The following is a 115,343-nucleotide window of genomic DNA, read 5'->3' on the forward strand; positions in this document are numbered from 1 at the left end:
TTGCGGAGCGCCAGGCGGCTGGTTCCCATCTCGTGCTTGTCCACTTCACTGCTCCTGTGCCGGATTATCCGTTGACCGGTGACGAGGTGCATGACGCCTGGCTTGCACGATCGGAATGGGTGGGGGTGCGGCAGGAGCGGCGTGCAGGCTATCGGCTTGATGTACTCGAGCGCCGAAGCTAGCTTGCTGCTGCGCTTTCCGTAAAGGAAGGAACAACAGATGGCTTAACTGCGTAATCGCTCTGCGCTGCGCGCGCGCACTCAATGGCAGCTTTCAGGCTGCGCACAACTGAAGTAATTTCTCCATCGCGCTTACCCCGGAACGTAGTCTCGATCAGGGCATTGCAATCAATCTCTTCCAGGAATCGTGCAGTTGAGGTCCGCTCTCGATGGGCGGCGATGACGCGGTTCTGCCATGCTTCTGGATACGCCGTGACATCGGGCCGCCGATCCTGACCACACATGCTGCGAAGGTATTTCATGGAGCTGAACCGATGAGTCAGCCAAGCGGCTGAGGGGACGCGATGTCGTTCGCCGTGGTCGCTCATGTTTTGCCAGCACCGCAGTTGCTGCGAAAGTCCGATCTCAACACGGCCTTCCATGCGGGACGATGTGTAGACGACGACATCAGGGTCGTGACGGAGCCGAGCATCAACGCGGCGAAGCGCGTCTACGAAGGCGACATCCTCAAGAGGCTGGACCGGTGGCATGCCGCCGGCACGGGCGTAGATCTCTGGCGTGCATGCGAGCGAGGCGCCGAAGTGTTGCAGATGACGCGGCCACGGATCACCATGTTGCGGATCGAGGATCGCCTCCAGTTCAGCGACTAGCTGCTGGTACTTCCGATCGAGCAGGTACGCTCGTCTCGCTCCGTCTGGCAGGGACTCGACATCGCCGGATTTCAGGTGAATGGCTCCCCCGACTGCGTCTGCGCCACGCTCGAGAGCTCGCAGATTTCGAACGATCCAATCCGGGGCGACGAGGGTGTCTGAATCCGTGGACAGAATGGCATTGACCTTATGAAGGGTACCTCTAAGCCGGTGCCAGGCAGTATCCATCAGGAGTCTGCGTGCTGTGCCGACGTGAGCGATTTCAGGTGAAAGTGTCCTCTCACAAATGTGTAGCGCGATCTGGGGATGAGCCTGTTGCCATTGCCTGGCAACCAGCGCAGAGCCGTCAGTGCAGTTATTCAGCAGGAGCAGAATTTCAAAGGTGTCAGCGGAGAGCTGGACTCCGGCAGTATCGACCTGCGCTGCCATGGCGTTGAGTGCAGTCGGCAAGGATTGCTCTTCGTTCCGCGCTGGAACGATGACGCTCACCCGACACTTCGGGTGCGACGTGTCATCCGAGAGGGGGGGACCGGGGTGGAATGCCATGAAGTTCATCGAACTGTTTAGTCCCTTTGATCGTTCCTTCTGCCATGTGGTTTCGAGGCCTGCCAGGCTGCGTTGGCCCACAGGCGCTCTCGCCCTGCGTATCGGATGCAGAATTGAGCTATATCGTCTGTAACAGCATCGTCGATTTGTGAGTCGTAGCAGAGTGCAGCGCGGCGTTTGCGCGACACAGCGTCGCGAACCTCACATGGATCGGCAACGAAGACGGGCGTCAGACCAGCGACACAGGAGTCGGCAGCGGTTTCGATGAGGTCGGCAGCTCCGGGCCGTGCGGCGTAGGGCAGGTCTTCGTAGAAGGCGCATGGCTGGGACATGAGGCCTACCTCTGCGAGTGCAGCGTCTCGTGCGGTGGCGTGGTCTACATGATTGCCGAGGGCAAGCGGCAGCACAAACGCATCTGCCTTTGTGCCGCTGAAGACGGTGTGCAACTTCGCGAACGCCTTGTCCGTTGGGCGCACTGGCAACGTACATACTTCGTCGAGCGCGCAACGCAGGCGCAATGGAGCGTCCTTGAGGTTCACATCATGCATTCGCAGGCGGGGGCCGAGTTGCCGCTGCCAGGAATGGTCCTCGCGGGCTCGCAGCGCGGTGACGTAGGAGAGGCGATCGTTCGGGTGGAGCGAGTCGCTGTCAGAGAAAGGCGCGTACTCACTACGGGTAAAGCAGTTAATGACTTCGACACTATGTCCTTCGGCAATCCACGCAATGATCGCTAATGTCAGCGAAAATGCTGCGTCATCCCGATGGGGTGACACGACAACAATCTTCACGATGACCTCTTTCCAAGATCGTTCCCTATCTGCTCTTGCGCACGTTCATGTTGGGTGCCTCCCGCAGATTACATTGTTCCGCGTGAAATTTGGACCGGAGCAAAGAAGGATGGAACTCGGTTGCCTGCAGTATCCAACTCCGAAGCAGCCTTTCCCGTCCTAGACTGCTAGGCGCTACATCCCTAGTCTAGAACGCCGCACGTTGAGCGCTGAACGACATCTCTGAACAGAGGCCACTCTTGGAAAGCTCTTCGTCACTGCCATCGAAAGCGGCATCAACTGTACCTTCCAGCACGTACGAAAACCAGCCCGATTTGCTTTGTTTCAGCCATTTGCGGTGGCATTTCGTCACACAACGACCCCAACACCTGCTCTCACGCGCATCGCACGATCGACGTGTTTTTTATTGGGAAGAGCCTATCTGGCATGCGACAGGCGAACTTCCATCGCGCCCTAATGGCGAGTTGGGAATGAGCCTTGAGGTGATGCAGGTGGGTCTGTCGCTATGGGTTATCCGCCCGCATATTACCTGGGGCATCGAATTTGAGGTTGGGCAACGCGCCCTGCTTGCTGAACTGCTTGAGCAGTTCGCGATTCGGCATTACGTTTGCTGGTATTACACGCCAATGGCGCTCGGCTTCTCGAACCATCTGAAGCCCGAGGCGACTGTTTACGACTGCATGGATGAGCTATCTGGATTCTTAAATCCCCCCCCTATGCTGGGTGTTCGCGAGCAACAACTCTTTGCGGCTGCGGACGTTGTTTTTACGGGTGGGATCAGTCTCTTTGAAGCGAAGCAGAAGCAGCATCATAATGTGCATGCGTTTCCTAGTTCAATAGAGATTGAACATTTTGCGCAGGCCAAGAGCGAGCAGATCGCGCTACCAGCAGATCAGAAGGATATTGCTCATCCGCGTGCCGGATTTTACGGCGTCATCGATGAGCGGTTCGATGTCGCTCTGCTAGCCGAGATCGCCTTGATGCGGCCGCATATCCATTTCATCATGCTTGGTCCGGTTGTGAAGATTGATCCGGCTGCTCTACCGGAGGCGGCCAACATCCATTATCTCGGCAGTAAGAGCTATGGCGAACTACCGGGCTACCTTGCAGGTTGGGACGCGGCGTTGATGCCGTTTGCGTTGAACGACGCGACGAGGTTTATCTCGCCAACGAAAACACCGGAGTACCTCGCTGCTGGTAAGACGGTAGTTTCGACACCTATCCGCGATGTTGTTCGCGGCTATGGTGATGCCGGACTTGTGGCCATCGCGGACAGTGCGGAGAAGTTCGTGACGGCTCTTGATCTTGCGCTCGAACCTCAAACGGAAAGTTGGCATAAAGCTGTGGTGCAAAAGCTGGGTGAGAGTTCGTGGGATAGTACGTGGGCCGCGATGCGGGATGAGATCGATCGAGTTAGAAGTAAGTCGGTACCTTTACTCCCGTCGACTTATGAGCGAGATATAGCGAAAGATCATCAATCTGAGCTGAGTGCATCGCACGCGCTCACTCCCGTCCTGGCCACGCTGCGAATCGATGGGCTAAACTCTCGAGCGGAATTGTATGCTAGCTCGCGGACCCATCGACATAAACAACAGTATGACTACCTAGTTGTAGGTGCAGGATTTGCGGGCAGTGTGCTTGCAGAGCGCATAGCGTCTCAGCTTGGCAAGCGTGTCCTGATCGTCGATAAGCGAGATCACATCGGCGGAAACGCATACGACTTTAAGAATGCTGACGGCATCCTTGTGCATCAGTATGGGCCACATATTTTTCACACGAACAGTGATGCCGTCGTTTCTTACCTGTCGCAATTTACGTCGTGGCGACCTTATGAGCACCGAGTGCTGGCTAGTGTTGATGGTCACCTTGTACCGGTGCCCATCAATCTGGACACGATCAATACGCTCTATGGGCTTAGTCTAGACGCCGCCGGGATGCAGGCGTTTTTGGACGAACGTGTCGTCGCGTCCCCGTTTATACAGACTTCAGAGCAGATAGTAATGAGTCGCGTGGGCCGGGAGCTTTATGAAAAGTTCTTCCGGAACTACACACGCAAACAGTGGGGGCTTGATCCCTCGCAGCTTGATGCGAGTGTTGCCGGGCGAATTCCTGTTCGTCTCGATCGTGATGACCGCTATTTTACCGACACCTTTCAAGCGATGCCGCTGAAGGGCTACACGCGGATGTTCGAGCGCATGCTGGATCATTCCAAGATCACGATTCGGACTGGCACCTCGTATGAGGAGGCGCTGCGGCTATGCCCTGACGCGAAGGTGATCTACACCGGGCCAATCGATGAGTACTTCGGCTTCCGCTATGGGCCTCTGCCGTATCGGTCGCTCGAGTTCAAACATGAGACCCATGATGTTGAGATTTATCAGGCGGCTCCGGTGGTCAACTATCCCAACGAACACAAATACACGCGGGTGACCGAATTCAAGTACCTCACGGGACAGCAGCACAAGAAGACAAGCATCGTTTACGAGTATCCGCAGTCGATGGGCGATCCTTACTATCCCATTCCGCGGCCGGAGAACGCGTTGCTATATGCGAGATATCGTGAACTTGCTGAGCAGGATGGGAATGTCCATTTTTGTGGACGGCTTGCAAACTATAAGTATCTCAACATGGATCAGGTCGTGGCACAGGCACTCGCAACCTATCGCAGGATCGCGAAGCAGGAGAGTGTAGCGTTTGCTCCCCTTGAGGCTGCGAGCAATCTTACAGCTGCGGGTGAGCTTGAGGCTATCGCTCAGTCGGTTTAGAGCTGAGCTTGAATATGCAATACCAATGGGCAAGGTGACCTATCCAGACTATGGAGTTGGCAGCTTGCCCATTTAGTTCACTATGAGTACCTTTATCCTGATTAGCCTTGCAATCGTTTGAATGCACGAGAGGTTTGACATGGATAAGCGGGACTTTCTGAAGACGACTGGAGCCTTGGTGGCCGGAAGCATACTTTCAAGAATTGCACCGGGACAGGCGGGAACCAGTGCGCGGACCAACTGGGCCGGCAATCTGACCTACAGCACGGATCATCTCGATCTCCCGAATAATGTGGAGGACGTGCGGCGCGCCATTGAGAGCCATCCGCACTTGAAGGCGCTGGGAGCACGGCACTCCTTCAACAATATTGCGGACAGCACGGAAGACCAGATATCTCTTAGGCATTTTGACCAGATTGAACTGGACGCTGCAGCACGGACGGTGACGGTAGGCGCTGGCGTAACCTACGGGCAGCTTGCGCCTTATATCGATAGCCGCGGCTTTGCTGTGCACAATCTTGCTTCATTGCCACATATCTCTGTTGTGGGTGCGTGTGCAACGGGTACGCATGGCTCGGGCAGCAGGAATGGCAACCTATCCACCGCTGTGCGTGCGATGGAGATCATCACGGCAAATGGGGAGACGGTGATTTTCTCGCGTGAGAAGCTAGGCGACAAGTTTTTGGGCACCGTGGTTGGTCTTGGAGCGCTTGGGGTGATTACGCGAATCACGCTTGCGGTCGAGCCGACCTTTCAGATGACGCAGGTTGTCTATGAGAACCTCTCCTTCGCACAGTTGGAGCATAACCTGGAGGCCATCTTCGGAAGCAGCTACAGCGTCAGCCTTTTTACGGACTGGCAGAAGCATCGGGCTACCCAAGTGTGGCTCAAGCGACGAGTCGATCAGACGGCGTCCGCGCAGCTTCCACCTGACTTCTACGGCGCGACGCTGGCGACGCGCAAGATGCACCCGATCTACGACCATCCCGCTGAGAACTGTACAGACCAGATGGGGATTCCGGGCCCCTGGTATGAGCGGCTGCCGCACTTCAAGATGAACTTCACGCCGAGCAGCGGGGCGGAGATACAGACGGAATACTTCGTTCCCCGAGAGAAGGGGTATGAGGCCATTCTTGCGGTCGAAGCGTTGCGCGATCAGATTACGCCGCATCTTTTCGTGACCGAGTTTCGGACCATAGCCGCTGACGATCTATGGATCAGTCCCTGCTATCAGCGGCCCTCCATGGCGCTTCACTTTACCTGGAAACCGGAGTGGCCGGCAGTGAAGAAGATCCTGCCGCTTATTGAAGCAAAGCTTGAGCCGTTCCAGGTGCGTCCACACTGGGCGAAGATGTTTACCCTGGCCCCGGCAACACTGCAATCGCGTTACGCGAAGCTGCAGGCCTTCAAAAAGATTGTTGCTGAGTATGATCCGAAGGGTAAGTTTCGTAATGAGTTCCTGAGTAAGAACATCTACGGAGTTTGAATTACGTAGATGCTGAGTCAAGCCCTGACCGTGGTTCGTTTCTGCTGAAGCAGGTGCATCACCATGGTCTCCTCGCGCCGAAGATCATGCTTGCACTGAGCGTCCTCGGGAAGCTGGACACAGGTCTTGAGGATGCCGACCATCGAGCCACCCATATAGTGTTGAAGCACTGCTGGATGGATGTAGCACTTACGGCAGACCGACACGGTGTTGCCAAGCCGCTCGGCCACTTGCTTGATCGCCTGCACCACATTCTTCTTGGCCTGCGATTCAGATTCGAACGCTTCAAACTCCTGCAACGTCATACAAGCAAGGACTGTCCCAGCCCAGGTGCGAAAATCCTTGGCGGTGAAGTGGCCATCTGCAATCTCCTGCAGGTATTCGTTCACGTCTGCAGAATCGATGGTGCGGTGATCTCCTTCGGGGTCGATGTACTGGAAGAGTTCGTAGCCGGGCAGGTCCATGCAGCGTTGTACGATCTTGGCAAGCCTGCGGTCGCTGACGTCGATGGCGTGCTGGACGCGGCTCTTACCGAGGAAAGTGAAGGTAACCGTCGCGCCGTCGACTTGCACATGCCGGTTCCTCATCGTGGTAAGGCCGTAAGACTTGTTGCTGCGCGCATACTCCTCGTTGCCGATGCGGATCAAGGTTGTCTCCATGAGGCGCACGATGGTGGCAAGCACCTTGGCGCGAGGCAGACCGGGGAGTGAGAGATCATGCTCTACTTTTTGACGAATGCGTGGCAGAGCCTCCCCAAATATCAACATGCGCTCATACTTCGTCTCGTCGCGCACCTCGCGCCAATGCGGATGATAACGGCTCTGTTTACGGCCCTTCACGTCGCGGCCCGTGGCCTGCAGATGGCCCTTGGGATTTGGGCAGATCCACACTTCACTCCATGCTGGTGGAATGACCAATGCCTTGATGCGAGCGAGCGTTTCCTTGTCGCGTACTGGTGAGCCGTCAGCATCGACGTAGCCAAAGCTCTCACCCCGACGGCGCCGTTGGATTCCTGGCCGCGTGTCTGATACGTAGCGCAACCCTGCGGCCTTTGCTGACTCAACAGGATCCACGACGATCTCTACCGGCTTAATCTTTTTCGACATTGTGCATCCCCGTAAAGCTACGTACGGGAGGTTTGGATGCAGACCGTGGCATGGAAGGTCTCCGCGGGAATTTTCATTGGTAGCCTCATGCTGCGGCTCAATCGTTCGCATACACTGTCATCAACGATCCATGACAACTTTGAATGAAGCCGCTATAGCGCGACATTCCACAGCGATTGAAGGAGCTCCATGCGCCGAAGTGCAGTCCTCTTGGCTACAGCAATCCTTGTTGCGCAGGCTTACGCGCAGACTCCTGTCCCTGCAAGCGAGCGTGCTGGCTTCGGCACCATTCAGCAGGCGGATATTCGCCGCGACCTGACGTACATCAGCTCTGACGAGCTTGCGGGGCGCATGAGCCTCCAACCGGGAGATGAGCAAGCAATCCAGTGGATTGCCGACCAGTTCAAAACGGCTGGGCTGCAGCCGATTGTTCGTGATGCTTCGGGAAAGCCAACGTACCTTCAGCCGATTACCTTGATCGGATTTCGGCCTGATCGTGCAGCGTCGACGGTTAGCCTGACGCGGGCTGGCAAGACGACCGTATGGCATGCTCCAGAGGCGTTTGGGGCCTATAAGCGGGCGGTTGATGTAACCGCTCCGATGGCGTTCGCAGGCTTTGGGATTACAGCACCGGAGCTTGGCTATGACGACTATGCGACGATCGATGTCCGCGGCAAGATTGTCCTGATCTTCGATCATGAGCCGCAGGAAGATGACCCTCACTCCATCTTCAATGGGACCGGCAACACGCGTTACGCGACGGCACGGGTGAAGATTCTGAATGCCCAGAACCATGGGGCGGTCGCTGTGGTGATCGTGGCGGAGCCGAACCGGAAGCACCTTACGAATGGAGAGCGTGCAGCGCGTATCGGCCCGGTGGCACGGCGCGCCGTTCCATTGCCGGCGCAGGCGATTCAGGATGATGAGATCAAAATTCCTTCTGCACAAGTTCTTGACCCTGTCGCCAAAGAACTCTTTGCTACGAGCGAGAGGACTCCGGCGGCTGCGCAGACGGCGATTGATGGGGATCTGAAGCCGCAATCCCGCCTGCTGCCGGATACTACGCTGACGCTGCATCTCCGGAACACTGAGGAGCATACGGGCGTCACAGAGAATGTGGTCGCGCTGCTGCCTGGATCTGACCCGAAGCTTGCAGCCGAGACGATTCTGATCTCGGGACACCACGACCATGACGGCTTCGCACCCTGCGCCGATCCGGCACATCCGCCGGTCAGCGTACCGCCGGATCCGCATCCGTGCCCGCAGATCTGGCATGGTGCGGACGATAACGGCTCAGGGACGGTTGGTGTGGTGACGCTTGCGCGCGCCTTTGCGGCAAACCCAGTTAAGCCGAAGCGTTCAGTCTTGTTTGTGGTGTTTGCAAGTGAAGAACGTGGGCTACTCGGCTCGTACTGGCTGGCGGCACATCCGCTGCGACCGCTTGCCACGACGCGCGCACAGATCAACTTTGACATGATCGGCCGTGATGAGGCGGCGAGTCCGCAGACGGACGGTCTGATCGAGATTCCGAAGGACACGACGAATCGGCTCAACCTGATCGGTGCGCTGTATGCACCTGAGTACGACCGGACGATCAAGGAAGAGAACAAGGCTATCGGCCTGGTGCTCGATGACCGCTTCGATCACGAGAACGCGTTGAATGCCTTCTTCCGGTCGGACCAGTTTCCGTTCGTGCTGCACAACGTTCCGGCAATCTGGTGGTTCACTGGCTTCCATCCCGACTACCATCACACAACGGACACGGTCGACAAGATCGACTTCGTCAAGATGCAGAAGATCCTTCAGCTTGCCTACCTGACGACGTGGCAGATCGGCACCGAAGCAAAGACTCCAAGCTTCGTTGCGAACCCGGCGGGGAACACGAAGCGATGAGGTACAGGTGCCTTCTTGCTCTTGCGAACGCCCTGCTGTTGACGGTGAGTCTGACTGCCGAATCTGCGCCCAAATTTAAGATAGACGAGACGACGATTGCAGAGACGGAGGAGGCCATCCGGTCCGGCAAGGTTACCTGCCGCGAGTTGGTGGAGACTTATCTTGCGCGCATTCGCACGTACGATCAGGCGAGTCATCTCAACGCAATCGTTACCTTGAACCCGGACGCGCTGGCGGATGCGGATCAACTCGATCAGGAGTTTGCCCGCACGCATAAGCTGCGCCCGCTGCATGGCATCGTCGTGATCGTGAAAGATAACTACGACACCAAAGGACTGCAGACGACCGGCGGCTCGCTGGCATTGAAGTGGTTCAATCCAACCGACGACGCGACGATGGTCAGGCGACTGCGGGATGCGGGCGCGATTGTGCTGGCGAAGTCCAATATGGCCGAGTGGGCCTTTAGTCCTGTTGTTACGGAGAGCTCCATCGCAGGAGTCACGCGTAACCCGTATGCGCTCGACCGGGTGCCGGCGGGCTCAAGTGGAGGCACGGCTGCTGCAGTTGCTGCAAACTTCGGCGAGGTCGGACTCGGAACCGATACGGGCGACTCGATCCGGGGGCCAGCCTCGCACAACGACCTTGTCGGGATTCGACCGACAATCGGGCTGACTAGCCGCGACGGAATTATTCCTCTCTCGTCAACCAACGATGTAGGTGGCCCGCTGGCCCGTAGTGTTGCGGATGCGGCGGCGATTCTGGCCGTGGTGCAAGGCTACGATCCTGCTGACCCGATCACGAAGCTCTCTGACGGCAAGGCTGAGGCGGGCTATACAAACTTCCTCGACAAGAATGGCCTGAAGGGAGCGCGGATCGGCGTTGTTCGCAGTTATATCGATACGCCGACGACCGATCCAAAAGTTAAGGCTATTACTGAAAAAGCTATCGCAGAGTTAAAGGCGCAGGGCGCAGTGATCGTGGATTCTTTTCCTCTTCCCGATTTTGAGAGGTCAGCACAAAAGTCGACCTGCGGCGGCTTTGAGTTCGACCTCAACCAATACTTCGCGCGTCATGGACAAACCGCCCCGTATCACTCCCTGCAGGAGATCATCGACTCGGGCCTGTATCTTGGCTCCGTTGAGGAGCGGCTCAAGAAGGCTTCTCAGAAAGATCCAGGGAGCGTTGTTGCCTGCCCTGACACGTATCACGATGCGCGCAAGATCAAGTTCCGCGACGACATTCTCCGCGTCATGGATGCAGAGAAACTGGACGCGATCATCTATCCGACATGGAGCAACGTACCCCGCAAGGTAGGTGACATCAAGTCTCCCGGCGGCGACAACAGCCAGGTGATCTCGCCGATGACAGGGTTTCCGGCAATCTCCGTGCCGATCGGATTTGCTGACGAGACGCTGCCGGTGGGATTGACCTTCGTCGGCAGAAGCTTCAGCGAAGGGCTGCTGTTCAAGCTTGCTTACGCCTATGAGCAGGCTACGCAGCATCGTCATCCTCCCGCGTTTTTTCCTCCGCTTTAATCATGGATGGACGAGCGATGCCGAGGCTGGCGCAGGTATAGGCTGGCAGCCAGCAGCCTGCAATGAGGCGTTGGGTACAGTCGGGTCGAGTGGCACGCCTGCGAGGCTCCAGACGGAGTCCGTTGTGAGGACAGCATCGAGGTATCGCTTGCTAAGCGCCTGCTGTTGCGCAGCCTGTGACCCCACGGGTGAAGGAACAGGCGCGGAGCCAAGGGTCGAACCGGCCCCGCAACCACTCATCGAGGCACTGCGGCTGGCTTTACTTGAAGCAGCGTAGTTATGGCAGGTGCGACAGTTTGCGACGCGCCCGTTCATTTCCATGCCCTCAAGGGAGGGATTGAAGATGATATTGGGGCTGCTGCCATTCGCCTGCTGACGCACAGAGTTGGTGACGTTCATCTCGTAGTATTTCCAAGGTGCTGACAGGACAGAGGCGGTAGAGTGTTCTGGTCCGTTATCACGACCATTCCACCACAGGGTTATCCAGATCCAGTCCTGTTTATCTCTGGGACGGATCATCATGTTTACGCCAACCAAGGCGACGAGGCATTTCTGGCAGCCCCTGGTGAGGACATCATGGCTTGCCGCCAAGGTCGCCAGAGCCTGAGATGTTGTCTTTGGATCGAGGGTATAGGTGTGGAGGCACTGATCGGATACGCTGGTGCCCGCCTGGGGTACCGATGCAGTGAGGCCGCAAGGAGTGCCAGGGTGTTTGTCGAAGGTCAGTGAGGTCCACTCTGGATGCGGAGAAGCGAGGTAAGGATTGCTTACGCTCGTGGCGTCCGACTGGATGGTTTCTGTGAGGCTGGTGAAGTTTGACGAGTAAATCGCTGGGGCGGCTGCGCTAAGGTCAATCTTGGCCCAGACTGCTTTTGCGATGATGGAGCCTGCGGGAAGCTGAAGCGAAGGTATCTTGCCGTTCACGTATGTCTTGAAGTTTTTCTTGATATAGGTAGCCGCAACTTGGTTATAGAGAACCTGGGCAAGCTGTGGCCCATTTGTTGTCATCGCGTCTCCATGACGCTGCATGGGCTCGCGGAGGCTCGAAAAGAGATGGGCAGCATCGGCTGGCTTCGGCGAAACTGCAAATGCCGCAGCACGGGTTTCTCCGCGCGATGTACTCGGCGCCAGCGCATCAATTTTTACATCAGCCTTCGTCTGCCACGTCTCCCAGGCGGGCGGGGCAGCCCCGCCACCGACCGTGAGTGAGTGAAGAAGTGCCCATCCGCAGGCGTTCAACTTCTGCTGCAGAGCAGGGGCGGGGGCGACAGCGGTACCGAGGTCCACCATGCATTCTGCGGGTGGAGAAGGAGGCGCGGATCCGGCACCTCCCTTCGCCTCCACCCTCTTCGTCACGTTTGAAAATGCTAGAAGTGCCAAGGTCAGGGCGATGACTCGATGTGGTCTTTGCATCACACGATCCTCCTGCTTTGAAGACGGGGTCTAAGCCGGGAAGAATGTCGATTGCAACTCGGCTGCCGCAGGATGGTTAACGGCATTCGTGCTGGGCGGCCATGGTGCCATGCTCGCCGCGATGGCCTGAAACACCAATCTTGTCTGGGCGAATGATGAGAAGTTTGCTGGATCGAGAGCAGCCTTGACGAGCTTCAAAACACTTGGCTGATCAATGTGTTGCAGAACCTTGAGAGCCTGAAGACTGTCTACGATCTTCTGAGCATCTTCGGGCCCTGTGCCATCGGGAACCGTTGTGTTGTTCGTGGTGAGCAGTATCCAGATCAGCAGCAGGTTGCGCTGGCCTGCATTCAGTGTCTCAATGGGAGCGGGTGGAGTTTTCTTTACTGGTGCCTTCTTCGCTGTCTTCTTGGTTGTCATGGATCTCTCCTCAATGGGGCTTTGGTTCACCTGCGTAAGAAACATCAACCTCCAGATATTTGCGGAGGCCAGGAACAGTCGCGACGCTTTCACTTCTCAGCCTGCGAAGCGACTGGGCAGGCGAGCGCAGTTCTGGAGATAGGGATTCAGTCTGTGAGGCCAGCCGCAGGAACTGCTCCAACTGATCGGCATAGAAGCCCGGAGCATGGACGATTGGATCTTGCCAGATGAAGCCCGGGCGCAACGCCACGGCGGCGTACGCCTGCATGGCTTCCAGGTTCATCTGGCGTGTGGCTGCAACATCCCCTTGATGCGACGCCGCGATCGCGAGGACCCGGCCGAGATAGCCCCTGCTTCCAGCCGGTGCGTCGAGGTTTGCGGCCCTCCGGAAAGAGTCAAGTGCTTCCTTCCAGTCGCCTCCTGCGAGTCGGATCTCCCCATCGACGCGCAGCCGAGCGAGTTCCGAAATGACACCTGCGTCCTGCTTCGGCAATGCATTGGGCAACGTATTCAACTGCTGACGCAAAAGCGACTGGCTGCCCGCAGAGGCTTTCGTGAAGGCCTCACCCAGCAAACTCGAGATGGCAATCACGTTCTGCTGACTGGGTTGCAGACTGAGGGCCTGCTTCACGTCGAGCAGCAGGGCCGCGTTGTCGGCGACCCTGACGTGGATAGCGGCACGATCCAGCAGACGCGAAATTTGCGAGTCCCGTCCTGCCGTGCTCGCTCCCTCCTGAAGAAGTCTTAAAGCTGTGGATGCGTCTCCGCGCTCTGCTGCAAGCCGCGCTCGCAGGCGAAAGCTCCGCCACCGAAGCTCCTGATCCTTGGCGTGCGACAGCAATACAAAAGACGACTCAGCCTTGTCGTAATGTCCCAGAAGGAATTGGAGGCTGCCGTCGAGTTCTGCGGCGTCGTCCACAAAGCCAGCGTGCCTTACATGGTCGAGCGCCTGTTGTGCTTCGTCATAACGTTGCGCCAGCAGGAGAACTTTGACTGTCTCCGTCAGGGCAAACTTCCATTCCGGGCGCAGTTCAAGGTCCCTGTGGAGTGCTGCGAGTGCCTCATCCGTCCGACCGAGCATCTCCAGTGGATAGACCCGATATGCCCATCCAAGCGGATCGTTCTCGTAGTAGGCGATGTAGTCGCGAAAAGCCACGTCGGCTGCCTGCAGATCACCGCTATCGAGCGCATACATACCCTTGATGCGATCGCGCTCCCGTCGAGAGAGTCGTCTCGCCATTCCTGCGCTCAGCGAGCGGCTATACGCCTCATAACCATCGACCGCGTGCTCCTGCGAGACGAGAATGTCACCGATCCGTGCGTATGCAAGTGCAAACTGTGGATCGAGCTGAACAGCATTTTTAAGCGATGCAATGGCATCGTCATCCTTACCCCGCGAAGCGAGTTCTTCGGCGTGCGTGTACTCGGCCAGCGCATCCCAGCTGCTGGTCGTGACGTCCTGTGGAGGCGCATCGAGTCGGGCGAGATCGTTCGCCGCTTCGCCCGCCTGACTGCGGACCCAAGCGCCGGCATCACGAACGGCCTCAAGCAAAGACTCCGGAATTTCCCCCTTCTCGGGCCCGCTGGAGCCAGCCTCCCAGCTCCACTCCTTCTTCCAGGTATGCCGTGCACGGTCAGGCTGGCTGTCCGGCTCCTCGATTCGGATCTGCAACGTGTGCTGCTTACCCGATGCCGACACCGTTCCTCGGACGATCCGCATAGCGCCCGAGCGCAACGCAATCTCACGGGCCGTGCGGTCGTCGATGGACGTTCCCGGGTTCCTGGTCATCAACTGCAACATGTCGGCCACCGTGCCTCGATCCAGCAAATTGAACTGCACTGACTGCACCAGTTGCCCTCGCAACAGCTCTTCCAGGTTGTCGAGAGAGCGTTCGCCGGTGTCGTTCTGCACTCCAGCCAGAAAGACCATGGCGCCGGGCGCAACTTTCGCATCCGGCCCTGTACTGTGTAGGCGAGATCTAAAGACGAAAAGGGACACGCAGACGAGGATTACGCAAATCCCGACGATCCACCAGCGACGTGTATGCCAAAGGCTGGCTTTCTCGCTCGAAGCATAGCCCTGCACAATACGGGATGGATGGATCGAGAGGGTTGAGCTTCCAACAAGCTGTGCGATCAGTGCGCTTACCGAGGGAAATCGGTCCTGCGGCTTTACCTGCAGGCATCGGAGAATCGTGCCGACCCATGCTTCGCTCAGCTCAGGAACCAGCGCTCGCGGGGAGGGCGGTGGCCCGGCGAGCCGCTTCCACACGCCGCCCAATGGTCCATTCTCCGGAAAGGCCTTGCTCCCGGTCACCATCTCGTAGAGCACCAGGCCGAACGCATAGATATCGCTGGCCGCAGTCGCCTGTCCGCCCTCTAACTGCTCCGGAGCCATGTAAGCCAATGTCCCGACAACCCTGCCCGTCTGGCTGATCGCTGAAAGCTCGCCGGCTTCGCCGAGGGCATCAAGCCGCGCCAGGCCGAAGTCGGTCACGACGACGCGGCAGCCCTCCAGGCGCGGAACGATCATTACATTCGCAGGCTTTACGTCTCGGTGCACGACTCCGGTTTCGTGCGCTGCTGTAAGAGCGAGCGCTATCTGCCGTGCGATATCGAGCGCCTCGTCGACGCTGAGCCGACCCTTCCGCTTCAACGCCTCGCGAAGACTCTCCCCCTCGAGGTATTCCATTGTCAGGTAGGTGATCTCGAGCGAACGCCCCGTAGCCGGATCGACAATGGCCGCATCGCGCTGCATGTCGAAGGTGCGGCAGACATTCGGGTGCGTGATGCGACGCGCAAGCCGTACCTCCTGGCGAAAGCGAGCCACGATCTCAGGATTCGTTGCGATCTCCGGACGGATGGTCTTCAACGCGACCGAGACCCCCAGCTCAGAATCGTAGGCCTGATATACCTGCCCCATGCCGCCGTTCCCAAGCAGCCGCATGACGCGGAAGCGCGAGGAGATCATGTCGCCGGGATGAAAGTGGGGAAGCTGCTCGACAACGGGCTGAGGTTCGACTGCCCATGGGCTATCGAGAAAGCCACCAGCTTCGGCGTCCGCCGCCAGCAGCTCCTCTACATCAGCCCGCAAGTCGCTGTCACCCGCCGTACTTTCGAACAGATACGCCTGCCGCTCCTGCTCAGGTAGCGCGAGAGCGGCATCGAAGATCTCCTTCGTCTTCTCCCAACGGATTAGATTCTTCGACCTTGTCACCGGCATTTCGACAGATTCGTTCGGGGCCCTTTGTACGAGAGACGGTCGTGCTCTCAATTTAGCCGCTAGGTCGTGCGCCGCCTGGAGCCATTCAGTTCCTGAAAGAGCCACGCCTTGGCAATTCGCCAGTCCCTCTTGACGGTTCGGGTTGAGATGCTCAGAGTCAGGCCGATCTCTTCGTCGTTCAATCCTGCAAAGAAACGCATCTCCACGATCCTGGACTGCCGTTCGTCAAAAAGCGCGAGCCGCAACAGCGCGTCATCCAATTCAATCAGGTCGACGGAGGGCATGGCTGCTGCGACCAAGCCCTCTTCGAGGCTTACGTCAACGAACTCCGCTCCACGCTTATCCGCCTTTTTCGCCCTGGCGTAGTCGACAAGAATACGCCGCATCACATTTGCCGAGATGGCGAAGAAGTGAGAGCGGCTCTGCCAGTCAATCGTTTGTAGTTTATTGAGCCGCAGGTAAGCCTCATGGACGAGCGCTGTCGGCTGAAGAGAGTGGTCGAAGCGCTCCCCCCGCATATAATGGGCCGCAATGCGATGTAACTCTGCGTAGACAAGCGGGATGAGCCGGGCTTCCGCCTCGTGGTTACCTTGCCGCATTTCGGCGAGCAGCCGCGTGATGTCCTCGGACGCGGAATTCAACCTGCACCTCTGAGAATGAGTGGAAGTTTTGTTCCGTTATACCATCTGGTATCTACCGATCGTATGACGCACGGATGTCAAGAAACGGGAATGTGATTACTTTTGGATAGTGCAGTAGCATGTGTACAGAGTTTCGCTGAGACTGAGAAATAAAGTATCAAATTCGGCGGGCTAAGCTGGCAGCATCGATGGGACTAATATCCAAAGTGCTCGAAGAAGACAAGAAGCCTGCCAATAGATCGGGGGCACGATACTTACGGCGATCCGAAGAGGACCGCCGTAGGTCCAGTTTGAATTATGCGGCGGGCTTAGAGAAAAATAGTAAGAGCGCCAAGAAAACCGAGAAGGATTGTAAGATGTGGCATTTAGTTCTCCTTTCAATGTGACTTGAGTTTCCAATCAAATTACTAAAGGACCGTATGCCCCACTTATACGCTTAGCAATGAAACTTTGGTAACATCGCCAAAATGTATGGCTGCAGTAGTTGGTGAGTTATGAGCTGAAAAGAATTTCCCTGTTTCTTCTCATTACAACCTACCGCGATCAAGGGCCGTTTAGCCTTCGCAGAAAAGTCCGAGTGCGGACAGTAAACCTACGTTATTAGGTGATCCCGATATCCAACTGAGGTATGCGGCAGACTTACCAGACGCGACTTACGTCCTTACTCAGCTTCCACCTCTAGCTGGTTCGTTTGACACCGGCAACGACAGCATCTTTGAGCGATCCGGGCCGCTTGGCCAGCATATCTGCGACTGCCCTATACTCCGTCAATGCCTGGGCCCTCTGTCCGGCAATCTCCAGCAGCTCCGCGTGGATGAAGTTCTGATGCATCTGCCACATCGACTCATCGATGCCATTCTGCCGAACGTCAAGCCATTGATACGTTGTCCACGCTTCGCTCATCGGCAGCGCACTCAGCGCCTCGACAAGCTCGCGCTGCTCCTCCATCCCGGCGGTTCAACAGTACTCGACGATCCGCCGCTTCTCATCATCGGTGATTGGCTCTGCACCTTCTCGCATGGCGTTTGCTGCCTGTATGATAGCGCCCCGAGCTCCGGGCTCTTCGTAGCCGACGAGGCCGCCGAGTTGCATACTGCGAACAAGCGGACGCTCCTTGCCTGTCGCAAGAGCTGCGGCGAAGTGATGATTAGCCTGAACAACGCTGCCACCAGTCTGCAGTAGCCAATTTCCGAGCATTGCGTGAGCGTAGACGTTGGCCGGATCGAGTTGCAGGGCTCAATTGAAATCCTGCTCGGCTATGGGCCCGAACTCTCGCTCCGCAATATGCTGATTGAGCCAGTGGGCCCAGCCCAGGTGCGCTTCGATATCCGCTGGCCGCCGGCCTCGTGCCAGCCCGGCATCGAGAATGCCAATCGCCTCGTCGAGCTCTGCCGCCGCGATCTTTGCGTAGTCGTCACCTACGACGGAGAAATTTTCCATCCAGGCCATCGTTGTAGCGACCTGCCCATCCTGCGCAGCTACGTTATTTGGATCACTCTTGAGAATGTCTCCGTATCGCCTAATCGCAGCTCCGTACTCCTCCTGGGTCTGCTGCACGGCTACAAGAGCCAGTTCGGAACGCTGCGACTGGTGCTGCAACCAGAGCCCCTGCACCCACTTCGCACCGCCCGACAGACTCGCGATGAGGCCGATGACGGCGGTCGCGCTTGCGATCCAGCCCAGCAGCACCTTGGGTGAGAACTTTTTCTCGGGAACCTGCCGCCATCGGGATCATCTCGCCGCAGGCAACACACGACTTTCGTGCTGCATCGCCCGGGACGGTAGGTGCCTCTAAAGTCATCCGAGAACAGTATCAAAACCGGCCACGTCTGACTGATTAAATTTCATTGTCCCTCAGATACTTCAGATCTTAGTCGGAGTGAGACGGCGGCTATGGGCTCTAGGTGAGGTACACGTAGTCCCCGCTACTGCCAAGAGCAAGGTCTGGAGAGAGTGCAATTTAGCTTGACCCCCGGATTAGCAGGCAATAAGCTGCTCGAACTTACTAACATAAGCGCCGCCCCACTCAACGGAGAGTGCCTGATGCTTTACTTGATCGTCTCTGCAATTTCTTCCTGCGCCGCTTTCTTGCCTCATCGTCACTTTTACGAGTGTCCGGCGATCTTGCGGGTGACCTGTGAATAAAGCCCGAGGAGGTGTAACGACTGGGCTGCTCCTAATGTTTGGGATGTTTATGCGCTCGTCTGTGCCCGCAATAAGGGCTACTCCTCAGGCCAGAGGGCACGATGATGTTATAGGTGCCGCTGCGGCGGTGAAAGGTGAAGGCCCGTGGTCGGCCTCATGCCAGTATTGGGCTCCAGAGCGTGTGGACCGAGTTGAATCTGAACCGCAAACGGAGCCTGTGTTTACGACCAGCGCGGCGGGGGATGGACTCAAGGTACAGACAAAGCTCACTACCGCCAAAACAGTCTCGCAGGGATGCGGGGAGACGACGTGGGGACTTCCTAAGCCGACATCGAATTCAACGCCACCTGAAATTGTTGCACTGGTAGCAACGGTAACTGATCCGCTGCACGGCCACATGGAATTGGATTTTGATCGTTCAATCGACTCTATCGTGCAAGCTGCGGCCAGCTATAAATACCTGCCAAGCTACTACTGGCTTCCATGGAATGCGAAGGCAACGCAAGCAGGGACTACTCCAGATGTCGATGGTGCTCGGCTCAGGCAGCCTGGTCTGGTGATCTTCAAGTATTCGCCGGAGATCGGGGACAAGGAACTTTCGTTGAGTTATCACCGGTTAGTCTATCTATTTCTGGTGAGTGAAACGTCGACACTGGGTGTGAACGGGACGCAGTTGGAGGCAGCCTTCCGTGCTCAGCGAAGTCTCCGCGAGGAAGGTGAGAACCGTTGCGCTACACGGGATGGCGGGGGGCGCTGCCTGCCTATGCCGCGAGCGACGGTACGGTTCACGATGAAAAATGGAGGAAATGCGGCGGCGATCATTGGTCCTCGTGGGTCTGGCTCCGCGGCTTCACTTCGTTTTGGAATAGAACAAGCCGGTAAGATCCTCGGGGTAGATTCTATTGACGTGACCGGGTGGACCTCGACTCCGGTTGCTTCAAGCCTGATTGGCGGGATGCACGCAAAGGCAGATTCCGGGGAGGCGCCGATTGGTCCTAAGGTGACGTACCGGTCGTTCGGTGAGAATGCGATTCGCGAGAATTGCGCTTTTCGAGCGTCACTTGAGCGGGCGAAATATTCATTTAAACGCACTGCCTTTTTGGCGGAGGAAGGGACAGTTTTCGGAGCATCTCAGGCGCAGAATTCTGCATCAAGCGGCGCGACTTCATGCGCCGATGAATCTGGGTTGGTGGCGACCTATCCTCGAGGAGTGGCGCTCTTGCGAAATGCTTCACTGGAAGGAGAAAGTACCGGCAGTAAAGAAGGTGGGTCTCTGAGCCCCTATCTGCCACTTACGCTAAAAGATGCAGGTGAAGGCGATACGATTCCCCAGTTCTCAACTTCGCAGACACCGATCTCGCAGGAGTCTCGACTATTGGCGCTCGCCAGAGACTTCAATGAACTACAGATTCAATTCGTTGTAATCTCGGCTTCGAACATTCTCGACGAATTTTTTCTAGCCGAGTTCTTTCATCGCGCCTGCCCGGATGCGCAACTGGTCTTTTTGAACGGCGAAGATCTTATGTTCGATCGACCTGCTGATCGTCCCCCATTTATTGGAGCGGTAAGTCTGACTCCCTATCCATTAGCCTGGACAACGCATGACACCAACACGACCGTCTTGCATGCTTTTCCGGATTCCCTAAGTCACTCGATATATAACGCTGCGAGTTATACGTTCTGGGATGGCAATACCGGGAACCTACCCAACCTGGTGGGTTACAAAGCTCCTGACGAAGCAAAGAATGCCTTCAGGCCGAGTCTCTGGGCGACTGCGGCCGGTCGCGATGGCGATTATCTCCTCGGAGTGCTGAATGTGTGCGGCAACGAAAGCATGCCACCGCTGCTGCCAACGATTTACTCGGCTGGCGCAAAACCATCACCTTGTTTGCAGCCCGGACAGGATGTGCTCAGCGACCAGGTGGTGAACCCGTCGCTACCGTGGTTCGCCTTGTGCCTTGGACTGACGATTGCGTGTTGCGGCCACGTGATCGTTATGCTCACGGCACGCTATTGGTCTTCGATGACTCGCGATCTGGATGTTCGAGAAAATGACCATCCGCGTCGGCGGAGTGTCTATCTGCACATTGGTACAGCGATGCTCTTTGTCATGACGTTCCTGCTAGCGTTTCCAGTCTTCGGCACACGTTATCACGGTGGCACCGTGACGACGGATGCATTCTTCGTGGCCTTGCTCACGATGGGTGCGGGGCTAAGTGCGCTGGTGTGTACGCTGACTAAGACGTGGTCTTACGTATTTCGCAGCGGCGAGGGTTTAGACCGCTATGTATTTTTTGATTTAGTTGCATTTCTAACTACAGTGTTCGCCCCATTTACCTGGGCACGGGTATGTCTTGATAACGGGGCCGCGAATGAACGAACGTTTGCGGGCGTGTTCTTCAGCTACCGTTCACTCCATCCGGAGTCAGGCGTGTCGCCGGTCATGCCGGTGCTTATTTTGCTTTCAAGTTGGTATTTATGGGCGGTCTATCAAACACTGCGGCTGCGATTTTCCAAGAAGTCCCGACCGGTGCTTCCGCGAGCGGCAAAGGTCACGTATCAAACTACTTCTCCGATGTACGTGTCCGATGAGGCACTTGACTCATTTAATAATAAGAACAGCCCTCAGTTGTACAAGAACATGAGTTGCTTGTTAATTACGCGTTTCCTGCTGCAGAATGCTCTGCGAGGACCAAGCGGCGAGATGCGGCGATGGGTGGACGTGGCGTTGTCGAGCTTCTATATTCTTTTATTCTGCGTGGGTGTAGTAATCGTTCCGTTCAAGTCGATGGATCGCTTTTTGTGGCACTCGGGCGAGATGGCAAGGTTCTTACCTACGCTCTATGAGTTCCTGATCTTTGCCCTTTTCTTTCCACAGATTCTTATTGCTCTCAGCGGTTGGGTTCGAATGCTTGTTGTGTGGCAGGCTCTACAGCGAGGTCTCCTGGATCCGCTCGAAATTATGCCATTACGCGATGCATTTGATCGGCTAAAAGGAGTGAGTTGGATCACAATGCTCCGCCGAGGAAACCTGCAGGATTACTGGCGCGACATGTCGCGTTCTACTGAGTCGCTGCGTCAACTGATCCATACAGGTGAGCTAGTGACTGTTATAGGACAGGAGGATCCCACAGCAGCAAAGAGATTGCAGGATGCTTACGCGAACCTTCAAACGCATGTCGGCCTGCTGATGGAGCAGTATGGCCGGAAGGACAGCGTGGATCAAGAGCAACCTATGGTCGAGGGATGCGCAGACTTCATCGATCACGTTGATGTTCCAAGGGATGGCGACCGGCGATCAATGGATCTTATGTGGGCTATTGAGTGCGACTATGCTGCGGCAAGCGAAGCTCTACTATCGGGCATCCTGCTGCCCTACTGGGATAAGCAGCGGACAGGCCTGGTTGAGACGAATGAAGCCACGCAAGAGACGGGTAGCAAGAACAGCGGGTTCACTCCACTGATCGTGAGCCTGCGCGGTAAGACAGAGATTGCTCAGGCCGATGTCGGTGAAGTAGCAAGTCGGCTTTTCGATGCGCAACTCGTAGCTACTGAAGCCCAGAAAGTAAATCCTGGAAAGGACGCCCACGCTTATATTCCTCAGGCGGAAGAGTTCCTGGCACTTCGCTACCTAAGCACAATTCGCTCCGTGCTGGTTAACATGCGGCACATCATGAGCTTTGTTTCGATTACATTTGTGCTCGGAATTGTGGCTTGGAATTCTTATCCGTTTCAACCGCGCCGAGAGGTGAACTGGATGTTTACGGCGCTGCTACTGCTTCTTGGCATAGGTGTCATATCCGTTTTTGCGCAGATGCATCGCAACGCCGTCTTAAGCCGAATTACAGATACAAAGCAGAATGAACTAGGAGTCGAGTTTTTCCAGCGGATACTAACGTTTGGTGCATTGCCCGTGCTGACGTGGCTAGCCTACCAATTCCCTTCGATAGGAGGAGCGCTTTTCCGAATGTTGCAGCCCAGCCTGAGTTCGATCAAGTAGGTTACAGGCGACAAGAACGGCTTATATGCGAGGAACCGGTTTTGCTGGCTTTGAAGCGTCTCCACCCTATCTACCCCCCGTACCTCAAGTACGAAAGTATTCATTCTATGAGGGTTATGTATGCGAGTCAGTACCTTTACCAGTACACGCTTGCGGCGTACTCTGTACCTGGAGGACTGCACGGGGCCACAAAAGTCAAGTTTCTTCCGGACCTTCAACGGACGATAGGAGTAGTCTCTCCACGCATACTCGATCTTGGCGTCCGAAGACCTCGATTGGTTATGATCTAGCTGTGTCTTGCATCCGTAGAGCATCCGAGTTTTTCACTCTCTGAAAACGGTGCTTTGAGAAATAAGATTGAACCTGAGCATTCCTTCTACCAGGCAACGCTTGAGTTCGTGGACCTTGAAGAATCAATGATGGGTCGAGTGCTCAAGGCTCGAGATAAGCTGCTTGCAACGTAGAAGTGGAATGACCCCAAATACCCCGAAGCTGCAATCGATGAGTCGCCATGGTAGCGGAATGCCGCGAACGTGGCCTGCGATGAGAGCAAGCGGAATGACTCCTGCACAGGCGATGACACCGAACGTGACGACCCACTTGTTTCGAACGGGATCACGATAGGGACCAATGAACAGAGCAGCAAGCACCAAGTGAGCAAAGGCTAGCCAGTCCGTCCCGTAGGCCAGGAATGGGAAGTGAGCGTTTGTTTCAGAGAGTGCATCGTGCACCCGTGCAATCCATGGCAGCAGGCCGACGGCCTCGGCGATTGGCCTAACTGGTGCAGCTTCGAGAACTGAGCGCAGAACTCTGAGTTCAGTCTGCAACGGGAAAGCGGTGACTCCGCTGATCAACAAACCAGTCATGAAAATGACAAGCAGAGGTGAATCTTCTGAATAGCTTTAGCTTGTTGTACCGGTTTGAACTCTCCTGGCATCTCTCGTTCCATGGTCACTGCCCATTCATCGTACTTGATGGATGGGCAGTGACCGCTCTGGTTTCACGGAACTGAAGCATCGCATCCAGGAAAAACGATATTAAGGACTACTCTATCCGTTCGAACCATCGTAAGACATCCGTCTCAGTCCAGCCATGATTCACTCTTCCTTGGAGCTGAAGCGGACGAGTTGGTGGCGAAGTTAGGAACTGGGGTGCTCGCGCCATACCAGTCCACATTGCGAGTGACATACATCGCGGCGGCAACGGCTGTGAAGCTAGCGATGGCGCCTACAAGGAGAGCGTACGCTTCGACACGTAACAGGACATAAATGAACGCGTAAAGGCTTGTAAATACCCCGAGGGACCGAAGGGCAAGCTTGCGGCTGCGAAAGACCCACTCGGTGTTGATTGCGAGGAGTGCGATGGTAGAGGCGCCTGCGATCAGGAAGCTGAGATCGAAGCCAACATGTTCGGCTAAGGACAGCAGGAGAAGGTAGAAGATGGTTTGGGCGATACCGACCAGGGCGTACTGGGCCGGATGAACACTTTTCCCGGTGAGAACCTCGAAGAGGAAGTAGGTTAGGAAAACGAGACCGAGGAAGAGGGTGATGTAGTGCAGGGAGCGGCGGGTGGAACGGTATGAGTCCGCCAGGCGAATACCGAGGACAGTCTTCGGCTGCTCGGAAGCATTGTCTGAGGAAGCAGCGAGTACGCCGTGCCTGTCAGCACGTTCCGTGGTCAGACCCTCTACGAAGAAGCCTGAGATGCTCATGCCAACGGCTAGCAGGAGAAGGATGAAGAACTTTGTACCGAGAGAGCGGGAGAAGAGACTGATTCCCGAAGGCTGGGGCGAGACGGATGTGCTCATGATGGCAGTTCTCCTGAGACTACTTTGTATTACAAAGCTAGAGGGCGTAGATCTGTGATGTAGAGGCAAAAGCTCTTAGGTGCTGATCGGTGTAAGTTTGCGGCGAATCAGGTTTTCTTCGCCTTCGTGACTCACGGAAGCAGCATCCCGAACGACCTGTTCAAGGATGGTGAGGTATTCCAAGTACCGCTTGCGGCCTGCCACGGTAATGCGAGCAGTGGTCTGAGCCCGCCCTGTATCGGTATCTTTGCTGAGCCTCACCATGCCATCCTCTTCGAGTACCTGGAGGTGACGCGCCAGATTGCCATCCGTGAGAGCACAAAGCTGCTTGAGTTCAACAAAACTAAGCCCCTTCGGATGCGTCATGAGCGAGGTAAGGACACTGAGTCGTGCGCGTTCGTGGATGACGCGATCAAGGCCCTCGTAGGCAAAGGGGGCGGCAGGCTTAGAATTCGTTATCTTCACTGATCAAAGCCTTTCTTGCGGAGAAATAGTGGATTGCGGCGACGAGTGTCATTCCGATCGCGTAGGCGATGGACATCGTAACCGGGGCGAGAGCCCGAAGATCTCCGAGAGCGATGCAGGAGAGACCGGTGAGAAGAAACCAGATGCCTGCAAGAAGCATGGGTCGTGGCAGACAGCGGCAGGAAGCAAAGACGCCAAGGCCAAAAACGATCTGCCATAAGCCCGGTAGCAGCCATAAACTACTCGGCGTCACACGCAACAGGACGAAGGGCAGAATGACACCAGTACTGGCCGCGGGAAGGAACTGCGCCACGGCCATGCGGACCATCTCGTCGGCCATCCCGGAATGAAGTCGGTTTGCCCGCACTAACATCTGCGTTCCGATCAGCGCTGCGCAGATAACACCCGCGGTGAGCCAGAGGGCTGCATACTGCTTTGGCTGTGTAGCGGGTTGAGGGATCCAACAAGATTGAACTCCGCCCGCCAGCAGTGCCAGCATTGCCGTGGCAAAGAGCGTGGCGGGACCGTAGCCGTGGAACTCCGTCGTTTGTGCCACTTGTCGACGGATGCTGCGTATTTCAACGATGGCTCGATTAAGGTCAGTCATATGTAGAGAGCTTTGTAATGCAAAGCGTATACTTTGCTTTACAAAGTGTCAAGACAGTAGGGCGCTAAGAGTGATCGATGGTTCGTTGTCCTGTACTCAGGACTTCAAATATGTGAGTAGTGACGCTGCCTCTCTAAGTCATGGCTGAATACTGTCCGGACAAGAAAGAAGCAAGGAGATGTATGGCGCAGCACTGGTTCAACAAACAAGTAATTTCACCTCGCCCTCTTGTGCTCTCGTCCATCCTCATTCTGGGAACAGCGGCACTGGGTCTCTTGATAAGGTTCGCCCCGCTCGACTTGCCGCTTGTTCTTGTGAAATACGGTGGCTCGATGCTGTGGGCGTTGATGATCTACTGGATGGTCTCGACCTTGTGTTGTTTGTTGAGCGTTGCTGCTGCTGGCATGGCGGCGGCATTCGTTGCAACCTCGGTCGAATGTTTAAAGCTGTACCACTCGCCCGGCCTGGATGCCTTTCGCCTTACACTTCCCGGCGTGCTGCTGCTTGGCCGCGTCTTCTCGCTGTGGGATGTCGTCGCGTATTGGCTTGCTATCTTGTTTGGAACCTTGATTGATAAAGGAATTCGTTCAAGTCAAAGGCACCCTAAATTTATGCGCACGTACGTTCCAAGTCGCTCTCGAGTGGTCGCAGCAGCGGTTGCGGCGTTCATCTCGATAGCAATTTGCGTAGCGCAGCACCATGTTCACGTCGTTCTCTTGGAACCGTACACCTATGGGAGCCCTTTCCGTCACAAGTGTGGCTTGCTAGTGATCGGCAGCACCATCTGGGCGATGCTGGAGTCGACGCGATATGTGGCAAGAAGGAGGTCGCAAACCAGAGGCCACGATGAAGCGTGAAAATTCGTTCTCGTGGTAAGCACTGCCCATTGTTCGAGGATCGGGCGGCCGCTTGAAAAGGCATTCTGTGAAACTCAGTACCTTCAAGAGGAGTTCTTTCGTTAAGGCTGCCGATGTATGGCTGCAAAATCTGCCGAGCGTTGAGAACCAGTGTTTGTGATTCGGTTTGCCGGCGCCTGATCTAGTGCGTCAGGGTTATTTGGCAGAGCAGGCTGTGATGGAGTTCCAAGTGATGTTGGTGATGTGCCACGAGCCGTCGATGAGGATGAGGTTGAATAGGTCGGTGCCGCAGTGATCGACTTTGCCGTTGGCGAGGAAAGCATAGGGTGCCCAGACGACGGCCACATCACGGTCGATGCGGACAAGCGGTTCGTGGATGCGTTCTTCAATAGGAGTTCCGACGCTTTTTGCGATACGGGTGACGAAGTCGTCTACAGACAACAGGGTGGATTTATTGTCTTTGATGGTGAGGAGGGAAGCTCCCGGGAGGAAGGCGGCGCGGGTGGCGGCAGGATCATGAGCAGCCATGGCGGAGAAGAGGGTTTGAATGGTGGTGAGGACGGCCTGATCAGCGGGGTTGGCGGATGAGGATTGGGCTGAGAGAGTGGATGCAGCCAGTAAGGGGGCGAGCAGAGCGAGAGGGAGCTTCATGGGGAGATTGTAGATGGTGAGCTTTGTGGAGGCTCGGGGCGAGATTGCCGAAAACATAGACTTTGCGAACTTCCTGGAAAAAACAACCGGAGCTATCATGGGTGACTCTCGGATGAAGACTTTCATGAACGCGCGACTGAAGGTTGATTGTCTGTTCATTACAGTCTCGGTGTCTAAGAAGATATTGCATTCCGTCGATCGATAGCCTCGTGTGTGCTCTCTTTCCTGCTTCCGTCACTCCTGGCGTGTCGAACTCCTCACGCGGTCTTCAGATCGACAACCCGGTTCAGATCCCTTGTTCAAACCCAGTCGTCTACTTTCCAACTTCCAAAACAGACACTGGTCTCTCTTTAGGGAAGGACCAAATTGCTTGGGAAACCCAGACGTTGCAGCGCATGCGGGAGCCTTCATTGTATTCATGCAACAAACCGGCAAGAGAAGCGATGTTACGGTTCCTATGGGATCGACGTCTCTCTGCTCCGATAGCCGCTCGACTAACGGTGCATCAGGATGGAAAAGGCACTCTGACAGCGAGCATGCTTGCTCACAATGGCTTATGCCGCCTGCCTCTCCGAAAGGAGCCAGTAACGGAGATGAGTTTCTATCAGCGAACTGTGGCTCAACAAGTTCCGCTCACGGCAAACCAAGTGAATCTTGCTCTAAATCTGCTGACACCCATACATTTCGTAACTAATCGAAATTCCGAACACGACGGATGGGTCGGACTGGATCTTTGAGACTGAGGAGGCAGGCCGGTACAGATTAGTAGATTTTCGCAATGAGCCGACATCAAAGCTGCGAATTCGGGAACGCAGACGCCAGCAAAATAAAGTAGATCAGCATGGCAAAACTCTCACCGATCGGTCCGTCAGACGGTGAGATCACATAGCTGGCTAAAGCGGCAGGCCACAAGCTGAATCGATTTAAAGATGCCTTGCAATCTTGGCGGTAGCAAGATAGGGTCGGTTCTCGCTACGAAATCACTTTTCGATGTGACCTCGTTGGATCACTCCCTGCGCTTTGCGGCGCGTGGGTGTGAGTCGTGTCTCGAGATCCCGTAGCTCCTGGAGTTCTGATGATTCGTCTTTCTGCCTTCTCAAGTCTGGTTCGATCACCCTCACCGGAGCGACGATCGCCGCAGGAGCAACCTGCACCGTAAAAACGAATGTATTGAGTGCTGTCGCTGGCACCTACACCAACACCACCGGCCAAATAGCCTCGAACGGCACCTACACCGGCGCCGGCGCCTCGGCCACACTTACGGTCGTCGCTCTCAACACAGCTCTCACGGTTGCACCAGCATCGCCAATCAATGCGGGCACCGTCGTGACGCTGAGTGCTGCCGTCTCCTCGTCTGGCGCGGTGAACGCAGGCCTCGTCTCCTTCTATGACACCTCCACCTCGCCCGCAACGCTTCTCGGCAGTGCCGAGCTGAGCGCAGGTGTAGCCATCATCAAGCTGGTTCCCGGTGCAGGTACCCACACCATCATCGCGAAGTTCCAAGGCACCAATCCCTTGCCTGCCCAGACCTCTCCCTCAACCACGCTCGTCGTCACTTCAGTAGGGAACTACCGAACCATCCAATCGCTTTCGGCAGTCTCTACTAACACCGGCTTCAACTTCACCGATGTCGCGACCTTCTATGGCCAGTCGGTCCCAACCGGCTCGATTCAGTTCGCCGACGGCACCACCAACACTATTCTTGGAACGGTCACACCTGCTCCACTCACCCAGACCCTCGCTACTCCCACCTCGTTCGCCTCGGGCGCAGCGGGCAGCGGAGCGCTCTTCTCGGTTACAGGCGACTTCAACAAGGATGGCTTCCCGGACGTCGCCGTCGCGAACCTCGTCGAAGGCACGGTCGGCATCCTGCTTGGCAAGGGTGACGGCACCTTCAAGCCACAGGTCACCTACCAGGCCGGCAGCCAGCCCTACCAGGTGGCCATCGCCGACTTCAATCACGACCATAACCCGGACCTTGTCGTCACCAACCTCTTTACAAATACCGTCAGCGTTCTGCTCGGCAAAGGTGATGGCACCTTCGCTGCTCCTGTCTCGTACGCCACAGGGACAGAACCTTATTCTGTAACCGTAACCGACCTTAATAGCGACGGGCTTCAGGATCTGGTTGTCACCAACCTCGGCGATAAGACCATCGGCGTGCTCCTTGGCAACGGCGACGGTACCTTCGCCAGGCAGACCACCACTGCTGTAGGGAAGGATGCCGACTACACCGTTGCAGCTGACTTCAACGGCGATGGCGTTATGGACCTCATCGTCCTGAATGGCGGCGACAAAAACGCCGGGCTTCTACTCGGCAAGAACGATGGAACCTTCCAGGCAGAAACTACCTTCGCCACCGGCAGCACGCCGTTCTCTGCCACCGTCGCAGACTTCAACAACGATGGTCTACCCGACGTTGCCATCGCCAATCTCGGGGATAGCACGGTCAGCATCCTGCTCAACGCTGGCAGCGGCACCTTCAAGCCGCAGGTCACCTATGCCACGGGAACCGAACCAACCTCGATCGTCGCATTGGGTCTCGACGGCACCGGCCAGCCCGGCCTTGCCATCGCCAACTATACCGGTAACACCATCAGCCTTCTGCTGGGGAACGGCAACGGCACGTTCCAGCCGCAGGTCGCCTTCCCGACCGCAAGCGCTCCCTACCAGATCTCCTTCGCCGACTTCAATGGCGATGGCAAGCAGGATCTCTCCGTTACGACCTTCACCGGCAACACCGTGAATATCCAACTCGGAACGCAGACTGCGATTGTCTCTCTCAACAACGTCTTCCTGTTCGGACCTAAAGGGTTCCATAACCCTACCGCAACCTACGTCGTCGGAAGCGGGGATGCCTATGAGAAATCGGAAACCGGAGTTACCGTACAGAACTAAAAATGGAGTCCAGCGTTCACTAGGGATGCCCTCGCAGGAGGGCATCGAGCCAAGATGTGTCGACTTGCCCGTTAGCATCGAATTAGCTGAAGTTCACCAAAAACGGTGTTTTGGGAAACGTCGATTCGCTCAGGCTTGACGTTTGCCGACATGCCGACTTTGCGATACTTAGAAGGCGCTTCGGGTCCAGCGACCTCGCGATTACCTGCTTCCGTTCTCTTGCTTGAGGATTTGAATACGCTATGGATCACCTCTAGATACGCGCTTCCATGTTCCGTATCCGGTTCGAGATAACTGCCTTCGGTCCACTCGTTCCAGGAGTTGAGAGTGACCAGGCGGTTACCTGGAGGCAGCCTGCCGAGGGCAAACTGCCTTGCTGAGCGCAATGCTTCCTCGAATGCTTGTGGCGAGTTGTTGACGACTACAGATGTGAAGGGATAGCCACCGACCCGAAAGTTGTCGGTTTGACAAGTGCGGGGCGTTGCATCCCATCCGACCGTGACATTGGGGAAATACATGCACCCAAGATCCGCAGATGCTCCATCGCGGTACGTCTCGTACTTGTGGCGAACATCCCCATATTCTGTTGTGGCAGTATGCGCGAGCTGTGCATGATGAATCCACACGTAGGAAGTCGCGCTGTCGATAGCCAACTCTCGCAGTAACTGAGGAAGATTCGTGACCTGTGCTTCACCGGGCAAGAGCTTCACACCCCATGTGACCGCATTGATATGGATGGAGGGGAAGCCTGCAGCACGTGCTTTCTCGCGGAACGCATCAAGTGCCTCAACCGCCTGCTTCAACCCTCCTATCCCCTCCACGAAGCGAAAGAGTTCGTAGATAGAAAAGTAGGGCTTGCCATTGAGCTTGAGGTACGAGGGCTGCTGAAATAACTCAACAACGCGTTCACACATAGTGTCGAAGGCTTTGCGAGAAATTCCGCCGTGGAACTGGATCTTCCCTGGACTCTGCATTTTGGCAGGGTGCATGTCAATCCAATCATGATTCGCCCACATCAGTGCGAAGCGAACATCCTTGACGTTCGCAGCCTTCAGGTAACCGTTATAGAGGGCGCCGTTGAGGAAGGGACCGTCCTCGTACCAATACCAATCAAATAACAGCGCGTCGACGCCATGTTGCCGGGCGGCGGCGATCTTCTTCTCGAAGACTTCTGGCCTGGACTCGTCGCCATAGCCCCACTGCGGCACTTTGGGTTGGTCGTGGCCCGGAAAACGCGGCGTGGCGGCTTTGACCAGATTCCATTCAGTCCAACCAACTCCGTGAGCCTCTTCATTTCGAGGGTCTACATGGAAATTGCCGAAGTAGTAGGCTGCGGTGATCACGTCATCAGGCTCTGCTGACGGGGCAGAATTGTTCGCGGTATAGAGGCCGCCATTGAGCAGCACAGCGCCAGACCCGGCGATAAAGCCACGTCGATCCATACTTCTCCTCTTGCAAATTTCTTTGCGAGTCGTTATCCGCGTTTGGACGCAGAAGAGACGGTAGAGCAGCAGTGCTTCTGTTCCGGCAACCAGCGTACTTCGCTGGTTTTCTCGTTGCAATCCATAGCCCATGACGTTGCTTTGAACGTGAGGACGATTGAACTCCAACTCTAGAGAGTGGAGCCTCGTAGAGTCAACCTCCTGAAAGCTTGTCACGTAGCCTGAGTTGCCAAACCTACTTCAACACCCCAAACGAAATATCTTCACGTACAAATGAACCTTTCCGTTCTCAGACACGAAGATCAGTGTAGAGATCATTCATGACTGAAGACGTTAAGGTCGTAAAAGATTGGGCACGTAATGCCGAGATGTTCGGATCTGTGTACCGCGAATACGCGCCACGCCTGCGCGCCTTCCTTCGGCAGATCGTTGGCTCTTTCCAAGCTGCTGAGGATTTGACGCAGGAGGTTTTTACACAGCTATGGAGGCATCCGGATGGCTTTGATCCTGCACGTGGAAGTGTAGGGGCCTATCTCTTCGGTATTGGAAGACATCGAGCAGCAGAATGGTGGCGACGTACCAAATCCGAGTCGCCTGTACAGGAAGAGATCTTGATGAGTTGTGATCTGGAGCAGGGTTCAATGGTCTCGGACGCTCTGCAACATTTGCCTGAAGAACAACGGACGTTGATATGGTTACGCGAAGTCGAGGGGCATTCTTACGCCGAGCTTGCCGTCATGCTGGACATTCCGATAGGGACCGTTCGGTCGAGACTCTTTATGGCGCGGCAGGCGCTGCGGACTATCTGGCTCGGCGCAGCCAAAGGAGAACTACATGAGGTGCGATGAAATCAGAGAGTTTGTCTCAGCAGTTTACGACGGAGAAAATGTGCCGCGCGAAGCTTCCGAACACATTGCCCACTGTGCGGATTGCCAGAAGCTACTAAGAGGCTACGCCGAGATGGGGTTAGCGCTGCGCAGCTATGGCAGCCTCCTGATCACGGAACCGGTTCCGGATCGCACATGGCTCAAGACGCAGACTGCCACAACCATATGGTTCGAGAAAGGTTTGCAAATGATGCGTATCCCAAGAATTGCCTTCGCTTGTCTTGTTCTGCTGCTTGTCGCTTTGGGTTCACGTTTGGCGCTGGTTGAGGTTCGAGCGCATGAAGATGGCTCAGTGATGATGCTGAAGCTTACTCCAGAGCAGGGCGACAGCTTTCAATGTTTTATGTCGACCACCGATAAGGACCATTCGGATTGCGGAGGCTTGGCGCAAATCGATCGCAGCAACCTGTTCTACTCCATCAAGACACTTCGCCGAGACGGAGAGCGTGTCCTGCTGTCGATTCGGTCCAAGATTGTCCCCTTGGGTCCTAGCAGCTATGGTCCTGAGGCGGAGAGCGCCCTACCAGAGACGCAGTCCTGGTTTACACCCGGACAGTCCTTTTCACTCCCAAATACTGGAGAGCTGAAAGTGACGCTTACTGGCGAATGGACGGACCACATGCCGCTGACCTATGGAAGCAATCAGATGCTCGACCCTGGCGCAAATGAAGTAAGACTCACTTCGCCTCTTCTCCTGAAGAATAACAAAGTAGTGGGGGACATGGCGGGCGGGAGCGCAATAGCCGATCATCCTGGAGATGGTGTTTTTCTTTACGTTCCGGGCCAAGGGCGCTTTCTGCTTTCGTTGATGCCCACCGAAGGCGCTATATCGACAAAGGTTCAACTCAACCGTGTCTCCTTCGAGAGCGACGGGCAGAGTTATGTCATCGTCACGGGAACTCCGATAAGCCGAGCAGAAGAGATCTATGTTCGGCATGATGCAACCTACAAACCCGCTCCCGAGATGTCAGAACATGCAGTGGTTGGCGCCGGGCCCTCTTCTAAATTGAATTAGCGTAAAGAAAAGGAATGCAGCCAATGAGCTCTATTCTCCATGCCAAATCGATAAAGATCTGCTGCCCGCGCCTGCGGAACGCGGTAAACCTGTGCATTGCACTTACTGCTGGGAATAAGTCTGGCTGTCAAAGATGCAGGATTGGTAGCTGCAAGTGCGATGGACAGACTTGACCAACTTCGACCCGCTCGGGCTGGAGAAAACGTCGAGATTGCCGAAAAAGGCTGACTTTGCAGAAGCTTCATTGTTAGACGAAACCGTAGCGAGGACTTCAAGCAGTATGGTTCCGGTTGAGAGCAGACCTCTGACCCTCCGCGAATCCGAGTTTGCTCATTCCCTTGCGTCGATTTCTCGTCAATGGGCTCACGTGGACATTACCCTCTCTGAGAGTCATCGCGGAATGCCGTTGTGGCTGTCAGTCTGTGATGCTGCTCAACCAGCAGAGCCGCAGAATGCGATCGGCGTGGGTCATCAAGGTCCGATTGGTGAGTTGAGCCTGAGCATACGACTTGATCACGGTAGTGATGTTGTCAGTGTTCTGCTTCATCAGGCGCAAGGAAGCCTCAGTTTGCTGGAGATCATCTGGTACAACTTCCCGGAACCAGTCCAACCGAGTGGGTAGAAATAGGCCTTGAGGTCATCCCAGTCTGAGTACCCGTTCTTCTTGAAAACGGCGTTTTCGGCAATGACTAACGCAGGCGAGTTCGGCTTTGCGGCTATGCAAGGCTAGGCCAATAGCTCTCGAAAGGAAGCACACGAGTTCTGCATTGCGTCTGTTCGAGGAAATGAGCCCACTCCTACATCATCTTGGATCGCGGTTCGAGATAGAGTGCGTGATTGTAGGCCACGCTTACTGCGTTTCGCGGGGCATGGCCAACCGCAGTTCGATGTGCTCATGACTGTAGCGGCGTTCGTAGAGGATGGTTGAGGTGAGCCCGCGAAAGCCGTGGCCTGTCATCTTACCCTTGTATTCTATTCGTTCAAGTCCCTTGAGGATCGTGTTGTTGCTCATTGGCTTCACGGCATTTCGGTCACCCGGAAACAGCCATATATTTCCACCAGTAAGCTCCCGCAGCATATCGAGAACTTCCAGATTTTGTCTCGCAAGAGGCACAACGTGCGGCGACCTCATTGTCATGCGGTCCGCCGGAATATTCCATCTTGCTGCGTCGGGATCGATTTCCGACCAGCGGGCGCCGATAAGTTCTCTGTCCGTACAAATGAGAGCGCCATCAACTTGATCGCGAGTCGCGTAACGTGGGTACCGGGGTAACCTCAATTTGCCGGAGTAAATTGGGAGATCCTGTCTCCCTTGCCTTACGAATCTCAGTGTCTGTCAATACCATCAGAGCCTCAAAGCAACGCTTTGGAGGTATCCCCCGGAAGACAAATACATACCCCCGGAACTATCCCCTTGCACGCTTAGCTTCTGTCGTACGCTCTAGGACGGTAAAAGCGCTAAACCCTAACGCCCGCTTGGGTTCGGGTAGTGCCTTCGGATGTCTTGGGATTTCCTGAAACAGGTAGGTGGCGGAAGAGGAGGGATTCGAACCCCCGATACCCTTTCAGGTACGCCAGTTTTCAAGACTGGAGCCATCAACCACTCGGCCACTCTTCCTGTTTGAAGTTTAGTACGCTGCAGCCTCCTACGCAAAAGGCCTTTCTGCAAGCGCGCCGGCGTGCGGCCGCCGTGCATCGCCCGGGGAGTACTCCGCGGACACGGTGGAGGCGAATGTCGATCTTTGGGTGCAAGACAAGCTCTCGGCCACAGCCTACCGTTGGGAGGCTCCCGTTCAAGCATTCTGCGTACGTCGATGATCCGGGAGCAAATTTTCGCTTCGAGGAACCCATTATGCGAAACATCAAGCGGCTTGCGGTTATAGCGACCCTTGCATCGATCAGCCTGGCCGGAACGCAAGCCATCGCACAGGGTTGTGTCGCCGCCCACTCCACCCAGCACACCATGGACGAACTGGTAAATCCGATTGGCGGATTCAACGAGAGCGGCGGGGGCTACAAGGGCCTGTCCATTCACAACCTGACAGTCGATATTGGATACCGGGTCTTCAACTCCAATAAATACTTCATCGGCGATGCTGAGATCGCACGCCCCACCACCGTTCGCAACCACCAGAACATCTTCGATGTTGGCGTGGAATACAAGTTCACTCCACGCTGGAGCTTCATTGCCGATGTTCCCGTCTACAACGGCACGCGCAACCAGATCTACGCGCCCGTGGGGATCTATCAGGTCAGCGGCCTGGGAGATCTAACCGTCGGCGCACAGGCCTGGATCTTCCGCCCACCAACTGAGAACGGCGGTAACGTCGCCGTGAGCGCCTCCCTCAAGATCCCAACCGGCATCGACAACGCCACCGGATCGGGTGTACTCAATGGCCAGACGATCAAGGCGACTGCCGACCAATCCATGCAGCCCGGGGACGGTGGCTGGGGCCTATTGGTGGCGACCCAAGGCTATAAATCGATCTGGCGCCGTGCCGATGCTTACTACCAGGCGCAATATCTACTTAATCCGCGCGATACGAATGGCGTGGCCACCTTCCGTACGCAACCCGGCCAAGGCGTCATGTCCGTCACCGACCAATACCTTTACCGCGTGGGCATCTCGCAGGGCGTCCCCAAGGCTCGCGGACTGACGATGAGCCTCGGTGTGCGCGGCGAGGGAGTGCCGGTTCGCGACCTGCTCGGCGACAGCAACGGCTTTCGCCGGCCCGGTTCGATTCTGTCGCTTGATCCCGGCCTGATCTTCCAGGCGAAGAAGATGATCCTCTCTGTCAACGGACCGTGGGCGCTGCATCGGAATCGTCCTCCGAGCGTTCCCGAGCTTCAAAACGGTACGCTCAACGGGGACGCTTTTTTTGCAGACTATTCTGTGATTGCCAGCATCTCGCACCACTTCTAAAACCGCAGTGCCTGCTGCGAATTTCCGCCTACGGCAGGCACTTCGCCTCATGACAACAACTGCTCCCTGCAAATCTCGCACCGCTGCCGTAGTTAAGAGCGTCTAATCAATACCGATGCCGAAGCTTCTCAACCCCAAGAGCTCGTTTGACCGCACCCTCGCGAGCGCCCGCACCACCATGGTCTTCAGCGAGGTAGTCCAACTCGCCATCGATAGCTTCCGCGCCAGTAAGGTCCGCTTCCTGCTCACCATGATTGGCATGGTCATCGGTTCGGCCTCAATCATCCTCGTCACGACGCTCGGCCTTACAGGCAAGCAGTACGCGCTCGACCTTATCTCCTCCATCGGTACCAATATGGTCGAGATGCAGTACTCCGGCGGCAGCGTTGTCGGTGCCGATAACGTCAGCACTCCGGACTATATGACCCGCGAAGACCTCACCAACGTCGTCGAGCAGGTTCCCGGCGTCGTCGCCTCCTCGCCCATGCTCGAGCAGCACGAGGACATCAGCGTCGGCGGCGGCATCACCAAGGAGACGATGTTCCTCGGCGTCTCTCCCCAATACAAAGACATTCGCAACCTCGCCATCACCGCCGGCCGCTTCTTCGACGATCAGGATGCCAGCGGCCACGCCAAGGTCGCCGTCATCGTCGAGCCCTTTGCCCGCCTCCTCTTCGGCAGCGACTCCGCCGCCATTGACCAGACTATCTCCGTCCGCGGCATCCCCCTTACGATCGTCGGCGTCTTCAAGATGCGCATCGATACCTTCGGTCAGTCCGAGGTCTCGGATCAGACCATCCTCATTCCTTACACCGTCGCGCGTTACTTCACCGGAACCGACACTGTTAAAGAGATTTTCTTCTCCGTCAGCGACTCGAAGATGGTTGTTCCTGACTCCAAGAAGATTCTCGCGGTCATCAAGGGTAATCACCGCCCCAACTCCGTCTACAACGCCTTCGTCATGACGGATGTACTGAACAAGATGGCTCAGATCGCCGACATGCTCACGATCGTCCTTACGCTTGGCGCCTTTGTCACCTTGATTGTTTCAGGCGTCGGCATCATGAACTCCATGCTCGCAAACGTCTCCTCCCGTATCCGCGAGATTGGCATCCGCAAGGCCATGGGCGCGACCAGCCGGGAGATCCGTATGCAGTTCCTCACCGAAGCTGTCTTCCTTTCGCTTGCTGGCGGCATTGTCGGCACTCTCCTTGGCCTAGCGCTGCCATTTTCGGTTCGCTTTCTGACGCCCTTCACGATTCCGATCAATCCCTGGTCCGCCGTCATCGCGCTCGCGACCTCCGTCGTCGTAGGCGTCATCTTCGGGACCCTCCCGGCCAATCGTGCCGCCCGCCTCGATCCCGTAGAAACGCTGAAGTACGAGTAGTCGCTGGGCCTTGCTCTTCCAGTTCACATTGCCAAGTAGTCCGTTATCGATCGCCGGACGTAAGCCGTCCGCGAAATGATGTAGCTTGCGCTGGCCGACGTGATACTGTTCTGACAAAGCCAACAGACAGAAGTAGTGGATCGATAGCTAGAACGTGGCAACTCCCTGCCTCATCCACTCGCATAGCCTATGCTATCGAGCCCAGGAAGCTCCACGGATCACACTGCATTCGTCTGTTCGCAGGTCTGCTCAGGAGCTGCTATGACGAACCTTGCCGCAAAGCTTTCCCTTTTTGTGATCCTGATCTTCGGGATCGACGCAATCGGCCTCGCCCAGGTGCAATCCACCACCGGCAGCATTCAAGGTGAGGTTATGGACGCAGGCGGAGCTTTCGTAGTGGGCGCTTCGGTCGAAACCGATGAGATCGAAACCCATACCCTTCACCAGGCCACGACTGATGGTTCAGGCCACTTCGACTTCCTCTCACTCCAACCCGGACGCTACACCGTCAAGATTTCGAAGACCGGCTTCGCCACCACCATCCAGGAGAATCTCACCCTCACGGTAGGCCGCACCGCCTCGCTCAAGCTGACCCTCCAGGTCGCCGGCACCTCCGAGTCGGTCATCGTTACCTCTGCCCCGCTCGTCGACGTGGTCACCGCCTCCTCTACCACTACGCTTAATGAGCAGACCATCGCGACGACGCCGGTCCTCGGACGCAAGTTTGAAGACCTGCTCACGCTCACGCCCGGCGTCAGCATCTCGCAGGGACCGGACGGCGATGAGATCAACATCAACGGCCAGCGCGGCATCTTTAACAACATCTCGCTTGATGGCGGAGACTATAACAACGGCTTCTTCGGAGAACAATCCGGCGGCCAGCGTGCCGCAGTCGACATTACCCTCGAAGCGGTCAAGGAGTTCCAGGTCGTCGCCAGCGGTGCCAATGCAGAATTCGGCAGGACTGGTGGCGGCGTCGTCAATGTCATTACCAAGTCAGGCACTAACGATTTTCACGGCAGCCTCTTCGAATATCAGCGGCTTGAGGCACTCGCCGCCGCAGCCTCCGACGGCACCTCGCTCACCGACTTCCATCGTGAGCAGTTTGGAGGCAGCGCTGGCGGCCATATCATCCGCGACAAGCTCTTTTATTTCGGAGCCGCTGAAGGCATCGATGAAAACCTGCAGCGCACCAACCTCAGCGCTTACAACAGCGCAGCTCTAGGCGGAGCTACCCCGTGCTCGGTAACTAACCCAGTATTCCGCTCGAATATCACCGAGGCGCAGATCAACGCCAACGGGGACTGTCAGCGCCAGGTGCTCCTCAACTTCTATAAGAGCAGCTTCAACGAGAATGAGGGCTTGCCCGTAGACCACGTCGTGCACAATGGAGCCTTCTTCGGCCGTGTGGACTACACCATCAGTCCGAAGAATCAGCTTAACGTCTCCTATAACTTCGACTACTCTAACAACGCAAATCAGACCTTCGACGTCTCCACCTACGGCACCTCGGCCAACGGGACAGAAGGGCCCTCGCATGTCCAGACGCTGAACTCAAACCTCATCACTACCCTCAACTCACACGCGCTCAACGAGGCGCACTTCACCTTTGGACACGAGACCCGGCCTCGCTCGCCGATTGATCCGACCGCCGTTCCGGATACCGGTATCGGCTTCTCGCCATCCTTCCGCTTCGGTCAGCCATTCTTCCTCGGACCTGGGTCGAGCGAGACGTTCTATCACCTGGACTTCAAGGATAACTACTCGCTCATCCTCGGCAAACACACCGTCAAGGTCGGCGCGGAGTACCTTTACAGCCACAACGTTCAGGTTTTCGACGGCTTCGCCTTGGGCCGCTATATTTTCGGCAGCGCTACTGGCTTCCTCCACTATGCCTCACCCGCCAGCACCGGCAACGGCTATGGACCGAATACGGTATCCTGCGCCGATGGCAGCTTCCAGTCGGCGGCTACCTCGTGCCCGGGCGGCTCGGCTAATTCGTTCGGCAGCCCGCTCTTCCTCTACCTCCAGGACACTGCTACCCAGCCCGGCGAGACTGTTCAGCAGGCAGGCTACTCCAGCATCGCCAATCATGAACCAGCCTTGTACGCGCAGGATACCTGGCAGGTCGCCTCGCGACTCACCATCAACTACGGTCTTCGCTGGGAGGCACAGTTCTTTCCCAACCCAGTCATCGACCCCTCGAAAACCGCCTATGGCTCGAATCTCTCAGATCAACGCTTTCCCTCCACCGGCTACCTGCCTAATCAGACAAAGGAGTTTCAGCCCCGTGTCGGGTTTGCATATGACGCCTTCGGCAACGGAAAATCAGCCTTGCGTGGGAGCGCCGGCATCTTCAACGCGCGGCAGAACGGCCTGACCCAGGTCGGTGCCATCACTACCAACGGCGTGCAGCAGCAGACGATCGGCACCTGCTCGAACGGCATGCCCGTTTATCCGAACGATTGCGCCGTTCCGGCTACCTACTCGCCCATCGGCGCAGGCGTCACCGTCTTCGACAAGAACTACCACAACCCCCGAATCCTCACCTTCAACGTCGGATACGACCAGCAGGTCGCCCAGGACTATGTCGCCTTCGTTGATTTCACCGATTCGAAGGGCGTCTATCTCACGCGCTTCACGAACCCCAACGTCGGACCGACCGTCATCCCGGCAGTCAACGCCGATACGGTTTCGTACGCCGGAGCTGTGCCGTTTACGAATCTTGGAACCATCACCAACACCATCAGCAACGCCAAGTCGCTCTACCGTGGCCTCACCATCGGCATGCGAAAGCGCATGTCTCACCACTTCCAGTTCGAAGCGCAGTACACCTACTCGGTCGACCGCGATGATGACTCGAACGAGCGCGATCCCTTCACCTTCCGCTATGCCAACCTCTACAACCTCGGCGCGGAGTACTCCCTCGCGGATCGCGATGAGCGACACAAGTTTAACGCCTTCGGACTCGGCGAGCTGCCCTTCGGCTTCAAAGGCAACATCCGCGTTCAGCAGCACTCCGCCGAACCCGAAACCGACAACACAAATGGCACGGGCACCGGCGCGGCGTGTAGCTTCAATAACTCACTGACACGCTTCGTAAATGGCGTTGATTGCGGCCGCAACCACCTCCGCAAGGACAACGCCTTCTTCGTCTTCGACTTCGGCGTTGCCCGCCCCATCCGATTCCATGACAGCAAGTTTGAACTTATTCCCCGGGTTGAAGTCTTCAATACCTTCAACAACACGAACAATCTGAACCCGCTCAGTTCCCCGGCTCTCTTCGATTTCAGCGGCTTCCTTCGCACTGGTGTCGGCGATCCACGGCAGGCCCAACTCTCCCTCCGTTTCGTCTTCTAAGCACCGAGCAGCGCTCGTCCATACCTGAAACTCCTGCATCCAAGTAGGAGGTTCAGGGGTAAATCAATGTCAATGCTAAAGGTTCCGGTAACGGACGATGATCACAGCTTAGGCGATGCGAAAGCTAAAATCACACTCGTCGAATATGGAGATTATCAGTGTCCCGATGCCGGAATGGCCTACCCGATGGTGAAGAAGCTTCAAAAGCATTACGGCAAGGAGATGCGATTCGTCTTCCGAAACTTTCCGCTGGCGGACATTCACGAGATGGCAGAACCGGCAGCCCAACTGGCCGAGTTTGCAGCCGCACAAGGCAAGTTCTGGCAGATGCACGACGCGCTCTTCGCCCATCAGAGACGCCTCAGACCTTCCATGCTGGTGAAATTAACCGAGCAGCTCGGACTGGACGGCAACGATGCCGCCTCGGCGATCGAAGATCACGAGTTTGCCAAGCGAATCGCCACCGATGTAGACGGCGGCAAACGATCTGGGGTACACGGTACTCCCACTTTCTTCATCAACGGAAACCTCTACGAAGGCGAATGGAAGTACGAAGAACTGATGGCAGCGATCGAAGCGGCTTAGCTTTATCGTGGCGACGGTCGCAGTACTCGGATTTTGATGTTTCGGAACGAGACCGGAAACCCATGATCCTGCAGAACGATCGCCGTCTCCGGCATCTCGCCGAAGTTGGGATAGACGCTGAATTTGCTGCCAGCAACAATTTGTTTGAACTCAGGACTGTTCCTGTCGAACTCCAGCACCTTCTGGCCATTCAGCCAATGCTCTCCGTGCGTTCCGCGAAGCACGATCCGCGCCGTGTTCCACTCACCCACCGGCTTGATCGGCTTATCGCTGCGGGCTGGAATCATGTCATAAAGTGAAGCGACGGTGCGGTCACCATCCTTGCCGCGCTTGGCATCGGAATGCACAGCATCATCGAGAATCTGGTACTCAAAGCCAACTGGCGAGCCCATCCCTTTCTTCAGGTTCAGGTCGACCAGGTACAGAATCCCGCTGTTCGCTCCGACCGTCGTGCGGAAGTCGACGGAGAGTTCAAAGCTTGCGTACTTCGTTGTCGTAATGATATCGCCCGCTGCGCCGCCCTCCGCACCGCCAGTGTCGGTGACGCTGAGCAGCCCATCCTTAAGTTCCCATCCCGATCCCGGAAACGGACCACTACGCTCACTCTCCCAGCCTGCGCTGGTCTTGCCATCCCAGAGGAGATGCCAACCAGCAGCCACCTCCTGCTTTGTAAGCGTATTAGGCGCCTGTGCCGCGAGCGAAATAGAACCGGCAAGTAAGGAGACGACGAGGAGCGTAGCGCGAATCGACATGGTTCACCATACATTCATGTAAGGTCTGAAAGTCAACCTACTTGGAGGGAGTTGCCGGCAACTCCCGAATCTTGATATTCCGGAACGACACTGGAAATCCATGATCCTGCAGCAGGATATGGCCCGACCTAGCCTCGCCGAATCCCGGATAGACGTGATACTTGCTGTCCGCAACGAGCTGCCGAAACTGCGGCGTAAATCGCTCATACTCGACGACCTTAACTCCATTCAGCCAGTGCTCGCCATGCGCGCCGCGAACCACGATCCGCGCCGTATTCCACGCCCCAATCGGCCGCTCAGGCTTCCCCTTCGCAGGCGCAATCATGTCGTAGAGTGACGCTTGCGTCCGATCCCCATCCTTGCCCTTCTTCGCGTCAGGATGCACAGCGTCATCGAGGATCTGGTACTCAAACCCGATCGTCGCGTTCTTGCCCCCATTCGCAGCTGGGTCGACAAAGTACTTGATCCCGCTATTCGCCCCCGTAGTGATCCGAAAATCTACCGAAAGCTCAAAGTTGGTAAACGCATCCGTCGTAATGATGTCGACAGCGCTGCTACCCTCCTCGCCGCTGGTGTCGGTCACATTCAGCAGACCATCCTTAAGCTCCCACCCAACCGTCGGAAAGCTCACGTCCTTACTACTCCGCCAACCAGCAGGAGTCTTTCCATCCCAAAGCAGTCTCCAACCACCAGCCGCCTCCTTCTGAGTAAGCGTATTAGGAGCCTGAGCAAGCGCAGGAAGGCCAGCAAATAGAACTGTAGCTACAAGAAACACGGCACGAATCGACATGGTTATCCACGATACACGGGTGAAGAAATTCCTGTATGAAGCTCTAGCACTTCCAGGAATGATGGCGTTCCACGCAAAAGGGGTATGGGTTATTAAGTCCGCCCGGCTATCATTCTGAGACGGAACGAGGTTGATGCAATGCGGTCATTGGAGATTGCCCAGGTTATTGGCATAGCGAGCTTTATCACCACCGTCACGGCCTTGACGCTGAACATCCTGTGGAGCCGCCGCAACCGCCGAGAGGCAAGTATTCGGGACCGAGCGAGCTTCAACGCCGGTTTTCGCAAATGGGCGGATGCAGTGCTGGCCGCGATGAGCGCCGCTCTCCATCACTGGCAGCAGGGTGAACCGATCACGACGGAGTTGCTCGGAGAGTTATCCGCGCTGATCCATCAGGGACGACTCTTTCTGCTGAACGAATGGCGTGCCCAGGACCAACACAGCCTCGAGTTTCCGGGTTTGCGACCGCGGATGCTCGACTGCATTTACTACACCTATCGATTCGTGCAGATGCCGCGCGAGGGCCGGGAGGTCTCGGAGGATTGGGACATCCTCTTTCGCCTGCAGGCCTGCTTTGTACGGGATGCACAACGAGTGATGGCTCTCGACGCTCCGGAATCGAACATGGAAGACCTGCGCAAACTTCTAAGAGATCCAGAGTTTCTGGATACCAGCCAGATGCACCCGGCAATCTTGGCCGCATACACCGAAATCGAACGGCCGTCCTCAATATCCAAAAAGAATGGATACCGTTAGGCAGATCGTCGCCAGTATCCAACTCACTCATAGTGGAAGCCAGACATAGACCTTGTAAGCCCATGCCTCTACGGATAAATCCGATTCAATGTCCTGGCGAACGGAATCGTTTCGCGCACATGATCCAGCCCGCAGATCCACGCCACAACGCGCTCAATCCCCATCCCAAACCCGCTATGCGGAACGCTGCCGTACTTGCGCAGATCCAGGTACCACTGGAACGGAGCAAGCGGTAGCTCTGCCTGCTCGATCCGCAACTTCAGCAGGTCGTAGTCGTGAATGCGCTGCGAGCCCCCAATAATCTCGCCGTAGCCCTCAGGCGCGAGAACATCAACGCAAAGCGCACGCGCCGGATCAGCCGGATCAGGCTGCATATAGAACGCCTTAATCGCCGAAGGATAGCGATGGATGATCACAGGCTTATCGAACTGCGAGGAGATGTAGGTCTCGTCCGGTGACCCAAAGTCGTCACCATCCTTGTGCTCCGTCTCAATCAGGCCGTTGTTGAAGGCATCGACGAGCATCGCGTGGGCCTCGTCATAGCTCAGGCGAGGGAAGGCCAACGACCCTTCCGCACCCGGCGCGACCACAGCCTCAAGCTTCGGCACGTCGCGCCCAATCACCTTGAGGTCGGCGCGATGCTGAGCAAGCACCATAGTCACAATATGAGTCAGCAATCCTTCAGCAAGCAACAGCAACCCATCGAGCTCCAGAAAAGCCACCTCAGGTTCAATCATCCAGAACTCAGTAAGGTGTCGCCGCGTCTTCGACTTCTCCGCCCGAAACGTCGGCCCAAAGCTGTAGACCTTGCCGAGCGCCAGCGCCGTGGCTTCGATGTAGAGCTGACCGGACTGAGTGAGATAGGCCTTGTCGTCATCGAAGTAGTCCATCTCGAACAGTTCAGACGTACCCTCACACGCATTCGGCGTCAGGATCGGCGGATCGGTCCGGGTAAAACCGTTGGTGTCAAAGTACTCCGCAGCCGCGCGCATAATCGTGGCCCGCACCCGCAGAATGGCGGACTGCCGCGGCGTCCGAAGCCAGAGGTGGCGGTGCTCCATCAGGAAATCAACGCCATGCTCTTTGAGCGTGATCGGAAACGGGGTCTCATCGGGCACACGCTGCAGCACTTCTACATGCTCCACATCAATCTCAAAGCCGGAGGGCGCGCGGCTATCGGCTCGAACCTTGCCCGTCACCACAAGGCTGGACTCGAGCGTCAGGTTCTTGAGCGTCTCGAATACGTCTTCCGAGACCGCAGCCTTCGGGACGATGCCCTGAATAGTGCCGGTACCGTCGCGAAAGATCGGGAAGAGCAGCTTGCCGGAGGCGCGAAGATTGTAGAGCCAGCCACGTAGCGTAACGGTCTGGCCTTCATGGGCACTGAGGGAGGCGATGGTAGCGATGGGGCTGGTTTCAGTCGACATGTCAGCCATTAGGGTAAATGAATGAGTCCAGTCGTCGGATCAAGAGGCTTGGAGCGAATCCGCGTGGCGGGCCTGCTCGTCCCAGAAAAGCTGGGACTTCTTTGTCACGGATTCGGGAGTTTCCCCAAGATCATGCGAGATCTCAAGAATCGCAGGAAGCTGCGTCTTCAGCCCGGCGATGCGCTTGGCAACATTCGGCCAGTCGATCGTCCCCGCACCCGGCCACAGATGCTCATCCTTCGTGCCGTTATTGTCATGCAGCTTGATCTCGCCGATACGCCCCTTCAGCAGTTCGAAGGCCGTATCGATCCCTTCGCCGTTCTCAGGCGCGGCGATATGCGCATGCGCCACGTCGAGGCAGAAGTTAACCGTGTCGAAGTGCCCAACCTTGACGATCTCAAGCAGATGCTCTGGCGTGGTGACCTCATTCTGTAAATTTTCGAGCAAAATTTTGACGCCAAGAGGGTGCGCGAAGGCCTTTAGGTGCTCAATGGCGGTGAGCGAGTGTTCGAGCGACCGTGGACTCCATTCATCATCCTTCTGGCCAAGGTGCAACGTCGCGGCAGTGAAAGGAATCTGCTCGGCGGCCTCGATCGCGCGTTTCACCTCGTCCATCGCGTCGATCCGGTGAGATTTCTCTACATGGATCAGGTTGATCGTCGGGGCCACATGCCGCGACCACTGGGCATCGGTGTAAAGCGGCTGGTGCAAGGTGGCGCCAATATCGTTCGAGCGGAACCAGCTTGCGATCTCGCGGACGACGGAACGGTCGGCGTAGTCGAAGTGATGACGGGCGGCGAAGATCTCAATGGTGCGCGCCCCTCCGTTGCGAAGTGCGTCGAGAAGGCCGGTGCTCAGGCGCTGCTGCAGGAAAACGTGAGTAGAGATTCCAGGGTTCATCAGTTTTAAAGGTACAGCAGGTGGATTAAGCTTTGTTTCTCCTTATGGAGAAAGGAGTGGGCGCAATCCTCTAGAATCGAGACCACCAAGGGTGAGCCGGTCTAGCCGGTCGTAACGATCCATCAGGAGAGACGCAATGAAGGTTCTAATGAGAGCAGCGCTGCTGGCAATTGTGCCGATGACGGTTTTGCTCGCACAGGATGCAACCCCGGCACCTGCCCCGCCAGCCGTCAGCGATGCTGCAGTAGCGAGGATGAGAACACAACTCATGGATTGGGCACAGCTCGACAGATACAAGGCAGCCAACGCCACACTCGGAACCTCCGGCATGACCGGCCGCGTGGTCTTCTACGGCGACTCCATCACCGACGCCTGGGTCAGCAACGGTGGCGAGTTCTTCCCCGGTAAGCCCTACATCAATCGCGGCATCAGCGGCCAGACGACGCCGCAGATGGTCGTCCGGTTTCGTCAGGATGTCATCAACCTCCATCCGGCAGCAGTCGTCATCCTCGCCGGCACCAACGACATCGCCGGGAACACTGGCCCAGAGACGCCGGAGATGATCGAGGACAACTTCCGCACCATGGCAGACCTCGCCAAGGCGAACGGCATCAAGGTGATCTTCGCGTCCATCCTGCCGGTGGCAGACTATCCATGGAAGCCCGGACTCAAGCCCGCGCTCAAGATTCAGGCGCTCAATAACTGGCTCGCTGGTTATAGCGTCAACCACTCCATCACCTACCTCGACTACTACACCGCGATGGCCGATGAGAATGGCGGGATGAAGCCCGGCATCAGCCTCGACGGCGTCCATCCCAATGCGAAGGGATACGCCATCATGCAACCACTCGCGCAAGCCGCAGTCGATAAGGCAATAGGCCCACGATGAAGTATCTCTATATAGCGACCCTTGTAATGAGTGGCAGTCTCTGGGCCCAGCAGGCGTCCGTCTCAATAGCCGTTCCGGTAGCGACGGTCACCGCAGGCGAGTTGCAGGAGATGCGCGCGAAGTTGGCGGACTGGCCGCAGCTCGGCCGATACCGTGCAGCGGACGCAGCGCTGCCTCCGCCCAATGCAGGACAGAAGCGAGTCGTCTTCTTCGGCTCGTCGACAACGGACAACTGGGGTCGCAAGTATGACTCTGTCTTCTTCCCCGGCAAGCCCTACGTCAACCGTGGCGTAAGCGGTCAGACAACGCCGCAGATGTTGATCCGCTTTCAACAGGATGTCGTCGCGCTGCGGCCCGCGGCCGTAGTCTTCCTCGGCGGCTCGAACGATGTAGCGGGCAACACGGGCACGGCAACGCTCGAGATGATTGAAGACAACATCCGCTCCATGGTCGCCGTTGCCAAAGAGAATCACATCCAGATGATCCTCGCCTCACAGCAGCCAACCATCGAGTTTCCATGGGCCAAAGGGTCGCACCCCGCGCCGATGCTGCTCGCACTCAGCGCATGGGAGAAGGAGTACGCCCGCGCCCAAGGCCTCGGATATGTGGACTACTACAGCGTCCTTGTAGGACCCGACGGAGGCTTCAAACCTGGCCTGAGTGTAGATGGAGTCCACCCGACAGCAGCGGGTTATGCTGTCATGGCACCCGTCGTTGAACGCGTGATCGACCTCGTTCTCAAGCAGCCTTAGCGCTGCGCTCATTCCGTAAGCTGCTGCAGTCGACGCGCATCGCCAAGTGCAGCACCTGACGCTGTGTTGTCGAAGATGCACCAGACATCAGCATTTTTCTGTCGCGCCTTCATATCAGTAGCGAGCGGAACCAAGCGACCGTCTTCGTACGCAGAGTAGTACACACGCGGTGAGCCGTGCAGCCGATAGTAGACAAGGGCCTCCCAACCTCCGGGGTAAGTAGCCTCCGGAATGGAGGTTGGATCGGCCGCCACAAGCGCGATATGGAACCTTCGAAAGAGCTCGCTAACCTCAGCCGTAAACCATGTGGGATGGCGTGGTTCAAAGACAACCGGGCCGGGATGCAGGTCGCGCAACATGACCATGAAGGCCTCTGCGGAGGCCAGCTCAAATGCGAATTTTGGCGGAAGTTGGAAGAGAAGCGGGCCAAGCTTTGCATCAAGAGTCGTTACTTGTTCGAGGAAGGTCTTCAGTAGCTCAGGCGAGCAGGCAAGTTTGCCCTCATGCGTAATGGTCTTAGGTGCTTTGACGGAGAAGCGAAAGTGCTCGGGCACTGAAGCTGCCCACTTCGCCCAGGTCGCAAGACGGTGCGGCTTGTAGAAGGATGAGTCAATCTCGCAACAGCGAAAGGCACGAGCGTAGCGTTCAAGGTGCGTCCCTTCGCCAGGCACGTCACTGCCAAAACGACTGGGAATGCTCCATCCTGCGGTACCGATCCGGAGACTTGAAGTCATGAAGATGCCGTCTCGTCGAGAGTTAGTAACCAGCAGCTTTGCCGTAAGTCCGCCGCGAGTCATGGCCGCCCAGCAGCTCATGCGTCTTCGGGTCGACCATGATCAACTCACTGTCGCCCCAAGTCCCGGGACTCTTCTCGTCGGCATGCTGGTTGCGATTGGTGGTGTACCCCATCGCCTTTAGTTGATCGCCAACCTCCGCCGAGAAGCTCTTCTCAAGGTCCAGCCGATCCGGCAGGTATTGGTGATGGAAGCGCGGCGCATCCGCGTCAGTCTGAACATCAAGATGGTTGTCGATCACAGAGATGATGTCGTTCGCCACCGTGGTAATGATCGTCGAGCCACCCGGTGAGCCGAGCACAAGGTACAGCTTGCCGTGCCGATACCAGTGCCCACGCGTAGTCACAATCGTCGGTGTCATCGCAGAGAGCGGCCGTTTACCCGGAGCGATCGAGTTCGCCGAGCTCTGCATCAGCCCGTAGACATTCGCCACGCCGATCTTCGATGTAAAGTCGTCCATCTCGTTGTTCAGCAGGAAGCCAAGCCCCTCCACCGTCACACCCGAACCGTATCCACCATTCAAGGTAGTCGTGCTCGAGACAGCCATCCCGTCCTTATCGACAATCGAGAAGTGAGTCGTGTCCGTAGGCTGTTTATGCGGCGGACTGTCCGGGGGCTGAGGCATGAAGTTGGCAGGCCGAACAAGGCTCGCACTCGGCGTCGGCTTATCCGGATCGATCGAACTGCGCCATGCTGCTGCGTACTTCAGGCTCGCCATCTGCTTGAGAGGAAGCTGGTTGAAGTCGGGATCGCCAAGATAATCAGCACGATCTTTGTACGCGCGCCGGAAAGCTTCGGTAATGATGTGGACCTGTGCAGTACCTCGATCCGGCCCCAGCTTAGGCAGGTCATAGGTAGAAAGAATATTCAGGATCTCGACCAGGATGATCCCGCCCGAAGACGGAGGCGGTGCCGTAATCACGTCATACCCGTGGTATCTCCCCTTGATCGGCTCCCGGTCCTTCACCTCATAGCTCGCCAGATCCTCCGCCGTAATCAGCCCACTATGCTCCTTCTCAAAAGCAGCGATCTTCTGCGCCATCGCGCCCTTATAGAAGGTGTTTGGATCGCTGGCAATCGCTGTCAGCGTCGCACCGAGCACCGGCTGTTGAAAGGTCTCGCCTGCCTTATAGAAGTTGCCATCTCGCTGATAGATGTGTGCCGAGACGGGAAAGCGAGCGATGTTCTTGCTTTGCAGCCATGTCGCCTCCGCCGCGCTCAGCACAAACCCATCCGTCGCCAGCTTGATCGCCGGAGCCATATCCTGCGCAAGGCTGAGCTTACCGAAGTGCGACTGCGCATAGATCATCCCGGCCACCGAGCCCGGAACACCCGAAGCCAGATAGCCCACAAGCGACCTGCCCGGCGCAATGTTCCCCTGCGCATCGAGGTACATATCGCGCGTGGCCGCAGCAGGAGCCTTTTCGCGGTAGTCAAGAAAATGCGAGCGACCGTGCTTATCGCGGATCAGCATAAAGCCGCCCCCGCCAAGATTGCCCGCAAAGGGATAGACCACCGCAAGCGAGAAGTGGACCGCCACCGCTGCATCTACCGCATTGCCGCCCTGCTTCAGAATTGAGACGCCAGCATCGGCAGCATCATGCTGAACGCTCAGCACCATCGCATGAGCCGCGTGCGTGGGCTGTTCAGCGTGCGCCGGAATAACGAGGGACAGTGCCGCAAGCGACGCGGCGATGCGGAATCGAACGTGCGGATCTGCGAACTTCGTGAGCATGAGAACTTCTCCGCGGAGTTGTAGGTGTTCTCAGCAGCATATACGGTACCTCGTTCACACGGGCATCTTGCATTGCTCCTCGCGGACGCGAATGCCTCTTAGTTTGAAAGATAAATAAGAAAATTGAACGGTTTCCTGTTTTGGTCGGTCTTAGGGTGTGAGTGACAGGAATGAGGCTCGCGATATGAGCGCAGGAGTCGGGGTCTGGGTGCCGTATGGCGAAGACGAGGAAGCGTTGCTTTGTCACCGGACGAGCGAGCGAGATGAAGCGTTCGCCGGAATGGTGGCGCGGCAGTCACGGTTCATGTTTCGCGTGGCGTATAGCTTGCTGCGGAACGCCCATGACGCGGAGGACGCGGTTCAGGAGGCCTTCCTCAAGCTGTATCGAGGCGAAGCCTGGCAGGCGATGGAGGATGAAAAGCCATTCCTTGCGCGCACCGTATGGCGGGCAGCGATCGACCGGCTTCCGCGCAAAGGGATGGAGGACATCGCGGGGATGAATCTGATATCAACCGCTCCCACCCCTGAGGGCCGAACGATTGAGTTGAACGAGCAGGAACTGCTACGGCGGCTCATTCACGGACTTCCAGAGGAGTTGCGACAGGTGCTGGTGCTGTCGGCGGTCGACGAGATGACGTCACGGGAGGTGGCAATCGTCCTGGGAGTTCCCGAGGGCACGGTCCGGACACGGCAGATGCGGGCGAAGATGGAGTTAAAGAAAAGATTCGAGAGCATGAAGGGAGGGCGGCGATGAGCACATTTGAAGAGTTAGTTGAGGGGACCGTGCGAGATATGGCGAACCCAGAGCCTCCCGTGAACTTCGAAAGCCGCCTGAGCGCGGTGCTCTGGGCCGCTCGTGAGGTGCATGTAGCCAAGGGGGCGACGGTCAGTCTTCTTGCAGACGAACTACGAGCACCAGGTCTGCTGGCATCATTGTGGAGTAGCGTACGGGAGTTGGTGTGGCCGCAGAAGTTGGTCCCGCTGGTGCTCGAATCGCGATCTGTTGTAACGGTCGACCCATTGGCCCCGGAGCGAAGTTCACGGTCGATGCTGGGCGCGGTCCTGGCGCATGCGGTGGTCATTCTGGTGATTGGGTTAGTCGTTGAGGCGCGGACCGGTGTGGTACGTACGCCGCCCGCTCCGGTTGAAGTCGTGGCGCTTGAGGCTCCGCCGTTGAAAACTCCGCCAAGATCAACTGCTGCCGGTGGAGGAGGAGGGCAGCGGGGGCCGGTTCCGGTGACTAAGGGGCACCTGCCGAAGTTTGCAGAGATGCAGATCGTACCGCCAAAGACACCTCCGCTTGATGCGCCGAAGATTGCAGTTGAGCCTATGGTCGAGGTGCAGATGGATCTCAAGATGGCCGTCGCTGCGGTGCCGGAGTTAGGCATCCCGAACTCTCCGCTTATTGGCAGATCCATGGGGAATGGAGACGGGTTAGGACTTGGCTCCGGTGAGGGCAACGGCATTGGGCCGGGATCTCGCGGCAACACAGGCGGAGGGTTCCGACATGTCGGCGGTAGCGTTAGCGAGCCGAAAGTCATCATCCAGCCTGAGGCGGAGTACTCGGACGAGGCGCGAAAGGCGAAGTTCTCAGGCAACGTGCTGGTGTATCTATGGGTGGACGAGCATGGCAACCCGACGCATGTGCGAATTGCCCGAAGCGTTGGCTTGGGTCTGGACGAGAAGGCTATCGAGGCAGTGCAGCAATATAAATTCCGGCCAGCGACCGAAAATGGAAGGCCGGTAACGGTCGAGATGTATGTGGATGTGAACTTCCATATTCTCTAGACACTCTCAGCGAAGAAACAAGGCAAGCGTGCTGATTGGTCGTGCGTTCCCGTCAACCACCTACAATGAATAGGTTATGGCGACACGAGTTTGTTCCTTTTCGAAGATCAATCTGGGGTTGGCGATTGGGCCGGTGCGGACCGACGGCTTCCATGGATTGACGACCATGTACCAGACGCTGGCGCTTCACGATGTTGTTTCGGTAATGGCGCACCTGGCTGATGAGACGCGAATTACGCTTACGACGAATCACCGGCATGTCCCGGTCGATGGTCGAAACACTGCCTGGAAGATGGTGGAGCGGTTTATCGCCCGACTGGGAATCTCGGCGGACGTGACTATACATATTGAGAAAAACCTGCCGGTGCAGGGTGGAATGGGTGCCGGATCGGCCAACGCGGCTGCAGCACTCCTGGGCCTTGAACGCGAGTTAGGTGTGGCGCTGGATGGGGTTAGCCGGCTGGAGATGGCGGCGGAGGTCGGCTCCGACGTGCCTCTTTTCCTGCTCGGCGGGGCGGTGATGGGGACTGGCCGTGGCGAAATTGTAGTCCCGATGCCAGATTTGGCGGCCATCCCTTGCGTGGTGGCAGTGCCGGAGACGGGGGTGTCGACGCCGGCGGCCTTCCGCGATTGGGACGCCTTGCCCGAAGCGCCCTCTTCGTCAAAGGATCTTGATCCATTGACCCCTGCTCGTAAGCGTGATAGGTTAGAAGAGTTGAGTCTGGCTTACTCATCCCTATCTGCAAAGACTGGAGTGGTTGAGCCTGACACCTCCGGTATTGTTCGCGACAACCTCCTCGATGGGGACCTTGGCAACAAACAAGGAAGTTCTGAAGATCAGAATGGTATGCTGAACAGTCTCGCCGAGAATACCCTTCTCGCGCTTGTCCGCACCGGGATCGGAAATGGCCTTCGGAATGATTTTGAAGAGGTCGTCTTTCCTCAGTATCCCTCTCTGCGTGAAACCAAGCGTCACTTGATGGGTAATGATTCGGGTAGCTCTGCGTTATACGCGGCGCTTTCGGGTTCAGGTTCGGCACTGTTTGGACTCTATCGGTCCATGGCGGATGCACGGGCAGCTCAACAACGCGTTCAGGCGTCTGGGGTACGGGCTTTGTTGACTACAACCTTGCCTCGATCCGATTACTGGCGCAGAATGTTCGCAGGGTGATTTTGTCCGGAGAGTAACGCAACCGGCAATTCATTGGGCGATCGACTAACGGTAGGTCCAGAGCCTTTGAAGCTCTTTGTCTAGGTTCGAATCCTAGTCGCCCAACCAGAAAGTTGACGCCGACTCTTTTGGAGTCTCTCGAACAGGCAACTTAGGGTTCTTTGGCGGCAGCAACATGCCGCGGAAGTTGAATGGTTTTGACGTCGTGCGAGAACACCGCAGACGGTGAAGTACCAAGTTTGAAGTGCCGAGTCTTACTTTCGTAAAGAAGTACCGGAGCAAAACAAGGCTCCGGAAGAGACAAGCAGCAGGAGCTACCGAGGTCAACCAGCCTCCGAGGGTTTCAACGTGAACAAGCAAGACACGACTGCGGTAACTTCCCCTATTTCAGGCCAGGCTGGCGAGACCGAAACAACCTCCCAGCCTGGTACCTCGCAAGGCTTTACGGCCAAAGGCTCCCAGGAGAAGAAGCGCTCCGGCAAGCTGAGCGAGGACAAACGCTTCAAGATTTTCAGCGGATCTGCCAACGTTGCGTTGAGCGAGGAGATCTGCCGGTTCGTTGGTGTGCCGCTGGGCGAGACCCGGCTGCAGAGATTCTCTGACGGCGAGGTTCACTTTCAACTGCTGGAAAACGTTCGCGGCGCGGACGTTTTCCTCGTGCAGCCTACCTGCTTTCCGGTCGATCAGCACCTCGTGGAGTTGCTGATTATGATGGACGCGCTCAAACGCGCCTCCGCTGGCCGGATCACGGTAGTGATTCCCTACTACGGTTATGCGCGGCAGGATCGCAAAGATCGGCCGCGTGTCGCCATTACTTCGAAGCTGGTGGCAGATCTACTGACAACGGCAGGCGCGAACCGAGCCCTGCTTGTCGATCTGCACGCGGCGCAGATTCAAGGCTTCTTCAATATTCCGGTCGATCATCTCTTCGCCAGTCCGGTGCTGGTGAGCTACTTCCGGGATCTGAACCTGCCCAATCTCACCGTGGTCTCACCGGATGCAGGTGGCGTGGAACGTGCACGCTTCTTCGCAAAGAAGCTGGATGTTCCTTTGGCGATCGTTGACAAACGCCGGACGGACATCAATGTAACCGAGGTGATGAACGTGATCGGCGATGTACGCGGCCGGACATGTCTGATCCTCGACGACATCATCGACACGGCGGGAACGCTCGTTAAGACGGTGGATGCGCTGCTGGCCCAGGGCGCGGGCAAAGTTTACGCGTGCGCTTCCCATCCGGTGCTTTCGGGCCCGGCGGTGGAGCGTATTGCGGCGTCACGGCTTGAGCAGTTGGTCGTGACGAACAGCATTCCATTGCGCGAAGAAGCGCTTGGAGTGTCGAAGATTAAGGTGCTCTCGATTGCTGGCCTTCTGGGTCGCGCCATCGAGAGTATTCACATGGAGACCAGCGTTAGTACGCTGTTCAACTAGGCGGTTTCACAGCAGGTCCACCGTTGAAAGGGAGCAGCTCACACTGTGCCCGAAAGGAAGATTACCTCATGGCAGCACCTACTACATTTCCAGCCGTTGTCGCCACGCCCCGCGAGGGCAAGTTCAACAAGAACGCCGCACGCCGGGTTCGCGTTTCGGGCAAAATTCCTGCAGTCGTTTACGGCGCGGGCGAAGATGCCGTCGCGGTCACAGTTGACCCACGCATCATCACCAAAATTCTGCACTCTGAGTCCGGCCACAACACCATCTTCGACCTCGATGTCACCGGCGCTTCGCTGGTAAAGGCGATGATCGTCGACTGGCAGAATGAGCCGATCAAGGGCACGCTGCTGCACATCGATCTGAAGCGCATCGCGATGAACAAGATGATGCGTGTCTCCGTGCCGATCCAGTTGACCGGCGTTCCGGTTGGCGTGAAGACGCAGGGCGGCATTCTGGAGCATGTTCTGCGCGAGGTCGAGATCGAATGCCTCCCGGGCGATATCCCGAGCCACCTCGATGTCGATGTCAGCGGCCTCGAACTCAATAGCGCGATCCATATCTCGGATCTCCCACACTCTGGCTCGATCAAGTACCTTGGTGAAGAGGATGCGACGGTTGCTCACGTAACGACGATCAAGGAAGAGGAAGTTGCGGCTGATGCAGTTGCCGCAGCGCCTGCTGAGCCAGTGGTTGCCAAGAAGGGCAAGACCGATGCGCCAGAGGCGGCAGCGGATACCAAGGGCAAGAAGTAGTTGGGCTGCGGACCTGAGCATCGCGCTCGGGTCCGCAATGTTTCGGCAGGAGAGGGAAACGCGTCTTGAAGCTGATTGTCGGTCTGGGCAATCCTGGTATCGAGTATCAGTTCACGCCGCACAACGCCGGGTTTCTGGCGGTGGATCGGATCGCGGATGATTGCGGTGTGATGCTTTCCAATCGCCGGGGCCGAGCGTTGACGGCGAAGGCAAAGCTTGCAGGACAGGATGTTCTGCTCGCGAAGCCTGAAACGTTCATGAATCTGAGCGGGCTTTCGGTAGCTGCGCTGGTTCGGGAGCTTGAGTTGGAGCGGCCATCCGAGGATGTGATTGTCCTCTACGATGAGCTAGCATTTCCGCTAGGGACGCTTCGGATCAACGAGCGTGGCTCGGCGAACGGGCATAACGGGGTGAAATCAGTCTCCGGCGCGCTTGGAACAGAAGAATGGCTGCGCATTCGGATCGGGGTTGGAAAACCCGCTCTGGAGGACGGCCGAGAGATCAAGGCGGGTGGCAAGGATTATTTGCTCTCGCCGATGCGCAAGCAGGAGCTTGCGGTGCTGGACGAAGTACTTGATCGCGCGAAAAACGCGGTTGAGGTGGTTCTGACAAAAGGCGTCGGAGCTGCGATGAATGAGTTCAACCGTCGTGCAAGCGATCCTGACGATGGGACGAGCGGCACGGCTAAGAAGTAGACGCATTATTTCCAAACCGGATTGACAGAACAGACGTCAGTACGGTGCGAAGCAGAACTTCGCAGAAAGAAGTAGATCGCATGAATACTCGTTCTTACGAAATTATGTTTATCGTCCGTCCAGACGTTGAAGAAGCTGACCTCGACAAGATCATCGAAGGCTTCCAGAAGAACGTCACCGATGGTGGCGGCGAGATCAAAAGCCTCGAGAAGATGGGCCGTCGCCGGCTTGCTTACACGGTCAAGAAGTTCAATGATGGCTTCTACGTGCTCCTAACCATTGGCGCCGAGGGTAAGCTGATCGCCGAACTCGAGCGTCGCCTCCGCGTCTCTGAGCCGATCATCAAGTTCATCACGGTCCGCATGGATGAAGAAGAGAAGCGTCTCGCCAAGGTCAAGGCCATTCGCGATACCAAGGTAAAGCGCAGCGCTATGCCGATCGCCCAGCCAGTCCAGGCGACACCTGCGGCTACGACACCAGTCGCTGAGACGACGCCTGATGCAGTTGCGGCCCCGGTCGAGGAAGATGCAAAGCCGGCAGCTGAAACTCCCGAGGCAAGCGCGGCCGCCGAAACGGTTCCAGCTGCTGTCTAGCTGAGAGCTCCAAGCTTTGCGGTACTCCAGTTCGCTGGATTGCCGCAGGAAGTACAACCGCTCATCGTCGCTTCCATCCGAACGGATGTTCAGAGATTCCACAGCGAATCTGGAGCGATTGAAAGGCAAAACCCATTGAAAGGGAATCATCATGGCTGACGAAACGAACAGCACTCCCGCTCCTGAGCAGCAGGCAGCAGCGGCTCCGCACGCACACACGCCCCGCCCATCGGGTCCTCACTCCAGCCCTGGCGGCCCGCCGCGCGGACCTCGTCCGGCTGGCGGTCCCGGCGGCGGTCCTGGAGGACGCAAGTTCTTCCGCCGCAAGAAGGTCTGCAAGTTCTGCACGGAGAAGATCGATGCGATCTCGTACCGCGATGTTCGCCTGCTTCAGGGCTTTGTCGCTGAGCGTGGCAAGATTGTTCCGCGTCGTTTGACTGGCGTTTGCACACGTCATCAGCGTCGCCTTTCGCTCGCCATCAAGCAGTCGCGCAACATTGCGCTGCTGGCCTTCGCAGCGCGCTTCTAACTGCGCCCAACAAGTCAGGGATATCGGAGATAGTCATGGAAGTCATTCTGAAGGAAGACGTAAATAAGCTTGGTCACCGTGGCGACGTGGTGAAGGTTGCGGACGGTTACGGTCGCAACTATCTGCTGCCGGGCAAGCTGGCGATTGAAGCGACGACCGCGAATCGTGCCGTCATCGAGCAGATGAAAGGCTCGGCGATCCGTAAGTCGGCGAAGGAGAAGGGCGAGGCGCAGGATCTCTCGACTCGTCTGGATGCTGTTGAGCTGACGTTTGAGCGCAAGGTTGGCGAGAACGATCATCTGTTCGGTTCGGTCACGTCGGGCGATATCGCTCACGCGCTCGAGCTGCAGGGCTACACGATCGATCGTCGCAAGATCTCACTCGAAGAACCGTTGAAGACGCTGGGCGAGTTCCACGTTCCCGTGAAGCTGCATCGTGAGGTTACAACGCACTTGAAGGTAACAATCAAGGGCGATGCGCCTGAAGCTGAGACCTCGGCGGCGTAAGCCTAAGGGTACGAACATCGAGACGCCTGTCTTCGCTTAGTTTGCGGAGGCAGGCGCTTTCTTTGTGGCTTGCCGTAACTTGCTAGTCCTCTAACGCGACGCGCGACGCGGGTTCCCCATCCGGGCGGCTTCTTCGGCCGCGGAGGAATTGCTGACAGCGAGCGTTGCAGACATGCAGGGTTGGAACCCAGAGCACGAGGGCGATGAGAACGGCCATGGTGAGTACGGGCGCTAGAATCTTTTCGGACATAACACCTCCAGTCGACTGAACCAGTGAGCTGGAGCGTTGAGGCGCTCTCAGCCTATTTGGATAGTGTTGTTTCTGGTGATTTCGTTACGTGGACCCGAAGTTCGATGTGTCGCTTTGACGTGCTAGAGGCTAAGTGTTTTCGAAACGTGGGCTTGGAAAGTGCCTTCCAATCCATCATTCAATTGGACTTACACCAAATTTTCATGCCGAACAATGTAGCCTCGACACCGATGGCGCCAAGGCCAATTCTTCACTGGCAGTACTGTAGCACGGCGAAATATCTCTTTTATCAGTTTCTTGCCAGGAATTTTGTCTCTGGCTTTTAGTGTGGTGCGTTGCCGACATGAATGATCGCGCATCCATGCCGGTAACGTGACTACTACTTCTCGCTGCTAGGCGGAACGAGTCCCTTCAGGCGCATGTAGAGCGCCAAGGTCGCGTACTGTTCGTTGTCATGCGAGACATTTCCCCACATCAGGCCGATGCGCGAGCGCTGCGCCTTGCCAACGGTGAACATCTCGGTCAGATTTGTATCCGTCAGAGCGGCGTACGCTTTATCGCACTCGGCATAAGAAGCCTTTAGGCCCTCAACGATCTCAGCCTTATTCGCTGTATCCGCGGGAACCTTTGCCATATCCTTCGTTCCGTTCGCCGCGCCGCAGCTATGGATTTGAGCCTCGGTGATATGGTTAACGACTCTCGCAAAGGTCCGAACCTCAGGCGTTGGCTTCACGGAGTAGTCCTCGGCAGGCATCGTATCCGCGGCTTTGAGAATGTTGACCTTGAGTGCGGCGTAGCCTCGCTGCGCCTCAGCCGCAGGCCCTGTTGCTGTTGGAGCAGCAGCGCTGTGTCCCATGTTTGTGTGATCCATCTGGCCGATCGCCAAGCCAGACATCACAAATGCTGTTGCCGTACATAGTCCAAATGTCCGTAAACTCATCGTTCTCACCTCGCACCTCTTGCAACAGCCTACCTTCCACTTACCTTCGCTACAAGTAACAAGTGGCGAGTTGTCAAAAGTGTGCGACTGCGCGATGACGACCCTGATTCTCCACGTGCCATTTAGAAAAGAAATGACAATCAGGGCCTTGCTTATCGGACACTAAAGACGACATGAAGAAGAAATTACGCGTTGGTATTCTGTTCGGCGGACGCTCAGGCGAGCACGAGGTTTCGCTACTCTCTGCTGCCTCGATCCTCAAAGCAATCAATCGGCAGAAGTATGAGGTGATTCCGATCGGGATCACCAAGGAGGGTCATTGGCTCAGCGTCAGCGAATCGCAATCGCTGCTCACTGGATCGCCTTCGGCAAGCGAGGCTGACCCGGACTTTGCCGTTTCTGCGGCTGTTCTGCGCGGCGGCGAAACCTTCGAGGCGGCTCCAGCACATCCTCTTCACTTACTTCAGCTTCACGGTTCAGGAAATTCGGGCCTTGAGCAGCATGCGGAGACTTTAGGCCTCGACGTGGTCTTTCCGGTATTGCATGGGACCTTTGGTGAGGATGGCACGATGCAGGGGCTGTTTGAACTCGCCGATCTGGCGTATGTCGGTTCAGGCGTGCTAGGGTCGGCAACCGGAATGGATAAGCTCATCATGAAGCAGCTTTTTGCCGCTGCTAGCTTGCCGCAGACGCCTCATGTAGGGGTGCTGCGAAGCGAATGGAAGGCTGATCCTAAGCGATGCGCCAGGCTGATTGAAAATCATCTCCGCTATCCTCTCTTCGTTAAACCTGCGAATCTCGGCTCGTCGGTGGGCATCTCCAAGGTTCATGACCGGTCTGAACTGGCGAAGGCAATGGATTTAGCTGCGAGTTTCGACCGCAAACTCATCATTGAGGAGGGCGTTGGCGGACCGGACGCAAAACCTCGGGAGTTAGAGGTGGCAGTCTTAGGCAATGACAGCCCTGAGGCATCTATCGTCGGCGAGATTGTTCCGGGAACCGAGTTTTACGACTACAACGCCAAATATCATTCCACCGCTTCTGTGCCGATTATTCCTGCAAAGCTTTCTAAGGCTGAAGAGAAGCAGATCCGGGCGATGGCGGTTGCCGCGTTCCGCGCTTGCGATTGCGCTGGCCTCGCTCGAGTCGACTTCCTGATGGAGCCAATCCGCAAGGGTGCCAAAGCACGCATTTTCCTCAATGAAATTAACACAATGCCTGGCTTCACCAGTATCAGCATGTATCCGAAACTTTGGAAGGCTAGCGGGGTTTCCTACAAGAGCCTGATCGACCAACTGATTCGGCTTGCTTTAGATCGCCATGCCGAGAAGCAACAAACGCACTTTAGCAAAGAATAGGCGACTAAGTCCTCAGGAACATTGAAGCCCAGCGAGTTGCATCCAATGCGAGTGTCTCAAAGAACTACATCGGCGGACCGAGGATCGTTATATTCTCAGGAGGCCTTGTCTTTCCTTCAATCGGGATTCCTGTGGACCTAAGTGTTCTTCCTACGCTCTACGCATTGACGATATTCGTTTGCTGCTTTCGGCCCCTGGTTCGGAGAGCAGGACCGCATACGAATGTGTGGTTTACAGGCTGGGCCTTCCTGCTTCTGCATTATGTGCTGCTGATCGTGCCTACTCAGGCGGGCCTGCTCGAAGTGGGGATCAATTTCCTTGTCATTCTGTCTCTTGAGGCTTGCGCTTTTTCGTTCCTTTGGGCATCCACCGGGACGCGAAGAACACCGTTCAAGCGCATTTTTGTTGGGGAGATCGCCGCATCCGCCTTTGTCCTGACGGCCTTGTACGTGTCTGGTGAGACTTCCTACTGGCCCCGGCTTGCCGGGACGCTCCTTTTGCTGATACCCGGTCTGCACCTGCTTTGTGTGCAGAAATATCGAACACTAACCTTTGACCGGCTTGCGATTGGCTTTGCCGTTCTAGGAGTTTGTCTCGCCCCCATAAGCAAGACAAGTTCGTATGTACTGGCGAACGCAGTCCTAGGAGCAATTTTTGTAAGTGCAGCGTACCTGACCTTTGCTCATGTTCCTCGGTTATCGCGGGGCGTGAGCCTGATGGTGGCCGGACTGTTGCTCTGGGGGCTGACCTGCCCACTGCAGGCGGTCGACTTGCTTCTGCCCACTGCTATTTTGGGCAGGGCAATCCTGGATCTGCCCCGCTATATTCTTGCGGCCGGCATGATCCTGTCGTTCCTGGATGACTACGTCGGACAAACGGAGCGGCTTGCCCTTCATGATCCCCTGACAGGCCTGCCGAACCGCCGTCTCTTTGAAAACCGGCTTGATGCCGCAATCGAGGAATCGCGCCTGACGCGAACTCCTGTGGCCTGTTTGGTCATTGATGTCGATAACTTCAAGCACATCAACGACACGCTCGGACACCCGGTGGGCGACGGACTTCTGCAGGCGCTGTCGAAGCGGCTCAGTTGGAACCTTGGACCTCGCGACCTGCTCGCCCGTACAGGTGGCGACGAGTTTACGGCCGTCCTGGTGGAGGCAGCCGATGAGTTTCATGTGCGGTTTATTGCAGGGGCGATGATGGCTGCAGGCTGTGTGCCGGTTTCTATCCAGGAGCACTCGATTGACGTCCGCATCAGCATTGGCGTCGCTGTTTCACCACAGGATGCGGGCACCAGCAGTGAACTGCACAAGGCGGCAGACGACGCCATGTATCGAGCGAAACGCAGGGGCGGCAGCATCGTCGCCTTTGTGGGCGAAGAGGCTGCGCAGATCCACGCTGTTTGACTCTAGAGAACGCGGCTGTGTTTATACCCTTCGGCGGTGAGAGCTGCGAGGAGTTCGGCTACCTGCTCGCGGCCACGGGTTTCCATGGTGATATCAATGACGGTGTCGCCCAGGTTTACGCCGTAGTAGGCGCGGTTATACAAAGTATTGACGATGTTCGCTCGATGGCTGGCGATCAGACGGGTCAAGTCCGATAAGGCCCCGGGCTTGTCGAGGAGATGGATGCGCAGCATGATTAAGCGCCCATCCTGTACGAGGCCGCGCTCGATAATGCGCGAGAGCAGGGTGACGTCAATGTTGCCGCCGCAGACGAGAACAGCGGTGTGAGCGCCCTTGAGGCTGGTCTTGTGCTGGAGTAGGGCGGCCAGCGCGGTGGCTCCCGCACCTTCGGCGAGAGTCTTCTCGCGTTCGAGCAGCATGAGGATCGAGGAGGCGATCTCGTCTTCGTCGACCGTGACGATCTCGTCGACATACTGCTGCACCATAGGAAACGTGACATCTCCGGCGCGGCGAACAGCGATGCCATCCGCAATTGTGGTTGCTGGATCGATCGTCACAGGATGACGCTGCTCGATTGCCATGACCATCGATGGGAGGCGGGATGTCTGCACGCCGATGATGCGGACCTCCGGTCGCAACTCCTTGATGGCGCAAGCGATGCCACCGATCAAGCCTCCACCGCCGATGGGAACGACGACGGCTTCCAGTTGCGGAATCTGCTCCAATAGCTCCAGGCCGATTGTGCCCTGACCGGCCATAACGGCGGGATCGTCGAATGGATGGATGAAGGTCATGTTCTGCTCGGTGCAGATGCGGGTTGCCTCTTCGCAGGCTTCGTCGTAGTTGGCACCGTGAAGGATCACTTCAGCACCGAAGTTTCGCGTGGCGGTAACCTTCACCAAGGGCGTTGGCAAGGGCATGACAATGATCGCTCGAATACCCCTTGCGGTCGCATGGTAGGCGACCCCCTGGGCATGGTTACCGGCACTTGCGGCCACAACCCCCCGCGATGCTTCCTGCGGCGTCAGCAAGGCAATACGGTTAAGGGCACCTCTCTCTTTGAAGCTACCTGTCATCTGTAGGTTTTCAAGCTTCAGGTAGATCTGCTGGCCGGTGAGAGCGGAGAGCATCTGCGAATGAGGGCAGGGCGAGTAGTAGATGGAAGAACGTAGCCGCTCACGCGCGGTTAGTACGTCGGCAAGGCTAATGCTGCGATTGTCCTGGGTCTGATTCACGGTGTATCGATGGTACTCGAAGCGCGAACGAGGGGACCGCAGAGCTCCGTAAGGACCACCTACAAGACCAGACAAGTGAAGATCACGCTCGCAACAGACTGGTTCCTGGCGACGATCCAGATCAATGCGCCCAGCTAATCGGTTCGCGCATAGCATTTTGCTGAAACTGCCGTGTGTAAGCAACTGAATCCCTCACGCTACGCGACCCTATATGATTGAAAGCGGTACGGGCCTGCATTCTTGCGAGTTTCCGGCCAATCTAGTTTTGGAGTACACATCCGTCGTGAGTCAACGCAAATCAGCGGTCATTCTGGGCGCCCAATGGGGCGATGAGGGTAAAGGCAAGATTGTCGATGTGCTGTCGGAGAAGTTCGACATGGTGGCCCGATATGCCGGCGGCCACAACGCGGGACACACCGTCATTATCGAAGGCAAGAAATTCGTACTCCAGTTGATTCCATGCGGCGTGCTGCGGCCGGGCTGCAAAGGCGTCATCGGCAACGGTGTCGTGCTCGATCCGATGGCATTTCTGAGCGAGGTAAAGAAGCTGAAGGATGTGGGTTTGCCGATCGATGGTCAGCTCTTTATCTCGAACCGGGCGCAGGTGATCCTGCCATACCATCGAATGATTGAGCTAGCGGCTGAGAATGCGCCGGGGCGGACGAAAATTGGCACGACCAGCCGGGGCATTGGGCCGGCGTACGAAGACAAAATGCACCGCAGTGGCCTGCGCGTGGTGGATCTGCTGAATTCGGCTCTGCTGCGAACGCACATCCAGAACGCCTGTTTTGAGAAAAATACGATTGCCCATGCATTATTTGGGACGGAGCCGCTTGATCCGAAGAGCATGTATGAGGAGTATGCACGAGCGGCTGAGCAGATTGCTCCATTCGTGACAGATACGGCTGTGATGTTGAACAAGGCTATCGATGATGGGCAAAAGGTAATGTTCGAGGGCGCACAGGGAGCACTGCTCGATATCGACCATGGTACGTACCCGTTTGTGACCTCGTCCTCGGCTACGGCCGGCGGAGCGGTGACCGGTACGGGTGTCGGACCAACGCGGATCGGCACGGTCATAGGAGTGACAAAAGCCTATGTGACACGAGTGGGTGAGGGCCCATTCCCTACCGAGATCCATGATGATTCTGCAGATCTGCTCCGGGCGCGTGGCCAGGAGTACGGTGCGGTCACTGGTCGTCCCCGGCGTTGTGGCTGGTTGGACCTTCCACTCCTGCGGTACAGCAACATGATCAATGGAACAGAGTGGCTGGTCGTAACCAAGATGGACGTGATGGACGAGTGTGTCGACATTCCAGTCTGTACGGGATACAAGATCAACGGACAATTGACAGATGTAATCCCGGCGGACATGCGCGGCTACGAGTCAATTGTGCCTGTCTACACCACGCTCAAAGGGTGGAACTGCTCAACCGAGGGAATCACGGAGTTTGAAAAGCTGCCGCAGCTTGCGCAGGACTACCTGAAGTTTCTTGAAAAGGAGTCAGGCGCAAAAATCGGCATGGTATCAACGGGACCTGATCGGGCACAAACGATGACGCTGCCGGCTTTTGCAGAAGCACTCAAGGCTTAGGCAGGACGACTGGAGTACATGATGGTTAGTTTTACGGTACGGCTGCGGTTTGAACAGGAACACTTGGAACAGGTACGGGAGCAGTTGACCAGCCTTACCCTTGCATCGCGGGAAGAGCCAGGCTGCGTGACCTATGTCGCTCACTTTGTTGAGGGTGAACCTACGACAGTGCTGATCTACGAGCAATACAACGATGAGGCAGCCCTCGAACATCATCGAGGAACACCACACTTCCATCGGTATGCGATTGGCGGCTTCTATCAGTTGATGAAGGACCGGGTTATGGAAAGTCTTACCGCCATCTGCTAAAAGCGGGCGGCATTTTCTTTATTTGCCGCCCGTTGAGTTTAGTTTTTGACTCCTGTCATCAGCCGGATTAGTATCCGCTTGAACAATGTCACTCCTGCTGCACCTTCGTCCGTGCCTCCGCGCAAGACTACTCTGCCTGCTTGTCCTCAGTCTGGGGCTAGCTCAAGCGACACTCGCGTCTGCCGCGGTTCATCGTCCTCACGAATCGAAGCGGAGCGAAAAGCGCCAGATTGAGGACTTGGAAGAGCAATGGCGCAGGGCGCTTATCGCCGATGACGTGGCAGCGGCTGACGACTTGTTGGCTGAAGATTACGTTGGCATCTCCATGACAGGCCAGGCAAATACCAAATCCCAACAGCTCGACCGCATCCGTAACCGACGCCTGGTCATTACCAGCATGAACCTGAGTGACAGCAAGGTGAAGCTCGTGGGTCCGGTCGCTATCGTCACCTGTCTTACCCAGATCGAAGGCACGAATGAGGGCACCTCTATGAGGGGTACGTATCGATATACACGCATCTACCAGAAGCTGCCCTCCGGCGTCTGGAAGACAACAAGCTTTGAGGCAACCCGAGTTCCGGAGTCGCGCTGATCATAGCGTGTCTAGTTTGCATAGAAAAGCCTGCCATCTGGCAGGCTTTTCTAGCGATCGGGGTGAAGTTACGATGCTTGTCTTACATTGAGAGCGAGGAGTCGGCGGGAAAGCGAACGTGTGGCACCCGTAATGTGGGCGTCATCTGGCTCCGTCGCCATCTTTACAACGGCTGATACCGACTTCCGGGGCGCGGGCACGGGAGCGTAACGGGAACGTCGCGTCTCGGTTCCCGGAATTGCAGAGCCTAGAAGACCTGCCTTCAGTGCCACTTCCTTTGAGGTCGAACGCGGAGTTAGTGATGGAAGATTGTTAGGAACTGGCATACTTGCCTCCTTCGATTCTTCTCTTCAGCAATACAGAAAGGACAGAAAGTTACTTGAGGTTATTACCACTGACTACATGGATGAAGATCTGGGGTACCAAGTTGCTTCTGCAGCGAAGGCATTTCGAAGCTTTTCCCAAGTGAGATCGAGCGTTTCGGGGAGAACGCGGGTTTCGGCGGTAACGGTCATAAAGTTGGTGTCACCTCTCCACCGGGGTAGCGCGTGAAGGTGAAGGTGATCGGCTACACCAGCGCCAGCTGCTTCACCCAGATTGAGTCCGAGATTCAGGCCGTCCGGACGATACGCCGCCCGCAGTACGGCCTCTGTCCTCTGAGCCAGTCGCATAATCTCTGTAAGAGCGTCTGGGTCCAGAAGTGTCAAGGAATCAAGGTGCCGATGCGGGACGATCAAAACGTGGCCGGTTGCGTATGGGAAGGCATTGAGACAGATAAAGCAGTAGGTGGCACGATGAACTATGAGCGCCGCGTGATCGGCGTCACTCGCCGGCATTCCCTGTTCAATGGCGTAATCGGCGGCTGCTCTCAAGTTACAAAAGACGCAGTGCTTGTCATATTCTGCAGGCCAGGCGCTAAGCGCGGCTGGAACCCCCCTGCGACCGTCGGGTTCCGTGCGACTTACATAGCTGTAGCGCCACGGCGTCCAGAGTCGGTCCATATGCGGAGTATATCGGCCGACTCCGTTGCGTTACCACCGCAGACCATCGAGTTTGTCGCGCGGCGTTTGCCAGTTTCATCGGAGATTGACAATCCACCATGTTGACGCGGGTCCAACTGCTTGATATGCTTTGTGGTGAGCTACTGCGTGTGGGATCTAAGTGCAGCCGCTCCTCTGCAAGAGCGATCGTTTCTGACTGTGGATGATGCAGCAGAAGGTCATTAGTCGGCTGGTCTCATTTGAGATCGTTGACTGGGCCTGCGATGGTTCGACGCCGGAGATGCATGTCTCTTGGATCCCGGAGTCCGCATCAATCATGGTAGACGACCACAATCCTAATCACCCCGAGAGCCAACCCCTGAACACCGAACTGGAAATCCTAGCGCCTGAGGCGACAGCGGATCACACCGAACTGTCTTCTGAATCCACCCCAACCCAGCACGTATCTGAGCATGTTGCTGGCACAACCGAACATCTTGAGTCCGCCGAACCGAGCCACGTCGCGACACTGACAGCCTCCTCCGATGAAACCGAAGAAGAGCCGAATTACGACGCTGCAGATTTTGCGGCTGCATTGGCAAACTTTGATCGTGAGCAGGCTGCTGAATCTGCCGCTGCCCAGAATCTGACCACGGAAGAGGTCATTGTGACCGGCACCGTGATCAAGATAACGGACAAGCATGTTGTCGTTGACATTGGCCTGAAGTCGGAAGGTCTCATCCCCCTCGAGCAGGTTCTGGACGCGAATGGCGTATCCAAGTTCCAGGCTGGGGATACGGTTGAGGTTGTGGTGGAGCGCGAGGAGGCCGAAGGTGGTTATCTCGTCAGCTACGACAAGGCGCTGCGTCACAAGGTATGGGACACGCTTGAGCAGGCTTCGATCGATAAAACGCCGGTCAAGGGCATGGTCCTTAGCCGTGTCAAGGGCGGTCTGACCGTTGACATTGGTATCAAGGCTTTCCTTCCTGGATCGCAGGTTGAGGTTCGGCCGGTTCGGAATCTTGACGGCTACATCGGCACAGAGATCGAAGTCCGCGTCATTAAGTTGAACAAAAAGCGCGGCAATGTCGTTATCAGCCGCAAAGAACTGCTTGAAGAAGATCAAAATGCGAAGAAATCGGTCACGCTTGCCACTCTGGAAGAGGGAACTATCCTTACCGGTGTCGTCAAGAATCTTACTGATTACGGCGCGTTTGTTGACCTCGGCGGCCTCGATGGACTTCTTCACATTACCGATATGAGCTGGGGTCGTCTTACGCACCCGCGCGATCTGGTCAATGTTGGCGACGAAATCCAGGTCAAGGTTCTAAAGTTTGACAAGGATAAACAGCGCGTTTCGCTTGGCTTCAAGCAGTTGACGCCTGATCCGTGGCTGGATGCGACGGAACGGTATCCTATTGGCGCGCAGGTTCGTGGGCGTGTTCTCTCGGTCACCGACTATGGCGCCTTCGTTGAACTTGAGCAGGGTATCGAGGGACTTGTACACGTCTCCGAGATGACCTGGTCGAAGCGGATGAAGCACCCTTCGAAGATGGTCAAGCCAGGCGATGAGGTCGACACCATTATCCTCAGCGTCAACCCGAACGACCGCCGCATCTCGCTCGGCATGAAGCAGCTTCAGGATAATCCCTGGGAGCAGCTCGAGGACAAGTATCCGACGGGCGCCATCATCGAAGGCCGCGTTCGCAACCTTACCGACTTTGGTGCTTTCATCGAGATCGAAGACGGTATCGACGGACTGGTCCATGTATCGAACCTAAGCTGGACAAAGCGCATCAAGCATCCCTCGGAAGTTCTGAAGAAGGGTGAGAAGGTCAAGGCGATCGTCCTCGGCGTTGAGCCGGAGAACCGTCGTCTCTCACTCGGCGTGAAGCAGCTTCAGCCGGATGTCTGGGATACGTTCTTCGCGCAGCACCGTGTTGGCGATGTGATCAAGGGCAAGGTTCTACGTACGGCGCAGTTCGGAGCCTTTGTTGAGATCGCTGAGGGTGTTGAAGGTCTTTGCCATGTCTCTGAAGCAGTCGATGCTACCGGCCAGCCCGTGAAGCTCGATGTGGATCAGGAGCATGAGTTCAAGATTGTCAAGATGAACCAAGAAGAAAAGAAGGTCGGTCTCAGCATTCGCGCAGTTGGCGAAGAGGCCAGCCGTGCAGAGGTCGAGAGCTATAAAGAGCGCGATCACCAAGGCAAGAGCTCTGCTGGCGCACCTTCCTCATCTTCTTCATCAAGCAGCAGCACTACGCTGGGCGACCTGATCAACTGGAAACGTTCCGAACGCGAGTAATCGCCGAAGAACAAATAAAAGGGCCGTCCTAAGGGACGGCCCTTTTATTTAAGATTCAACGTAGGAGCGGGTCAGATGCTCGAGAGCATCCTCCTGATTGCAAGGAAGGGCGGTCGAGCTGTAGAGCTAAGCTGTTTGAGAGTGTTGGAGCGCCGCCGTGGGCTGAGTCGACATCTTGAGCGAGGCGCGCCGCATAATCTCAAGCTCAGCCGGCGCAAAAAGTTCAGGAGGGATCCCACCAATTGCCACAAAGCCGGGCTCATCACCTAGGACTTGGGATATTTGATTCCAGCGCAAAAAGGGTGACGTCGTTGGTAGAACAATCATCCGACGTCTCGGTTCCGGTAGAGCGAAGTAGGTGATCCACAGGAGCAATACAAAACAGGTAGCCACTCCTGTCGCCGTGTTGATGGTCGAATACATTTCTTTGAAGTGGGCCATCCACGCCGAAGCTACAAGGTTTGTCGTCGCCAGAAGACCGAGACCGAGGCTGACACCGAAGATCCGGCTGCTGTAGGAAAGACCCATTGGCCTGATGGCAAAGCAGACAAAGAGCAGCAGGCATAGAGTAAGAATGCTCTGTGTTCGCTGTAGCTCAGTCACAAAGTTGGTAATGAAGGACATCTGGGTGAAATGAGGAGTGAGAGCGGAAACGAGCGCAATTGCAACTGAAATACTCGCGGCCCAGCGGAAGATCAAGGTTCCCAGGTTTTTCAAACCTTCTAAGGGTGCCATCGCCAGGTTGAAGATGCTATAGATGAGCAGGAGGCCAAGCACAGACTCGGCCGCATATGTAGCCCAGTAACTATAGAAGTAAAGGCGATAGGCGGTGTGGGCTTCGATGCCATGTCCCCCGAGAAGAAGGATTGGGAGTAGGAAAATATCGGAGATAGCCCTGAATCCTAAGAAGAAGCACAAAAACTTATGCTCAGAACCTTGCTTTCGAAAGAGGATGCACCCTATGCCGAGTAGACATAGGAGTGCCTCACCGATGGCAAGCAAGTTCGAGATGAGTGATGTGTGCATCGCCTGACCCCTTGGGAGACCAGAATATCTCAACCAAGGGGCCAACGCAGTAGAAAAGTGCTATTTTGCGATCCCGCAGGCGTTTGGGTCGTTCGGCGGGCACATCGGGATCGGGAGCGAGCTGGGCTTCGGCTTCGTGACCGAGGTGGTCGCGTTGGGAATGTTGATGGTGTTTGCTGAAGCAACTGCTCCGGTTACGGTGAGGGCGATGACGAAGGCGCGGATGATGTTTTTCATTTGATTTCCTTATATAAATCAGTATTGGGGTTAGAAAGATTTTTCTCTGGACACATCAGATGAACTAAAGATAGGATGTGTAATGGAGTTTGTCTATCTAATAGAGATATATAACTAAGTAGTTACTATTGTTTACACCCGTTGAGGCTTTGATGGATGCGAGAACGCCTGCGTCGAGAGCTCTCGCGCAGGCATGGACTGACTATTTAGATCAGGTCTGGATTACGCCTCAACGGGCGATACAACTGCTTCTTCGACTGCCTCGACTGGGCGAGGAGCCGATATCTTTTTCGGTGCGGGCGGTTGCTGAATTTCTGCCTTCTTTGCAGGTGCAATGATGGCGTGAAGGGTTGTACCTTCCATGCGGGGCATGAATTCAACCAGTCCCGCTTCGCCGATGTCTAGTATCAGGCGATTGATGATCTTGTACCCAAGATCGCGGTGCGCCATCTGGCGACCCTTGAAGCGTAGAGAAGCTTTTACCTTGTCGCCGTCACCAAGGAAACGGACAGCTTGGTTCTTCTTCGTTTGATAGTCGTGCTCGTCAACGGTAACGGAAAACTTTACTTCCTTGATTATGATGACCTTCTGCTTTTTGCGGGCAGCGCGATCAGACTTATCTTTCTCGTAGAGGAACTTGCCATAATCCTGGATCTTGCACACAGGAGGCACCGCATTCGGAGAGATCTCGACGAGGTCGAGCGTGCGCTCCCGTGCCATTTTCAAGGCGTCAAAAGGAGCCATAACGCCGAGCTGTTCGCCATTTTCGTCAATGACGCGAACTTCGCGTGCGCGGATGCGTTCGTTGGTGCGGATAAAAGACTTTGCGGAACGCTTATCAATCGGTGGAATAGGTCGCCTCCACAGCGGGCTAAAGCCTCGCCATGCCTGGGTTAAGTTTTAAGTAAACCGATCGTGTCGCGGTCTACAGTACCAGCAAGTATAGCATTAGCCCAATGGTGCTAACACGCCTTTACAGGCCAGACCGAGAGTCTTCGACTGTTCCGCCACTCCATGAATAACCGCTGTGCGTAGGTCACAGCATGCAGAAGTGGACATGCTCCCTTTGAAGAGGGCAAGATGAAGACGCTGGCAGTTGCATTGTGCAGGTTAGAGTTCAGGAGCTGTACCAAGTGAAAAGAAGAATATTGCTGGTCGATGATGAAGTGGCTGTTTTGCTGACACTTAAGGCCGTTCTGGAGATTAGCGGCTTTGATGTGGACACGGCCGCTTCAGCCAAGGACGCCAAGCTCAAGCTAAAGAAGAATCAATATGCCATGGTGATCACGGATATGCGCATGGAGAACGATGCAGCGGGTGCAGAGGTGATCCAGGCGGCGCGATCGGCGGAATACCACCCTGCCTTAGCCCTGCTGACGGCGTTTCCAGTAGCTGAGGAAGACTGGCAGGAACTGGACACGGATAAGGTCGAAGTGCTGATGAAGCCAATGCAGACCAAGATCCTGTTGCAGCAGATTGACAGCTTGCTCGACAAGCACGAAGCCAGACTTGCTGCAGTTCTGAAGTCTCTAAAGGAAGGTCGCGCCGCGGGAAAGTTGCCAGCGAAGACTGCAAAGGCAGCTAAAGCGCCTGCTAAGAAAGCCGCATTGAAGAAGGTGGCTCCGAAGAAGGGCCTTCGCAAGTCTTCGGTGGCCCGCTAGGTCGAGCCTGCTGGCCAGCCTAGTTCGGCGTATGCACCTTGATGTACTCGCGTAAGGAGAGATTGATGTCCAATGCCTTCTGGACGCCGCTGTCAAGCATGCGAAGCCAGTCTGTGGCGGGTTCCTTCAATTCCACGGTGCTGAGGAGGTAGCTCGTCTGCACGATGATCTCGAGAGCATTGCTCAGGTCGTGGGCCAGTTTGCGAATGCCGAGCGAGATTTCCTCAGGCATTATTTCAGCGGACTGCATAGTCGGATGGATCGGATTCGTTGCATCGGTCATGACGGAGAAGCTTGCCTCCAGCGGCTACAGCAGGGACTTTCTACAAAGTGTAAGTCAGCGCGACGCGAATTGACAGGGCAGGAAGTGTTTGTAAGACTAGAGTTTATCGACTGCGGTATTCCCGATGTTTGGAATATGCAAAGTTGCCGTAGTGGCGGAATTGGCAGACGCGCATGGTTCAGGTCCATGTACTCGCAAGGGTGTGGGGGTTCGAGTCCCCCCTTCGGCACCAAAAAAATCCTGAATGACCTACGCGGCGTCCACATTGGACGCCGTTGTTATTGAGCAAGACTTGTCGACATCCCGAAACAACGCTATGACTTCTAAACTCGACCAGATACTCGCAAGTACGACGCTGGGCGTGGCTGAGCGCAAAGGTTCGGCAGACCTTGCCGCGATGGAGCAACTGGCTGCGGCTCACACACCAAAAGGCTTTGCTGCCGGGTTGCGGCGGGTGTCCGAATACGGCCCCGCAGTCATTGCCGAACTGAAAAAGGCATCGCCGTCCAAGGGGTTAATTCGCGCGGACTTTCAGCCACGACCGTTGGCTTTGGGACTGGAAGAGGGCGGCGCGGCGGCTCTATCGGTCTTGACAGATGTGGAATTTTTTCAAGGCTCGCTTGAGAACCTCAGGATGGCGTCTGATGCCGTCAAGATTCCGTGTCTTCGTAAAGATTTCATTGTCGATGCCTTCCAGGTTTTGGAGGCGAGAGCCTATGGAGGCGACGCTATTCTGCTTATCGTGGCTGCGCATGACGATGCGACTCTTCTTACGTTGCGCGAGGCGGCCAGGCAATATGGACTCGATGTTTTGTGCGAGGTTCACGATCGTGACGAGTTGACTCGCGCGATCGATATCGGATGCGAGGCAATCGGAGTGAACAGCCGGGATCTGCGCAACTTTACAGTGCGTTCGGAGACGTTGCATGAGCTTGTGGAGTTGATTCCGGCGAGTGTTGTTCGGGTTGCGGAGAGCGGCATCACGTCCAGCGAGGATATGTTCGCGCTGCGCACAGCGGGCTACGACGCCTTCCTGATAGGCGAGGCGCTGATGCGGCTTGCTGATCCGGGCGCCGGTCTGGCCGAAATGCTAAGACGGACGGCCGTCGCTTCGGGAATCTAGCCATGTGGGTAAAGATCTGTGGCAACACAAACCTCGAAGACGCGCTTCTGGCAGCTGAGCTCGGGGCTGATGCCGTGGGCTTCGTGTTCGCTCCCAGCGTAAGGCAAGTGACCGCGGCACAGGTTGCACAGATCGTGGCACATCTGCCGGATTCACTTGAGCGAGTCGGGGTGTTCCCCGCGTGGAGTGCTGAGAAGATTCGCGACATAGCGCGTGAGGCCGGATTGACTGCAGTCCAACTGCATGGCGGCGTAGATCAGCAGATGCCTTCTGTAAGGCAAGCTTTTGAAGGCCTGCTTCAGGCGATTCCGGTGCTCCATTGGGAGGCTGAAACTGAGGAAGCTTCTGTGATGGACCAGATGAACTCCGCTGCTGCCGCTGGAAACAACCGCGTGCTGATCGATTCGAAGGTTGGGAGTGCTCTCGGCGGAACCGGCGTTTCGTTCGACTGGCACGCCGCTCGTAATGTATTCGCGAGCCCGCCAACGGGGATGAAATTAATCCTCGCCGGTGGGCTCAAGCCTGAGACTGTGGCGGATGCGATTCGGAAGTTGCAGCCCTGGGGAGTGGACGTTTCGAGTGGGGTGGAGGCCCATGCTGGACGGAAGGATCCGGAGAAGCTAGCTCAGTTTATCCAACGAGCAAAAGCACTACACGGATAGTTCCGTTCCACATGTACTGTTGAGACTTACTGCTTATGCCTGGTGATGCGGTTGTGCGGCACGATCATGGATGTGCGGCGACCGGTCATGAAAAAGCTGCGGACGCATGTGTGCGCCAACGGAGTGCGGCCTTGATTGAGCTACTGCTGGTACCGCTGCGGCGATCAAAGCGAGAGCTAGTGCCAAGTTGAGTTTCATAGGATCAGTTCCCTTCTGGTTCACCTATCTGACGCGAACAGGACCCTGCTGGATTCAACTCTTCACGATGACTAGTTGCAGTCCCAGGGCTGCGCGTGTATCTTCAGAACCAAGATGACCAGCTCCTTCAGCCGATTTACGTTTACGTTCCGCTATTGGCGCACAATAGCGGCCTCGGCGGAGTAGGTCTTCTGAACGTTTAGGTTTCAGTTGATTTCATATCCACACGAGCCGCGACCCTCCAAGTCGCGGCTTTGTTTCGTTCAGGAGAGTTGCAATGAGTTCTACCGGAACATTGACCGAAGACGTTGTGACAGTGGCAGGGCGATTTGGAGCGTATGGCGGACGCTATGTGCCAGAGACGCTGATGGCGGCTCTCGAAGAGTTGGAGCAGGCCTATGCGGACGCGCAGGTTGACCCTACATTTCAAGCGGAGTTGGATGACCTGCTTCATCACTACTGCGGGCGTCCGACTCCTCTCTATTTTGCGAAACGGCTGACGGAGCAATGCGGTGGGGCCAAAATCTACCTGAAGCGTGAAGACCTGCTGCACACGGGAGCCCACAAGATCAACAATGCGCTCGGGCAGGCATTGCTGGCGCGGCGCATGGGGAAGCAGCGCATTATTGCGGAGACTGGCGCTGGCCAGCACGGCGTCGCCACAGCCACGGTGTGTGCGCTCTTTGGGCTCGAGTGCGTGATTTACATGGGCGAAGAGGACATGCGCCGTCAGGAGCTGAACGTCTACCGGATGCGTCTACTTGGGGCCGAGGTGCGGGGCGTTGCGGCAGGCTCGGCGACGCTGAAGGACGCGATCAACGAGGCGATGCGTGACTGGGTGACCAATGTTCGCAGCACGTACTACATCCTCGGGAGCGCCCTGGGAGCACACCCCTACCCAACGATGGTGCGTAACTTCCATCGGGTGATCAGCCGCGAGGCACGGGTACAATTTCTGGATGAGGTTGGCATCCTGCCCACGGCCGTGATCGCCTGTGTTGGTGGCGGGTCGAATGCGATTGGAGCGTTCTACGAGTTCCTTCCCGATGCGAATGTGCAGTTGATCGGGGTCGAGGCAGGTGGGCGCGGCAACGGCCTGGGCGAGCATGCGGCGCGGTTTCAAAAGGAGGGCGGCGGCGTACCTGGTGTGCTGCAGGGGACGTACTCGTATGTGCTGCAGGATGAGGCTGGACAGATTTCAAGCACCCATTCGGTGAGCGCCGGGCTTGACTACGCTTCGGTTGGGCCGGAGCATGCGATGCTGCATGACTCAGGAAGGGCGACATATGTTGCGTGCTCGGATGACGCGGCCCTGAAGGCGACGGTGACGTTGTCGCGAACGGAGGGTATTCTTCCGGCGCTTGAAAGTGCGCATGCGGTCGCTGAGGCGATTCGGCTGGCTCCGATGATGGCGAAGAGTGCGGTGCTGATGGTGAATCTGTCGGGCCGTGGCGATAAAGACATAGGCATTCTGGCACGGGAACTTGATCTGAGGGGTGCGTAGTGGCCATCGTTTTCAAACGGAAGCCGGGAATTGTGGCATACCTGACGGCGGGCGACCCCGACTTAGCCACGACGCGCGATATTGCGCTGGCTGCTATCGATAACGGCGCGGACGTGATTGAGCTTGGTGTGCCGTTTAGTGATCCACTGGCGGATGGACCGGTAATTCAGCGGGCGAGCGAGCGGGCTGTGGCGAAAGGCACCACGTTGACGCAGGTGCTCGCGCTGGCAAGGGAGTTGCGAAGTGCGCGGCCGGCGGCGGGTTTGGTGTTGTTCTCGTATCTCAATCCGGTAGTACGGATGGGCATGAAGGCTTTCTGCGCGAAGGCTGCCGAGGCGGGCGTGGACGGCGTGCTGCTGACGGACATGATTGTCGAGGAAGCCGGAGAGTATCTGGCGGAGATGAAGGCGCATACGCTTGCGCCGGTTTTCCTAGCGGCGCCGACGAGCCCGGACGCGCGACTCAAAGCCATCGGCGAAGTTTCGCAGGGCTTTGTGTATGCCATCTCTCGCGTGGGAATCACCGGCACGCAGCAGTCCTTGGCCTCGGATGCTGCAGCTCTGGTCGAGCGACTTCGCCGGTATACGACACTCCCGATAGCGGTAGGCTTCGGCATCTCGAATGCAGAGCACGTCCGGGCTGTTGGGGAGTTTGCGGACGCTGCAGTGATCGGCAGCGCGCTGGTAGCTTTGATCGAGGAGACGAAACGTGCAGATGCGGCGGCTGCGGTCGGAAGCTTTGTCGCCGGGCTGCATGCGAACTTACCAGCAATTGAGGCCAACCAGACGGATGTTCTTACAAGCCGCGGAGCGTAGTTGGCTGCGTGGCAAAGGCGGGCAGCTATGATAGTGCCTGCGAATTTATCCCGCAGCGCGGCTCTCTGAGCGTTGCCGGCACAGCGAGGAATGGCGTGGACATAACGGATTGGCGCAAGAAGATCGATGCGATGGACGAGCAGATTGTGCAACTCATCAGCCAGCGGGCTGAAGCAGCAAAGGCGATTGGCGACTTGAAGCGAGAGACCAGCCTTCCCGTCTACGAGCCTCACCGCGAGCAGGATGTCTTCGCTCACGTGAAGGCCATCAACCCCGGCCCACTTGCTGATGGTGAGTTGCTGCACGTCTATGAGCGGATTATCGATGTGATGCGAACCCTGCAGCGCCGCGATATTTAGGCCAAGTTTGTAGTACCCAAGTTGCGTATAGAAAGCGAAGACGACGATGATCGTAGCAATGCAGGACCAGGCGACCGAGGAGCATATCCAGCTCGTCATTGAGCGGATGGTGGAGCTCGGTTTCAACGTTCACCGCACCACAGGAGCCACGCAGACAATTTTGGCCGGGGTCGGTACCCCAGGGCACTTCGATGTCTCGGAGTTCAAGGTACTGGGCGGCGTCTATGATGCCTATCGCATTTCCTCTCCGTACAAGCTTGCCGGCCGAAGCTTTCGGCCTGAAGGGACGACGATTACGTTTTCCAACGGCGTCGTTGTTGGCGGACCGCAGGTGATCATCATGGCCGGCCCGTGCTCGGTCGAGTCTCGCGAGCAAATCCTGCTGAGTGCAAAGCAGGTGAAAGCCGCTGGAGCCCAGTTCCTGCGAGGTGGAGCCTTCAAGCCGCGCAGTTCCCCGTACAGCTTTCAGGGTATGGGCCTGGAAGGCTTGAAACTACTTCGCGAGGTAGGAGATGAGACAGGCCTGCTGGTCATCACCGAGGTCATGGAGATCTCCCAGATTGAACTGATGCTGCCTTATATCGACTGTTTCCAGGTCGGGGCGCGCAATATGCAAAACTTCAACCTGCTGCGTGAACTTGGTCATGTGCGGACGCCAGTGTTGATGAAGCGCGGCATCTCCGCGACCATCGAAGAGGTTTTATTGAGTGCGGAGTACATTCTCTCTGGTGGCAACTACGACCTGATCCTCTGCGAACGCGGCATTCGTACCTATGAGACGTACACGCGAAACACGATGGACATTTCGGCGATTCCGGTGCTGAAAAAGCTCACGCACCTGCCAGTCATGGGCGACCCTTCACATGGCGTCGGCATCCGCGATCTGGTGCCGCCGATGGCGCTTGCCAGTGTCGCTGCCGGTGCTGACGGATTGTTGATGGAAATGCATCCGAATCCAGATAAAGCAATGTCCGATGGAGCACAAAGCCTCTATCCTGAGCAGCTTGAGAAGTTGATTGCGCAGCTACGCCTACTTGCTCCCGTTGTTGGTCGGAACGTCGCATAGCGCATGATCGAGCGCATCCTCATCGTCGGGACGGGGCTGATCGGCGCATCGATCGGACTTGCACTGAAAGCTGCCGGGTTTCGAGGTCACATCTCTGGCTGGGACTCAACCCGTCTCGAACGTCTCATGGCTCTCGATATGGGAGCTGTAGATGAGGTTGCCTCAAGCCGCGAAGAGGCTCTAAGCGTGGCTCGCCACGCCCATGTGCTTATTTTGGCTGTGCCGGTGATGGGCATTCTCGACTGGCTGATGGAACTCGCGCCCGCGCTTCGCGCCGGCCAACTTGTGACCGATGTCGGTAGCACCAAGTTGAAGATTGCTGACCTTGGCCAAGGCTTGTTCGGTGGCGCGGGTGCTCGTTTTTTGCCGGGGCACCCGATGGCCGGCAAGGAATCGGGCGGTGCGGCGCTGGCTGATGCAGCGTTGTTCCAAGGGGCAATGTGGCTATTTACCCCGTTTGCGGAAGAGCCGACCGAACTGGAGGTTGAGTGGCGCGAGTGGGTGACCAGGTGTGGCGCCCGCACTCTTGATCTCGACGCCGGGCGACATGATGAGCTTTGCGCCTGGGTGAGCCACCTTCCACAGATGGTCTCGACGGCGCTGACGGCTTTGCTGGAAGATCGTTTTGGGGATACTCCTGAGGTGATGGCGGTTGGCGGACGCGCACTGCACGAGATGACCCGGCTCGGCGCCAGTCCCTACAGCATGTGGCGCGACGTTGCTCTTTCGAATACAACTTCCATCGCCGAAACGCTGTTTGCTTTGGAACAGCGGCTTGCGCATATTCGAGAAAACCTTAAAACACCGGAATTGCGAGACGAATTCGCTTTGGCCAATAGCTTTCGCGCAAGACGGCGCACTGAGAGCAAGTGAGGTCACCCATGCTCGGAACTCTCCTCCGCAAACAGAAAAACGATAGCTGTTTGTTACGAGTAGGCATCAAATACATCGAAAATGATTATTGCAAGATGGTTACTTTAAATGACTTGTTGGCTTTTAACCTTTCTAATACCGGGAAAGGCCGATATAGTTGTTTGCAGGACAATCGTTCCAAAATCTCAACATAGCCGGGGACAAACACTATGAGCATGCAGCAGAAAATTCAAGGAACCACGAAATCCGCATACACGAAGCCCACCTTGGTCGAGTATGGCTCGCTTGCAGAGCGTACGAAGATGTTCGGTCTTCTCAACCCAGACGAGCTTCAGCCAGAAGCAATCACCCCTTCCGCGACGAGCGTCACGTTCTAAGGAAGCCTTTTGCGAGCTGTAATAGCCTATGGGAGATGCATCGAAAGCGATCTGCCTTTCGATGCACTTCCTAGCGCAGAACATACTGCAGGCGCGATTCGCATTGAAGTACAACGGGATCCGGAAATTCCAAGGGATCCTGGGGTTTCGGTTCGACCTTGTAATGCCCAGGGCCGGATGGTTCACATCGTTTCGCATGATCTTTATGTGACCGTTCAGGTTGATCACATTCTAAGTTTTGAGTTGTGGCTCACCGCGAATCGCATTCAATGCTCCGCACTGACCGATGTTTCCGACGCCCTTCTAAGTTACTGGCTACTACAACAGATCATTCCCTTGTTTCTCCTCCTGTGTGGGTCCACTGAGTTCTTGCATGGGATGGCGGTTAGTTCGCTGCCGATCGCGGACTGCGGGACTGACGAATCGTCATGTGTAGGATTTCTTGGCGCATCACATGCCGGAAAATCAACATTGCTTAGCTACTTTCTCAACAAGGGTCATTCTTTGGTGACAGATGATCATGTGGCGCTGGCGCGAGAGGACTACACGCGGGTCCTTCCTGCTGTTCCGTTCTACCGTGCATATCGGGCTCCTGAAGATTTGGGCGTAGCAGCATCGCACTATTCAGCGAAATCTACTCGCTTGAAATGTCTTTACCTTCTCAGTCCCGCTCCACCGGAGGCAGCACCTCGCATGGAACGACTCGTAGGTGCCGAAGCCATCAGGGCGCTGTTTCCAAATATCCTGTACAGCTTACACAATGCGGAGAAGCCTGATTTCTTTCCTCTTGTTGAAGATCGCTTCCGCGGGCTTGCCGATATTGTTCGCAGGGTCCCATTTGCGATACTCCATGTTCCCCGCTCCCTGGAGCGATTACACGAAGTCTACAACTTCATCCAGAATGATTTAGGAGGTCAAAGAGCGTGATTCGATACAGCACCGTTGGCCTCCTGTATACCCGTACCTGCCCTCTTGCTTGCCGTCATTGCATCATTGAGTCGTCGCCAAAAGCGACTGAGAAAATGACTCAAGCCTTGGCCAGCGAATATATCAAGGTCGTTCCGAAGTACTCGGATCAACTCTGCTTTACTGGTGGAGAGCCGCTGCTCTACTACAACGAGATTCTGCCTCTGATCCGGCAGGCGAAGGAACTCGGGCTTGGGGTGTCGCTTGTGACGGGTGCAGGCTGGGTAACCCTGGCGAAGCCTCACATCGCACGCGAGCGAATCCGATTGATCAAAGAGGCTGGGCTTGACGCGCTCGTAGTGAGTTGGGACTCGTATCATGAGGAGTTTTCCCCACCCGAAAATGCACTACTAGTCGTCGAGAGTGCAAAAGAGGTCGGCCTCTCGGTTCAGGTACGTGGCGTGATGTCGGCGACCGGACCCCTCCCCCGTATCGAGCAGAAACTTGTCAGCATCGACGTCAAGTACCAGAAGCAGAATATTCTTCGTCTCGGCTCAGCGGCCACACTGCCAGAGGATCACTTCATCTTTGGTGGCATACCGAAGACGGGCGGCTGCGGAACCATCTTCCAGCCAGTGGTCGAGCCGGATGGCAAAGTATATGCCTGCTGCGGTCCTTCGCGCAGCAGCAGGAGCGAGACCTCTCCGCTCATACTTGGTGATACTGCTCATGAGAGCCTTGACAGCATCTTCGAACGCGCCACGAACGATCCAATTCTTGAGGCGATTGCAACGATCGGGCCCCATGCACTCTTCAACCTCATCAAGGATGATCCTGAGCTTGTGGGCGTCCTCCCTATCCGCGAGCGCTACACCGGTATCTGTGAACTCTGCCTGGATATGAACGATGTGCCCGCCGTAGTCAACAAATTGCGGGCGCGTGTCAGTGAATCACAGGTAAGCAGGCTTATTACAGCTCTCCGCCTTTATCATCAATCGAGCCCCGAATTACGAGCTGAGGTTCAGTGTCCCATGTAATCTCATCAACGAGTTGGACGATAGAAGCTATGTTGATTAGAATTCATGACTGGACGGAGATATTCCATGCCCCACGACACATCGATCACGATACCAAAACACGTCCTCTCTGAATCTTTGAATGATGAGACCGTCCTACTTGATATGAGCTCCGGTCTTTACTTCGGACTTTCCCCCGTAGCCAGCCGCTACTGGCAATTGCTCGGTGAAGGTGTCTCCGCTGAGACAACTCGATCGACGATCCTCGCCGAGTTTGATGTAACGCCTGAGGTCCTCGACAGCGACCTCGATAGTCTCCTTTCTGAACTTGAGTCGAAGAAGCTCATTGAGCGGCAGACGAACTGAATCGATCTGGAGACATGGCGTCTGCCCTTGAAATGCGTTTTCTGGCGCTCTGTCTCCCACGCATGCCGGGGGACAGCCTCGACCTGACCAAAGACCTTCCTTCAATGGACTGGACGGCTTTTCTGGGTTTAGCCCGACTGCATGGAATGATGCCTTTGGTTGCGTCACATTTACTGGCTTCAAACCCCCCGCTCGAACTCGCAGTTCCCAGCCAGGCGATATCGCAGCTAAGTGCCTACCAGAACATTCACGTCATTCGGACCCTCATCCAAACCGCTGCACTTTTAGAACTACAACGAGAGTTCGATCGGCATGATGTACGCGTGATTCCCTGGAAGGGCTCCTCGATGGCTATGCTGGTCTATGGATCGGCTACTCTGAGGGAGTCGGTTGACTTGGATTTCCTCTTGCTCAAACAGGATATTCAGACCATTCTGCAGATCACGCGGGCACTGGGATATCGTCTACTAGGCACGTCTGACTCCGAAAGCAAGGACATCTATATTCTGTCCCAGCAGCGCGAGTTCACCTTTGCGCGAAAGCGTGATCGGCTCGTTCTGGAGTTTCATCTTCAGGTTCTTCCGGCGCGGTTCGGCCTTTGGCAGAATTCGCAACTTGACGTGCATCGCGCCGATACTATTCTTACAGCGGCAGACGTAAATTTGCGCTTGCAGAATCCCGAAGATCTGCTCGTCAGCCTCTGTGCCCACGCAACAAAGCACCATTGGGATCGCCTCAAGTGGTCCTGCGATATCGCACAGTTTATCCGTGTTTACAGTTCACAGATCGCGTGGAAACCGTTTCTCAACCGCCTGCATAACGAAAAGAAAGATGCTGTTGTGCTGCTTGGCCTTGCGCTAGCTGGAATGATCTTTGCGGTGAAGCTTCCGGATGAGGTTTCGCAAAATTTACAGCATGAATCCGCCATCCGTCTTCTCGCTGAGGAACTTGCCACTCACGTCATGAGTGGATCAAGCGAAGTGATGGAGCTCAAGCACCGAAAGGCGATCTTGGCGCTGCTTTGTCCTCGCGTTCGCGATCGCTTCTCATACGTAATACGACCCATTATCGAACTGAACTATCAGGATCTTTACATTCCAGTTCAGAATCAAGCCTTCTTCTTCTTAAACTACGGCTTTCGGGTGATTCGTCTACTCAGAAAATATGGACCTCATCTCCTTCTCTCAAAGATCACAGCCTCTCTCCGGCCGGTGCGGTAGCCATGACTCAACCTACTCGAGCCCTTCGAGTCGCCCTTGCTCTCAATCGCTTCATGCGACTCTCCGAGAGTGACCGCTGGCTCATCATTGAAACAACGTTTTACCTGATTTGCGCTAAAATTGCGACGTTTACTACACCTACCCGAACACTCCTTGCTCTTGGCGATCTGGATCTCTCATCCGGCGCACCCGACACTCGCGTTGCTGCTCTGCCTGTCGAGATAGCCCCTGCGATCCATGCACTCGATAAGAGCAGCCGTCGGCTGACCTTTGCAAACTGCCTCATTCGTGCCCTTGCCTTGCGTATGCTGCTCGCGCACCGCGATATCGCGACGGATCTCCATATCGGCGCTCGTAAGGATGAGCAAGGACAATTCGCTGCCCATGCATGGCTCACCTACAACGACATCATCCTGGTAGGTGGTGACGACGCCCGCGACCTCTATCGCGAGCTTGTCGGGTCCAGCCACGCTCTCCTGCGGTAGGTATACCTGCATGCCGGAACTTCCTGAGGTCGAGACTGTAGCGAATGGCGTTCACGAGCGTGTCCATGGTCAAACGATCTCTGCTGTCTGGACGAGCAACAAGCCACAGACCTTCAAGTCACCCCCCACTCTCATCGCCGATGTGCTCACGGGCGCTCGTATCGCGCGAGTGCACCGCGTAGGTAAGACGATTGTCATGGATCTTGATTCACCTACGGCAGGAGCTTCGGCGCAATTCCTGATCCACCTGGGAATGACCGGCCGTCTCCTGGTATCGACACCCGACACACCCGTTCCGGCTCACACCCACGCTGTACTAACGCTTAGCGGCAGCCGAGAGCTCCGCTTTGTGGATGCGCGACGCTTCGGGCGGCTCTCGGTCTCAGCGCCGCTAGAGACGTACACAGGACCAGGCACGGAACCCCTTACGATCTTGCTGGAGGATTTTGTTGCGCTCTTTCGAGGGCGCAAGACACCGATCAAGGCTGCGCTACTCAACCAGTCTCTTCTGCATGGCGTGGGAAACATCTACGCGGATGAGAGTCTGTTTCGTGCTGGCATTCGTCCACGACGACAGGCTGGACAACTGACCCGGCTTCAGCTTTCTCATCTGCGAGACGCTTTGCAGTCCGTACTCCTCCATGCAATCGACCTTGGAGGCTCGTCTGTCTCAGACTATGTAGACGCTGACGGGGTGAGAGGCTTCTTCCAGTTGGAGCATCGCGTGTATATGCGCACCGGTCAACCATGCCTCGTCTGCGGCACACCCATTAAGCGCATCCTGGTTGGTGGCAGGGGCACCCACTTCTGCTCCTCCTGCCAGAAATAGCCCGTATCTAGCGTTTGGCGGCGCGCTCTGCTGCAACGGCTGCGCCGATGACCCGCGTCTCTGCGTCGTCAGTCACGATCTCGAGCGTGTAACTTTGCAGGGGGCTCATCTGGACCATCTGCTGCACATAATCCTTAAGCATGGGCAGATCGACGAAGCGAACGTTAAAGCCTGTGAGGAAGAACTTTCCGGGACCATCCATGTGGATGGAGCTTGCGGTACCAGCCGCCAGAGCCTTGTGCCAAAGGCGCTTGAACTCCAGGCACTTAGGATCGCCTCCGTTTGCCGCTTCAAAGACCTCTTCCGGCTCCATGTCGAGGAAGCGCAAGCGCATTGCCCGATGGCCCATGATGCCTTCCATGTGCCCCCGGCCGCCGCAACCACAGAAACGTTCCTTGTCGTCGAGCGTAACCACCGTGTGGCCACCTTCGCCAACTGACTGCGTGAAAGGATAGCGCCCATAGCCGATACCCACACCCATGGTCCAAACCCGGATAGTGTGATCCAGCTTGCCAATCGAGGCAGCCAGCCCTGAGGCAACAGCGTCAGCGTCATTCAGAACGTTGACTGAGACGTTCAGCCCTTGGTTCTTCAACTGCATCGTAAGGAGTTCTTGAATCCGAGTTCCCTTCATCTGCGGAAGGTTCGGGGAGTCTTCAACCACACCATTCTTAACCAGGCCCGGCAGAGCAACACCCACGGCAGTCACATCGGTGGCTCCAGCAGCAGCAAGGACTACACGCTCACAGATGGTCCGGATCAGGCCGTCAGTCGGCATTTCGACCAGAGCATACTGATCGTCATCATCTTCCGGGAATTGCTGTAGCGAACCGACCAGCTTGTGGTCGACGATCAGGCCGGCCAACATGCGTTCAGTTAGGGTTACGCCAACGATCTTCGCCATGCGCTTCTGCCTCGTTTTCGGTTGCCGGTTGTTAGTCGAACTTGCTTACGCGGTTCAACCCGTTGAAAGCGGCAACTTTATAACATTCAGCAAGAGTTGGATAGTTAAACACCGTATCCACAAAATAATCCAGCTTTCCGCCTAGTGCCATGACGGCCTGACCGATGTGTACCAACTCACTCGCGCCCTCCCCAATGATGTGTACACCGAGCAATGCGTGCGTCACACGATGGAAGATCAGCTTGAGGCGTCCAGTAGTATCGCCACGGATTTGACCACGGGCAATCTCACGGTAGTACGCCACCCCAACCTCGTACGGAACGTCCTCTTCGGTAAGCTGCTCCTCCGTCTTGCCGAGGAAGCTGATCTCCGGGATGGTCCAGATGCCGTAGGGGTAGAAGCTTGGATTCGAGATGATGGACTCATCGCCAAACGCTCGCGCCGCGGCCACGCGGCCTTGCTCCATCGACACGGAAGCAAGCGAAGGAAAGCCGATCACATCACCGACGGCAAAGATAGTTGGCTGCTTTGTGCGGAAGTCCTTATCGACTGGGATTCGTCCGCGCGAATCGGAGTCGACCCCAACGTTGCTAAGGTTCAACTCATCCACGTTACCCTGACGCCCAACGGCATACAGCAGTGCGTCACCCTGAACCTTCTTCTTGCTCTCAAGATTCGCGACCACTGTACCGTCCGGCATCTCTTCGACCGACTCCACCTCTTCGTTGAGGCGCATAGTCACGCGCGAATCGCGAAGATGGTAGCTGAGCGCCTCGACGATCTCCTGATCGGCAAACTCAAGCAGTCTGGGTCGGCGCTCGATCAACGTTACGCGAACACCAAGTGCAGAGAACATGCAGGTGTACTCAACGCCAATGACACCACCACCGACCACAATCAGGGTCTTCGGCAGGCTTGGCAGGTCGAGCACCAGGTCGCTATTGATGATGCTGCGGCCATTGATCGGCACCTTGGTCGACGACGCTGGCTTGGTACCTGTCGCAATGAGGATGTTCTTCGCCTCATACGTCGTCGATCCCTTGGAGTTAGTCACCAGCACGTGGGTCGGGTCGACAAAGCTTGCGGTACCTACCAGCATCTCGATGTTGTTGCGCGAAAGCTGCGCCTCGGTCACATCGATCTCAGTCTTGATCACGTGCTGGACACGGAAGGCGAGATCCGCCATGGTGATCCGTTCCTTCACACGGTAGTTCATGCCATAAATGGACTTGTAGTTATAGCCGGAAAGATGCAGCACAGCCTCGCGCATGGTCTTCGACGGGATTGTGCCTGTGTTGATACAGGCACCCCCTACAACCTCGCGCATCTCAATCAACGCTACTTTTTTGCCTAGTTTGGAGCCATAGATGGCGGCTCGCTGCCCGGCCGGGCCGGAACCAATCACAATTAAATCGTAAACACTGCTCATAGACACTTGCCCATAGACGCGTACTGAGGACGCCTGCTCTCTAACATCAACCTATCCAATCTTGCGCTCTTCCTGGCGATGACGCAAAATTGCGACCAGAACCGCAGACACCGTTGACGGAAAACCCCGTGGAAAGCCTTGGGCCGGGGCCCATGCTTGCTAAAAGCTACCACACCTCGCCCCGCGTCCCTACACTGATCATGTGAATCCGATGTTCCTGCGGTACGCCATCACAGATCGCTCTCAGACTTCCCATAATGGGCAAAATGACCACTCGTTTGAGGAAAGTGATTCAGGACTCGCCCGCCAGTCCACCTACCTGGCCGGGGCAGGCGTGGACTTTCTACAAATCCGCGAAAAGGATCTTGGGGCTGCCGCGATCGCCGCCCTGGCCCGTCGGCTACTGGAAACCCTGCAGGGCTCTTCGACCAGACTGCTTATCAATAGCCGCGCTGACATCGCGGTGGCGGTAGCAGCGCACGGTGTTCATCTGACATCGTCGTCAGACGAACTCTCAGCCGATCAAGTTCGGGGAATCTATGCCAAGGCGAGTCTGCCTGTTCCGGTTGTGACGCTCTCCTGCCACACTCTTGATGACGTGGCAACTCATCGCTCTGATGGGCTTACAGCAATCCTTTTCGGCCCCATCTTTGAAAAAGTACTCGCCGGGGATGCACGTCTCGAGGGTATTGGTCTCGAACGGTTGCGTCAGGCCTGTGAGGCCGCCGCGCCGGTTCCTGTCCTTGCGCTTGGCGGAATCACCACAGAAACCATCGCTGACTGCATCGCAGCGGGGGCCGCTGGTGTCGCCGGCATTCGATTGTTCCAATACGGCTGACCTTCGCCGTAGCCGGAGGTTTGCCCAAAGCTCGCGATATTCACGATCAATTCAATCTCCTGTGACACCACAGCTCCGGCCAGTGGCTAAAAACGAGGTACACATCTTCACTCGAAGGAAGCCGAACTCTGATGATCCGTAAATCGCTCGCTCTTGCCTTGTCCTCCACCCTCGTTTTGAGCGGATGTAGCGCCACGACCGGCACCACTCCGGGCAATGGCAGCGCCAATACCACTCCGCCGGTCACAATCACGCCCACATCTTCGGCCAGTGCGATTAAGCATGTCGTTGTCATCTTCGGCGAAAACGTTTCGTTCGATCATTACTTCGGCACCTATCCGAACGCGGTCAACACCCCGGGCGAGCCCACCTTTACCGCCGCTGCTGGAACGCCGATCCCGAACAACTACGTCTCGAATCCAAATCTGCTCTCACAGAACCCCAATTTGGCCACGGGCGGCACTATCAACACGGCGAATGGAGCGGGCGCAGCAAACCCCTTCCGCCTCGCCCGCGCACAGGCCGCTACCGCCGACCAGGATCACGGCTACACCGATGAGCAGTCTGCCTTCCATGCCGGCAAGATGGACCTGTTTCCTGCCTCCGTCGGCACTGCTGATACGGCTGCAGTTGCCACTGCGACCGGAGCCTCGGCCATTGCCGCGACCAAGGGCTTGACCATGGGTTATTACGATGGCAATACCGCCACGGCCCTTTGGAACTACGCTCAGCACTACGCGATGAGCGATCACTCCTTTGGCACCAACTTCGGTCCCTCGACCGATGGCGCAGTCAACCTGATCTCCGGACAGACCAATGGCGTCATCAACACCGTCAATCCAGGCTCAGCAGTGGTTGCCGACGGCAACGGTGGCCTGACTTTGATCAGCGACGCTGACCCAACGGGCGACATCTGTTCCAGCACGACGCAGTCCGTCAGCATGTCCGGTAAGAATGTCGGCGACATGTTGAATGCCTCCAAGCTCACCTGGGGCTGGTTTGAGGGCGGCTTCGATCTCACCGTCACCAACCCGAATGGCACCACGGGCTGCAAGCGCTCGACTGCCTCGACGATCACGGGCACCCAAGCTGACTACTCCGCTCACCACGAGCCCTTCCAGTACTACGCGAGCACTGCGAACTTTACGCATGTACGCCCCACCTCCATCGCCGCCATCGGTACGACCGACGCGGCTAACCACCAGTACGACACGCATGACTTCACCGATGCGCTCGCCGCTGGGAACCTCCCCGCCGTCAGCTTCCTGAAGGCTCCTCGCTTCCAGGACGCGCATGCAGCGAACTCCGATCCGATCGATGAGGGCACCTTCGTCGCCACGATGGTCAACGCGATCCAGAAGTCCAGCTTCTGGCCGAATACGGCAATTATCATCGCCTACGACGACTCCGACGGCTGGTACGACCACCTCACCAACCTCGTCAATGGCTCTGCGACGACCGCGGACACTATCAACGGTGCCGGTGTTTGCATCAGCACCACCGCTGCCGCAGCTGCGTTGCCCGGCCTCACGGGCACCAATCCTGCACAAGGCCGTTGCGGCTACGGTCCCCGTCTCCCGCTCATTGTCATCTCCCCGTGGGCGAAGAAGAACTACATCGACTCCACGGTTACGGATCAGAGTTCGGTGCTGAAGTTTATCGAAGACACCTTCCTCGGTAGCCAGCGTATAGGCGGTGGCTCCTTCGACAGCATCGCGGGCTCGCTCAACAATATGTTCGACTTCAGCAATGGCGCGGTGCCTCCAAACCCGAACGTCGTTCAGCTCAACACGGCAACCGGCGTGGTCACGAGCGGCAACTAACCGCCTGTTCACCACGTCTTCACAGTTCGGCTGTAGCTTTATAGGCACGCACCCTTCACAGGATGCGTGCCTACTTTGCGCTGCGCCCTTTGCGCGTCCCTGGAGCTCGCCCGTTGTCCTCGTCCCGACGCACCTTCCTCCACCAGGCCTCAGCTCTGAGCCTGCTCTATGGAACACGGCAAACCTTAGCCCAGACGGCGATGGGTTCCATGAAGATGGGTGAACCGCAGAGAACGCGAGCACAGTCGCCGAGTCCCAATCCCCCCCACGTAGGGCCGCCGATGCTCCACACCCTGGAGTTGGCACCGTTCGTCGATCCGCTGCCCATTCCTGAGACGCTCCGCCCCACCCGCCATCATGGGCACCAGGCACTCACAATCACCATGCAGGAGGTTCACGCAAAGGTTCATCGCGATGTCGCACCCACGCGGATGTGGAGCTATGGCCCTGGCACGCTTTCGCCGCTCATTGAAGCACGCGCAGGAGAGACCTTGCAGATCCACTGGGTAAACAACCTGCCTGCGAAGCACTTCCTCCCGATCGACCACTCCCTCCACGGCTGTGGAGTGGAGGTACCCGAGGTGCGCACCACGGCTCATCTTCACGGGGCGAAGTCGCCCTCCTCGGAGGATGGCTATCCGGATAGCTGGTTTGTGCCCGGAAAATCTCGAACCTGTACCTATCCCTTGCAGCAGGAGGCCACAGCACTGTGGTTCCACGACCATGCGATGGGGTTGAACCGACTGAACACCTACGCCGGATTATTCGGAATGCTTCTACTTCGGGACAAGGTAGAGGATTCGCTTAACCTGCCCTCCGGCAGGTACGAGGTCCCGCTCATCCTGTATGACCGCGACTTCACAGCTGCAGGACAACTCTTCTACGACGTTTCAGGCGACCCGGAGAGCCCATGGATTCCTGAGTTCAGCGCAGACGGCATCCTGATCAACGGCAAGATACGACCATTCTTTGAGGTCGAGCCTCGTTTGTACCGCTTTCGCATGCTCAACACCGCCAATAGCCGCTTCTTTAACCTGAGCTTGTCGAATGGCCAGCCGCTGGTCCAGATTGGCTGCGATCAGGGGCTGCTGGCTGCGCCAGTCACAATGAAGCGGCTGGTGCTTGGATGCGCGGAGCGGGCGGATGTTCTGATCGATTTCAGCCAACTGGCCGGGCAGACGATTCACCTTCGCACGGGTGCCTTGGACATCCTCGAATTTCGGGTCGGCAAGCAGCCAGCAGTAGCCGCGGTAATCCCGAAGATGTTTCGTCCCATCGAGCGCATCAGCGAGTCGACTGCAGTCAAGACGCGAACCCTGACGCTACACGAGTATCAGGACGAGGCCGCGCGGCCCATGGTGATGCTCATCAATCGAAAGCACTGGCACGAGCCGACCACGGAACTCCCGAAGCTGAATTCGACTGAAATATGGGAGTTTGTGAACCTCACCGAAGACACGCACCCGATGCACCTCCACCTTGTGCGCTTCCAGGTTCTGGACCGGCGGCCGTTCGACACGACGGATTACCTGATTCGGAAGAAGGTGCGGTTCACAGCTCCCGCCGCGCCGCCGGAGTCCAATGAGTACGGGTGGAAGGATACGGTTCAGTGTCCGCCCGGGATGATCACCCGCATCATCATGCGCTTCGAGGGCTATCCCGGAAAGTACCTATACCACTGTCACATTCTCGAGCACGAGGCGAATGACATGATGCGACCTTTTGAGGTCGTCGCCTAAGTCTGCAGAAGGGGACGTACTTGGTGCCGACGGCATATCTGATCGACTGGATGCGGGAGTTTGGGAGCCTGCCGGCGATCTATCAGCAGAAGATGATCGACGTGGGCGCGGCGATGAAGGCGAACCATAAGCGGGCGATTGCGGCGGGCGTGAAGGTGGCGCTGGGGACGGATGCGGCGGTGTATCCGCATGGGCTGAACGCGCACGAGATCGACGTGTATGTGAACCAGTATGGGATGACGCCGCTGCAGGGAATCCAGACGGGGACGATCAATGCGGCGGACCTGATGGGCTGGACGGATCGTGCGGGGACGATTGAAGTGGGGAAATGGGCGGACCTGATTGCTGTTGATGGCGATCCGCTGAAGGATGTGAAGGTGCTGCAGCATGTGAGCTTCGTGATGAAGGCGGGCGTAGTCTACAAGGATGAGACGCATGTGCGTTGATGCGGGCGGACTGCCAAACAAAGGCGTGTACGGGAAGGTTTACTGATTTCGATGAAAGCTACTGCTGTTGAGTACCGGTTCCGCCACCTGATTCATGGCTTGATCTTTGTGCTGGGTTTTATTGCTCCATGGAACTATGCGGTGCACCTGGATGCGCGAGGGCCGAATGCACACCTCTGGGGCGTGCTGGCGGCGTTGCTGGCGAAGAGTGGAGTGACCAGCATCGGCACGGCGTTTGAAGGGCTGCTGGTGCTCGGGATCGTGCTGGCCCTGCTGGGGGCGTGGGTGCGGACGTGGGGAGCAGCGTATCTTAGCTCGGCTGTGGTGCATGATGGCGGGATGCATGGCGAGGGTATGGTGGCGGATGGGCCGTACCGGTATGTGCGGAATCCGCTATACCTTGGGACGTTTCTGCATGCGCTGGCTGTGGCGCTGTTGATGCCGGTAAGCGGGGCTATCTTTACGGTGGTGCTGATCGGGATGGTGCAGGTGCGGCTGACTCTGCGGGAGGAGCCGTTTCTTCAGCAGAAGCTTGGAGCTTCGTACGCGGCTTATTGCGCGCTTGTGCCGCGGCTGATGCCGTCGCTGCGGCCACGGGTTGCGGCTTCAGGGCAACGTGCGGCATGGGGGCAGGCGGTGCTGGGTGAGGTGTACTTCTGGGGTGTGGCGGGGTCGTTCGCCGTGGCAGGGTGGTGGTACAACGCGATGCTGCTGATCCGATGTGTGATTGTTTCGTATGGGGTGTCGATGGTGGGTCGGGCGTTTGTGGTGAAGAAGTAAGGGTGGATAGCTATGGGCAAGTACGGGGCCCTTGGCGGGGCCTGCGCTCATGGTGACTGCGTAGATCTTGCGACGGCAAAGGGAGTTGCAGCTCTCTTCCAGAATGACAGAGAGAAGGGCAAGTGCAACCGCAGGTCCTTCGGGTTCGCTCAGGATGCCAGCTCTGGTGGGTGGACAAAGAGAAGCCCGCTGGCTCTCGTGGAGAGACAGCGGGCAGTGGCTTCCGGCTGGCCGGGGAGGGCTGCCGGAGCTACATGTCGAACTAGGCTGCTGACGCGGTCTTCTTGACCGGAGCGATGGTGTCCTTCGCTACCTTGGCCACGCGGAACTTGACCACGGTCTTGGCCTTGATCTTGATGGTCTCGCCGGTCTGGGGGTTACGGCCGAGACGCGCCTTGCGCTCTGCCTTGACGAGCTTGCCGATACCGGGAATGGTGAACTCGCCATTCTTCTTGGTCTCTTTGACTGCGGTCTCAGCGAGAAGCTCGAGGAAGGTCGAGGTCTGCTTGTTGGTGAGTTCCATCTTCTCTGCGAGTGCGCGGACGAGTGCCGTCTTGGTCATACCCTTTGCCATAGTGATTACTCCTTCGTGCTAGATTGTTGGTGCTGCTGCGGGGAGGTATCTCCTGCAAGCGGAACCGCGTGGATTGCCGACCGAAATCGTCAATGTTCATGCGGGTCCGGAGAACCGTACCGCCATTCACCTTCGGCTTTTCAGAAGGGAATGTCAACCGCTTTCCTTGGTTTTCCACCGGTTTTCTTCGGGTTTTCTGGAGATTGTGCTGAATTTGGGACATTTCGCTTGGAAATGAGTGATTTGCGTTGATTTGCGTCAGTTCGCGGCAGGCGATGTTGCGGGTGCCTCAGCTGCAGGGGGCAGGCCAAGATCGTGACAGAATGGACCAGAGTAGAGGGCAAACTCCCAGTTTGTGGCGGACGTTACCTGTTCCACGGTGAGCCAGCGGGCGCGGCGCAGGTCCGTGTAATTCAGGTCCGCTCCCTGCAGGCTGGCGTTGACAAGGTCAGCGCCGCGCAGGTTTGCCATGCTTAGGCGGGCATTCTGAAGATCAGCTCCGGCGAGGTAGGCATCCCGCAGATCAGCGTCGGTAAGGATGGTGTCTTTGAGGCTCGCCTCGCCGAGAGTTGCCTGCTGCAGATTGGCTTGTACGAGTCTTGCGGACTGCAGGACAACCCCGGTCAGGTCGGCGTTCTGCAGGTTGGCCTCTTCGAGGAGCGCGGCTTTGAGATTGGCGTACCGAAGGCGGGCGTTCTGCAGGTTGGCCTCGGCGAGAGTTGCATGTTGCAGACTGGTTCCGGCGAGGGTGGCTCCCTGGAGGTTCGCTCGGGCGAGGTCTGCGCCATGTAGATAACTGCGTGAGAGATCGAGCGCGTGGCCTGGCCTCTCCCGCTGCGGGCCTGTCCTGCGCCGGCCGACGACTGTGAGTACGGCCTGGATGTCAGTGCGAGGTCTCTCCCGGTACGGGGCGTCGGGATAGTTGGGTGCGTTCTGGCGAACGTAGGCGGTGAGGATCTCCATGATCGTCCAGTGGTCGCGAGGAGAGTCGAGCGCGATGCGTTCGAGGGCATAGATGGCACCGAGGCGCACCTCGATGTTGGGCGCGGCACCGTCGGTTTTGCCGAGCTGCTCGATTGCCTTGGTGAAGCGATCGGTGATCTGGCCCTGGCGGGAGAGGCCGAAGCTTTTGGAAGAGATGTAGAGGCCGGCCAGGAGGACGGAGCCACCGAGAATCTGCGCCAGCGTTGTGCGGGCGGCATTCTCCTGGGCGAACTGCGTGGCGTTCTTGAGTGCCTGCCGTTCGGGCACCTTCCAAAGCGCAAGCACGACGACGACAGCGGCGAGCAGGATCATAGCCTGCCTTTGGCGCGGGGGATCGTCGGTCTCCTCAGCCGATGGACGGAAGAGGCTGCGGAGTTTCTGGAGGAGCGTACGCACTTGGTGTGGAGTGTAGCACCGGAGTTCGGCGTTACGACGCGAGATCACAACAGACTTAGAAGAGGGGTTTGCGGGCCTTTGGCTGGAGGGGAGTGTTGAGGAAATCGACCAGGGGCGTGGCTAGTTTGAAGCGGCTGACGATCTCTTTGATGAGGGTGGGACGCAGGGCCTGCTCGACGGGCAGTGTGGCGGAGACGCCCCATTGGCGGTGGAGGAGGAGGTCGATGGCGGGGTGGTCGGGCGGGAAGCCTTTCGGGGCGCGGGTGAGCTTGAGGCCGTCGAACTCGGTGAGGACGGCTTTCAGCTTCTTTGCGGCGAGGATGCTGCGGAGCTCTTTGTGGTGCTCGGCGATGTGGCGACGGATGGCGAGGAGCTGATCGCGCTCGGGCATGTAGGCACCGGCGGCGATGGTGAGCTCGGTGCCATTGATCTCGAAGTAGAAGCCGCCGCCGGAGGTCTTTTCGAGGCCGTCGCGGGCCCACCACGCCCCGGCGTTGTGCTTGTAGGGGCGCTTGTCGGGAGAGAAGCGGATGTCGCGGTAGATGCGCATGGCTACCTTCTGTGGGGGGCGGACGTGATGCGGCGCGAAGTCGAGGAGGTGCTCGTTGATCTCGGCGATGAGGGCGAGCATGGGAGCCTTCAGCTCGCGTTCGTAGAGGGGCTTGCGGTCGTTGAACCAGTTGCGGTCGTTGTTGCGCTTGAGGGCGCGGAGGAACTTCGGGGCTTCGGGGGAGAAGTGGACAGCCATGCTTCAAGGGTAAACGTGACAGTGCACCGTACGAAAACGTTCGGGCATCTTATAGTTTGTCGCCATATGCGGCCTGATGAGGAGTTTCGATGAAATCTACAAAGACTTTCGTTCTGCCGGTTGCGTTGCTCACGCTGTTGAGCATGGGCGTCGCCCGCGCGCAGGATACGACCACGACGCAGACGACGGGTGCGCAGACCACCGCGCCGTTGAGCAAGGATCAGCTCAAGGCGCAGAAGAAACAGCAGAAGAAGGAAGAGAAGGCTGCAAACGCGCAGGCCAAGGCGGCCAAGAGCGAGGCTAATGCGAAGAAGGCGTCGGATAATGCGATCCAGCAGCAGGAGAAGGCTGCTCCGGGATCGACAAACACCACGGCTACGCCGCATAACTAGCTCTTGTTGAGTGCTTCAAGTAGCGGCTGCGGCTGGGATCGAGGGGACATGATCTTCAGCCGCTGCAATACTTTGCGGGCGAGGCCGGTGAGGGGAAGCTGGGCTAGTTCGGCGGTGGAGGTCCAGTGGAGCATGGTTTTGCTGGCAGGGATATTGGCGCGGAGTGTGGTGTCCGTGGACTCGAAGATCTGGACGACGTAGATGGTGTTCGTGATGGCGTGGCGTAGGCTGAGGACGGGTTCTCGTCCGATGACTGTGTCTGCCGGGAGCGGGGGTAGTTCGTACATGCCCGCCATGAGACTGGCTTCGGCGGGGCGTTGCTCGAGGAGGACTTCGGTGATGTGTTTGCGGGTGCGGGTCTCGAGGAGATAGGCGGCCGGGAGAGTTCTGGCTTTGCCGCGGGGGGCGGTGAGGTGCTCGCCGCGGGTGATGCAGAGGTCGTAGACGGGGCATTGGAGGCAGAGCGGGCCGCGTGGGAGGCAGATGGTGGCGCCTAGCTCCATCATGGCCTGGTTATGGTCGCCTGCGGCGTTGGTGCTGTCGTCGATGAGGCGTGGCGGGACGAGGGCTGCGGCCTGCTGCTGGATGAAGGCTTTGCCTGCAGAGGTGGTGTCCTCGGGGCGGCCGGTGATGCGGAGGAGAACGCGCTCGACGTTGCCATCGACTACGGCGATGCTCTCGCCGTAGCAGATGCTGGCGATGGCGGCGCAGGTGTAGTCGCCGATGCCGGAGAGCTTGCGGAGTTCTGTGGAGGTGGTGGGGATGATGCCGTCGAGGTGCTCCGCTACGAACTGCGCAGCCTTATGCATCATGCGGGCACGGCGGTAGTAGCCGAGGCCGGACCAGGCGGCGAGGACGTCGCTCTCAGAGGCTGCGGCGAGGGCGGTGACGGTGGGGAAGCGGGTGAGGAAGTCGTGATAATGCTCGATGACGGCGGCGACGCGGGTCTGCTGGAGCATGATCTCGGAGACCCAGGTCTTGTAGGGATTGTGGATGCCGCGCCATGGGAGCTTGCGGGCGTGCTGGGTGTACCAGGTGCTGAGGTTGTTGCGGAAGAGGAGGGTGTCGAAGGCTTTGGTGCGGGTGGGCATTGGGGGTTAGTGTATCGGGTGCGCCTGGCTTGTTGATACGAAGCTGAGGACAACCGCAGGTCCTTCGACTACGCAGGTCACGATGAGGCTGTGACCTGCTTCGCTCAGGATGGCAGTTTTTTGGTGACGAAGCGCCACAAGTAAGCAGCGGCGAGCTAGACGGTGTCGCCGGGCTTGGTTTTGGGGGTGATGGGCTCGGGTTTCTGGGGGTAGGGCATGCCTTTGGCGAGGGCGTCGTTGAGTTGCTGGTCGTACATGTAGATGTCGTCGAAGAAGTGGATCTGGCCGTCCTCGGCGGGGAAGGCGGTCAGGTAGAAGATGACGACGGGAAGCTGCTTCTTCAGGTTGACCTGGTTGTTGTCCTTGCCGGTGTTCATGGCGTCCTGAACCTTTTGCAGGTCCCACTCTTCGTTGCCGGGACCCTGCTGGCCGTTGAGGACCCAGGCGGCTAGATCGTCGGGATGCTGGACGCGGACGCAGCCGTGGCTGTAGTCGCGGCGGGTGCGGGCGAAGAGGAAGGTCTCGGGTGTGGAGTGGAGGTAGATGTCGTACTGGTTCGGGAACATGAACTTGACGAGGCCAAGGGAGTTGCCGGGGCCGGGCTTCTCGCGGACCTGGACCATGGAGTGCTCGACCTGGTGGGTGGTGTACTCGGTGAGGACCTTACCCTTGTTGTCGGTGACCTCGTAGTTCTTGGCTTCGAGGTAGCCGGGCCTGGCGTTCATGTGCGGGACGAGTTCTTTCTTCGCGATCGAGACTGGGACGTTCCAGTAGGGGCGGAAGATGAGGTACTTCATCATGTGGGTGAAGACGGGGGTTTCGTGGTCGCCCTTGACCTTGCCGTCGACGACCTTCATGGTGAAGTCCATGTGGTGCTGGTCATTGAAGCCGCGCAGGAGGAACTCGGGGAGGTTCACCATGAGGCTTGGATTGAGGTAGGGGTCGGGGAGCCAGCGCCAGCGCTCGAGGGAATCCTGCAGGCTGGTGACGCGGGCGGAGAGCGGGACGTTGATGCTCTTGAGGGTGGCGGGGGTAAGCTTGCCGTCTTCGGCGATACCGTGGCGATGCTGGTAGTTCTTGACGGCATCGGAGAGGGCTTGTGAGTAGTTGGTTGGCGCTTCGCCATCGGACGGGGCGTCCCCTTCAAGCTGGAGGCGCTGCCAGAGCTGGGCCGCGGCCGGGTAGGGCTGCTTGACGCTGAGGGCCTTGGAGACGTCGGGCAGGGGCTCCGGGGTGCCCTGCTGTTTGGCGAGGTCCAGGTAGTGGACGAGGGCCTGTTCGGTCTGACGGTAGAGGTCGGAGTCGGGCTCGACGGAGGTGAGGAGTGCGGGGACGTCGGACGAGTCGACGGCCTTCTCGGTGAGGAACTGGGGCAGGTCGTACTTCTTCGACTGGGTATCGATCTCGGAGTTGAAGTGGAGGGGGCTGACGCGGCCGACGTGGAGGTCTGAGATGTAGCGCATGACGGAGATGGTCATGGCTACGTCGAAGTTCGCGATCGCTTCGGCAGGCTTGCCGTTGAGCTGCTGGATGCGGTCGGACCAGCGGGAGGCGTCGTAGTCCTCGGGGTTGAGGCCCTTTTTGTCGGCATCCTGAATGGCCTGGATGAAGGCGGTGGCCTGGGCGGTGGGCTTGCCGTCGCGGGTCCAGGCGAGCTCGAAGCCGCGGTCGTTGTAGAACTTCTGCACGAGGGGCTGATAGTCGCTGTAGTTGGGCCACTTGAGCGCGGGCAGCGTTGAGGAGGCGACGAGCGGCTGGAGGTTGGAGGCGTAGTCCGGGGTGTTGGGCTTGTGTTCGACGGTGCCGGGGGTACCGTGGCGGCTGCGGCAGCCGGTCGCGCAGATGAGCAACGCGAGGGCGAGGGCGGTGCCGGTGGAGCGGATTTTTACCTTCTTCATCACGGGCTTTACCGTCCTTGGTGCTGCAACTTTGAGGCTATGGGCAGTTTAGATGCAGACGGGTGTTGTCGTCATGCAATGTGCTTCCCGAGATACGTTCTGATGCAGACAGACTGTATGCGAGGTGTTTTGCGGGGATGCTTCGGGGACTGCAGACGCGAGATCTTCGGAACTTAGAGGAGAAGGGCAACGGCCTGGGGAGTTGGGCTTTGTACAGTCCCACGCCCCCGGAGTCGGCACATAGCGCACCTGGGTGGTTATCGAGTGAGGGTGGGGAGGGCGGCGAGGCAGATGATGGTCTGGGTGAGAAGAATGGCGCCGGTGAGGCCGAGGAAGAGTTTGCGGTGGCGGGTTTCGAGGGCGTCGGCGAAGGTACCGCCGATGAAGGTGAAGAGGAATGGGAGCGCCCAGAGGAGCGGTGCGGAGATGGTCTGGGTGGTTGCGAGCGGGAGCAGGATCAGGACCATCAACAAGGGAGCGGTGTTGCCGAAGTAGCGTGTGCGGCGTGTACCCGCATAGAGGATGACCGCGACCAGCGTGGCGATGAGGATGGCGGCGTTGGTGGGGTCGGGCAGGAAGCGTGACGCGGCATCGAGCGAGAACCAGAAGCGCGCGCCGCCGCCGGTGAAGACGTAGCTGAAGGGCGCCGGACGGAAGCTGTAGAAGCCGAAGAGAATTGCGATGGCTCCGATGGCTGCGAAGATCGGGATCTGGATGACGGCGCTGCGGCGGTGTTCTGCCACGTAGAGCATGAAGACGACGGCGGCGACGAAGCCGACCATGGCGGCGAGCAGGTGGGCTGCGGCGGTGAGGCCGATGGCGAGGGTGAGCAGGAGGATGCGCGGCTTCCACTTGCGGCGCGGGCCCTGCATGGCGTGGGCTACGCCGATGGCGGTATAGATGAGGCCGTAGAGGCCCCACATGGCGAGGACATCGTTGTTCGGTGAGACGGCGTAGTGGAGGATGGTCGGGCAGGTGCAGTAGAGGCCGAGCGCGAGGAATCCGCCCTCGTTGCCGAAGAGTCGCCGGGCTACCCACCAGAGCCCTGCGCCGAGCCAGATGGCGAAGAGGACGAAGGGCAGGTGGAGGAGGTAGATGATGCTCGATAGCTCGTGGCGGGCTTCCCATGTGGAGCCATTGAGGGTGCCGCCGACGTAGAGGCGATTTTCGGGCTTGCGGAACTTGTCGGATGCGAGGAGAGCGAGACGCTGCACGGTGAGCGGAAAGCCGGCGACCCGGTAGGCGAAGGTGCCGTCCCCGTTGAAGTTGCCGCAGGTGGTGAAGTAACCGGCGAGGGGCGAGGGGCGCTCCCACATCTCGCGACCGCAGCGGGCGTAGCGATAGTCCTGCTGGGAGATCTGCTGACGGCTGATGATCCAGACGCACTCGGCCAGAAAGAAGAGGAGGAGGAGTGCGGCAAGCTGCTGGGGTCGGCCGATGTGGATGCGTGGAAGCTTCATGCGGGGTGTTGTGCGCCTCGTGCTGCTGCGATGCGGGGCGCGATGGCAACCCTTGCCTTCGAGTGTATCGTGAGGGAAGAGGTGTTATGGAGTCGCTTACATTTGTGCCGGGCCGTGCGTTTTTGTCATCAAATTCGAGCGCCGTTCCGTGGACCGTAGTTTTTGAAGACGAGGGTGTGGCGGGCTATTTCTATGCGTGCGATCGTTCGCAGGAGACGCAGGAGAACAGCATCATGGACGCGATGCTGATCTACAACGTAGCCGCACTGGCGAAGAGCGATGCGGAGCTGGAACGGCCTGAGCCGGAGCGGATCGCAAGCGTCGCCTGGTCGCGCAATGGTCAGCAGGCGGTGCTGTATCTCGATGGCACGGCGCAGGCGCTGTTCGATTTTCAAGGCCGATGCGGGTACTGCCGGATGGACTTCCCCAACTTCATGGAGGAGGGCGAGACGTGGCGGAAGGCGACCCATGCGTGGAGCGATGGGGCGCTGGCGCGATTTGAGTCAGAGCTTTACGGCGGATAGGTGAGCCAGCTACGACTATCGCCAGGCAGGACGTTCTGACTTGCTGGCAAAGTGATCAATGGCCGCCAGAAAGCCGATCACGAGCAACCAGATGGAGTAGATCGCCGAGATCGCTACGATGTCTCTCTGGAAGAAGGTAGAGAAGTTGCGGACTGCGCTATGGATTGCCAGGAAGTCGTAGGTGCCGTAGATGGCTCCTGCGATGGCGAGAATTCGCAGCCAGGGGCGTACTTGTGGCACGGTCCAGTAGGTTGCAGCAGCGGCGAGGAAAAGAAGCCCGATGAGCAGGCTCCCGCTGATAGCTGTAAAGACTTGAGCAAGGGTGGCGTGGGCGACGCGGAACATGTTTGCGAAGCAATACGCAAAGTAGAAATAAAGGCAGGCCTCCAGCAATATGGCGGTGGCAACGATGGTGGGTAGTTTGGCCTTCATTTGCGCGTGGATCCTTTAGTGAGCATAGCGGAGCATGGGGGCAGCAGCACCAGCAACCGGTGCTGCTGCACGGAGGAGAGCCATTCCCTGACCAAGCGCTTCTGCTGCTGCTGCAAACGAGAGTGGACTCTCAACGGTTCCTGCTCCGAGAGTGCCGATGTCTTTCGCGATGTCGGCGACGACGATGACCCCAGCAAGGACAACAAGGCCTACTCCGGCTACCTTGACCCAGTGGGTTACATGAACCGGGTGAGGCTCAGGCTCTTTAGGGCTCACGCGGGCGGTCACGAGAAATTCGTAGCCGAGTACGCCCGCAAACTCGAAGCCCCCGCGGACGATTTTGCACTCACGGCCCTTATTTGTGTATTTGATGGTGCTCGGAGGGATGACCGAGGTTTCGGAGCTAGCGAGAACCTGGTCGCCTGACTTGAAGGTCGATCCGATGGTCATCGAGATCTCGGCGCTTTTACCATCACCTGCGATCTTCCAGCCTGGCTTGGAGAAGAGTCCTGTCAGGGCTCCGTCAGCCTCTTTCTTGTACTCGCCCTCGATCCCTTCCTTGGTGAACGTCAATCCACCTGTGATGACGCCCTCCTTCTGCACCGTTAGTTCGCCGACGAAGCTAAGTTTGTAGTTAATGTTACCGATGGTCTCGTCAGCGACTACGCGATTTACCTCGTATTTGAACTGCGGGAACAATACGGGCCGAGCGGGTTGGAAGGGGCCGCTCTTTGTGGAGGCTGGCAAGGTGTTGGAGGGCGCATGCTGGGCCGGGATGGGCGGCGTCGTGGGGGCTGGATGCTCGAGCGCTGTTGGATGCTGTGGTGCGGATGGCTGTGGTGCCGTAACGGTTCCGTGGAGGGTTTTGTGGATACTCTGGCGGGCGGTGGGAATGACCAGGTCCATGCCGGCAAGGATGGGGCGACCACGCTTGAGGTGGTTGGCCTCGCTGATGCCCTGCCAGAGATCGCCGCGGCCATAGGCGTGCACGGAGATCTTCCAGAGGCTGTCACCGCGACGGACGCGGTAGCGGGAGAACTTCGGAAGGGTCTGGCTCATGCTCTATCACCGTTAGCGGAAGGATGGTGTGTGGCTATCTTCGATGGCGGGTTGTCGTTGGCACACAGTTCGCCGTGTGGCTCAAGGTATCGCCGTGGTCGGCTGGTGTCAACCTCAGGGTGTGGACGCCCTGCGGCGATAAAACCAGCATGGTGAATCGTACTCTACGGGGCTGAATGGGAGAGAAAACCTCAATGCGCGTGGCCTCGTGTCGCGCGGGTCTGCTGGTGGGCCGATGGTATAGTTGACCCAACTTTCATCAATTCTGTGTACCGCGAGCGCCAAGAAAACTATGACCTTATTGTGCCGTGCTGTTGCTCTTGCTGTTGCCGTTTGCTCACTCTCCGCCATGGCACAGGAGAAGCCGGTCGGCAACGATATTCCTCCCTCATTCACGCTGCCGAAGTCTGCGGATCGGATCGTGTTCAAGCCGGAGTTCGACTATGAGAAGCGGGTGGTAATGGTCCCGATGCGTGACGGGACGAAGCTGTATACGGTGATCGTGATCCCGAAGGGTGCGAAGAACGCGCCGATTATGCTGACGCGCACCTGCTACAACGCCGCTGCGCGGGCTGCGGCTGCGCGTCCTACATCTGGGAACCCTCCTGCTGCTGCAGCACTGGCTGTCGCTCCGGGACGTGGGGGCAGTGATCCGGTCAAGGCGGTGTCGCCGCACATGATCGACGAGCTTGGACTGGCGGATGAGATCTTTGTGAAGGCCGGGTACATCCGGATCTACCAGGATGTTCGCGGCAAGTATGGCTCGGAGGGTGTGTACCTGATGACGCCGCCGCCGGTTGGGCCGTTCAACCCTACGGGTGCGGACGATACGACCGATGCGTACGACACGATCGACTGGCTGACGAAGAACCTTCCTGAGAGCAATGGCAAGGTGGGGATGATCGGCTCGTCGTACGAGGGCTACACGGTGGTGATGGCGCTGCTGCATCCGCACCCGGCGCTGAAGGCAGCGATGCCGGAGAGCCCGATGGTCGATGGCTGGAAGGGCGACGACTGGTTCCACTATGGGGCGTTCCGCCAGCGGATGCTGGACTACTTCGTGTCGCAGACGGCGGCGCGGGGTGCGGGGCCACGGGTGCCGCGGGAGTACAGGGACGACTACACGGCTTACCTCGAAAAGGGGTCTGCGGGGGACTTTGCGCGGTCGATCGGTGAGGATCAGCTCCCGTACTGGCACACCGTCGAACAGCACCCGGCGTATGACGCCTTCTGGCAGAGCCAGGCGCTCGACAAGCTGGTGAGCGAGCATCCGATTACGGTTCCGACGGTCTGGTTGCAGGGTTTGTGGGACCAGGAGGATATGTGGGGTGCTATCCACAGCTATCGCGCGCTTGAGCCGAAGGACAAGAACAACACCATGAACTACCTCGTGATGGGGCCGTGGTACCACAGCCAGATCAACCGTGAGGGGCATGTGATGGGGCCGTTTACGTGGGATGGCGATACGACGGCGGACTTCCGCAATGACGTGATGCTGCCGTTCTTCAATCAGTATCTGAAGGATGGTTCGCCCAAGGCGGATACGCCGCCGGTGATGATCTACAACACGGGCGAAGATCACTGGGATCGCTTGAAGTCGTGGCCGCTGAGCTGCGATGGAGGATGTGCGAACAAGGCGAAGCCGCTGTATCTGACGACGAAGGGTGGCCTCTCCTTCGACGCGCCTGCTGCCGAGGGTGAGAAGTTCGACGAGTACACGTCGGACCCGGCCAAGCCTGTTCCGTATCTGCCTCGGCCGGTTTCCGGCGAGAAGTGGCGGACGTGGCTGGTGGAGGATCAGCGATTCGTTGATGGACGACCCGACGTGCTGACGTATATGACGGAGCCGCTGAAGGTACCGCTTCGGGTGAGCGGGACGCCGGTGGTCAACCTATACGCCTCAACCAGCGGGACGGACAGCGACTGGGTGGTGAAGGTGATCGACGTCTACCCGGAGGGTCAGGAGAACTCCGCGATGGATGGCTATGAGCTTCCTGTCTCGATGGACATCTTTCGCGGGCGGTATCGGACGAGCTTCGAGCATCCTGAGGCGATGAAGCCCGATCAACCGGAGCTGTACAAGTTCGACCTGCCGCAGGTGAACCACATCTTCCAGCCGGGCCATCGGATGATGGTGCAGGTGCAGTCAACGCTGTTCCCGTTGTATGACCGCAATCCGCAGAGCTTTGTGCCGAATATCTTCGATGCGAAGGCGGGGGACTATCAAAAGGCGAAGCAGCGGGTCTGGCATGCAGCGGGGACGGCCAGCTTTATCAGCATGCCGGTGGCGCCTTAGCGGCCAAGCGAATGGCTAGCTGAGGAAGAGATCTTCGACAGCTAGCCAGTCTTTGACGCGCTTGAAGCCGGTGACGTTGACGTTGTGGTGCGCGTGGTAGAGGATGCCCTCGCCCTGAAACCGGCGAAGCTGGCGAGGGTTGTCGTCGATGAGGAAGTCTGCGTTGAGGATGCTCTTGTCACCGCAAAAGACGATGTGCGAGGGCTGGATGTAGGGGAAGTGCTTGCCGAGCCAGCGATATTTGGCTACGAAGGAGGTCGGGACCTCCATGGCGGCGGTGGCGATGAAGACCTCGTAGCGGTCGTGAAGACGCTCGATGACGCGCTGGGCGTGGGGCATCACGTCGAGGACTTCAAAAAAGTCGTCGGAGCGAAGATAGCTCTCGAGGACGGCGTGCTGATCCTGGGAGACGATGTCCCAGAGCCACTTGCCGTGGAGTTCGTCCCGGTTGATCTGGCGGGTGTGGTCGCGGTTGTAGCGGAGGATGTGCTCGGCAACGGCGTCGGCCATCACCTCGTCCATATCGATGCAGATGCGCTTCACGGGGCCTGTCTTTCCTTGCTGATGCTGCTAGAGCGAACGGATGATGGAAGCGGCGATGCTTTCGACGGGAACGGTTTTGCGCTGCGGAGCGTCGCGGGCCGGGTCGTAGTAGAGGAGGCGGCCACAGGATTCGCAGGTCATCATGTCGTCATCGTTGCTGCGATCGCGGAGGTCGTTCCAACGCTGGGGGCGGACCATCATCTGGCAGGCCATGCACTTCTGGTTGACGGCCTCGGCGACGGCGGTTCCCTTACCCTTGGCGATGCGGTCGTAGGTGGAGAGAGCGGCTTCACTGATCTGCGGGCGGAGTGCCTGACGGGCCGTGTCGACGGTAGCCAGAGCGACTTTGTCGGCGGCTACGGTTTCGGCGGCGCGGATTCGTTCGCGGTCGAGGATCTTGCCGGCGTCCGAGACGGCGTCGTCGGCGAGCTTGCGCTGACCTTCAAGTCCCTCGCTGCGCTCCATGGAGTCGAGTTCAGCATCTTCGAGGCGGCTGACTTCGCCCTGCTCGAAGGCGATCTGATGTTCGAAGGCAGTGACCTGTACGGTCGTGGTGGCGAGGTCGAGCTGCTTGCGGATGCGGTCGGCTTTGGCCTTGTGGTCCTTGATGTCGGATTCCTGGCTGCGGCGCAGGACCTCCTCTTTGGTAATCAGTTCGACTATTACGGCACGCTGGCCCTGTACGGATTTCAGCGTGGCTTCGAGGCTGGCGACGAGTTTGGGCAGGGCTACCAACTCATCGCGGAGGCGCTTGGCCTCGATATCGTGGGTCTGGAGAATCATCAGCTTTTCAAGGTCTGGGTGCATCGTCTCTACCTCGTCAGTCCGATTCGTTTCGGGAAAGTTCTGCGAAAGATCGAAGTCTAGCATCATGGTACGTCCGGAGCGAGGAAGAGGACGGCGAAAGGCGATTGAGAAGCGCCTCCCGATGGACCATAATAGACGGAGCATTCGGCTCGCCTTAAGGGCGCTGTCGCGTTCTGTACCTTTGCTTTCCTTGCCTCGCGGCATTCTCCTTTGCCACCAACTTTTTCCCAGGAGTGGACACGACCTATGCGCCTTTGGAGCGAATACGAAGGAACGACTATTGCGGAAGCCTATCCAATCGAGAAGCTTATCCGCCCGGAGGGCCGCAGCGCCTTTTTTTCAACTTCAAACGGAACTGGCACGCCGGCGGTCATCCGGCTGATCGAATCGATCAATGACGAGTCCGAGATTCTGAGCCGCTGGAAGACCGTGGCAGATCTCAAAGATGCGCACCTGATTACGCTGAAGAAGTTCGGTCAGACGATCTTTGAGGGCACGCCGCTGATCTATGTGCTGATGGAGACCTCGGAGGCGGACCTTTCCGGAATTCTTAAGGAGCGAACGCTTACCACGGAGGAGACGCGCGAGATCGCGACGAGTCTTGTTGGAGCGCTGCAGACGCTGCACGCGTCGGATATCGTTCACGAGCATGTGGAACCTTCGAACGTGATGGCAACGGGCGAAGAGGTGAAGCTGCGAAGTGATTGCATTCGCGAGGCTCCTGAGGGCGAGGAAGGGCTCGCTGCGAGGAAGCAGGACGTTCACGATCTGGCGGTAGTGCTGCTACAGGCGCTGACCAATCGTAAGAGCCTGGACGGCATCGATGGAAAACGACTGCCCGCACCGTTCGACCAGATTATTCGGAACGGCATGAGTGGCGGATGGGGATTGGCGCAGATTGCTGCGGCTCTCAATCCTCCGGTAGCGAAACCGCCTGTAACGCCTGCTGTCAGGACGCCAATGGTGACCACCGCGGCTACGGCAGGCACCGCGCAGGCGCAACAAATTCCGTTGGCCATTCCGCGTGCTACTGAGCAGACGGCATGGAGCGGCAAGCGCCCTGAACCGACGAAGGAGACGACTGGCGTGCAGGCTGCGGCTCCCGTGCTGGAGCGACCGGTGATGCAGCGTGATCGCATCACTGTGCCCGTGGTGGATGAAGAGACACGCCGACGCCGGTTGTGGATCGCAATTGCACCGGTGGTGATCGTTGTAGCCGCAGCATTGGGATGGCATTTTTTCCATAAGGCGGCTGCTCCCACTGAATCTTCACAGCCAATTACGACACTGTCTGAGGTAGCTCCACCCAATGCGGCCCCTGCGGCGCCGCCGACAGTGACAAAGGCGCCGCAGGCGGATACGTCCGCGCCAGTAACTCCGGTTGCTGCAGACGCACAGCATCCGTGGCGCGTGGTGGCGTACACCTACAATCGGCAGGACCAGGCGCAGCATAAGGCTGACACCATTGCACAGCATGACGCGGCTCTGCGACCGGAGGTGTTCCGTCCTTCGGGGACCGGGTCGTTTATGGTGACCGTTGGTGGAGCGATGACGCGGGATGAAGCGGTGGCATTTCGGCAGAAGGCCCAGAGCGAAGGCCTGCCACGCGACATCTACATCCAGAACTACGAGAGTCGTGAGCAGCGGCGAGCGCGTCGCGGCCGCTAACACAGCGCACAGCCACAAGCACGCGGCTGTAAGTTTGCACTAGAATCACGGGGCAGATGAAGAGAGGTTGCCCCGTGAAGAAACTCCCCACAGTATTCGTACTAGCGATCAGTCTAGGTTTCGGCATCCTTATGACTGCAGGCGTGCGTGCCACAGCGCAGGCGACCTCTATGCCGAAAGACACAGCAACCATGACAATGATGAATGGCTACCAGCCGACGTGGTGGAAGGAGGCGGTGGTCTACCAGGTATATCCGCGCTCGTTTAAAGACTCGAACGGCGACGGGATAGGTGACCTCAAGGGAATTACGTCCAAGCTGGACTACATCCGAGGGCTGGGTGTGAATGTCATCTGGCTTAGTCCGCACTTCGACTCGCCGAATGCTGACAATGGATATGACATCCGCGACTACCGCAAGGTGATGACGGAGTTTGGCACCATGGCAGACTTCGACGCGATGCTGGCTGGCATCAAGCAGCGGCACATGCGCTTGATCATCGATCTGGTCGTAAACCATACGTCGGACGAACATCGGTGGTTTGAAGAGAGTAAGAAGTCGAAGGACAATCCGTACCGCGATTACTATCTCTGGCGTCCTGCGAAGAATGGTGTTGAAGGTCAGCCACCGAATAACTACACGTCCTTCTTTTCTGGCTCTGCATGGAAGTATGACCCAACTACTAAGGAATACTACCTTCACTATTTCGCAGAGAAGCAGCCCGATCTGAACTGGGATAATCCTAAGGTTCGGAACGAGGTGTATGGGTTGATGAGGTTCTGGCTGGATAAGGGTGTGGATGGGTTTCGGATGGATGTTATTCCGTTTATATCGAAGGATCAGAGCTTTCCGGACCTGCCTGCTGGTGTGCTGAAGGAAGATGTCTATGCTGCTGGGCCTCATCTGCATGACTACCTGCAGGAGATGAATCGCGAGGTGCTTTCTAAGTACGATGTAATGACTGTAGGTGAGGCGCTCGGTATCTCGCTGGCGCAGACGCCGACGATTGTTGACGACCGTCGTCATGAATTAAATATGGTCTTCCAGTTCGATATCGGGCGTATCGATAAGACAGATGGTACGTGGCATCCCTATAAGTTGCAGGATATGAAGGCTATTTACCGGAAGTTCGATGAGGGTCTCGATAAGCATAGCTGGAACACGGTGTATCTCTCGAATCACGATAGTCCTCGAGTAGTTTCTCGCTTTGGCGACGACTCGCCGGAGTATCGAGTTGCTTCTGCAAAGCTGCTGGCTACGCTGCTGCTGACGCAGAAGGGAACGCCATTTATGTACCAGGGCGACGAGTTAGGTATGACAGACTTTCCATTTACCGATATTAAGCAGTTCGACGACATCGAGGTCAAAAATGCCTATAAGTCGATGGTGCTGACGCATAAGACGGCCGAGGATGTTTTTATTGCGAATCTTCGGCATACGAGCCGTGATAATGCGCGAACTCCCATGCAGTGGGATAACTCCCCTGAGGGTGGATTTAGCAGCAACTCAAAGCCATGGCTTGCAGTAAATCCTAACTACGCGACGATCAATGCAAAGCAGGAGTTAGACGATCCACGTTCTGTGTATCACTATTTCCAAGAGATGATTGCTCTGCGTCACAGTGACCCGGCTTTGGTATATGGAGACTATAAGGACCTTGATCCGCAAAATGCTGATGTATTTGCATATACAAGGGTGATGGGTACTAAGCGCTATTTAGTCGTTATGAATTTTTCTACCAAGCCAATTGCTTATACGGTTCCTGATGGTATCAAGGCTGGGCATCTTGCGATCTCTAATATCAATGCGACCGAAGAAAATACCTCGACCCTAAACCTTAAGGGCTGGGAAGCCCGCGTTTATACCTACTAAGAAGGTGCAAATAAAAAGCGTCCAGCATTTGCTGGACGCTTCTTATTGAGAGAGCCAAGTGCCTAGTAGGGGCGAGGACCGCCGGGTCCACCACCGAGAATGTGCTGGATGCCCATGTTGTAACCACGGCGAAAGGCGTCGCGATAATCATGGCGTACATTGCCCGGTACGTTTGGATGGCGGAACTCGTCGCGATTATTCACGTTAGGGGGACGGTGATTTTCGATGTCCTTGCGGGCACCTTCGATTCCGTCATGAAACCCCTGCCGCTGAAACTCGCGATATTCGCCGGGGGGCTGGTCCCATCCGCCACCTGGACCTTGGCCATAGCCTGGAGGTGGCCCCTGGGGAGGGCCATACTGTTGCGCGACGGCGAAGCCGGTACTGCCGAGGAGTGCGAGTGCCAATGCTGGTGCTGCAAACCTTGCGTGTTTCATGGGTATTCCTTTCGGACTCACCTCGTAGGATGAATCGCTTCGCGCGCCTGTTGTCTAAGACCCACATACCGATCCATAGTTGTTGCGGCGCGAGTTTATACGGGCTTGGGGTTACGCTCCTGGAACTGACGCTGGTGCCAGTAGGGATAGGCGACGGGCACTTCACTGGCTGCATCGAGCGCTGCGATCTGCTCGGTCGAGAGCTTCCAGCCAACAGCGCCGAGATTGGCTTTCAGTTGTTGTTCGTTGCGTGCCCCGATGATAAGTGTCGAAACGGTGGGCCGCTGCAACAGCCAGTTAAGGGCGATCTGAGGAACGGTTTTGCCCGTCTCTTTCGCGATGAGATCAATCGCATCCACGACTTTGTAGAGGTACTCGTTATCTGGCTGCGGTCCGCCATCGACGACTACCTTGGTGTTGAGGCGGCTATCGGCGGGGAGGGGCTGGCCACGACGAATTTTGCCGGTGAGGCGGCCCCACCCAAGTGGCGACCAGACGAGCGCGCCGATGCCCTGGTCGAGTGCAAGCGGCATTAACTCCCACTCGTAGTCGCGACCGACGAGCGAGTAGTAGACCTGATGACCGACGTACTTTGACCAGCCGTAGCGCTCGCTGACGGAGAGGGATTTCATCAGGTGCCAGCCTGAGAAGTTGGAGCACGCGATGTACCGGACTTTGCCTTCGCGGACGAATCGGTCGAGGGTGTTGAGCGTCTCGTCGATCGGGGTTGTGGCGTCGAAGCCGTGGAGGTGGTAGACATCGACGTAGTCCGTGTTGAGGCGCTTGAGGCTGTTCTCGAGTGACTGGATGAGGTGGTATCGACTTGAGCCAACATCATTCGGACCATTACCGAAACGGAAGGTCGCCTTCGTGGAGATGAGCACATCTTCACGTTTCAGATGGGAGAGCGCTTTGCCTAGAGCCGTTTCGCTTGAGCCGTTGGAGTAGATGTCGGCGGTGTCGAAGAAGTTGACGCCAGCCTCCATGCAGATGTCGACGATGCGAATTGCCTCATCCTGCGTCGTCTGAGACCACGCCTTGAAGAACTCGTTGTCTGCGCCGAATGTTCCTGCACCGAAGCAGAGCTCCGGAACTTTGAATCCTGATCTGCCTAGCTGTCTATATTCCATAGTAGTTTCGATGATCCGGGCAGGGAAGGAGATGCGGCGAAGGTAAAGTTTTCACAGAGTTGCTCGCTATGATGGAGCCATGACAGATTTGTTTTCCTTTGCGGGAGCAACGGCGGAAGCTTCGGAAGAGATGGTGGAAGCTGCACCGGAGCGGGCCGTGACGGCTGCCCTTTTTGGCGACGAGCCCGAGTTGCCGCCAACGTGGAGCGAGGGAAGCGAGGTCTTTCACACTACCGAGAAGTGCAATCGCCTGCACGCAATTCGGAGAAATAATCGAATTACGGGCAAGCCGGGCGTGAAGATGCGGCTGTGCTTCAACTGCGAAGACATTATCCGCACGAAACGCTCAGGCTAGTACAGTCTCTGCATCAGATACGGATATCTAAGAGATATCTGGAGAATGTGATGTCAGAGAATAAAGTGAAGCGAGTGGGCGCAGGGCAACAGTTGATTGCGGCGATCGGGTCCCTGGCCGCCGGCCTCTTGCTTTGCTTGACACTCTCTGGATGCCTTGTGGCGGGCTACTCGAGTGGAGCCGGTTTCTTTCTGTGGCCTGGAAGCATCAGCCTGCTCGTCGTGGTGCTGTTCGTGGTCTTTCTGCTCCGCCGTCGACGGTAGAAAGCTGTGGGCATGGCTTATTCAGAAGGCCTATCCACCTGACTGAGGTAGACCTCTTCGACTCGCTCTACGGTGTCGATTTCGGCTAGAGGCTTGTCGGAGCGGATGCGGAGGATGCGTGGAAAACGCAGGGCAAAGCCGCTGGCGTGCCGGTCGCTCCGCATAATGTTGTTGAACGCTACTTCAAGAATAACCAGCGGTTCAACGGTGCGGAAGTGGCCGTGATCTTCGAGCGTGTGTTCTTTGAGGAAGTCTGTCAGCTCAGTGATCTCCACATCGGTCACGCCCGAATAGGCTTTGCCAACGTTGAGTAGTTCGCCGGTCTGATGGAAGGCTGGTCCTCGCACGGCGAATGTGTAGTCACTCAGAAACTGGGAGCGACGGCCACTGCCGAACTCAGCGCCTGTGATGACGACGTCGAGCGAGCCCAATTCGCGCTTCAGTTTGACCCAGGCGAGGCCCCTCCGGCCGGGCTGATAGGTGGACTTTGCGGCCTTCAGCATCACGCCCTCATTGGCACGGGCGCGAGCATCGGCGTAGGCGCGATCGATGTCTTCTGCGTTCTCGACTAGGCGTGAAGGCGAGAGAATCAAGCGCGGTTTCGGCAGCTCGTCAGGGTTGGCTGCGGGAGCGTCGAGAAACATCTCGGTCTGCGGTTTCCCTTTGTATTCGTTGAGGGCAAGCGGTGAGACGATGCGGTCAATCATCAGCTCCACCACTGCTTCGAGGCGGTTGCGCCGCTCACGCAGGGGCAGGTCAAGGACGAGCTCGCCGCGGGTGTACATCAGGTCGAAGACCATGAAGACGACGGGAACCTGCCTCCGCCACTCGTTTGAGACCTTCTTGCGGCCGATGCGCTGGCCGAGGGTGGCGAATGGAAGGGCTCGCTCGGCCAGGCCTGGGCCTCCTTCTTCAGAGGCTTCGCTGAAGTTCCAGCCGAGGATCTCGCCGTCAAGGATGAGCGGGCCGTCGACATCGGCGAGCACATGGGCGAAGGCCTCCTCCAACTCGGGAAAGCTGACCGTCACGTCCTCGCGGTTGCGGGAGTAGATAGCCACGCGGCCGGGCTGATCAGGGTCGCCACAGTGGATCTGGGCACGCATCCCGTCGTACTTATCCTCTAAGAAGGCCTGTACGGGGAGCATGTCGGTCGGTATGGGTTCCAACGCCAAGGGCTCTTCTGAAACAGCTTCAAGATCCTCTGGATCTGATTCTTCCAGCTGAGCTTTAGCGGACTTCTTTGTTTTCTTCCTTGGAGCTTTGGCGACCTTCTCAGGCCTTTCGGTGAAGCGGGCGACAGCCTCCTCGGGGCTATCCACGGGCGATGCGAGCATGAAGCCGAGCGGGTGGAAGAGGCGCATGCGGGCTTCGGCAAGCGTGCCGGTAAAGGCACGTCTCGTAGCTGCTCCTAGATCGGCCTCGAGCATGACGGCATGGCGGACGTCAGCAACAGGGGCTTCGGCAGCGATGCCAATGGCCTCTTCGACGAGGCTTTGCTTGACGCCGATACGCATGTCGCCCAGCATCAGCTTGATCAGGTATTTTGCCTCAATCGGGGTGGCGCGACGGAGAAGGTTCTCGACCAGACCTGAACGGATGGCGGTGGTGCGGGCGATCGCCATGCCGTCGAAGGCTGTGGATACCTCGTTGAGGGCAATCGTGGGCGGAAGCGCTTCCTTTTGGGCCAGCAGGTCATGCGCGGCGGCACCCATGTCGCCATGTCTGCGATAGGCCGCGGTCAGCGCGGCGTCCGTTGCGCCGGTCACCGTCAAGACGGCCTTGCTGAGAAGAGCACCACCCGCGTTGAGTTTGCGGGGATCAGCCTCAGCAAAGGGCAGTCCGGCGAGATAGAGCGCGAAGAGGCCGGCGTCATCCGATTCGGGCGATGCGAGGTGAATCGCAGCGATGGTGCTGGCGATAGCCGACCTCTTTTTGAGGCGACTCGCCTCGGATGCCAGTTGTTCCGCCAAAGCCGCAAGATCGCCAAACAGAGCCATGGTGTAGAGATGCGCGAAGAGCCGAATGCGGCGGGAGTATCATCGAATAAGTGATGGTGCACTCAAACCCAAAGACGGTGAATTTTTCCCTCGCACTGGTCGCAACGCAGCAGTATGGGCGTGCGTGCCGTCGCGACTTTGCCTAGCTGCGCCCTTATCTTCCCCTTCCGTACTGACAATTTTGCACGATATCCTGCGAACTGAAGCAGAGGAGACATCCCATGTTCGACCGTTTGGAACAGATGGAAGCACGCTACAACGCGCTGGGTCAGCAGATGTCTGACCCAACGCTGGTCAACGATCAGAAGAAATTTCAGGCCGTCGCGAAGGAGAGCCGCGATATGGAGCCGATCGTTGAGAAGTATCGCGAGTATCGCAAGATCAGCGAGGGGATCGCAGAAGCTACGGCGATGATGGCCGAGACTGATCCCGAAATCAAGGCTATGGCGGCGGAGGAGCTAGCCTCGCTCGAACCGCGGCTGGTGCCGGTCGAAGAAGAGTTGAAGGTCATGCTGCTGCCGAAGGATCCAAATGATGACAAGAACATCATCATCGAACTGCGTGCGGGCACGGGCGGCGACGAGGCGGCGTTGTTTGTGGCGGAGGTCTTTCGGATGTACCTGCGCTTCGCAGAGCAGCATAAGTGGAAGGTGCAGGTGCTGTCGGAGTCGGAGTCGGGGATCGGCGGCGGTCTCAAGGACGTGACGGCGATCTTTGAAGGCGATAAGGTCTACTCGCAGATGAAGTACGAATCGGGGGTGCATCGCGTGCAGCGCGTTCCGGCGACCGAGACACAGGGCCGCGTTCACACCTCGGCGATTACGGTTGCGGTGCTGCCCGAGGCCGAAGAGGTCGACGTCAAGATCGAGGCGAAGGACCTGCGCATCGATACCTTCTGTAGCTCGGGGCCGGGCGGTCAGTCAGTCAATACGACGTACTCTGCGATTCGGATCACGCATCTGCCGACCCAGACGGTGGTGAGCTGCCAGGACGAAAAGTCGCAGATCAAGAACCGCGAGAAGGCGATGCGCGTCCTGCGGTCGCGGCTCTACGAGGTTGAGGCCGAGCGCATTCACCAGATCCAGGCGAAGGAACGGAAGTCGCAGGTTGGCTCGGGCGATCGAAGTGAGAAGATTCGCACTTATAATTTTCCGCAGAATCGGCTCACCGACCACAGGATCGGATTGACGAACCACCAGCTCGCCATGGTGATGGAAGGTCAGCTACAGCCGACAATCGACGCGCTAATCGCTCATGACGTCGCCGAGAAGATGAAGGGCGACCAGACGATGGTGGCCTAAGTTTTGGTCGTGAATGCGAGTGAGCGGTGAGATTGCGCGATGCACTTGCTGCTGCGAGGGAGCGTCTTGAGACTCATGCGGACCTCGCGACGAGCGCGGGGCGGGATGCGGAGCTTCTGCTGCTTCATGCGGCGGGACTTCCGCGAGCTAGCCTTTTCGCCTATCCGGAGTGCGAGTTGGGTGTGGAGGAAGATGTCCGCTACCAAGCCAGCGTGGCGCGGCGATTGGCGCTTGAGCCGATCCAGTACATCATTGGCGTGCAGGAGTTTTATGGACTGGCGCTTAAGGTCACTCCAGCCGTCCTGATCCCCAGACCGGAGACGGAGCACCTGATCGAGGCGGTGCTGGAGCGATCGTCCAAGGACGAACCGCTTCGCATCCTTGATGTGGGAACGGGTTCTGGAGCGATCGCCATTGCGCTGGCGACTCATCTGCCGAAGGCTCAGGTAACTGCTCTGGACCTTTCGCCTGGGGCTCTTGCAGTGGCCGAGGAGAACGTTCGGGCCCATGGTTTGGCTGGGCGGATACGGTTTATCGGATCGGACCTTCTTGCCGCGGTTGCAGGCGAGATCTTCGATGTGATTGTGAGCAATCCGCCGTACATTCCGGCTGCAGATCGGTCTTCGCTGCATCCGCAGGTGCGAGAGTATGAACCTGACATGGCGCTTTTTGCGGGAGCAGCCGGGATGGATATCTACCGTCGCCTCGTGCCGCAGGCATTCGATGCGCTTCGGCCGGGCGGATTGCTGGCAATGGAGATTGGCTGGGGACAGACAGATGCTATCCGCGATCTGCTTAGCGGATGGATGGACGTTTCGTTTGTGGATGACTTGCAGGGGATTCCAAGAGTGGCCCTAGCCAGGCGACCTGACTAGTCGGCTATCTCAGGGTCTTTATGGCGGCGCTCCAGGATGAATTCCGTAAAAAGGTGGGCACCGATGCGCGTCGCGAAAACAGTCCGCGATGCTACGAGTCCTTCGACTGGGTCGCGCCGGGGATACCAGGAGCCGCTTGCGATGAGCGGTCCGGCGAAGTCCGAGATGACCGGTGTGACCGTGAAGAAGCGTCGGCCATCCGAATCATGTCGCGCCGTTACCTCAGCAAGCAGAGCATTCTCGACCTTCCGCCTCGCAGAGCAACCGTGACACGCGATGTAGCGCATGTCCTCACGAAGGACCGTCTCCATTCCGTAGCGAACGTTACCATTGATCGCCGTAATTGCAACGGAGGAACCAAATCGCTGCCC

109 protein-coding genes and 3 tRNA genes (2 of these 112 only partly in view) are annotated in these 115,343 nt (G+C 57.3%); 64 read left to right on the forward strand and 48 right to left on the reverse strand.

Features of this window, described 5'->3' with window-relative positions; genetic code table 11:
- Positions 1–182: the 3' portion of an SAM-dependent methyltransferase gene (locus tag OHL20_RS07470; protein ID WP_263382573.1), read on the forward strand. Its footprint begins 1,690 nt before the window's first position; 182 of the gene's 1,872 nt are visible here — the last part of the coding sequence; its start codon lies beyond the left edge, outside the window; it ends in the stop codon at positions 180–182.
- Here OHL20_RS07470 and OHL20_RS07475 read toward each other — a convergent pair.
- The gene (locus tag OHL20_RS07475) at positions 179–1,375 is read right to left on the reverse strand and encodes a glycosyltransferase (protein ID WP_263382574.1); all 1,197 of its coding nucleotides are present in this window, start codon (positions 1,373–1,375) and stop codon (positions 179–181) included. The genes OHL20_RS07470 and OHL20_RS07475 overlap by 4 nt on opposite strands.
- A 17-nt stretch (positions 1,376–1,392) precedes the next feature.
- Entirely contained in the window at positions 1,393–2,163 is a 771-nt protein-coding gene (locus OHL20_RS07480; RefSeq protein WP_263382575.1) for a PIG-L deacetylase family protein, read from the reverse strand.
- Between the two features lie 470 nt (positions 2,164–2,633).
- Between OHL20_RS07480 and glf the strand changes: the two genes are divergently transcribed.
- Together glf and OHL20_RS07490 are read left to right on the forward strand one after the other, a co-directional pair.
- The gene (gene glf, locus OHL20_RS07485; RefSeq protein ID WP_263382576.1) at positions 2,634–4,928 is read left to right on the forward strand and encodes a UDP-galactopyranose mutase; all 2,295 of its coding nucleotides are present in this window, start codon (positions 2,634–2,636) and stop codon (positions 4,926–4,928) included.
- Positions 4,929–5,067: 139 nt separating this feature from the next.
- The gene (locus tag OHL20_RS07490) at positions 5,068–6,414 is read left to right on the forward strand and encodes a D-arabinono-1,4-lactone oxidase (protein ID WP_263382577.1); all 1,347 of its coding nucleotides are present in this window, start codon (positions 5,068–5,070) and stop codon (positions 6,412–6,414) included.
- Positions 6,415–6,431: 17 nt separating this feature from the next.
- On the opposite strand, the gene OHL20_RS07495 is transcribed toward OHL20_RS07490, so the two are convergent.
- Positions 6,432–7,520, reverse strand: a complete 1,089-nt coding sequence (locus tag OHL20_RS07495) for a DNA topoisomerase IB (RefSeq protein ID WP_263382578.1) — start codon at positions 7,518–7,520, stop codon at positions 6,432–6,434.
- Positions 7,521–7,709: 189 nt separating this feature from the next.
- Between OHL20_RS07495 and OHL20_RS07500 the strand changes: the two genes are divergently transcribed.
- Complete coding sequence (locus OHL20_RS07500; protein WP_263382579.1) at positions 7,710–9,413, forward strand: M28 family peptidase; 1,704 nt, start codon at positions 7,710–7,712, stop codon at positions 9,411–9,413.
- Positions 9,410–10,948 (forward strand): amidase, encoded by a 1,539-nt coding sequence (locus OHL20_RS07505; protein ID WP_263382580.1) that lies wholly within the window; start codon positions 9,410–9,412, stop codon positions 10,946–10,948. Before OHL20_RS07500 ends, OHL20_RS07505 begins: the two co-directional genes overlap by 4 nt.
- Here OHL20_RS07505 and OHL20_RS07510 read toward each other — a convergent pair whose 3' ends face one another.
- The 7 genes from OHL20_RS07510 to OHL20_RS07540 all read right to left on the reverse strand — a co-directional run bounded on the left by OHL20_RS07510 (position 10,949) and on the right by OHL20_RS07540 (position 18,334).
- A complete protein-coding gene (locus tag OHL20_RS07510) occupies positions 10,949–12,361 on the reverse strand; it encodes a hypothetical protein (RefSeq protein WP_263382581.1) in 1,413 nt (470 codons plus the stop codon).
- A gap of 30 nt (positions 12,362–12,391) precedes the next feature.
- A complete protein-coding gene (locus OHL20_RS07515) occupies positions 12,392–12,781 on the reverse strand; it encodes a hypothetical protein (protein WP_263382582.1) in 390 nt (129 codons plus the stop codon).
- A 10-nt stretch (positions 12,782–12,791) separates the two neighbouring features.
- Positions 12,792–15,998: a serine/threonine-protein kinase gene (locus OHL20_RS07520; RefSeq protein ID WP_263382583.1), complete on the reverse strand. Its 3,207-nt coding sequence runs from the start codon at positions 15,996–15,998 to the stop codon at positions 12,792–12,794.
- Positions 15,999–16,063: 65 nt separating this feature from the next.
- Positions 16,064–16,645: an ECF-type sigma factor gene (locus tag OHL20_RS07525; protein WP_263382584.1), complete on the reverse strand. Its 582-nt coding sequence runs from the start codon at positions 16,643–16,645 to the stop codon at positions 16,064–16,066.
- Between the two features lie 678 nt (positions 16,646–17,323).
- Positions 17,324–17,593 (reverse strand): hypothetical protein, encoded by a 270-nt coding sequence (locus OHL20_RS07530; protein ID WP_263382585.1) that lies wholly within the window; start codon positions 17,591–17,593, stop codon positions 17,324–17,326.
- Positions 17,594–17,602: 9 nt separating this feature from the next.
- Complete coding sequence (locus tag OHL20_RS07535) at positions 17,603–17,842, reverse strand: hypothetical protein (RefSeq protein ID WP_263382586.1); 240 nt, start codon at positions 17,840–17,842, stop codon at positions 17,603–17,605.
- Between the two features lie 39 nt (positions 17,843–17,881).
- Entirely contained in the window at positions 17,882–18,334 is a 453-nt protein-coding gene (locus OHL20_RS07540; RefSeq protein ID WP_263382587.1) for a hypothetical protein, read from the reverse strand.
- Positions 18,335–19,007: 673 nt separating this feature from the next.
- On the opposite strand from OHL20_RS07540, the gene OHL20_RS07545 reads away from it, so the two are divergent.
- Positions 19,008–22,790 carry a hypothetical protein gene (locus tag OHL20_RS07545; protein ID WP_263382588.1) on the forward strand — a complete coding sequence of 1,261 codons (3,783 nt, stop codon included), beginning with the start codon at positions 19,008–19,010 and terminating at the stop codon, positions 22,788–22,790.
- Between the two features lie 413 nt (positions 22,791–23,203).
- Here OHL20_RS07545 and OHL20_RS07550 read toward each other — a convergent pair whose 3' ends face one another.
- The 4 genes from OHL20_RS07550 to OHL20_RS07565 form a co-directional block, all read right to left on the reverse strand.
- Positions 23,204–23,656 (reverse strand): hypothetical protein, encoded by a 453-nt coding sequence (locus OHL20_RS07550; protein ID WP_263382589.1) that lies wholly within the window; start codon positions 23,654–23,656, stop codon positions 23,204–23,206.
- 215 nt (positions 23,657–23,871) lie between these two features.
- On the reverse strand, positions 23,872–24,597 hold the full coding sequence (locus tag OHL20_RS07555) for a cell envelope integrity protein CreD (protein WP_263382590.1): 726 nt from the start codon (positions 24,595–24,597) through the stop codon (positions 23,872–23,874).
- A 75-nt stretch (positions 24,598–24,672) separates the two neighbouring features.
- Positions 24,673–25,062: a transcriptional regulator gene (locus OHL20_RS07560; RefSeq protein WP_263382591.1), complete on the reverse strand. Its 390-nt coding sequence runs from the start codon at positions 25,060–25,062 to the stop codon at positions 24,673–24,675.
- Complete coding sequence (locus OHL20_RS07565; RefSeq protein WP_263382592.1) at positions 25,043–25,618, reverse strand: hypothetical protein; 576 nt, start codon at positions 25,616–25,618, stop codon at positions 25,043–25,045. The genes OHL20_RS07560 and OHL20_RS07565 overlap by 20 nt, the downstream gene beginning before the upstream one ends.
- A 233-nt stretch (positions 25,619–25,851) precedes the next feature.
- On the opposite strand from OHL20_RS07565, the gene OHL20_RS07570 reads away from it, so the two are divergent.
- Positions 25,852–26,526 (forward strand): ribosomal maturation YjgA family protein, encoded by a 675-nt coding sequence (locus tag OHL20_RS07570; RefSeq protein ID WP_263382593.1) that lies wholly within the window; start codon positions 25,852–25,854, stop codon positions 26,524–26,526.
- 195 nt (positions 26,527–26,721) lie between these two features.
- On the opposite strand, the gene OHL20_RS07575 is transcribed toward OHL20_RS07570, so the two are convergent.
- Positions 26,722–27,234 (reverse strand): nuclear transport factor 2 family protein, encoded by a 513-nt coding sequence (locus OHL20_RS07575; RefSeq protein WP_263382594.1) that lies wholly within the window; start codon positions 27,232–27,234, stop codon positions 26,722–26,724.
- Positions 27,235–28,212: 978 nt separating this feature from the next.
- On the opposite strand from OHL20_RS07575, the gene OHL20_RS07580 reads away from it, so the two are divergent.
- Entirely contained in the window at positions 28,213–30,075 is a 1,863-nt protein-coding gene (locus OHL20_RS07580; RefSeq protein ID WP_263382595.1) for an FG-GAP repeat domain-containing protein, read from the forward strand.
- A 71-nt stretch (positions 30,076–30,146) separates the two neighbouring features.
- Here OHL20_RS07580 and OHL20_RS07585 read toward each other — a convergent pair whose 3' ends face one another.
- The gene (locus OHL20_RS07585) at positions 30,147–31,517 is read right to left on the reverse strand and encodes a glycosyltransferase WbsX family protein (protein ID WP_263382596.1); all 1,371 of its coding nucleotides are present in this window, start codon (positions 31,515–31,517) and stop codon (positions 30,147–30,149) included.
- 320 nt (positions 31,518–31,837) lie between these two features.
- Here OHL20_RS07585 and OHL20_RS07590 point away from each other — a divergent pair, with 320 nt between their 5' ends.
- From OHL20_RS07590 to OHL20_RS07600, 3 genes are all read left to right on the forward strand, one after another.
- A complete protein-coding gene (locus OHL20_RS07590) occupies positions 31,838–32,365 on the forward strand; it encodes an RNA polymerase sigma factor (RefSeq protein WP_263382597.1) in 528 nt (175 codons plus the stop codon).
- A gap of 40 nt (positions 32,366–32,405) precedes the next feature.
- Positions 32,406–33,419: a hypothetical protein gene (locus OHL20_RS07595; protein ID WP_263382598.1), complete on the forward strand. Its 1,014-nt coding sequence runs from the start codon at positions 32,406–32,408 to the stop codon at positions 33,417–33,419.
- A gap of 169 nt (positions 33,420–33,588) precedes the next feature.
- Complete coding sequence (locus OHL20_RS07600) at positions 33,589–34,041, forward strand: hypothetical protein (RefSeq protein ID WP_263382599.1); 453 nt, start codon at positions 33,589–33,591, stop codon at positions 34,039–34,041.
- A gap of 228 nt (positions 34,042–34,269) precedes the next feature.
- Here OHL20_RS07600 and OHL20_RS07605 read toward each other — a convergent pair whose 3' ends face one another.
- Positions 34,270–34,698 carry a tyrosine-type recombinase/integrase gene (locus OHL20_RS07605; RefSeq protein WP_263382600.1) on the reverse strand — a complete coding sequence of 143 codons (429 nt, stop codon included), beginning with the start codon at positions 34,696–34,698 and terminating at the stop codon, positions 34,270–34,272.
- 249 nt (positions 34,699–34,947) lie between these two features.
- Positions 34,948–35,037, reverse strand: a tRNA-Ser gene (locus OHL20_RS07610).
- Between the two features lie 234 nt (positions 35,038–35,271).
- Here OHL20_RS07610 and OHL20_RS07615 point away from each other — a divergent pair.
- From OHL20_RS07615 to OHL20_RS07630, 4 genes are all read left to right on the forward strand, one after another.
- Positions 35,272–36,342: a hypothetical protein gene (locus OHL20_RS07615; protein ID WP_263382601.1), complete on the forward strand. Its 1,071-nt coding sequence runs from the start codon at positions 35,272–35,274 to the stop codon at positions 36,340–36,342.
- A 115-nt stretch (positions 36,343–36,457) separates the two neighbouring features.
- Positions 36,458–37,729 carry an ABC transporter permease gene (locus OHL20_RS07620; RefSeq protein WP_263382602.1) on the forward strand — a complete coding sequence of 424 codons (1,272 nt, stop codon included), beginning with the start codon at positions 36,458–36,460 and terminating at the stop codon, positions 37,727–37,729.
- Positions 37,730–37,990: 261 nt separating this feature from the next.
- Complete coding sequence (locus OHL20_RS07625) at positions 37,991–41,089, forward strand: TonB-dependent receptor (protein WP_263382603.1); 3,099 nt, start codon at positions 37,991–37,993, stop codon at positions 41,087–41,089.
- Positions 41,090–41,155: 66 nt separating this feature from the next.
- On the forward strand, positions 41,156–41,674 hold the full coding sequence (locus OHL20_RS07630; protein WP_263382604.1) for a DsbA family protein: 519 nt from the start codon (positions 41,156–41,158) through the stop codon (positions 41,672–41,674).
- Positions 41,675–41,676: 2 nt separating this feature from the next.
- Here OHL20_RS07630 and OHL20_RS07635 read toward each other — a convergent pair whose 3' ends face one another.
- Both OHL20_RS07635 and OHL20_RS07640 read right to left on the reverse strand, forming a co-directional pair.
- Entirely contained in the window at positions 41,677–42,426 is a 750-nt protein-coding gene (locus tag OHL20_RS07635; RefSeq protein WP_263382605.1) for a 3-keto-disaccharide hydrolase, read from the reverse strand.
- A gap of 37 nt (positions 42,427–42,463) precedes the next feature.
- Positions 42,464–43,216 (reverse strand): 3-keto-disaccharide hydrolase, encoded by a 753-nt coding sequence (locus OHL20_RS07640; protein ID WP_263382606.1) that lies wholly within the window; start codon positions 43,214–43,216, stop codon positions 42,464–42,466.
- 138 nt (positions 43,217–43,354) lie between these two features.
- Here OHL20_RS07640 and OHL20_RS07645 point away from each other — a divergent pair, with 138 nt between their 5' ends.
- Positions 43,355–43,972, forward strand: coding sequence for a hypothetical protein (locus tag OHL20_RS07645; protein WP_263382607.1), 618 nt, complete (start codon positions 43,355–43,357; stop codon positions 43,970–43,972).
- A 68-nt stretch (positions 43,973–44,040) separates the two neighbouring features.
- Here the strand turns inward: OHL20_RS07645 and asnS are convergent, their stop codons facing one another.
- Positions 44,041–45,399, reverse strand: coding sequence for an asparagine--tRNA ligase (asnS, locus tag OHL20_RS07650; protein WP_263382608.1), 1,359 nt, complete (start codon positions 45,397–45,399; stop codon positions 44,041–44,043).
- A 39-nt stretch (positions 45,400–45,438) separates the two neighbouring features.
- Complete coding sequence (locus tag OHL20_RS07655; RefSeq protein WP_263382609.1) at positions 45,439–46,299, reverse strand: sugar phosphate isomerase/epimerase family protein; 861 nt, start codon at positions 46,297–46,299, stop codon at positions 45,439–45,441.
- Positions 46,300–46,435: 136 nt separating this feature from the next.
- Here OHL20_RS07655 and OHL20_RS07660 point away from each other — a divergent pair, with 136 nt between their 5' ends.
- Together OHL20_RS07660 and OHL20_RS07665 are read left to right on the forward strand one after the other, a co-directional pair.
- On the forward strand, positions 46,436–47,188 hold the full coding sequence (locus tag OHL20_RS07660) for an SGNH/GDSL hydrolase family protein (RefSeq protein ID WP_263382610.1): 753 nt from the start codon (positions 46,436–46,438) through the stop codon (positions 47,186–47,188).
- Complete coding sequence (locus OHL20_RS07665; RefSeq protein WP_263382611.1) at positions 47,185–47,940, forward strand: SGNH/GDSL hydrolase family protein; 756 nt, start codon at positions 47,185–47,187, stop codon at positions 47,938–47,940. Before OHL20_RS07660 ends, OHL20_RS07665 begins: the two co-directional genes overlap by 4 nt.
- 8 nt (positions 47,941–47,948) lie before the next feature.
- Here OHL20_RS07665 and OHL20_RS07670 read toward each other — a convergent pair whose 3' ends face one another.
- Both OHL20_RS07670 and ggt read right to left on the reverse strand, forming a co-directional pair.
- Positions 47,949–48,674 (reverse strand): DUF72 domain-containing protein, encoded by a 726-nt coding sequence (locus OHL20_RS07670; RefSeq protein ID WP_263382612.1) that lies wholly within the window; start codon positions 48,672–48,674, stop codon positions 47,949–47,951.
- Between the two features lie 22 nt (positions 48,675–48,696).
- Positions 48,697–50,469 (reverse strand): gamma-glutamyltransferase, encoded by a 1,773-nt coding sequence (ggt, locus tag OHL20_RS07675; protein WP_263382613.1) that lies wholly within the window; start codon positions 50,467–50,469, stop codon positions 48,697–48,699.
- 184 nt (positions 50,470–50,653) lie between these two features.
- Between ggt and OHL20_RS07680 the strand changes: the two genes are divergently transcribed.
- The 10 genes from OHL20_RS07680 to rplI all read left to right on the forward strand — a co-directional run bounded on the left by OHL20_RS07680 (position 50,654) and on the right by rplI (position 57,937).
- Complete coding sequence (locus tag OHL20_RS07680) at positions 50,654–51,223, forward strand: RNA polymerase sigma factor (protein WP_263382614.1); 570 nt, start codon at positions 50,654–50,656, stop codon at positions 51,221–51,223.
- Complete coding sequence (locus OHL20_RS07685; protein WP_263382615.1) at positions 51,220–52,257, forward strand: energy transducer TonB; 1,038 nt, start codon at positions 51,220–51,222, stop codon at positions 52,255–52,257. Before OHL20_RS07680 ends, OHL20_RS07685 begins: the two co-directional genes overlap by 4 nt.
- Before the next feature lie 76 nt (positions 52,258–52,333).
- A complete protein-coding gene (locus tag OHL20_RS07690; protein WP_263382616.1) occupies positions 52,334–53,428 on the forward strand; it encodes a 4-(cytidine 5'-diphospho)-2-C-methyl-D-erythritol kinase in 1,095 nt (364 codons plus the stop codon).
- Positions 53,429–53,462: 34 nt separating this feature from the next.
- Positions 53,463–53,536 (forward strand) — tRNA-Gln (locus OHL20_RS07695).
- A gap of 240 nt (positions 53,537–53,776) precedes the next feature.
- On the forward strand, positions 53,777–54,859 hold the full coding sequence (locus tag OHL20_RS07700; RefSeq protein ID WP_449555754.1) for a ribose-phosphate diphosphokinase: 1,083 nt from the start codon (positions 53,777–53,779) through the stop codon (positions 54,857–54,859).
- A 68-nt stretch (positions 54,860–54,927) separates the two neighbouring features.
- Positions 54,928–55,614, forward strand: coding sequence for a 50S ribosomal protein L25 (locus tag OHL20_RS07705; RefSeq protein ID WP_263382617.1), 687 nt, complete (start codon positions 54,928–54,930; stop codon positions 55,612–55,614).
- 65 nt (positions 55,615–55,679) lie between these two features.
- Positions 55,680–56,309 (forward strand): aminoacyl-tRNA hydrolase, encoded by a 630-nt coding sequence (gene pth, locus OHL20_RS07710; protein ID WP_263382618.1) that lies wholly within the window; start codon positions 55,680–55,682, stop codon positions 56,307–56,309.
- A gap of 80 nt (positions 56,310–56,389) precedes the next feature.
- A complete protein-coding gene (rpsF, locus tag OHL20_RS07715) occupies positions 56,390–56,902 on the forward strand; it encodes a 30S ribosomal protein S6 (protein WP_263382619.1) in 513 nt (170 codons plus the stop codon).
- A gap of 151 nt (positions 56,903–57,053) precedes the next feature.
- Positions 57,054–57,431, forward strand: a complete 378-nt coding sequence (gene rpsR, locus OHL20_RS07720) for a 30S ribosomal protein S18 (protein ID WP_263382620.1) — start codon at positions 57,054–57,056, stop codon at positions 57,429–57,431.
- Between the two features lie 35 nt (positions 57,432–57,466).
- Positions 57,467–57,937, forward strand: a complete 471-nt coding sequence (gene rplI, locus OHL20_RS07725) for a 50S ribosomal protein L9 (protein ID WP_263382621.1) — start codon at positions 57,467–57,469, stop codon at positions 57,935–57,937.
- An 82-nt stretch (positions 57,938–58,019) separates the two neighbouring features.
- On the opposite strand, the gene OHL20_RS07730 is transcribed toward rplI, so the two are convergent.
- Together OHL20_RS07730 and OHL20_RS07735 are read right to left on the reverse strand one after the other, a co-directional pair.
- Positions 58,020–58,187 carry a hypothetical protein gene (locus tag OHL20_RS07730; protein ID WP_263382622.1) on the reverse strand — a complete coding sequence of 56 codons (168 nt, stop codon included), beginning with the start codon at positions 58,185–58,187 and terminating at the stop codon, positions 58,020–58,022.
- A 379-nt stretch (positions 58,188–58,566) separates the two neighbouring features.
- A complete protein-coding gene (locus tag OHL20_RS07735; RefSeq protein WP_263382623.1) occupies positions 58,567–59,127 on the reverse strand; it encodes a DinB family protein in 561 nt (186 codons plus the stop codon).
- A 173-nt stretch (positions 59,128–59,300) separates the two neighbouring features.
- On the opposite strand from OHL20_RS07735, the gene OHL20_RS07740 reads away from it, so the two are divergent.
- A complete protein-coding gene (locus OHL20_RS07740; protein WP_263382624.1) occupies positions 59,301–60,485 on the forward strand; it encodes a D-alanine--D-alanine ligase family protein in 1,185 nt (394 codons plus the stop codon).
- A 224-nt stretch (positions 60,486–60,709) separates the two neighbouring features.
- Complete coding sequence (locus OHL20_RS07745; protein ID WP_263382625.1) at positions 60,710–61,891, forward strand: GGDEF domain-containing protein; 1,182 nt, start codon at positions 60,710–60,712, stop codon at positions 61,889–61,891.
- 2 nt (positions 61,892–61,893) lie between these two features.
- Here OHL20_RS07745 and OHL20_RS07750 read toward each other — a convergent pair whose 3' ends face one another.
- Positions 61,894–63,126, reverse strand: a complete 1,233-nt coding sequence (locus OHL20_RS07750; RefSeq protein WP_263382626.1) for a threonine ammonia-lyase — start codon at positions 63,124–63,126, stop codon at positions 61,894–61,896.
- A 283-nt stretch (positions 63,127–63,409) separates the two neighbouring features.
- Between OHL20_RS07750 and OHL20_RS07755 the strand changes: the two genes are divergently transcribed.
- From OHL20_RS07755 to OHL20_RS07765, 3 genes are all read left to right on the forward strand, one after another.
- Positions 63,410–64,720, forward strand: a complete 1,311-nt coding sequence (locus OHL20_RS07755; RefSeq protein ID WP_263382627.1) for an adenylosuccinate synthase — start codon at positions 63,410–63,412, stop codon at positions 64,718–64,720.
- A gap of 18 nt (positions 64,721–64,738) precedes the next feature.
- Positions 64,739–65,029, forward strand: a complete 291-nt coding sequence (locus tag OHL20_RS07760; protein WP_317890939.1) for a putative quinol monooxygenase — start codon at positions 64,739–64,741, stop codon at positions 65,027–65,029.
- A 238-nt stretch (positions 65,030–65,267) separates the two neighbouring features.
- Entirely contained in the window at positions 65,268–65,621 is a 354-nt protein-coding gene (locus OHL20_RS07765) for a nuclear transport factor 2 family protein (RefSeq protein ID WP_263382628.1), read from the forward strand.
- 398 nt (positions 65,622–66,019) lie between these two features.
- On the opposite strand, the gene OHL20_RS07770 is transcribed toward OHL20_RS07765, so the two are convergent.
- Positions 66,020–66,622, reverse strand: a complete 603-nt coding sequence (locus tag OHL20_RS07770; protein ID WP_263382629.1) for an HIT family protein — start codon at positions 66,620–66,622, stop codon at positions 66,020–66,022.
- A gap of 316 nt (positions 66,623–66,938) precedes the next feature.
- Between OHL20_RS07770 and OHL20_RS07775 the strand changes: the two genes are divergently transcribed.
- Positions 66,939–68,906, forward strand: a complete 1,968-nt coding sequence (locus tag OHL20_RS07775) for a 30S ribosomal protein S1 (protein ID WP_263382630.1) — start codon at positions 66,939–66,941, stop codon at positions 68,904–68,906.
- Positions 68,907–69,032: 126 nt separating this feature from the next.
- On the opposite strand, the gene OHL20_RS07780 is transcribed toward OHL20_RS07775, so the two are convergent.
- The 3 genes from OHL20_RS07780 to infC all read right to left on the reverse strand — a co-directional run bounded on the left by OHL20_RS07780 (position 69,033) and on the right by infC (position 71,036).
- The gene (locus OHL20_RS07780) at positions 69,033–69,824 is read right to left on the reverse strand and encodes a hypothetical protein (RefSeq protein ID WP_263382631.1); all 792 of its coding nucleotides are present in this window, start codon (positions 69,822–69,824) and stop codon (positions 69,033–69,035) included.
- A 168-nt stretch (positions 69,825–69,992) separates the two neighbouring features.
- A complete protein-coding gene (locus tag OHL20_RS07785) occupies positions 69,993–70,169 on the reverse strand; it encodes a hypothetical protein (protein ID WP_263382632.1) in 177 nt (58 codons plus the stop codon).
- A 222-nt stretch (positions 70,170–70,391) separates the two neighbouring features.
- Positions 70,392–71,036 (reverse strand): translation initiation factor IF-3, encoded by a 645-nt coding sequence (gene infC / locus OHL20_RS07790; RefSeq protein ID WP_317890981.1) that lies wholly within the window; start codon positions 71,034–71,036, stop codon positions 70,392–70,394.
- Positions 71,037–71,317: 281 nt separating this feature from the next.
- Between infC and OHL20_RS07795 the strand changes: the two genes are divergently transcribed.
- Positions 71,318–71,830: a response regulator gene (locus OHL20_RS07795; RefSeq protein WP_263382633.1), complete on the forward strand. Its 513-nt coding sequence runs from the start codon at positions 71,318–71,320 to the stop codon at positions 71,828–71,830.
- A gap of 19 nt (positions 71,831–71,849) precedes the next feature.
- On the opposite strand, the gene OHL20_RS07800 is transcribed toward OHL20_RS07795, so the two are convergent.
- Positions 71,850–72,113, reverse strand: coding sequence for a hypothetical protein (locus OHL20_RS07800; RefSeq protein WP_263382634.1), 264 nt, complete (start codon positions 72,111–72,113; stop codon positions 71,850–71,852).
- A 145-nt stretch (positions 72,114–72,258) separates the two neighbouring features.
- On the opposite strand from OHL20_RS07800, the gene OHL20_RS07805 reads away from it, so the two are divergent.
- The 15 genes from OHL20_RS07805 to mutM all read left to right on the forward strand — a co-directional run bounded on the left by OHL20_RS07805 (position 72,259) and on the right by mutM (position 83,912).
- A tRNA-Leu gene (locus OHL20_RS07805) sits at positions 72,259–72,345 on the forward strand.
- Positions 72,346–72,429: 84 nt separating this feature from the next.
- Positions 72,430–73,236, forward strand: coding sequence for an indole-3-glycerol phosphate synthase TrpC (trpC, locus tag OHL20_RS07810; RefSeq protein ID WP_263382635.1), 807 nt, complete (start codon positions 72,430–72,432; stop codon positions 73,234–73,236).
- Positions 73,237–73,238: 2 nt separating this feature from the next.
- Entirely contained in the window at positions 73,239–73,898 is a 660-nt protein-coding gene (locus OHL20_RS07815) for a phosphoribosylanthranilate isomerase (protein ID WP_263382636.1), read from the forward strand.
- 475 nt (positions 73,899–74,373) lie between these two features.
- Entirely contained in the window at positions 74,374–75,600 is a 1,227-nt protein-coding gene (gene trpB, locus OHL20_RS07820) for a tryptophan synthase subunit beta (protein ID WP_263382637.1), read from the forward strand.
- A complete protein-coding gene (trpA, locus tag OHL20_RS07825) occupies positions 75,600–76,415 on the forward strand; it encodes a tryptophan synthase subunit alpha (protein ID WP_263382638.1) in 816 nt (271 codons plus the stop codon). Before trpB ends, trpA begins: the two co-directional genes overlap by 1 nt.
- 8 nt (positions 76,416–76,423) lie before the next feature.
- Positions 76,424–76,774, forward strand: a complete 351-nt coding sequence (locus OHL20_RS07830) for a chorismate mutase (protein ID WP_317890940.1) — start codon at positions 76,424–76,426, stop codon at positions 76,772–76,774.
- A 46-nt stretch (positions 76,775–76,820) separates the two neighbouring features.
- A complete protein-coding gene (gene aroF, locus OHL20_RS07835; protein WP_263382639.1) occupies positions 76,821–77,840 on the forward strand; it encodes a 3-deoxy-7-phosphoheptulonate synthase in 1,020 nt (339 codons plus the stop codon).
- A gap of 3 nt (positions 77,841–77,843) precedes the next feature.
- On the forward strand, positions 77,844–78,713 hold the full coding sequence (locus OHL20_RS07840; RefSeq protein ID WP_263382640.1) for a prephenate dehydrogenase: 870 nt from the start codon (positions 77,844–77,846) through the stop codon (positions 78,711–78,713).
- 215 nt (positions 78,714–78,928) lie between these two features.
- Complete coding sequence (locus OHL20_RS07845; RefSeq protein WP_263382641.1) at positions 78,929–79,090, forward strand: lasso RiPP family leader peptide-containing protein; 162 nt, start codon at positions 78,929–78,931, stop codon at positions 79,088–79,090.
- 9 nt (positions 79,091–79,099) lie between these two features.
- Positions 79,100–80,017: a hypothetical protein gene (locus OHL20_RS07850; protein WP_263382642.1), complete on the forward strand. Its 918-nt coding sequence runs from the start codon at positions 79,100–79,102 to the stop codon at positions 80,015–80,017.
- On the forward strand, positions 80,014–81,033 hold the full coding sequence (locus OHL20_RS07855; RefSeq protein ID WP_263382643.1) for a radical SAM protein: 1,020 nt from the start codon (positions 80,014–80,016) through the stop codon (positions 81,031–81,033). The genes OHL20_RS07850 and OHL20_RS07855 overlap by 4 nt, the downstream gene beginning before the upstream one ends.
- A 66-nt stretch (positions 81,034–81,099) precedes the next feature.
- Positions 81,100–81,378, forward strand: coding sequence for a PqqD family protein (locus OHL20_RS07860; RefSeq protein ID WP_263382644.1), 279 nt, complete (start codon positions 81,100–81,102; stop codon positions 81,376–81,378).
- Positions 81,379–81,392: 14 nt separating this feature from the next.
- Positions 81,393–82,598, forward strand: coding sequence for a nucleotidyltransferase domain-containing protein (locus OHL20_RS07865; protein WP_263382645.1), 1,206 nt, complete (start codon positions 81,393–81,395; stop codon positions 82,596–82,598).
- A gap of 2 nt (positions 82,599–82,600) precedes the next feature.
- Entirely contained in the window at positions 82,601–83,083 is a 483-nt protein-coding gene (locus tag OHL20_RS07870) for a lasso peptide biosynthesis B2 protein (RefSeq protein ID WP_263382646.1), read from the forward strand.
- A 10-nt stretch (positions 83,084–83,093) separates the two neighbouring features.
- Positions 83,094–83,912 (forward strand): bifunctional DNA-formamidopyrimidine glycosylase/DNA-(apurinic or apyrimidinic site) lyase, encoded by an 819-nt coding sequence (gene mutM, locus OHL20_RS07875; protein WP_263382647.1) that lies wholly within the window; start codon positions 83,094–83,096, stop codon positions 83,910–83,912.
- A 7-nt stretch (positions 83,913–83,919) separates the two neighbouring features.
- On the opposite strand, the gene OHL20_RS07880 is transcribed toward mutM, so the two are convergent.
- Both OHL20_RS07880 and sthA read right to left on the reverse strand, forming a co-directional pair.
- Positions 83,920–84,816 carry an ROK family protein gene (locus OHL20_RS07880; RefSeq protein WP_263382648.1) on the reverse strand — a complete coding sequence of 299 codons (897 nt, stop codon included), beginning with the start codon at positions 84,814–84,816 and terminating at the stop codon, positions 83,920–83,922.
- A gap of 31 nt (positions 84,817–84,847) precedes the next feature.
- Entirely contained in the window at positions 84,848–86,245 is a 1,398-nt protein-coding gene (sthA, locus tag OHL20_RS07885) for a Si-specific NAD(P)(+) transhydrogenase (RefSeq protein ID WP_263382649.1), read from the reverse strand.
- Between the two features lie 211 nt (positions 86,246–86,456).
- Here sthA and OHL20_RS07890 point away from each other — a divergent pair, with 211 nt between their 5' ends.
- The 5 genes from OHL20_RS07890 to OHL20_RS07910 all read left to right on the forward strand — a co-directional run bounded on the left by OHL20_RS07890 (position 86,457) and on the right by OHL20_RS07910 (position 91,871).
- Positions 86,457–87,083: a thiamine phosphate synthase gene (locus OHL20_RS07890; RefSeq protein WP_263382650.1), complete on the forward strand. Its 627-nt coding sequence runs from the start codon at positions 86,457–86,459 to the stop codon at positions 87,081–87,083.
- A 131-nt stretch (positions 87,084–87,214) separates the two neighbouring features.
- Positions 87,215–88,906 (forward strand): phospholipase C, encoded by a 1,692-nt coding sequence (locus tag OHL20_RS07895; RefSeq protein WP_263382651.1) that lies wholly within the window; start codon positions 87,215–87,217, stop codon positions 88,904–88,906.
- Positions 88,907–89,019: 113 nt separating this feature from the next.
- Positions 89,020–90,645, forward strand: a complete 1,626-nt coding sequence (locus OHL20_RS07900; RefSeq protein ID WP_263382652.1) for a multicopper oxidase family protein — start codon at positions 89,020–89,022, stop codon at positions 90,643–90,645.
- 23 nt (positions 90,646–90,668) lie between these two features.
- Positions 90,669–91,091, forward strand: a complete 423-nt coding sequence (locus OHL20_RS07905) for an amidohydrolase family protein (RefSeq protein ID WP_263382653.1) — start codon at positions 90,669–90,671, stop codon at positions 91,089–91,091.
- Between the two features lie 51 nt (positions 91,092–91,142).
- Positions 91,143–91,871: a methyltransferase family protein gene (locus tag OHL20_RS07910; RefSeq protein ID WP_263382654.1), complete on the forward strand. Its 729-nt coding sequence runs from the start codon at positions 91,143–91,145 to the stop codon at positions 91,869–91,871.
- Between the two features lie 262 nt (positions 91,872–92,133).
- Here OHL20_RS07910 and OHL20_RS07915 read toward each other — a convergent pair whose 3' ends face one another.
- The 3 genes from OHL20_RS07915 to OHL20_RS07925 all read right to left on the reverse strand — a co-directional run bounded on the left by OHL20_RS07915 (position 92,134) and on the right by OHL20_RS07925 (position 94,573).
- On the reverse strand, positions 92,134–92,445 hold the full coding sequence (locus tag OHL20_RS07915; RefSeq protein WP_263382655.1) for an HU family DNA-binding protein: 312 nt from the start codon (positions 92,443–92,445) through the stop codon (positions 92,134–92,136).
- A gap of 258 nt (positions 92,446–92,703) precedes the next feature.
- The gene (locus OHL20_RS07920; protein ID WP_263382656.1) at positions 92,704–93,873 is read right to left on the reverse strand and encodes a pentapeptide repeat-containing protein; all 1,170 of its coding nucleotides are present in this window, start codon (positions 93,871–93,873) and stop codon (positions 92,704–92,706) included.
- Positions 93,874–93,880: 7 nt separating this feature from the next.
- Complete coding sequence (locus tag OHL20_RS07925) at positions 93,881–94,573, reverse strand: DUF2461 domain-containing protein (RefSeq protein ID WP_263382657.1); 693 nt, start codon at positions 94,571–94,573, stop codon at positions 93,881–93,883.
- Between the two features lie 89 nt (positions 94,574–94,662).
- On the opposite strand from OHL20_RS07925, the gene OHL20_RS07930 reads away from it, so the two are divergent.
- The gene (locus tag OHL20_RS07930; protein ID WP_263382658.1) at positions 94,663–94,965 is read left to right on the forward strand and encodes a hypothetical protein; all 303 of its coding nucleotides are present in this window, start codon (positions 94,663–94,665) and stop codon (positions 94,963–94,965) included.
- Here OHL20_RS07930 and OHL20_RS07935 read toward each other — a convergent pair.
- The 3 genes from OHL20_RS07935 to OHL20_RS07945 form a co-directional block, all read right to left on the reverse strand.
- Positions 94,962–96,056, reverse strand: coding sequence for an A/G-specific adenine glycosylase (locus OHL20_RS07935; RefSeq protein WP_263382659.1), 1,095 nt, complete (start codon positions 96,054–96,056; stop codon positions 94,962–94,964). The two genes, OHL20_RS07930 and OHL20_RS07935, sit on opposite strands and share 4 nt — an antisense overlap.
- A gap of 155 nt (positions 96,057–96,211) precedes the next feature.
- On the reverse strand, positions 96,212–97,954 hold the full coding sequence (locus OHL20_RS07940; protein ID WP_263382660.1) for a L,D-transpeptidase family protein: 1,743 nt from the start codon (positions 97,952–97,954) through the stop codon (positions 96,212–96,214).
- 257 nt (positions 97,955–98,211) lie between these two features.
- Positions 98,212–99,414, reverse strand: a complete 1,203-nt coding sequence (locus tag OHL20_RS07945) for a hypothetical protein (protein ID WP_263382661.1) — start codon at positions 99,412–99,414, stop codon at positions 98,212–98,214.
- Between the two features lie 86 nt (positions 99,415–99,500).
- On the opposite strand from OHL20_RS07945, the gene OHL20_RS07950 reads away from it, so the two are divergent.
- Positions 99,501–99,938 carry a DUF2251 domain-containing protein gene (locus OHL20_RS07950; protein WP_263382662.1) on the forward strand — a complete coding sequence of 146 codons (438 nt, stop codon included), beginning with the start codon at positions 99,501–99,503 and terminating at the stop codon, positions 99,936–99,938.
- 15 nt (positions 99,939–99,953) lie between these two features.
- Here the strand turns inward: OHL20_RS07950 and OHL20_RS07955 are convergent, their stop codons facing one another.
- Positions 99,954–100,370 carry a hypothetical protein gene (locus OHL20_RS07955; protein WP_263382663.1) on the reverse strand — a complete coding sequence of 139 codons (417 nt, stop codon included), beginning with the start codon at positions 100,368–100,370 and terminating at the stop codon, positions 99,954–99,956.
- A 15-nt stretch (positions 100,371–100,385) separates the two neighbouring features.
- Positions 100,386–101,429 (reverse strand): LysM peptidoglycan-binding domain-containing protein, encoded by a 1,044-nt coding sequence (locus tag OHL20_RS07960; protein WP_263382664.1) that lies wholly within the window; start codon positions 101,427–101,429, stop codon positions 100,386–100,388.
- Positions 101,430–101,721: 292 nt separating this feature from the next.
- Between OHL20_RS07960 and OHL20_RS07965 the strand changes: the two genes are divergently transcribed.
- Entirely contained in the window at positions 101,722–103,725 is a 2,004-nt protein-coding gene (locus tag OHL20_RS07965) for a CocE/NonD family hydrolase (protein WP_263382665.1), read from the forward strand.
- 15 nt (positions 103,726–103,740) lie between these two features.
- Here OHL20_RS07965 and OHL20_RS07970 read toward each other — a convergent pair whose 3' ends face one another.
- Both OHL20_RS07970 and OHL20_RS07975 read right to left on the reverse strand, forming a co-directional pair.
- Positions 103,741–104,268, reverse strand: a complete 528-nt coding sequence (locus OHL20_RS07970) for a 5' nucleotidase, NT5C type (RefSeq protein WP_317890941.1) — start codon at positions 104,266–104,268, stop codon at positions 103,741–103,743.
- Positions 104,269–104,295: 27 nt separating this feature from the next.
- Complete coding sequence (locus OHL20_RS07975) at positions 104,296–105,141, reverse strand: zinc ribbon domain-containing protein (protein WP_263382666.1); 846 nt, start codon at positions 105,139–105,141, stop codon at positions 104,296–104,298.
- A 180-nt stretch (positions 105,142–105,321) separates the two neighbouring features.
- Between OHL20_RS07975 and OHL20_RS07980 the strand changes: the two genes are divergently transcribed.
- Both OHL20_RS07980 and OHL20_RS07985 read left to right on the forward strand, forming a co-directional pair.
- Positions 105,322–106,743 carry a hypothetical protein gene (locus tag OHL20_RS07980; protein ID WP_263382667.1) on the forward strand — a complete coding sequence of 474 codons (1,422 nt, stop codon included), beginning with the start codon at positions 105,322–105,324 and terminating at the stop codon, positions 106,741–106,743.
- 170 nt (positions 106,744–106,913) lie between these two features.
- Complete coding sequence (locus OHL20_RS07985) at positions 106,914–108,614, forward strand: glycoside hydrolase family 13 protein (protein ID WP_263382668.1); 1,701 nt, start codon at positions 106,914–106,916, stop codon at positions 108,612–108,614.
- A gap of 62 nt (positions 108,615–108,676) precedes the next feature.
- Here the strand turns inward: OHL20_RS07985 and OHL20_RS07990 are convergent, their stop codons facing one another.
- Both OHL20_RS07990 and OHL20_RS07995 read right to left on the reverse strand, forming a co-directional pair.
- On the reverse strand, positions 108,677–109,051 hold the full coding sequence (locus tag OHL20_RS07990; RefSeq protein WP_263382669.1) for a hypothetical protein: 375 nt from the start codon (positions 109,049–109,051) through the stop codon (positions 108,677–108,679).
- A 95-nt stretch (positions 109,052–109,146) separates the two neighbouring features.
- The gene (locus OHL20_RS07995; protein ID WP_263382670.1) at positions 109,147–110,181 is read right to left on the reverse strand and encodes an aldo/keto reductase; all 1,035 of its coding nucleotides are present in this window, start codon (positions 110,179–110,181) and stop codon (positions 109,147–109,149) included.
- A 79-nt stretch (positions 110,182–110,260) separates the two neighbouring features.
- Here OHL20_RS07995 and OHL20_RS08000 point away from each other — a divergent pair, with 79 nt between their 5' ends.
- Both OHL20_RS08000 and OHL20_RS08005 read left to right on the forward strand, forming a co-directional pair.
- A complete protein-coding gene (locus OHL20_RS08000) occupies positions 110,261–110,536 on the forward strand; it encodes a hypothetical protein (RefSeq protein ID WP_263382671.1) in 276 nt (91 codons plus the stop codon).
- Between the two features lie 50 nt (positions 110,537–110,586).
- On the forward strand, positions 110,587–110,799 hold the full coding sequence (locus OHL20_RS08005; protein WP_263382672.1) for a hypothetical protein: 213 nt from the start codon (positions 110,587–110,589) through the stop codon (positions 110,797–110,799).
- 17 nt (positions 110,800–110,816) lie between these two features.
- Here OHL20_RS08005 and OHL20_RS08010 read toward each other — a convergent pair whose 3' ends face one another.
- Complete coding sequence (locus tag OHL20_RS08010) at positions 110,817–112,796, reverse strand: ATP-dependent DNA ligase (protein ID WP_263382673.1); 1,980 nt, start codon at positions 112,794–112,796, stop codon at positions 110,817–110,819.
- 221 nt (positions 112,797–113,017) lie between these two features.
- On the opposite strand from OHL20_RS08010, the gene prfA reads away from it, so the two are divergent.
- Positions 113,018–114,097 carry a peptide chain release factor 1 gene (gene prfA, locus OHL20_RS08015; RefSeq protein ID WP_263382674.1) on the forward strand — a complete coding sequence of 360 codons (1,080 nt, stop codon included), beginning with the start codon at positions 113,018–113,020 and terminating at the stop codon, positions 114,095–114,097.
- Between the two features lie 26 nt (positions 114,098–114,123).
- Positions 114,124–114,972: a peptide chain release factor N(5)-glutamine methyltransferase gene (gene prmC, locus OHL20_RS08020; RefSeq protein ID WP_263382675.1), complete on the forward strand. Its 849-nt coding sequence runs from the start codon at positions 114,124–114,126 to the stop codon at positions 114,970–114,972.
- Here prmC and OHL20_RS08025 read toward each other — a convergent pair.
- On the reverse strand, positions 114,969–115,343 hold the 3' portion of the coding sequence (locus OHL20_RS08025; protein ID WP_263382676.1) for a hypothetical protein. It continues 309 nt past the right edge of the window; only the last 375 of its 684 coding nucleotides appear in the window; its start codon lies beyond the right edge, outside the window; the stop codon is at positions 114,969–114,971. The two genes, prmC and OHL20_RS08025, sit on opposite strands and share 4 nt — an antisense overlap.

Origin of the sequence: Granulicella arctica (assembly GCF_025685605.1) — a bacterium.
GTDB lineage: Bacteria > Acidobacteriota > Terriglobia > Terriglobales > Acidobacteriaceae > Edaphobacter > Edaphobacter arcticus.

Bases quoted from the DNA above. Each gene is read 5' to 3' on its own strand.
- OHL20_RS07475 (WP_263382574.1), bottom strand. From the start codon at position 1,375: ATGGCATTCCACCCCGGTCCCCCCCTCTCGGATGACACGTCGCACCCG.
- glf (WP_263382576.1), top strand. From the start codon at position 2,634: ATGAGCCTTGAGGTGATGCAGGTGGGTCTGTCGCTATGGGTTATCCGC.
- OHL20_RS07490 (WP_263382577.1), top strand. From the start codon at position 5,068: ATGGATAAGCGGGACTTTCTGAAGACGACTGGAGCCTTGGTGGCCGGA.
- OHL20_RS07495 (WP_263382578.1), bottom strand. From the start codon at position 7,520: ATGTCGAAAAAGATTAAGCCGGTAGAGATCGTCGTGGATCCTGTTGAG.
- OHL20_RS07500 (WP_263382579.1), top strand. From the start codon at position 7,710: ATGCGCCGAAGTGCAGTCCTCTTGGCTACAGCAATCCTTGTTGCGCAG.
- OHL20_RS07505 (WP_263382580.1), top strand. From the start codon at position 9,410: ATGAGGTACAGGTGCCTTCTTGCTCTTGCGAACGCCCTGCTGTTGACG.
- OHL20_RS07510 (WP_263382581.1), bottom strand. From the start codon at position 12,361: ATGCAAAGACCACATCGAGTCATCGCCCTGACCTTGGCACTTCTAGCA.
- OHL20_RS07515 (WP_263382582.1), bottom strand. From the start codon at position 12,781: ATGACAACCAAGAAGACAGCGAAGAAGGCACCAGTAAAGAAAACTCCA.
- OHL20_RS07530 (WP_263382585.1), bottom strand. From the start codon at position 17,593: ATGGAGGAGCAGCGCGAGCTTGTCGAGGCGCTGAGTGCGCTGCCGATG.
- OHL20_RS07535 (WP_263382586.1), bottom strand. From the start codon at position 17,842: ATGCTCGGAAATTGGCTACTGCAGACTGGTGGCAGCGTTGTTCAGGCT.
- OHL20_RS07550 (WP_263382589.1), bottom strand. From the start codon at position 23,656: ATGACTGGTTTGTTGATCAGCGGAGTCACCGCTTTCCCGTTGCAGACT.
- OHL20_RS07555 (WP_263382590.1), bottom strand. From the start codon at position 24,597: ATGAGCACATCCGTCTCGCCCCAGCCTTCGGGAATCAGTCTCTTCTCC.
- OHL20_RS07570 (WP_263382593.1), top strand. From the start codon at position 25,852: ATGGCGCAGCACTGGTTCAACAAACAAGTAATTTCACCTCGCCCTCTT.
- OHL20_RS07575 (WP_263382594.1), bottom strand. From the start codon at position 27,234: ATGTTTTCGGCAATCTCGCCCCGAGCCTCCACAAAGCTCACCATCTAC.
- OHL20_RS07585 (WP_263382596.1), bottom strand. From the start codon at position 31,517: ATGGATCGACGTGGCTTTATCGCCGGGTCTGGCGCTGTGCTGCTCAAT.
- OHL20_RS07590 (WP_263382597.1), top strand. From the start codon at position 31,838: ATGACTGAAGACGTTAAGGTCGTAAAAGATTGGGCACGTAATGCCGAG.
- OHL20_RS07615 (WP_263382601.1), top strand. From the start codon at position 35,272: ATGCGAAACATCAAGCGGCTTGCGGTTATAGCGACCCTTGCATCGATC.
- OHL20_RS07620 (WP_263382602.1), top strand. From the start codon at position 36,458: ATGCCGAAGCTTCTCAACCCCAAGAGCTCGTTTGACCGCACCCTCGCG.
- OHL20_RS07625 (WP_263382603.1), top strand. From the start codon at position 37,991: ATGACGAACCTTGCCGCAAAGCTTTCCCTTTTTGTGATCCTGATCTTC.
- OHL20_RS07630 (WP_263382604.1), top strand. From the start codon at position 41,156: ATGTCAATGCTAAAGGTTCCGGTAACGGACGATGATCACAGCTTAGGC.
- OHL20_RS07635 (WP_263382605.1), bottom strand. From the start codon at position 42,426: ATGTCGATTCGCGCTACGCTCCTCGTCGTCTCCTTACTTGCCGGTTCT.
- OHL20_RS07640 (WP_263382606.1), bottom strand. From the start codon at position 43,216: ATGTCGATTCGTGCCGTGTTTCTTGTAGCTACAGTTCTATTTGCTGGC.
- OHL20_RS07645 (WP_263382607.1), top strand. From the start codon at position 43,355: ATGCGGTCATTGGAGATTGCCCAGGTTATTGGCATAGCGAGCTTTATC.
- asnS (WP_263382608.1), bottom strand. From the start codon at position 45,399: ATGTCGACTGAAACCAGCCCCATCGCTACCATCGCCTCCCTCAGTGCC.
- OHL20_RS07655 (WP_263382609.1), bottom strand. From the start codon at position 46,299: ATGAACCCTGGAATCTCTACTCACGTTTTCCTGCAGCAGCGCCTGAGC.
- OHL20_RS07660 (WP_263382610.1), top strand. From the start codon at position 46,436: ATGAAGGTTCTAATGAGAGCAGCGCTGCTGGCAATTGTGCCGATGACG.
- OHL20_RS07665 (WP_263382611.1), top strand. From the start codon at position 47,185: ATGAAGTATCTCTATATAGCGACCCTTGTAATGAGTGGCAGTCTCTGG.
- OHL20_RS07670 (WP_263382612.1), bottom strand. From the start codon at position 48,674: ATGACTTCAAGTCTCCGGATCGGTACCGCAGGATGGAGCATTCCCAGT.
- ggt (WP_263382613.1), bottom strand. From the start codon at position 50,469: ATGCTCACGAAGTTCGCAGATCCGCACGTTCGATTCCGCATCGCCGCG.
- OHL20_RS07680 (WP_263382614.1), top strand. From the start codon at position 50,654: ATGAGCGCAGGAGTCGGGGTCTGGGTGCCGTATGGCGAAGACGAGGAA.
- OHL20_RS07685 (WP_263382615.1), top strand. From the start codon at position 51,220: ATGAGCACATTTGAAGAGTTAGTTGAGGGGACCGTGCGAGATATGGCG.
- OHL20_RS07690 (WP_263382616.1), top strand. From the start codon at position 52,334: ATGGCGACACGAGTTTGTTCCTTTTCGAAGATCAATCTGGGGTTGGCG.
- OHL20_RS07705 (WP_263382617.1), top strand. From the start codon at position 54,928: ATGGCAGCACCTACTACATTTCCAGCCGTTGTCGCCACGCCCCGCGAG.
- rpsF (WP_263382619.1), top strand. From the start codon at position 56,390: ATGAATACTCGTTCTTACGAAATTATGTTTATCGTCCGTCCAGACGTT.
- rpsR (WP_263382620.1), top strand. From the start codon at position 57,054: ATGGCTGACGAAACGAACAGCACTCCCGCTCCTGAGCAGCAGGCAGCA.
- rplI (WP_263382621.1), top strand. From the start codon at position 57,467: ATGGAAGTCATTCTGAAGGAAGACGTAAATAAGCTTGGTCACCGTGGC.
- OHL20_RS07730 (WP_263382622.1), bottom strand. From the start codon at position 58,187: ATGTCCGAAAAGATTCTAGCGCCCGTACTCACCATGGCCGTTCTCATC.
- OHL20_RS07735 (WP_263382623.1), bottom strand. From the start codon at position 59,127: ATGAGTTTACGGACATTTGGACTATGTACGGCAACAGCATTTGTGATG.
- OHL20_RS07740 (WP_263382624.1), top strand. From the start codon at position 59,301: ATGAAGAAGAAATTACGCGTTGGTATTCTGTTCGGCGGACGCTCAGGC.
- OHL20_RS07760 (WP_317890939.1), top strand. From the start codon at position 64,739: ATGATGGTTAGTTTTACGGTACGGCTGCGGTTTGAACAGGAACACTTG.
- OHL20_RS07770 (WP_263382629.1), bottom strand. From the start codon at position 66,622: ATGGACCGACTCTGGACGCCGTGGCGCTACAGCTATGTAAGTCGCACG.
- OHL20_RS07775 (WP_263382630.1), top strand. From the start codon at position 66,939: ATGGTAGACGACCACAATCCTAATCACCCCGAGAGCCAACCCCTGAAC.
- OHL20_RS07785 (WP_263382632.1), bottom strand. From the start codon at position 70,169: ATGAAAAACATCATCCGCGCCTTCGTCATCGCCCTCACCGTAACCGGA.
- OHL20_RS07800 (WP_263382634.1), bottom strand. From the start codon at position 72,113: ATGACCGATGCAACGAATCCGATCCATCCGACTATGCAGTCCGCTGAA.
- trpC (WP_263382635.1), top strand. From the start codon at position 72,430: ATGACTTCTAAACTCGACCAGATACTCGCAAGTACGACGCTGGGCGTG.
- OHL20_RS07815 (WP_263382636.1), top strand. From the start codon at position 73,239: ATGTGGGTAAAGATCTGTGGCAACACAAACCTCGAAGACGCGCTTCTG.
- trpB (WP_263382637.1), top strand. From the start codon at position 74,374: ATGAGTTCTACCGGAACATTGACCGAAGACGTTGTGACAGTGGCAGGG.
- aroF (WP_263382639.1), top strand. From the start codon at position 76,821: ATGATCGTAGCAATGCAGGACCAGGCGACCGAGGAGCATATCCAGCTC.
- OHL20_RS07840 (WP_263382640.1), top strand. From the start codon at position 77,844: ATGATCGAGCGCATCCTCATCGTCGGGACGGGGCTGATCGGCGCATCG.
- OHL20_RS07845 (WP_263382641.1), top strand. From the start codon at position 78,929: ATGCAGCAGAAAATTCAAGGAACCACGAAATCCGCATACACGAAGCCC.
- OHL20_RS07860 (WP_263382644.1), top strand. From the start codon at position 81,100: ATGCCCCACGACACATCGATCACGATACCAAAACACGTCCTCTCTGAA.
- OHL20_RS07865 (WP_263382645.1), top strand. From the start codon at position 81,393: ATGGCGTCTGCCCTTGAAATGCGTTTTCTGGCGCTCTGTCTCCCACGC.
- OHL20_RS07870 (WP_263382646.1), top strand. From the start codon at position 82,601: ATGACTCAACCTACTCGAGCCCTTCGAGTCGCCCTTGCTCTCAATCGC.
- mutM (WP_263382647.1), top strand. From the start codon at position 83,094: ATGCCGGAACTTCCTGAGGTCGAGACTGTAGCGAATGGCGTTCACGAG.
- OHL20_RS07880 (WP_263382648.1), bottom strand. From the start codon at position 84,816: ATGGCGAAGATCGTTGGCGTAACCCTAACTGAACGCATGTTGGCCGGC.
- sthA (WP_263382649.1), bottom strand. From the start codon at position 86,245: ATGAGCAGTGTTTACGATTTAATTGTGATTGGTTCCGGCCCGGCCGGG.
- OHL20_RS07890 (WP_263382650.1), top strand. From the start codon at position 86,457: ATGTTCCTGCGGTACGCCATCACAGATCGCTCTCAGACTTCCCATAAT.
- OHL20_RS07895 (WP_263382651.1), top strand. From the start codon at position 87,215: ATGATCCGTAAATCGCTCGCTCTTGCCTTGTCCTCCACCCTCGTTTTG.
- OHL20_RS07910 (WP_263382654.1), top strand. From the start codon at position 91,143: ATGAAAGCTACTGCTGTTGAGTACCGGTTCCGCCACCTGATTCATGGC.
- OHL20_RS07915 (WP_263382655.1), bottom strand. From the start codon at position 92,445: ATGGCAAAGGGTATGACCAAGACGGCACTCGTCCGCGCACTCGCAGAG.
- OHL20_RS07925 (WP_263382657.1), bottom strand. From the start codon at position 94,573: ATGGCTGTCCACTTCTCCCCCGAAGCCCCGAAGTTCCTCCGCGCCCTC.
- OHL20_RS07930 (WP_263382658.1), top strand. From the start codon at position 94,663: ATGAAATCTACAAAGACTTTCGTTCTGCCGGTTGCGTTGCTCACGCTG.
- OHL20_RS07935 (WP_263382659.1), bottom strand. From the start codon at position 96,056: ATGCCCACCCGCACCAAAGCCTTCGACACCCTCCTCTTCCGCAACAAC.
- OHL20_RS07940 (WP_263382660.1), bottom strand. From the start codon at position 97,954: ATGAAGAAGGTAAAAATCCGCTCCACCGGCACCGCCCTCGCCCTCGCG.
- OHL20_RS07945 (WP_263382661.1), bottom strand. From the start codon at position 99,414: ATGAAGCTTCCACGCATCCACATCGGCCGACCCCAGCAGCTTGCCGCA.
- OHL20_RS07950 (WP_263382662.1), top strand. From the start codon at position 99,501: ATGGAGTCGCTTACATTTGTGCCGGGCCGTGCGTTTTTGTCATCAAAT.
- OHL20_RS07955 (WP_263382663.1), bottom strand. From the start codon at position 100,370: ATGAAGGCCAAACTACCCACCATCGTTGCCACCGCCATATTGCTGGAG.
- OHL20_RS07960 (WP_263382664.1), bottom strand. From the start codon at position 101,429: ATGAGCCAGACCCTTCCGAAGTTCTCCCGCTACCGCGTCCGTCGCGGT.
- OHL20_RS07965 (WP_263382665.1), top strand. From the start codon at position 101,722: ATGACCTTATTGTGCCGTGCTGTTGCTCTTGCTGTTGCCGTTTGCTCA.
- OHL20_RS07975 (WP_263382666.1), bottom strand. From the start codon at position 105,141: ATGATGCTAGACTTCGATCTTTCGCAGAACTTTCCCGAAACGAATCGG.
- OHL20_RS07980 (WP_263382667.1), top strand. From the start codon at position 105,322: ATGCGCCTTTGGAGCGAATACGAAGGAACGACTATTGCGGAAGCCTAT.
- OHL20_RS07985 (WP_263382668.1), top strand. From the start codon at position 106,914: ATGCCGAAAGACACAGCAACCATGACAATGATGAATGGCTACCAGCCG.
- OHL20_RS07990 (WP_263382669.1), bottom strand. From the start codon at position 109,051: ATGAAACACGCAAGGTTTGCAGCACCAGCATTGGCACTCGCACTCCTC.
- OHL20_RS07995 (WP_263382670.1), bottom strand. From the start codon at position 110,181: ATGGAATATAGACAGCTAGGCAGATCAGGATTCAAAGTTCCGGAGCTC.
- OHL20_RS08000 (WP_263382671.1), top strand. From the start codon at position 110,261: ATGACAGATTTGTTTTCCTTTGCGGGAGCAACGGCGGAAGCTTCGGAA.
- OHL20_RS08005 (WP_263382672.1), top strand. From the start codon at position 110,587: ATGTCAGAGAATAAAGTGAAGCGAGTGGGCGCAGGGCAACAGTTGATT.
- OHL20_RS08010 (WP_263382673.1), bottom strand. From the start codon at position 112,796: ATGGCTCTGTTTGGCGATCTTGCGGCTTTGGCGGAACAACTGGCATCC.
- prfA (WP_263382674.1), top strand. From the start codon at position 113,018: ATGTTCGACCGTTTGGAACAGATGGAAGCACGCTACAACGCGCTGGGT.